Here is a 111,895-nt window from a genome sequence, read left to right on the forward strand (position 1 = left end):
CAGCTGCGCCCACATTTCCAGGTCGCGCTTGTCGGTCCAGATGCGCGGGTGGGTGTAGCCGGTGGCCTCGTCATAGGCGCGCGACACGTCGAACGGCATGCAGTGGTCGAAGATCACCCAGTCGCTGTAGCGCGGCTTCATGAAGTCGTAGACCTCGCGGTAGATGGTCTTCAGGTCCTTGCCTTCGGCCACGCCGCGGTTCACCGCGCCGTACAGGTCGGTCAGGAAGGCGCGCGTGCCGGCCAGGCCCTGACGCACTTCAGTGGCGTTCTTCAAGGCGGGGCCGCGTCCCGGCACCATCTTCTCGGCTTCGAAGCTCGACAGCGCGTCCAGCGTGCTGGGCCAGTCGCGGAAGTAGGCGTCGCCGCAGTAGGGGGTGGACTGGTATTCGACCAGGTCGCCGGCGAACAGGATCTTCTGCTCGGGCAGCCAGGCGATGGTGTCGCCCTTGGTGTGGCCGCGACCCACTTGCAGCAGCTTGACTTCCAGGTTGCCCAGGTTGACGGTCATTTCGCCCTTGAACGTCATCGTCGGCCAGACCAGGCCAGGCGGAATCGATTCGGCGTTACGGAACAGGCGGGGGAAACGGCCGATCTCGCTGGCCTTGTCCTGTTCGCCGCGTTCGGCGATCAGGTCGTAGGTGTCGCGGCTGGCCAGGATTTCCTGGGCGTTGTAGGCCGACGCGCCGAACACGCGCACGGCGTGATAGTGCGACAGCAGGATGTACTTGATGGGCTTGTCCGTGACTTCGCGGATGCGGCGGATCACGTCTTGCGCCATGACCGGGGTGGCCTGGGTGTCGACCACCATGACGGCCTCGTCGCCGATGATCACGCCCGTGTTGGGGTCGCCTTCGGCCGTGTAGGCATAGGCGTTGTCGGACAGTTTTTCGAACGAGACGACCTTGTCGTCCAGGTCGGCGTGCGAGGCGAATTGCTTGCTCATGGAGGCTCCTTCCACTTTTATAGGAATAGGGTGTGTGGAAGGAATATAGCCCGGCGTTAGTTTTCGTGCAATACGTTTGCTATAAACAAATGGTCTTGTTTTTACAGGGATTTCCCGCGGATTTCAGCGGTGTCGGCGGTCAATTCCTTTGGCATTTCGGGCAATAGTAGGTGGCACGCTGCCCTTGGACGATGCGCCGTATCGGGGTGGCGCAGACCCGGCAGGGCTGACCCTCGCGTTCGTAGACGGCGGCGTGGATCTCGAAGTAGGCGCCCGGCTCGCCGGTGGCCCCGACATAGTCGCGCAGCGTGCTGCCGCCCGAGGTCAGGGCATCGGCCAGGGTGGCGCGCACCATCTCGGCCAGGCGTTCGCAGCGGGCCGGCGACAGCTTGTTGGCCGGCGTCTTGGGATTGATGCGGGCGCGGAACAGGCTTTCCGACGCATAGATATTGCCCACGCCCACCACCGCCATGCCGGCAAGCAGCACCTGCTTGATGGCGGCGCCGTGGTTCTTGAAGTGGCGGTGCAGCCAGGCGCCGTCGAAGCGCGGGTCGAAGGGTTCGATGCCCAGCTTGGCCAGCAGGGGATGGGCCTCTATGGGGCCGTCGGATTCGGGGTGCCACAGCACCGCGCCGAAGCGCCGCGGGTCGTGCAGGCGCAGTACCGCTTGCTCGAAGACCCATTCGACATGGTCGTGCTTGCGCAGGAATTCGCCGGGCGCGACGCTGCGCAGCGACCCCGACATGCCCAGATGCACGATCTGGGTGCCGTGTTCGAACCGCAGCAGCAGGTACTTGCCGCGGCGCGCGCATTCCAGCACGGCGCGGCCAGCGACCTGCGCAGGCAGATCCTGCGGGATCGGCCAGCGCATGCGGGATTCATGGATGACCAGCCGCGTCAGCGTCCGGCCGGTGATGACGGCGTCGATTCCCCGACGCGTGGTTTCGACTTCAGGCAGTTCCGGCATGAGCCAGTGTAAGATCATTAATTGCGTGTACGAAGATTGTGCCATCAACCGGACGGGCCGCGTGAAGTCGTCTTTCAAACCTATAAATATCGGGATCGCCGCGCTAGCGCTTGCGCTGGCAGCAATATTGACCCCGCCGGCCCAGGCCGCCGACAGCCGGACGCGCGATGCGACCGGGCCCAGGATGGCGCCCCAGAGCCGCCACCCTGAAACCGAAGTCATCCGGCTGCGCCCCGGGCAGTTGCCCTATGTCTCGCTGACCGCGGACATCTTTTATCGCGTGCTCGCGTCCGAGATCGCCGCGCAGCGCGGTATGTACGGTTCCGCGGCGACCACCATGCTGGGCCTGGCGCGGGATACCGGTGATCCACGCCTGGCCCGCCGCGCCCTGGAATTCCAGTTGGCCGGCGGCAACCTGCCGGGCGCGTTGGACGCGGCCCGGGTCTGGGCGCGCCTGTCTCCCAATGACGTCGAGGCCAGTTCCACCGAGCTGGCGCTGGCCGCGGCCAACGGCCAGACCAAGGGTCTGTCGCAGGCCTTGCGCAACCGCATCGATTCCTCGCGCGACAAGCCGGCCGCCATCGGCCAGGCGCTGGCCGTGCTGAGCCGGTTGAACGACCGCCGCCTGGCCTTGCGCATCCTGGATGAATCGTTGAGTGACAACGTGCGCAAGCTGCCGGCCGCGCACTTGGCGTTGGCGGATGTGGCTTCCGCCTCTGGCGACTACACCCGCGCCGCGCAGGAGTCCCGAGCGGCCCTGGCGGCGGATCCCAAGTCGGAGCCCGCGGCTCTGCGCGTGCTGGAATACGGCTACAAGGTGGACCCGCAGCGCGCGCAGACCGAGGCGCGCGCCTACATCGCCCGCAACCCCAACTCCCGCAAGGTGCGCCTGATGCTGGCCGGCCAGTTGGCCGACAGCGGCGACTACAACGGCGCGTTGTCTGAATTGCAGGCCATGTCGCGCCGTTCCCCGGAAGATTTCGACCTCCTGTTCATGCAGGCGCAGCTGGCCTACAAGGCCGGGCAACTGCCGCAGGCCAAGAACCTGCTGCAGCAGTACCTGGACGTGCAGCAGCAGCGCCAGCGCGCTACCGTGCCGGGGGCGACCGACGCCGGCGCCGCCGCGGCCGATGCCCATGTGCTGCTGGCCCGCATCGCCGAAGACCAGGGGCAATACGACGACGCCATTGCCGAATTGGGCCGCATCGACGATCCGACGTTGCGCTACTCGGTGCGCATGCGCCAGGCTGCCTTGCGCGCCAAGAGCGGCCGCGTGGACGACGCGCTCGCCATGATCGACGCCGCCGGGCCCCAGGACGAGGAAGAGCGCACGCTGGGCGTGCTGACCAAGGCCCAGATCCTGCGCGATGCCGACCGCGTGCAGCAGGCGGTGTCGGTGTTGGAAGCAGCCGATCAGGCGCTCCCCGACACGGTCGAGATCAAATACGAACTGGCCATGCTGTACGAGCGCCAGAATCGCCTGGCCGATCTGGAACGCATGCTGCGGCAGGTCATCGCGCTGGACCCGGATCATGCGCATGCCTATAACGCGCTGGGCTACACCCTGGCCGACCACAACCAGCGCCTGCCCGAGGCCCTGGATCTGATCACGCAAGCGCTGGAGCTTGCGCCCAACGATCCGTTCATCCTCGACAGCATGGGCTGGGTCAAGTACCGCATGGGCGATTCGGCGGCCGCCGCCGACTACCTGCGGCGCGCCTACAGCGTGCGTCCGGAAGCCGACATTGCCGCCCACTTGGCTGAAGTCCTCTGGACCCAGGGCAAGCGCGACCAGGCCGTCGAATTGCTGCGCGCCGCGGTGTCCAAGGATCCCAAGAACAAGACCGTTCAGGACGTTGCCAAGCGCCTGGGGATCAGCCTGTGACCGCAGTGTTTCAACGTGCGCTCGGCGCCGCCGCGCCGCTGCGCTGGTTCCTGATGGCGATGCTGGCGGCGACGCTGGCCGCCTGCACCACGCCCAAGCCGATTGAAGGCGCCAGCGCCGATGCGTTCTCGCGCATCGGCCGCTTCGCCATCACCGTCAACGAGGAAAGCGGCAAGCAGAACGCCGTGCAGGGCGGCTTCTCGTGGTCGGACGATGGCCGCCACTATGTGCTGGACTTGACCAATCCCCTGGGCTCGACCGAGGCGCGGGTGGAAGGACGGCCCGGCGCGGCCAGTCTGACCAAGGCCGACGGCACCCGTCTGGTCGCCGACAACCCCGATGCCCTGGCTGCGGAAGCGCTGGGCAGCAGCATGCCCGTGTCCGGGCTGCGCGACTGGCTGCGCGGCAAGCTGGCTGCGACGCCCGAGGCGACCGAAGTGTCGCGCGACGAACTGGGTCGCCCGGCGGCTTTCGAGCAGGGCGGCTGGCGCGCGCGGCTCTCGCGCTACGACACGCTAGGCCCCCAATTGCTGGTGCTGGAACGCCTGGAGCCGGGCCGGCGCATCATGCTGCGCCTGGTCGTCAATCAGCCTTGAATAGCGGGCCGTCGTGGCCCGGAATCAGCGGTCGCCCGGTAAAATCGGGCGACCGCTTTTTTTTGTTCGTTCAGCCGTGACTCTCTACGACGTACCCGCTCCCGCCAAGCTCAATCTGTTCCTGCACGTCGTAGGCCGGCGCGCCGACGGTTATCACCTGCTGCAGACCGCCTTCCGCTTTATCGACCTGTGCGACACCTTGCATTTCGATGTGCGCGCCGATGGCGTCATCAGCCGCGCCCAGGAACTGCCGGGCGTGCCGGAAGAACTGGACCTGACCCTGCGCGCCGCGCATGCGCTCAAGCGGGCCACGGGCACGAAGCAGGGCGTGCAGATCGGCCTGGAAAAGCGCATACCGCAAGGCGGAGGGCTGGGCGGAGGCTCGAGCGATGCCGCCTCGGTGCTGATAGCGCTGAACAGGTTGTGGGGCACCGGGCTGTCGCGGCGCGAACTCATGGCGCTTGCGCTGCCGCTGGGCGCCGATGTACCCGTATTCGTCTTCGGCCAGTCCGCATTTGCCCAGGGCGTCGGCGAAGACCTGACGGCGGTGACGCTGCCGGATTGCGCGTATCTGGTGGCGCAGCCGGACGCCAGCGTGCCCACGCCACAAATATTTTCCGCACCCGATTTGACAAGGGATTCTTCTTCCATCACAATAGCGGTCTTTCTTGCTTCGCCTAATTCCCGCTTCGGCAGGAATGATTTGGAGCCGGTGGTCTACCGTCTTTACCCAGAAGTGCTTGGGGCATCGCGGTGGCTTGCTGAGCAGGGAGTCCTTCATGGAAACCCAGTTCGCATGTCGGGATCTGGTGCGTGTTTATTCGCCGAATTTTCCGAACTCTCCGAAGCCGTTTTGGCAGAAGCAGAAATATCCGCTATAATGCGCGGCGCTGATAAAACATTCAGCCAAACGCATCCACGGTTTCGGTTAGTGCAGGCATGTACTGGGTTAACTGAACATCCGTTGCGGAATTGGATTGCAAGATAGTTGGGGAGTCGCCAAGCTGGTTAAGGCACCGGATTTTGATTCCGGCATGCGAAGGTTCGAATCCTTCCTCCCCAGCCAACCGAATACATAAAAAAGCTGTTGAACACGCCTGTAAGACACTGGCCCGGGTTCAGCAGCTTTTTTATTTTCCGGGTCCGCTGGTGCATCACCTCGCATCACCTCGTTAGTGTCTTAAAACGACCATCGCATCATCCATCATGGCAAACGATAGCTTCATGATTTTCACGGGCACCGCCAACACTCGGCTGGCCGTGGACGTAGTCAACCACCTCGATATGTCCCTGGGCAAGATGACCGTCGGTCGCTTCTCGGACGGCGAAGTGATGGTCGAGATCAACGAGAATGTGCGCGGCAAGGACGTGTTCGTCCTGCAGCCCACCTGTGCTCCCACCAACGACAACCTGATGGAAATCATGGTGATGGTCGATGCCCTGCGCCGCGCTTCCGCTGGCCGCATCACCGCCGCCATTCCCTATTTCGGCTATGCCCGCCAGGACCGCCGCCCGCGCTCGGCGCGCGTGGCCATCTCGGCGAAGGTCGTGGCCAACATGCTGCAAGTGGCTGGCGTCGACCGCGTCCTGACGATGGACCTGCACGCTGACCAGATCCAGGGTTTCTTCGATATCCCCGTGGACAACATCTACGCGGGTCCGATCCTGCTGGGCGACATCTGGCGCCGCAATTTCTCGAACCTGGTCGTCGTGTCCCCGGACATCGGCGGCGTGGTGCGGGCCCGCGCGCTGGCCAAGCAGCTGGAAGCCGATCTGGCCATCATCGACAAGCGCCGTCCGCGCGCCAACGTGTCGGAAGTGATGAACATCATCGGTGAAGTCGACGGCCGCACCTGCATCATCATGGACGACATGGTCGACACCGCCGGCACGCTGTGCAAGGCGGCGCAGGCCTTGAAGGACCGCGGCGCCGGCGCCGTTTACGCCTATTGCACGCACCCCGTGCTGTCGGGCGGCGCCATCGACCGCATCGAAGCGTCGGAACTGGACGAACTGGTCGTCACCGACACCATTCCGCTCTCCGAGCAAGGCCAGGCCAGCGGCAAAATCCGCCAGTTGTCGTGCGCCGCGCTGCTGGGCGAGACCATCCTGCGTATCTCGAACGCGGAATCGGTCAGCTCGCTGTTCGTCGATTAAGACGCGGCGTCCCCTCGGACGGGTAGTCCGGATACAGAGTTTTGCGCCTTGCTGGTCGCGGCAAGGTGCAACCAACACGGCGCGCATTTCGCGTGCCGTGCATTAATCGGCGAAGCCTCTTCGCCATTTATTGTTTTTGGAGTTTTCCATGAAATTCAATGCCACTGCGCGTAGCGTCCAGGGTTCGAGTGCGAGCCGCCGCCTGCGCCGCGCGGGCCGCGTTCCCGCCATCGTTTATGGCGGTACGGCTGCCCCCCTGAACATCGAACTCGACCACAACGAGATCTACCACGCCCTGCGCAAGGAAGAATTCCACGCGTCGATCCTGCAAATGGCGCTGGAAGGCGCAGCCAAGGAAGAGCAAGTCCTGCTGCGTTCGGTTCAATGGCACGCCTACAAGCCGCAAGTCCTGCACGTGGACTTCCAGCGCGTGGACGCCAACCAGGCCCTGCACACCAAGGTCCCGTTCCACTTCATCAACGCTGAAGTCTCGCCGGCCGTGAAGCTGGGCGGCGCCATCATCAGCCACGTCCTGACCGAACTGGAAATCACCTGCCTGCCGGCAGCGCTGCCCCAGTTCATCGAAGTGGACCTGAAGGATCTGCTGCCTGGCGCTTCGGTCCACCTGGCCGACATCAAGCTGCCCAAGGGCGTGACGTACGTGCCCCACGGCGGTGACGCCAACCCGCTGTTGGCCGCCACGGCCGTGGTCAAGGGCGGCGCTGCCGCCGACGAAGGCGCTGCCGAAGCTCCGGCCGCCTAAGTTCCGCCGGAAAGCCTGCGGGCTTTCCCCGGCTGGTACCCGAAACCCTGCGTGTGCATTTGCATGCGCAGGGTTTTTTGGTTTAAACACCCCCATCATGTCTACTCCTATACGCCTCATCGTCGGACTGGGTAATCCCGGCCCCGACTACGAAACGACCCGGCATAACGCCGGCTTCTGGCTGGCCGACCATCTGGCGGACGACTTGCGCGCTTCTTTTGCGCTGGAGAAGTCCTTTTTCGGCATGGTGGCCAAGTCCCGCCTGGGCGCCGACAACGTGCTGCTGTTAAAGCCCAATACCTACATGAATCGTTCCGGCCAGGCGGTCGGCGCGTTGGCCCGCTTCTATAAGCTGACGCCGGAGCAGGTGCTGGTGCTGCACGACGAACTGGACTTGATGCCGGGGCAGGTGAAATTGAAACAGGGCGGCGGCCACGCTGGCCACAATGGCTTGAAGGACATCCAGGCGGCCTTGGGCAGCCCCAACTTCTGGCGCCTGCGCATCGGCATCGGCCATCCCCGCACGCTGGGCCTGGCCCAGCAGGTGGCGGACTTCGTGCTGCATCCCCCGCGCCGCGAGGAACAGAAAGAGATCGAAGCGGTCATCGACCGGTGCCGCGCCGTGGTGCCAGCCATGCTGGCTGGCGATTTCCCGCTGGCGACACGCCAACTCCATAGCGGCAACGAGGCCTGATGACGGACCAGCGGCAATCGGCTTCAGTGTCTGGCGGAAAGCTGCGCTTTCGCAGCGAAGTCGCGGATTTCTGGCGCTTCATCCGCCATCCGCATCCGGCTTCGCGCCTGCCGGGGCGTGCTGCCGCGAGCGGCCTCGTGGCCGACTGGTGGCCGGGCATGGGGCCGGGTCGACTGCTGGCCTGGGCCGCGCTGCTGTGGGCCGTGAACCTGTTTGCATTGGGGCCTGTAGCCGTGGCTGCGGCCGGGCTGGGCGGCGTCACGCACCGGCTCGATCCCGCCAACATCCCCTGGCTGACCGCGGTGATCTGGGCGCCGTTGGTCGAAGAAATGTTGTTCCGTTATGGTCTGCGCCGCCCCAAGCAGACACTGTGGCTGATTCCGGCGATGGTGCCCGTGGTGCTATGGGGCCCCAAGGTCTGGACCGCTCTGCTGCTGGCCGCATTTGTCATCCTGGCATGCTGGGGCGCGCGTCAGCGCGCCGAACCGCTGCAAGGCTGGGATACGACCTGGCGGCGCTACTACTTGAAGCACTACGGCCTGGTGTTCCACCTGGTCGCGCTGACCTTCGCGGCGGTGCACCTGACCAACTTCGTCTACAGCAAGACGCCTTACTGGCTGTTGCCCCTGCTGGTGCTGCCGCAATGGCTCACGGGCCTAGTGCTGGGCTGGATGCGCGTGCGCCGCGGCATCGGCGCCGCCATATTGCTGCATTCCGCTTTCAATGCCGGCCCCATTTTGATGATCTGGATCATCATGCGCTGGGTTCCCGCCGCCGCAGCCTAACCGGGGCCGCAACGGCGGTCCGGCCGGCGGGGCTTGAGCGCCCAGCCGGGGTAAACTAGAACGTTAACGATCAATACCGTACTTACACAGGATTCCCATGGCTCTGCAATGCGGCATCGTCGGCCTGCCCAACGTAGGCAAATCGACCCTCTTCAACGCTCTGACCCGCGCCGGCATCGCCGCCGAAAACTATCCGTTCTGCACCATCGAACCCAACGTCGGTGTGGTCGAAGTGCCGGATCAGCGTCTGCAGAAGCTGGCTGAAATCGTCAAACCCGAACGCATCCTGTCCGCCACCGTCGAATTCGTCGACATCGCTGGCCTGGTGGCCGGCGCGAGCAAGGGCGAAGGCCTGGGCAACCAGTTCCTCTCGCACATCCGCGAAACCGACGCCATCGTCAACGTGGTGCGCTGCTTCGAAGATCCCAACGTGATCCACGTGGCCGGCAAGGTCGATCCCATCGCCGACATCGAAGTCATCGAAACCGAACTGGCCCTGGCCGACCTGCAGACCGCTGAAAAGGCGCTGCAACGCCACCAGAAGACGGCGCGCTCGGGCGACAAGGAATCGCAGCGCATCGTGGCCGTGCTGGAAAAGTGCGTGGCCCAGCTGAACGAAGCCAAGCCGATCCGCGCGCTGGACCTGTCCACCGAGGAAAAGGCCGACATCGCCCAGCTCTGCTTCATCACCGCCAAGCGCGCGATGTACGTGGGCAACGTGGCCGACGACGGCTTCACCAACAATCCGCTGCTCGACCGCCTGACCGAATTCGCCGCCGCGCGCAATGCGCCGGTGGTCGCCATCTGCGCCGCCATCGAATCCGAAATCGTCGACCTCGATGACGCCGACCGCCAGGCCTTCCTGTCGGATATGGGCATGGAAGAGCCCGGCCTGAACCGCCTGATCCGCGCCGCCTTCAAGCTGCTGGGCCTGCAGACCTACTTCACCGCCGGCGTGAAGGAAGTGCGCGCCTGGACCGTGCCGATCGGCGCCACCGCGCCCCAGGCCGCCGGCGTCATCCACACCGACTTCGAACGCGGCTTCATCCGCGCCCAGACCATTTCCTACGACGACTACATCACTTACAAGGGTGAGCAGGGCGCCAAGGAAGCGGGCAAGATGCGCGCGGAAGGCAAGGAATACATTGTGCAGGATGGGGACGTGATGAACTTCTTGTTCAACGTCTAAGCGAAACCGCACATTCCGAGAAGCGCCCCAAAGATTGGACCCTGGTCCGATCTTTGGGGTGTTTTTCATGGTGAGGCGTCAAGAGCAATGCGCGCCGCTTCAGGAAGGGCTTTGCGAGAACGGCATGAGGGACGAGAAATGATCGGTCGCGGCGAATAGGCTGGCTATTCGCCGCAAATCATGCGGTGAATAGCGGGATGACTGGCAGCGACCGGGTTGGACCGCATCAGCAGATGGTGTGATCGCACAGACGCAGGTTTTCAAGCGGCACCCAGCCCGCCTCTTCACCAATAAGCCTGACCACCCACACCCATCCATTCAATTCGCGTTCTCCGCGCAGTATTTCGCCTTGCGCGACATCCAGTTCCTTGTTGGTGAAATCCTCCAGCATTGTCGCGCTGCCGTCGGCGTGGCGGTCCAGGAATTGCGCCGGCACGAAGCCGGCTTGTTGGTCTGTTGGCGTGCACAGATACCAGTCGGGCCAGCCCTCGGGGCCATCGTACCGTTCGCCGACGGCGACGCGATCGCCCTTGCGCACCAGCATGGGTTCGGGGAACTCGCTGGTGTGGGCCTGGACGACGAGGTAGCGGCGGTCGGGATTCATGGGCATTGTCGGGTCCGTATTGCTGCGGGTACGGACGGAACTATGCCATGCGCTCCAGCAGCCGCGGCACCGCCGAGGCCAGCAACGCGACTCCGGAAGCCGTCAGCAGGCCCAGCACGATCTGCCGGAAGCGCGCCTCGCTGATGCCTATGTAAAGCTTGGCGCCCAGCAGCACCGGCACCAGCATGGCGGCGGCGACGATGGCGAACATGGGCAACATGGCGCGCGTGACGATGCCGCTGGCCAAGTACGTGCCCATGGTCACCAGCAGCATGGACAGGTTGAAGTTCTGGATGATGGCGCGTTGCGCGTCTTTGTCGAATCCGCGCAGGGTGCACCACAAGGTGGGCAGCGTGCCCGTGAAGCCGCCGATGCCGCCCAGCACGCCGCCAGCCATGCCGACGGCCGCGTCGGCGGCGCGCCCGCCTGCGGAGATCTTCGGGAGATTCTTGGCCAGCAACATGGCGGGGCACCAGATCACGAGCAGGAGGCCGAGTATGGTCTTGAACCAATCCATGTCCAGGCGCGGCAGCAACGCCACGCCCAGCGGAATGCCGAACAGGCCGCCGATCACGAAGGGCAGCAAGCGTCGCAGATCGAAGCCGCGGCGCACGGTGATGGCGGCGAGGATCTGTCCGACCAGGGCGCCGAATACCGCGAGCGTCGCAGCCAGGCGCGGGTCCAACACCCAGGCCCAGAACGACATCGCCACCAGGCCGAAGGCAAAGCCTGACAGACCTTGCACGAAGCCCGCGATGACCGCGCCCAGGGTCACCACCAAATACACGGAATCCATTGCCGCCTCTTTGTTTTTATGTCGGGAAACGGCTTGTATTCTGGATGATCCTGATGGCTCGCGAATCGCGTTTTGCTATGGGCCGATACCGCGCTTCTTATGGAGGCGCAGTGGGTTCTAGTTCGGCGTCTTATCTGCCGCCCGCAGGAAGTTCGCCTCCAGCACGCTCAGCACGCGATTCAACGTATCGATATCCGCGGCCGACAACCCCTTGAGCGATTCTTCGAAGAAGGCCGCCCGCTTGGGCAAGGCTTCGTCCACCACGGCCTGGCCGGCCGGCGTGAGGCTGGCGTTGGTCAGACGGTTGTCCTGCGGATCCACGGCGCGCGCGATCCAGCCCAGCTTCTGCATGGCCTGCAGCTGCCGTGTGAGCGATGCGGGATCGAGCCGGCAGCGTTCGGCCAGATGCTTCTGCGAACATTGGCCGCACTCATGCAGCGCCAGCAGGATGCGCCAGCGGGGCAGGGCGTGGCCAACCGTGCTGCTGAACGCGCTCTGCATGCCGCGGTAGGCCTGTCCCATGTGCTGGATGACCTGCAAGCCTTGTTGTTGTTTGGGCAAAAGCTATTCTCCGACGCCGGCCGGCTCTGGTTTGGAGGGGCGGATCAACTGGACCGGCGGCACGCGCCGCACGCACCAGAGCGCGAACACCGCAACCGCCAGGGCAATGAGCTGCCCTTCGTGGATGGCGCCGACGAGCGCGACGCGCGCGATCTCGATCAGCGAGGTTCCGTCCTGGCCTTGATGCGCCAATTGTGCCAGGAACTGCGTCTGGGCCGCGGGATTGACCAGCATCTGGGGATCGTTCAGCTCGGGCAGCCAGCGCGCGGAAGCGCCGCGCAGCGTGGATTCGACGCCGCTGAAATAGCTGTGGCTGACCATGGTGCCGACGATCGCCGTGCCCAGCATGCCGCCTATCATGCGCAGGGACTGCAGCAGCGCGGTGGCGATGCCCAGGTGGCTGCGGCCGGCGGTCTGCTGCGCGAAGACCGTCAGGTTGGGCATGATGAAGCCCATGCCCAGCCCGGCCATCAGCATGTATGCGGCGATGAGCGCATGTGACGTATAGCTATGGGTGGTAACAATGCCCAGACACGAGAGCGCCATCAGGATGAAACCCGCGTACAGCATGCGGTTGGGATTGCGGATGCGGGTGATGATGCGGCCGTTGACGATGCTGCCCACGGTGATGAAAACCACCATCGGCGTGATCAGCAGTCCGGCGTCCTGGGGCGACAGCCCGAAGCCGCCCTGTAGCAGCAGCGGCGCGTAGAACAGCAGCGAGTACATGGTCACGCCCACCAGCAGGGCCAGCGTGAAGAGCATGGCCAAGCCGCGATTGCGGAACATATCCAGGGGCAGTAGCGGGTGCGGGCAGCGCCGTTCCCACCAGAACAGCAGGGCGAAGGCCGCCGCGCTGCCCACACCCAGCAGCATGATGGATGCGCTCAGTCCTTCCTTGGGCAGCAGCTCGACCAGTAGCTGCAGGCTGCCCAGCGCCAGCGCGATGAGCAGCGCGCCCTGCCAGTCCAGCCGCACGCGGCCGGTCGTGTGGTTGCGCAGGTGCGGCAGATGGCGTCCGACGAACCAGAGGCCGAGTATGCCGATGGGCAGGTTGACGTAGAACACCGAGCGCCAGCCGTAGTGCTCGGTCAGCGCGCCGCCCAGGGTCGGGCCGATGGCATTGGCGATGCCGAAGGCGGAACTGAGCATGACCTGCCAGCGCAACCGCACGTGGGGATCGGGAAACAGGTCGGGGATGGATGCGAACGCCGTGCCTACCAGCATGCCGCCGCCTATGCCTTGCAGCGCCCGCGCCAGGACCAGCGTGAACATGCTGTCGGCCGCGCCGCATAGCGCCGAGGCCAGGGTGAACAGCACGATGGCCGCCACCACGAATGGTTTGCGCCCGTAGTAGTCGCCCAGGCGGCCGAAGATGGGCACGGTGATGACGGAGGTAAGCAGGTAAGACGTCGCTACCCATGCATACAGTTCGAAGCCCTTGAGTTCGGCCACAATGGTCGGAAGCGCGGTGCCGACCACGGTCTGATCGATGGCGACCATCATCATGACGAAGCACATGCCCAGCATGGCAAGCAAGGTTTGGCGGAAAGGAAGCACCTGGCCGGGCGAGTGGGGGGTGCCTGTAGCGGGGGCGGACATTGTTGGATCTATCAATGATTGATGTATCAATCATTCTAGCCCTACAATCCGCGAGACAGAAAGTTGTCAGGTCCGAGGCCGGATTTCGACGCGCGGCATTGATGCCGATAGTGTTGATTTTGTGTTGCCTCGCCCTGCCATCTGCGCGAAGCCGGCCCGATTTGTTACGATAGCGCTATCTGTACGCTGGCTCGGCTGGCGTCTTCATCAAGCCTTCCTTGGCAGATCCCATTTTTGGCGCCGCAGCCCCAGGCTCGGCAAGAGAGCGGGCACGCCCTGAAAGGCCGTGGCTAAATGGGCCTGGCGGTTTTTCCGCAGCTAAAGCACCTTCCGCGCGCCTGGCGCCGCGGACGGCATTCAAGGATTTCCAGTCGAGGTACCGACGGGGCAGCAATGAAAACGTGGTTCAAGCGCATTTTGATAGGCCTGGTAGTGTTGGTTGTCGTGGCCGTCGTTGGCCTGGCCATCTTCTTGCTGACATTCGACCCCAACGCGTACAAGTACAAGCTGGAAGAGCTTGTCCAGCAACGCTACCAACGCACGCTGACGATCGACGGCGAGATCGAGCTGTCACTCTTCCCGCGCATCGGGCTGTCGGTGCAGGGCGTGTCGCTGTCCGAGCCGAACAGCTCCGAGACATTCGCCTCCATCGATAGCACCAGGCTGGCGGTCGCCGTGTGGCCGCTGCTGTCCAACAGCTTTGTCGTCGACCATGTGGCCATCACCGGTTTCAAGGCCCGTGTGGTGCGGGACAAGCAGGGTCATTTCAATTTCAGCAATCTCGTGGGCGGCACCGCTCCGATCACGGCGGCGCCGGCCAATCCGGCTGAAGCCTTGGCGGGCGCGGCGCAGAGCGCGGTGCAGGCCATCGCCAACGGCAACCTGCCGCAGCCGCGCAACAACATGCAGATCGACATCGCCGGGCTTGACCTGAAGGACGGCCAGGTGCAGTTGCAGGACGAGATCTCGGGCATGGCGGTGGCGGTCACCAAGATCAACGCCAACACCGGCCGCGTCACCTTCAATCAGCCGTTCGATGTGCGCATGACCGCGCGCGTCGAAGGGGGCGATCCACGCGTGGACGCCAATCTGACCGGTCAGGCCCTGCTGACGCTGGACCCGTCCGCCAAGCGCTACGCCGCGCAGAAGCTGGACCTGCGCATGGACGGCAAGCTGCCGGGCGCCGAGGCCAAGAGCCTGGCCATGCGCGGCAACCTGGCCTTCAACGGCCAGAAGTCGGCACTGGATATTGCCGGTCTGGAAATCGTCTTCCAGGGCGACGTCACGGATCCCGCCGCGCGCGCGACCAATGTGGATGCCAGCGTGGCCATCCCCAAGTTGGCGATCGACCCGCACAAGAGCCAGCTGCAGATCGAAAAGCTTGCCATCCGCGCCAAGGGCGGCATGGCCGACGGTCCCTTCGAATTCGCCGTGGACGCGCCCGCGCTCAACATCTCTCCGGCTTCGGCCACGGGAGAGGCGCTGACCGGCCGTGTGCGCATCAGCGGCCTGGACGCGAGCTTCGGCCTGAACGGCATCAGCGGCAATGCCGGCGAACTGGAAATCAAGGAAGCCAAGCTGGACAGCACGTCCAAGAACGGCGAACGGATCGTCAAGCTGAACTTCGCTTCGCCGCTGTCCTTGAACCTGCTGCAGCGCAGCGGCGGCTTGTCCGGCCTGCGCGGCGACGTCAACATTACCGATCCGGGACTGCCCAAGGGCAGCCTGCAGATTCCCGTGATCGGCAGCGCGACCGTGGATCTGCTGAAGGATCAGGCCACCAGCAAAATCAACGCCGTGCTGGAAGGCGGCAAGTTCGATCTGAGCGCGGACATCACCAAGCTGAGCGATGCGCCGAAGGTGAATTTTGCGCTGGTGGTGGACACGCTCGATCTGGACAAGCTGGTGCCTCCCGCGGCGGCAACGCCTGCGCAGCCGGCGCCCAAGCAGCCTGCGGAAGCCAAGAAGGAAGATGGCAAGCCGGCTCAGCCGGCTCCTGCGCCCGCCAAGCCTGCCGACGATACGATCGACCTGTCGGCGCTGATCGGCCCCAGCGTCAACGGCACGATCAAGGTCGGCAAGCTGGTCGTGCGCGGCCTGAAGGCCGATGACGTCGGCGCCGCGGTCAAGCTGGACAAGGGCAAGCTGGATATCTCCAGCCTGACGGCGGGCCTGTACGGCGGCAAGCTGGCGGGCACGCTGTCGGTGGATGCCGCGCAGGGTAACCAGCTGGCCACCAAGATGTCGCTGGCCGGCATTGCCATCGAACCGTTCCTGATGGACCTGGCGCGCCAGAACGTGCTGAGCGGCACGGGCAGCCTGGCGCTGGATTTGAAGACGGCGGGCGCCAACGCCTATGCCATGAAGAGCGGTCTGGGCGGCACGATGCAATTGCGCCTGCGCGATGGCGCGGTCAAGGGCATCAACCTGACGCAGACGCTGCGCGAACTGAAGGCCGCCTTCAAGCCTGAGTCGCAGAACGAAACCGTCGCCTCCGACACCAGCAAGCAGACGGAATTCTCCGAGATGGACGCCGATTTGGCCTTCGCCAAGGGCGTGGCCGCGGTCAAGCGCCTGAACGTGGTGTCACCGCTGTTGCGCGTGACGCAGGGCGACCCGGCCACCATAGACTTCGTCAAGAGCGAACTGGACCTGGTGGCGCGCGCCCGCGTCGTCAATCCGGCTGCCGATCCGGAAGGCAAGGAGCTGATAGACCTGAAGGACGTCACCATCCCCGTGCACGTCAAGGGGCCGTTCGACAAGCCGACCTACACTGTGCTCTGGAAGGACGCCATAGGCGGCATACTCCAGCGCAGCCTGGAAAACAAGCTGCGCGAAGCGGTGACGGGCAAGGGCAAGGGCGGCGCGGCCGTCGACAAGGCTTTGAAGGGATTGCTGGGCAAATGAACGCCGAGAACTTCCAACCCGTGGCCGAGTGCGGCTTGACCGCGCAGGCCGAGGCCGCGGGCTATCACCGGCAATGGCTGGTCGCCAACGATTCCGGGCAGTGGCTGAACCGCGCCCTGTGTCCGCGGCTGGCCGAGGTCTCGGTCGAGTTGCGGTTGGGCTACCTGGTGCTGAAGGCGCCAGGCATGCTGCGCATGGACATTCCGCTGGACGTCATCGAAGACGACGACAGCGTGCGCTACAGCATGAAGGTGGGCGAGCAGGTAGTCGATGTGATCGACGAAGGGGAGCTGGCCGCGGCCTGGATTTCCAACTTCGTGCAGGTGCCTTGCCGCATCATGAAGGTACACCCCGACACGCCCGTGGCCGCTTGGCCGGCCTGAAGGGGCCGGGCGCAAGGGCCGCTCAGGCCTTTGCGCCAGAGCGTCTGAATTCGAACGCCACGTGGGCCAGCAGGCCTGCCAGCAGGCCCCAGAAGGCCGATCCGATACCCCAGAAACTGAAGCCCGATGCCGTGGCCAGCAGCGTGATGAGCGCGGCTTCGCGGCGTTGCGGGTTGGCCATGGCTGCAGCCATGCCGCCCATGATGGTGCCCAGCAGCGCCAGCCCGGCCAGCGCGGCCAGCAAGGCGGCGGGCAAGGCCTGGAAGAACACGGCCACGGCGCCGGCCACGACGCTCAGCACGACATAGCCCAGGCCGTAGGTGGCGGCGGCGATGTAGCGCTTGGACGGGTCCGCATGCGCTTCGGGACCGGTGCAGATGGCCGCGCTGATGGCGCCCATCGTGACGCTGTGCGCGCCGAAGGGCGCAGCCAGCAGGCCCAGCAGGCCGGTGGCCGCCACCAGGCGCGAAGCGGGCGGCTGGTAGCCGGCCGCTTGCAGGATGGCCAGGCCGGGAAGGTTTTGCGAGGCCATCGCGACCACGAAAAGCGGAATGCCCAGGCTGACCGCGGCCTGCGCGCTGAAGGCGGGCGTGGTCCAGACAAATTCGGTGAGGCGCCAGTCCAGCAGGTCCAGCTGGATCAGGTTCAGGCCGAAGGCGATGGCGATGGCCACCAGCATGACCACCAGCACCGCATAGCGCGGCGCCCAGCGCCGGCACAGCAGATAGGCGGCGCACATCGCCAGCACCAGCGCCGGCTGCTGCTTGATGTTGCTGAAGACGCCCATGCCGAAATTGAGCAGCACGCCCGCCAGCATGGCCGCGGCGATTTCGCCGGGGATGCGGCGCAGGATGGGATCGATCCAGCCGAACAGGCCGCAGGCCAGCGTCAGCGCGGCGGCCAGGATGAAGGCGCCGATGGCTTCATTGAACGGAACCCCGGCCAGCGCGGTGACCAGCAGGGCCGCGCCGGGGGTGGACCAGGCCATGACGATGGGCAGGCCCGTGCGCAGGCTGTACAAGGCGCCGCCCAGGCCGAACGCCAGGCTGAGCGAGCCGATCCAGGAGCCGATGTGTGCGGAATCCAGGCCCGCGGTGTGGCCAGCCTGCACCATCAGCACGGCGGTGCCGCCGAAGCTGACCAGCACGGCGACCAGGCCGGCGGCGATGGCCGATGCGGACAGGTCGCGGCGGGCGTGGTGGGGGGAAGGAGGGAGGTTGATGCTGGACTGCGCGGCGTCGCTCATGCGGCACCGGTCAGCCGACGGTACTTGGCCATGAGCTGTTCCTGGCCTTCATTCCATTGCGGGTGCAGCTCGATGCACTCCACGGGGCACACGACCTTGCATTGAGGCTCGTCGTGATGGCCCACGCATTCGGTGCACCGGTCGGGGTCGATGACGTAATAGTCCTCGCCCATGGAGATTGCTTCGTTCGGGCACTGGGGCTCGCAAACGTCGCAATTGATGCATTCTTCGGTGATGGTCAGGGCCATGGCGGGCTGCGGTATGGGGCGGGTAGGGCTGAGCGCATTGTACCGCCGCCGTCCGCCCCGGGCTGCGCAGCGCAAGAAGGGCGCTTTGCGCGCCCTTCGAGGGTGGAGCAATACCTGCCCGGCGGGGCTCAGCCCGGCCAGGACTGTTCGCGGCGTTCCTTGGCTTTTTCCTGGAGCCAGCGCTCGACCGACGGAAACACGAACTTGCTCACGTCGCCGCCCAGCTGTGCGATTTCGCGCACGATGGTGCCGGAGATGAACTGGTACTGGTCCGAGGGCGTCATGAACAGCGTTTCGACGTCGGGCAGCAGGTGGCGGTTCATGCCGGCCATCTGGAATTCGTACTCGAAGTCGGACACGGCGCGCAGGCCGCGCACGATCACGCGTCCGTCCTGGTCGCGCACGAAGTCCTTGAGCAGGCCGCCGAAGCTTTGCACTTCCACGTTGGGATAGTGGCCCAGCACTTCGCGCGCGATTTCCACGCGCTCGTCGATGCTGAAGAAGGGCTTCTTGTTGCGGCTAATCGCGATCCCCACCACGACTTTGTCGAAAAGCGTGGCGGCACGGCGGACCAGGTCCTCGTGGCCTCTGGTCAGCGGGTCGAAAGTGCCGGGATATACAGCGGTGATCATAGGAGCTCCGTACCGTTATAAGTGGTGTACACCATCCTCCGAAGCTCGGATTATTGACCTATTTGCGCAATGCAGCAAATTCCAGCAGGTGGTAGTGGACCGCGCCTGCCTTGTCCTGCCGCAAGATCGTGAATCCTTCGGGGGCTTCGATGGGATTTTCCGCCTCTACGTAGACTAGCCCATGCTCGGTCAGAATGCCCGGCAGAATCGGCCACAGGCGCGGCAGCCAGCCTTGGCCGAAGGGCGGATCCAGCAGGATCAGGTCAAATCGGGACGCATCCATGCGTTCAGCGACCTGCATGGCGTCGCCTACATGGATGCGTATCATGTCGGCTTTGAGCTTGTCGCGCAGTGTCCGCAGCGCGGACGCAGCGGTCTTATCCCGCTCGACCATCTGCACATGCGCCACGCCGCGCGAGGCCGCCTCGAAGCCCAGGGCGCCGCTGCCGGCGAACAGATCCAGCACCTGCTTGTCGGCGAACTCGCCGCCCCACAGGTGATTGAGCCAGTTGAACAGCGTCTCGCGCACCCGGTCGGGCGTGGGGCGCAGCGTCTCCACGTCGGGCACGGCAATGGGGGTGCGTCTGTATTGGCCCCCGACGATACGAATATACTTGTTACCCATGTTTAGCCGCTTCTTCAAGAAAAAATCCCCTCCGCCCGCCGCGCCGGTCCAACCCGCGCCGCCGCCGGAGGCCGCAGACGCCGTAGCCGCGCCTGCCGAGCCCGCCGCCGTCCCGGTCACTCCCGCGCCGCCGGCGCCCGTGGCCGCCGAACCGCGCCGCGAACCCAGCATCGAACAGGCCGCCGTCGCACCGGCTGCAACGCCGGTTGTTGCGCCAGTTGCTGCGCCGCACGAGGCTCCAGCAGTAACGCCCGCGCCGGTTGCACCCGCAGCGTTTACGCCGCCACCCGCTCAGGCAGCGTCACCGGCACCTGTTCCGGCGCCAGCGCCAGCGCCAGCGCCTGCGCCGGTAGCGGCTCCCGCGCCTGTCGCGGTTTCTGCGCCAGTGGCGGCAACGCCTGCCCCGGCCGCCGCGCCTGCGCCGGTTGCGGCTCCGGCCATGCCCGCCGCTGAAGCCCCCAAGAAGGCTTCCTGGCTGTCCCGCCTGAAGCAAGGCCTGTCGCGTACGGGCCAGAGCATCGGCGGCATCTTCATCGGCGTGAAGGTCGACGAGAACCTGTTCGAGGAACTCGAATCGGCGCTCATTATGGCCGATGCGGGCCTGGAGGCTACCGAAAAGCTCCTGACCGCGCTGCGCGCGCGAGTCAAGAAAGAACGCATCGAAGACCCTGCCAAGGTCAAGGCGGCGCTGCGCCAGTTGCTGGCCGACCACCTGCGTCCGCTGGAGCGCGCCTTCGATCTGAAGCGCACGCAACCCCTGGTCGTCATGATCGCCGGCGTCAACGGCGCCGGCAAGACCACTTCCATCGGCAAGCTGGCCCACACCTTCCAGCGCCAGGGGGCCAGTGTGCTGCTGGCCGCGGGCGACACCTTCCGCGCCGCCGCGCGCGAGCAGCTCATCGAATGGGGTAGCCGCAACAACGTGACGGTGATCTCGCAGGACGGCGGCGATCCGGCAGCTGTCGCTTTCGATGCCGTCAATGCCGGTCGCGCGCGCGGCATGGGCGTGGTGATGGTGGATACCGCAGGTCGCCTGCCCACGCAGCTGCACCTGATGGAAGAGCTGAAGAAGATCCGCCGCGTCATCGGCAAGGCGGATGCCGCCGCGCCGCACGAGGTGCTGCTGGTGGTGGACGGCAATACCGGCCAGAACGCCTTGGCGCAGATCCGCGCCTTCGATGCCGCCATCAATCTGACCGGCCTGGTCGTGACCAAGCTGGACGGCACCGCCAAGGGCGGCACGTTGGCCGCCGTGGCCGCGGGTAGCCAGGGCGTGCGCCCGATCCCGGTGTACTGGATCGGCGTGGGCGAAAGCCTGGAAGACCTGCAGCCCTTCGTGGCCGACGAATTTGCCGGGGCTTTGCTGGCGGATTGAGGCCCGGGGACCCGGCGCGCATGCGCCGGAAACAACAAAGGGACGGCGCATGCCGTCCCTTTTGCATTCAAGCCCGCATCACTTCCAGAACGGCTTGCTGGCGGCCAGGTCGTCGAACGCTTTCTGCGCGTCGTCCGCCAGTTCTTCTAGGCGCGCGCTGATCCAGCCCAGGGCGAACCAGGCTTGCGGGTGGGTGGCGGTACACGACTCGTAGTAGTCCTTGGCCACCGCCAGGTCGTTGATTTCGCCCAGCACGTCCTGCACGCGCGACAGAAGCTTGCGATAGCCGCGCAGCTTGCCGGCGGGCAGCAGCGATTCGGCGAACGCCAGGCTATAGCGCAGGCGCTTGCCGCGCTTGCGCAGTTCGTGGCGCGAGGGGATGTCCAGCGTCGCGAACTGTGTACCCTGGTCGGCCACCTTGCTATGCCAGCGGTGCAGGCGCCGCGCGAGCTGCTTGTGCAGGCGTTGCGGATCGGGCTCGGGCGCCAGCATCGGAATGATGGTGGGTCTGACGCTGGGGCCGGCCACGCCGCCCTCCAGCTTGATGGCGGGTTCGGGCGCGGCGTCGCTGGGCGTGCCGTTGGCGATGGCCTGGCTGTCCACGGCGGGCAGGGCTGGCGGCACGTCCAGGCTCCATTCCAGCAGGTCCAGCATCCAGGCCTGGAAGGCCTTGCCGCCGGCGATGCTGCGCGCGTCCTGTTCCGGGGGCGCGGCTTCCATGGGGATCACAGGCATGCCCGCGCGCGTCAGCGCGGGCGCCACGGTTTCGTTCAGCACGTCCTGGTCGCGGTTGGCGCCGAAGGCGGCGAAGTGCGTGCGCACGCCTTGCAGCAGAGCGTCGGGAATCGGCGCGATCCAGCCGTCGAACAGCTTCCAGGCTGAACGCAGGCGGCGCACCCCCACGCGCAACTGATGCACGTGTTCGGAGTTGCCGGCGCGGTAGACGCCCTCGGTGTCGACCTCGGCCAGCACGGCGGCGTTGCGCGCGATCTGGTCCAGGCATTCCGCGGCGATGCGCGCCATGGCCTGGGGCGCGGTCATGTCTTCGCGCAGCTTGACCGAAGCGGCGCCGCGCGGCGCCCAGAATTGCGCAATGGCTTGCGCGCGGCGGGCTTCGAGATCATCGTCGGGAATCGCGTCGGCATCGGCCAGGCGCTGCGCCAGCTGGGCCAGCGCGTCGCCGCGTTCGGATTTGCTGCGCGGATCCAGCACCAGGCTGTGGCGCCGCTGCCAGCCGCGAGCCGCCGCGAAGATGGCGGCGGGACGGCCCGACACCAATTCGAATTCCAGCTCGGAGATGGGCAGCTCCAACGCGCCGGCGCGCAGGATGCCGGTGTCGTAGGCCAGCTCCACCGTGCCGTAGCGCGTGCGGACCTTGCGCAGCAGCCGCTGCACGTCGGTTTCATAGCGCAGGCCCAGTTCGCCCTTGACGGCGGCCAGCGCGGCCTCGACCTCGGTGCCGGCATACACCGACAGGTCCAGCACCGGACCCGGCCGTGGGTGGTTGAGTTCGATGCGCGTGATGGCGTTGATGCCAGGCATCTTCAGCGTCTGCACCCAGTCGCGGCCTTCCTGGCGTAGCCGGATGGCGATGCGCGCACGCGCAAGCTCGCGTTCCGGCGTATCGAAATACATGGCGTGCAGGCGGATGCGGGTCGCCTCAAGCTGCTTGATCTCTCGCTGCACCGCCTGGCGCGAAGCCGCGGGCACGTGCAGTTTCAATTCCTGTTCCGACATGGCGGCGGGCGTCCAACGGCAAAAGCTGAGATCTTAATCAAACGGGGAGGGCGATTTGATGACCGGTCATATTTATTTCACATGGAGCATAGACGCGTTTGCGGCGCATCAACAACTGGGGCGAAGGGCGCGCGGATCCTGGGCCGGAGCAGCGGACTGGCGCATTGGCGGCCGCGTGTGCTTGAGCGGATGTGCACTCTGAAATTACCCAGTTTCAGTGATATGCATGGTTACGGATCGCTTTTCTAATTGTAATCGGCGGGTTACGCGGCCCGCGCCATCCGATTCCACACGCGTCCGCATGGCGTCAGCCCGAGCGGGCCACGATTACAGAAGAGCGCCATGAACCGTACGTATCGCATTGTCTTCAACCGTAGCGCGGGCTTGTGGCAAGTTGTAAGCGAGCACGTCCGTGGGCAAGGCAAGGGCGGCCGCCATGCAAGCAGATCCGCGCGCAGACGCCTGCCCTTCATGGCGATGCTGCTGGCGGCCCTGGGCGCGGCCGGCCAAGCGCAGGCGGGGCCGATGGTCACCTTTACCGGCGATACTACTTTCGCACCCTACTCAGGTCCAAATTTGGTGGCCTTCGCCCCGCTATATGTGGGCATATCCGGTGTAGGAACATTGACCGCCGCCGACGGCGGCCAGGTGACGATATCGCCGGGCTACACGGTGATTCTGGCCGACTCGGCCTCGGCTCAAGGCACGATCAACATCGGCGCGGCTCCTGGCGCTGCACCCGTGGGCGCGGGTTTCCTGGCGACGTCGCTACTCGAGTTCGGCGCGGGCACGGGTACGCTGAACTTCAACACCAACAGTTTTCACGACTTCGGCGCGGCGCTGGTCAGCAGGGATGCAGGCACGCATCAGCTCAATCACTACGCTGGCTCCACGCGGCTGTCAGGTAATAGTTCAGGCTTCGTCGGCAAGACCACCGTCACGGGTGGGAGCCTGCAGATTCTTAACATTCTGGGCACCACCGAAGGACGTATCGATGCCGGGCAAGCTCCCGGCGCCACGGCCCGGGTCAGCGTGTTCAGCCCCGGTTCGACCTGGGCGCTGACGGACAACCTTTTTGTCGGCGGCGCCGGACTCGGAGAGCTGAGCATCTCCAGTACCGGTACGGTCTCGAACCAGTTTGCAACGGTGGCTGCTCAGCAGAACGGAGCGGCGAAAGTGACGGTTTCCGATGTCGGGTCGCTCTGGAGCAATCGCGCAACGCTGCTGGTTGGCACCGAAGGCGGGATGGGCAGCGTTTCGATTCTGGCGGGTGGGTATGTGACCAGCGTCGATGGCGTCGTCGGGCGCGAGGAGGACGGCAGCGGCGTCTTCCTGGTGTCGGGACGCGGCTCGGCCTGGACCAATAGCGGCGAGCTCAGGGTGGGCGATGTGTACGGTCGGGGCATTCTGAGTATCGAGGCGGGGGGCTTCGTCTCGAACAAAGACAGCTATGTGGGCAGCGTGAATGGCAACGGCAGCGTCGTTGTCCGTGGCGCCGGCTCCATCTGGGACAACAGCGGCGCGATGATCCTGGGGTTCGGTACGGGATTGGGGGCAGGCACCCTGACGATCGCGCAAGGCGGCGCTGTCAACGTCGGCGCGAACGGTGGGGGGACCGTTTCGCTGGCGCAGGACCGGTTTTTTATCTTTCCCACCACCGGCACGATCAATATCGGCGCGGCGGCTGGGCAGCCGGCCGTAGGCGCCGGCACGCTCAACGCCAGCGCGATCCAGTTCGGCGCCGGTATTGCCACCGTGAACTTCAACCATACCGAGCCCGCGTACACGTTTTCGACGCGGCTGTTGAGCACAGGCGCCGGCACACATAGTCTGAACCAGATCGCCGGTACCACGTTGCTGACGGGCGCGAATGGCTCATTCCGGGGCAGGACCACGGTGTCGGGCGGCAAGCTGGTGGTGCTGGGCCAGTTGGGAGGTTCGGCCGCCGTCACGGGCGGGGTCTTGCAGTATGGAGACGGCGCCACGGGCGCGGCCAACACCCTGAGCGGCAGCCTGAATGTCTCAGGCGCCGGCAGCACGCTGGCGGTGCATCGGGGCGCCACGCTGGCGGTCACGGGCGACGTGGAAATGGCCGATGGCACCGTGCTGGACTTGATGGCCGGCACGGGCAGCCCGTTGTTGCAGGCAAACAAGGTCACGCTGGGCGATGGCGTGGTGTTCAGGCTGAGCGGCATCGCCGACAAGAGCGGGCTCAGTACCGTGTTGATCGAGGCGCCCACGGGCGGTATCGACGGTGATTTCGGCGCCGTCAGCGTGGGCGGCTTTACCGGAGAGGTCGACTATCTCACCGTCAACACGCGCAAGTCCGCGGACAACAAGCAGTACCTCGCCACCTACGGTCTGAGCTGGACCGCCAACAACAACCTGGCCCATGGCACTTTCACGCTGGCCGATGCGTCGAACCGGTTCACGCTGGGGGTGCCGCTTTCCGACCAGGCCGCCAATGCCGCCGCCGGTTGGGACGGCAAGAGCTTGACCAAGGCCGGCGCTGGCACGCTGGTGCTGCAAGGCGCCAACACTTACAGCGGCGGCACGGCCATCGTAGGCGGCACGTTGCAGGTCGATCGCGATGCCAACCTGGGCGCTGCCGCCGGGGGGCTGCGTTTCGGCGAGGGTACGCTGGCGACCACCGCCAGCTTCGACACCGCGCGCGCCGTCACGCTGGCGCAGAGCGGACGTTTCGACGTGGCGGCGGACACCACGCTGGGCTTGACCGGCGCGGTGTCGGGCGCGGGGGCCCTGGTCAAGAGCGGCGCGGGCACGATGGTCTTGAGCGGCAGCAATAGCCACGGCGGGGGGACGACGATTGCCAGCGGCACGCTGCAGATCGACCGCGATGCCAACCTGGGGGCAACGGCCGGCGGCCTGGCCTTCGGCGACGGCACGCTCGCGGCCACGGCCACTTTCGACATCGCGCGCACGGTCGCCTTGGCGCAGTCGGGGCGATTCGACGTGACCACGGGCGCCACGCTGGGCCTGACCGGCGCGGTCTCGGGCGCAGGCGCGCTGGCCAAGAGCGGCGGCGGTACGCTGGTTCTCAGCGGCAACAACAGCTATAGCGGCGGCACTACGATCGCCGCAGGCACCTTGCAGGTCGCAAGCGATGCGAACCTGGGAGCAGCGTCTGGCGGTGTGGCCTTCAGCGGCGGCACGCTGGCGGCATCGGCGTCCTTCGATACCGCGCGCGCCATGACGCTGACCCAGGCCGGACGCTTCGAGGTGGCTGGCGGCGCGACGCTGGGGCTGGTCGGCGCAGTCTCGGGCAATGCCGACCTGATCAAGACCGGCGCCGGCACGCTGCGGCTGGACAACGCGGGCAACGCCTATGGCAACACCCAGATCCAGGAGGGCGCGCTGATCGGCAATGCCGGGTCGATCCGGGGCAATGTCGATAACAACGGCACCCTGGTGTTCGACCAAGGCGCGAATGCAACGTTCGGCGGCGCCATCTCCGGCGGCGGCGCGCTGGTCAAGAACGGCGCCGGCACGCTGGGGCTGACCGGCGACAGCTCGGGCTTTACCGGCAGCACCACGGTGCTGGGCGGCCGGCTGGCCTTGAACGGCAAGCTGGGCGGCGCGCTCACCATCGGCCAGGGCGGCGTGCTCGGAGGCCGGGGGACCATAGGCTCGGGCGCCGGCTCGGTGGTGACGGTGGCGGCCGGCGGCACGCTGGCGCCGGGCAATTCCATCGGCACGCTGACTGTCGATGGCAATCTTGTCATCGAGAATGGCGCGCGCTACGCCGTGGAAACCAATCCGCAGGGCGCCGATGCCGATCTCATCCATGTCACCGGCAATGCCACGATCAATGGCGGCTCCGTCGCGCATATCGGCATCGGCGGCGGCTACGGGCTGCGTTCCGTCTACACGATATTGGCGGCTGATGGCACCTTGTCCGGCCGCTTCGACACGGTGACCTCCGACTATGCCTTCCTGACGCCGAAACTTGGCTATGACTACGGCGCCGGCCGCGTCTCGCTGGAATTGACGCGCAACGGCACCGCAATGGCTTCGGCCGCCAACACGCGCAACCAGAACGCCGCAGCGGGCGCCATCGACAGCATCGGCATGGCGGCGGGCAATGGGCTATACGATGCGATCGCCGTGCTGCCGGACGACAAGGGCCTGTTGCGCTCGAGCTTCGACCAGCTATCCGGCGAAATCCATGCATCGGCCAAGACCGTGCTGCTGGAGGACAGCCGCTACGTGCGCGACGCCGCCAACGAGCGCCTGCGTTCGGCCGCAGGCGCGGTCGGCGCTTCGGCGGCGCCGGTGCTGGCGTCCGCCGGGGGCGGCGCCCGCCTGGCTCCGGCAACGGCGATGGGGCCAGCCAGCTGGATACAGGGGCTGGGTTCCTGGCGCCAGACCGATGGCGACGGCAATGCCGTCCAGGTCAAGAGTTCGACCGGTGGCTTTCTGCTGGGCGCGGATGCGCCAGTGTCCGACGCTTGGCGGCTGGGCCTGATGGCGGGCTACACCCGCACGGATTTCGACGTGCGCGACCGCGCGTCTTCGGGCGACAGCGACAACTACCATCTCGGCGCCTACGGTGGCGGCCAGTGGGGCGCACTGGGCCTGCGCGGCGGGCTGGCCTATAGCTGGCACGACATCGCCACTCGGCGCTCGGTTTCCATGCCGGGTTACTCAGACCGCCTCAAGGCCAATTACGATGGCCGCACGGTCCAGGCTTTTGCCGACCTCAGCTATCGCATCGACACTAGCGTCGCCGCGTTCGAGCCGTTCGCCAACCTGGCTTACGTCAATCTCAAGACCGACGGCTACAACGAGAGCGGCGGCGCAGCGGCGCTGCGCGCAAGCAGCCAGACCACCGAGACCACCTACACGACGCTCGGCTCGCGGGTCATGTCCGGGTTCGAGCTGGGCGGCGCGCAAGCCACGGCCCGGGGATCGCTGGGCTGGCGCTACGCCTTCGGTGACTTGAAGCCCACAGCGACCCAGGCATTCTCCGCTGGCGATGCCTTTACCGTGGCCGGCGTGCCCATCGCCAAGAACAGCGCCGTGCTGGAGGCGGGGCTGGATGTGCAGGTGTCGCGCAAGGTGTCGTTCGATCTGTCATACCAAGGGCAGCTCGCAAGCGGGGCGCAGGACCACGGCGTCAGGGCCGGGGTGAGCGTGCGGTTCTGATCCGTCGGCGCAAAAAAAAAACCGCCCGTTGTCCGGGCGGAGCAAAGGAACGCTGTAGGGATCCGCGGACGCGTCAGAGAATGCGTTTGCGGACCTGGGTGATGATGATTTCGGCCACCACGACCACGGCGAAGATGGCGGCCAGCACCAGGGCCACGCGGTCCCACTGGAACAGGTTCAGCGCGGTGTCCAGCGCCATGCCGATGCCGCCGGCGCCCACCAGCCCGAGCACGGCCGATTCGCGCACATTGATGTCCCAGCGCAGCAGCACGATGGACCAGAAGGCGGGGCGGATCTGCGGCCAGTAGGCATACCAGATCACCGATGCCTTGCTGGCGCCGGTGGCGGTGACGGCCTCGATCGGGCCGCGCTGCGCTTCCTCGATGGCTTCGCCGACCAGCTTGCCGACGAAGCCGATGGAACGGAACGCAATGGCCAGCGTGCCGGCCAGCGCGCCCGGCCCGAAGATGGCGATGAACAGCAGCGCCCACACCAGCGAGTTGACCGAACGGCTGGACACCAGGATCAACCTGGCCAGCATGTTGACGGTTTTGCTGGGCGTGAGATTGTTGGCTGCGAGCAAGCCCACCGGCACCGCCATCACCACGGACAGGATGGTGCCCAGCGTGGCGATGTGCAGCGTTTCGATCAGCGCGCCGTGCACGCCTTCCGGGTAGTAGGCCCAGTCTATCGGCCACATGCGCCGGAACAGGTCGGCCATCTGCTCGGGCGCGTCGTACAGGAACTCCGGGATGATCTCGACGCCGCGGATCGCCTGCACGATGGCCGCGACCACCAGCAGGTAGAGCGCAAAGCGCAACAGGCGCTGGCCCATGCTGTAGCGCTGCCAGACACGCGGCGAACCCGCCGGATTGAAGGTGGCGGCGTGGGCGTTCATTCGTCCACCTCCGCGCGGCGCTTGACCGGCGTTGCGCTGCCCCCGAGGCCGCGCGCACCCGCGAAGCGGCCTTGCAGGATGCGGTCGAAACCCAGGTTGTCCAGGAACACGGCGCGCACGAAGCCCGCCAGGATTTCGCCCAGCATGATGATGGCGATCAGGGTCAGCAGGATGGCGCTGACGAAGTCATAGTCAAAGCGCTGGAACGCCGAGAACAGCGTGCCGCCCACGCCGCCCGCGCCGACGATCCCCACCATGGTGGAGTTGCGCAGGTTGGAGTCGAACTGGTAGGTGGCAAAGCCGATGAAGCGGGCGAACACCTGCGGCAGCACGCCGAAGATGATCACGTTGGCGAACGAGGCGCCGGTGGCGCGCACGGCTTCCACCTGCTTCAACGAAATCTCTTCGATGGCTTCGGTGAACAGCTTGCCGATGAAGCCGACCGAGGCCACCGTCAGCGCCAGAATGCCGGCCAGCGCGCCGAAGCCCACCGCCTTGACGAACAGGATGGCGACGATGACCGGGTGCAGCGCGCGGCACAGGGCCACGATGGCGCGGGCGGGCCAGGATACCCAGGTGGGCATCATGTTGCGCGCGCCCAGCAAGCCGATGGGCAGGGCGATGATGATGCCCAGGACCGAGGCCAGTACCGCGATCTCCAGGCTTTCCGCGATGCCCTTCCACAAGGTGGCGGGCTTTTCGAAGTTGGGCGGAAACATGCGCGCAAGAAAGGTGGACGCGTGGCCCATGCCGGTTTCAAAGCGCGCCCAGCTGAAGTCCAGCTGCGCGCCCGCGTACAGCGTGTAGGCCAGCAGCAACAGCACGCCGGCCTTGGCGCGCCCGGACATGGCGAAGGGGCGGGCGCCCTTGGGTTGGATCATTCCAGCCAAGACTCGCCTCCGTAGATGGTCTTGAGCATGGCGGCGTCCAGCCCCTGGCCGTCGCCGTCATAGACCACGTGGCCGCCGGACATGCCGACGATGCGGGTGGCATAGCGGCGGGCGAGTTCGACGTCGTGGATGTTGACGATGACGGGAATTCCGGTGGCGCTGCCCTGCTCGGACAGCAGCTCCATGATCTCGACGGAGGTCTTGGGATCCAGCGAGGAGGTGGGCTCGTCGGCCAGCAGCAGCTGCGGGCGCTGCATCAGCGCGCGGGCAATGCCCACGCGCTGGCGCTGGCCGCCCGACAACGCATCGGCGCGCTGGTCGGCGAAACCCGCCAGGCCCACGGTGTCCAGCAGCTTGTAGGCATGCTGGATGTCCTCGGGCTCGAAGCGGCGCATCCATGCCTTGACGGCGGAGGTGTAGCCCAGCCGTCCGGTCAGTAGGTTTTCCATGACCGTCAGGCGTTCGACCAGGTTGTATTCCTGGAACACCATGCCGATGCGGCGGCGCGCGCGGCGCAGCGACGCGCCGCGCACGCGGGCCAGGTCCACGGACCCGTCCTTCGACTGCAGCACGATCTCGCCCTTGGTGGGTTCGATCAGCCGGTTGATGCAACGCAGTAGCGTGCTTTTACCGGTGCCCGAGGGGCCGATGATGGCGGTCAGCCCCTGTCCCGCGATCTGCAGGTCGATGCCGTTGAGTACCGGCCGGCCGGCCCGGTATTCCTTCACCAGGCCGGAAATGCGTAGCGACGTCGTCATACGGAATTACTTCTTGCTCTTGGCGGATTCGCGGTCGTAGGCAGCGCGGTTGAAACTTTCGCCGCCCGATTCGGCGACCTGGCGCACGATGGCCCAGTCCTTCTCGTAGGTCACCGGATAGAAGCGGTCGGCGCCGTCGAAGGCCTTGGACATTTCCGCCGGGAAGCGGTAGTCGTAGAAGCACTTGAGCATCTGGTCGCGGAACTTGGGCTCCAGGTCATGCGCGTAGGCGAACGACGAGGTCGGGAACTTCTCGCTCTTGTAGATCACGCGGAAGTCGGCTTCCTTGACCTGGCCGCGCTCGACCATGCGCTTGAACACGTCCGAGGCCACGGCCGCGGCGTCGTAGTCGCCGGAGTTCACGCCCATGACAGACTGGTCGTGCTTGCCGGAGAAGATGACCTTGTAGTCCTTGTCGGGGGTCAGGCCTTCCTTGGGGAACAGCGCCACCGGCGCCATGTGGCCAGAGTTCGAGGACGGCGCGGTGTGCGCGAGCTTCTTGCCCTTGAGGTCGGTCAGCTTCTGGTAGGGGCTGTCCTTCTTGACGATGACGATCAGGTTGTAGCCCTGGAAGCCGTCGGCATAGCCCTTGACCGCGAACGGCACTGCGCCCGCGATGTTCACGGCGAAGGCGGTGGGGCCGGTCGAGAAGCCGCCCACGTGCAGGCGGCCCGAGCGCATGGCCTCGATTTCCGCGGCGTTGCTTTGCACCTGATAGAACACCACGCGCTTGCCCGTGCATTCGGACAGGTGCTTGGTGAAGGGCTTGAAGATGTCTTCGTAGACCGCCGGGTCTTCCACCGGGGTGTAGGTGAACACCAGGGTGGACGGGGTCTTCAGCTTGGCCGGATCGGTGGGCGTGTCGGCCACCAGGTCCTTGTTGGCGTCGCAGTACATCTGGTCCAGGTCGCCGCGGTTGGGGCAGGCGTCGGCGGCTTGCGCGGCGGACGCGCCCAGGGCGAAGGCGGCCAGCGTAGCCGCTTGAAGCAGGCGCAGAGCTTGCATCTTGTGTCTCCTCTTTCTTTGTTTGTGTGACATGTCACTTAATTCAACCTGAATTCAAACATGGAAGAGGAGGGGACGCACTCGGGAAAGTCCCTGTGTTTCTTTTCGGCTTTTGTTCGCTTTGTTCGATTTATGTTCGTTTTTGCGCGAATTTCATCCGGTCAACTCCGGTGCCCGAGCTTGCGCGAGATTTCCTGCGCGCAGGCCAGCAGCGGCCGGGCGATGGCGCCGTCCCATGCCACGTCGAACAGCCCGGTGGGACCCAGGCTGGTCAGGGCCAGGACGATGTTGCCGGTGTTGTCGAAAACCGGGACCGACAGCGCGTCCACGCCCGGCAGCGGGTTGCCCAGCGCGCGCGCCATGCCGTGCACGCGGATGTCCGCCAGCTGTGCCTCGATATTGGCGCGGGAGGCCTTGCGCGGGGGCGGCGTGCTGGCGATGACGGCGGTGTCGCCTTCCTCGCGCGCGATGTAGTGTTCGCTGACCTTGGGCGGCAGCCAGGCCGCGAACACCAGGCCGGTGGCCGTGTGCAGCATGGACATCACCGTGCCTTTGCGCATGTTCACGTGGACCGGGTAGCTGGCCTCGGTCATGTGGATCATGGTGGGGCCGTGCGAGCCGAGCACGGCAATGCCCAGGGTGTGGCCGATCTCCGATTGCAGCTTGGCGATCTCGGGCATGGCGACGCGCACCGGGTCCAGGCGTTGCAGGCTGACCAGCCCCATCTGCAGGGCGAAGGGGCCGAGCTCGTACTGGCCGGTGATGGCGTCCTGCTGCACCAGGCCGACCCGGATGAAGCTGACCAGGTAGGGGTGCGCCTTGGCCGAGGTCATGCCGGCGCCCGCGGCCAGGTCGCGCAGGGTCAGGGGCTTGCCGGCGTCGACCAGGGCGGCCAGCAGCGGCACGCCCACCTCGATCGACTGGATGCTGCGGCGGCCGTCGTTGGCGGCCGGGGAGGAAGCGGAAGGGGATGTCGCCACGGTGTGCGGACCTCAGGCCGGCTGTGCTTGGGTGGACCGCGCGGCGAGCAGCCGGTCGGCCATTTCGACGAAGCCCGCGCCGCCATGGTGGGCGGCGACGAAGGCGGGGCGGTGGGTCAGGCGGTGCAGCTGGGCCTGGATGTTGGCCACGCCGACCGAAATCGGAAAGTAGGCGAACATGGGCTCGTCGTTGGGCGAGTCGCCGATGAACAGGGTGCTGTCCAGGGCGCCGGCCACGTCCGCGCCGAACTCGCGCTGGAACATGGTGCGCGTCATGGTGAGCTTGTCGTAGTCGCCGAACCAGCCGTTGACGTGGATGGAGCTGACCTTGGCCTGGGCGCCGGCTTCCTCGAAGATCTGGACGATCCGGCTGATGGCGGAATCGGGCAGGGCAGGCACGTCCTCGCAGAAATCGATGGCCAGGTCGGCCACGCGGTAGTCCTGGTCGCTGGCCACGGCGGCGCCGGGCACTTCGGCCAGGACGCGGTCGCGGATGGCGTCCAGCTTCCTGCGGCTGGCCTGGCGCGAGGCGGCGTCGGTCCAGTAGTGGGTGGTCATGCGGCGGGCCTGGCGGTCGTAGGCGTAATAGAAGGCGCCGTTTTCGCCGACCACGGCGCGCACCGGCCACATGCGGGCGATGTGATCGCACCAGCCGGCCGGGCGGCCGGTGATGGGCACGACCTGGATGCCGGCCTGTTCCAGGCGTTCCAGCGCCGCATAGGCGTCCGCCGGCAGGCGGCCTTCGGTGGTCAGCGTGTCGTCGATGTCGGTCAGCACGACGCGGACGGCCGCCGCGACGGTCAAAGGCATGGCCGCAAGGGCTTGCATGTGGGGTTTCCTTGGCTCGGTTTTTAAGGGGTGGTCTCCGGGCGAAAGTTTACCGGACACCCCCGGCTGGCGGGGCTGGCAGGGCCGGATAGGGGTTCCGCCTCCAGGAGCGGTAAAATCCGGGCTTTCCCGCCTGGTTTACGTGCCCGCCATGTCCGTCCAGTTGTCCCCTTTGCCCGGCTCCGAGCCGGAATCCTTCGGCATCGCTACGGTTGCCGAGATCATCGCCGAGCTGCGCGCCGGCCGCATCGTCATCCTGGTTGACGAGGAAGACCGTGAAAACGAGGGCGACCTGGTCATGGCCGCCGAATTCGTCACGCCCGAAGCGATCAACTTCATGGTGACGCACGGCCGCGGCCTGGTCTGCCTGACCTTGACCGAAGAGCGCTGCCGCCAGCTCGATCTGCCCCTGATGGCGGCCCGCAACGGGACGCGCTACGGCACCAACTTCACCCAGTCGATCGAGGCCGCCGAAGGCGTCGAGACCGGCATTTCGGCCGCCGACCGCGCCCGCACCATCCAGGTGGCGGTGGCGCGCGATGCCAAGCCAGCTGACCTGGTCCAGCCCGGCCACATCTTCCCGGTGCGCGCCGTGCCCGGCGGCGTGCTGGTGCGCGCCGGCCACACCGAGGCGGGCTGCGACCTGACCGCCATGGCCGGCCTGACGCCCGCCGCCGTGATCTGCGAAATCCTCAAGCCCGACGGCACCATGGCGCGCCTGCCGGACCTGGTGCAGTTCGCCCGCGAACACGGCCTGAAGATCGGCACCATCGCCGACCTGATCCAGTACCGCAGCGAACACGAATCCATCGTCAAGCGGGTGGGCAAGCGCACGATGCAGACCGCCTGGGGCGAATTCGAGGCCGTGGCCTATGAAGACGCCGCCACCGGCTCCGCCCATTTGGCGCTGGTGCATGGTAACGTGACTCCCGACGCCGAGACGCTGGTGCGCGTGCACGAGCCGGCCTCCGTGCTGGACGTGTTGGACACCGGCGCCAGCCCGCACAGTTGGGGCGTGGCGCAGGCCTTGCAGGCCATCGCGGCCGCACCCGCCGGGGTGTTGGTGCTGATGAACTGCCAGTCGTCCACGGAACACCTGTTTGGTCAGATCGCTGGCTGGAACGATCCTAAGGCCCAGGCCAACCCCGCCAACGCCGACCGCTACGGCCTGCGTACCTACGGGATTGGCGCCCAGATTCTGCGTGACCTGCACGTGGGCCAGATGAAGCTGCTGGCCCGCCCGCGCAAGATGCCCAGCATGGCGGGCTTCTCGCTCACCATTACGGGTTACGATTGCGACCCTCCGAATACTCCCGCAACACACTGAAGGCCGACCTATGAACCCTTACATCCTTACCCCCGACCTGAACGGCGAAGGGCTGCACATCGGCATCGTACGCGCCCGCTTCAACGAGGAAATCGGCCAGGCCGAACTCGAAGCGTGCCTGAAGGAACTGGCCGAACTGGGCGTGGACGAGCGCGACGTCATGGTCGCCACCGTTCCGGGCGCCCTGGAACTGGGCGTGGCCCTGTCCCACATGGCCGAAACGTTTGAATTCGACGCCCTGATCGCGCTGGGCGCGGTCATCCGCGGCGAGACCTATCACTTTGAAGTGGTCAGCAATGAAATGGCCACGGCAATCACCCGTATTTCCCTGGAAACCGGTATCCCCGTCGCCAACGGCGTGCTGACCGTCGATACCGACGAGCAGGCGCAGGCGCGCGCGGCCGGCAAGGGCCGCGATTGCGCCCAGGTGGCCGTTGAAATGGCCAACCTGGTGGCGGCCCTGGAGCCCGAGGAAGAAGACGAAGACGACGAAGACGAGGACGAAGATTTTGACGACGAAGAAGACGACGACCAGCGCTGATAGCGCGGCGCAGGCCCGCGCCAACGCGCGCAGCGCGCGCCGCCGTGCACGCGAATTCGCCCTGCAGGGCGTGTACGCGTGGCTGCTGCGCGGCGGCGAGGGTACGCAGGACGCCGGCGAGATCGACGCCCATCTGCGCGACACCGAGGATTTTTCCGAGGCCGACGCGCAGTGGTTCAAGACCTTGCTGCATGGCGTGCTGCGCGAAGCGCCCGCGCTGCGCCAGCGTTTCACGCCCTACGTCGACCGTCCGTTGGCCGAACTGTCGCCTGTCGAGCATGGCATCCTGCTGATCGGCAGCTTCGAACTGATCCATCATGTCGAAGTGCCGTACAAGGTCGCCATCAATGAAGCTGTCGAACTGGCCAAATCGTTCGGCGGCACCGACGGTTTCAAGTTCGTCAACGGCGTGCTCGACAAGCTGGCGGCCGACGTGCGCGCCCACGAAGTCAATAAGAGGTAATTCCCCCCCCGAAGCGCTGCGCGCTTCCCCCCCAGGGGGGCGCCGCTGCGGACCGGCGGAGCCGGATCCGCGCGGCCCGGATTTGGGGAGCACCTGTTTCTTGCGAGGGGTGTCGCGGGTGGCTCCTCTGGTTGTGCGGGGCGCGCCGCATGATTTGTGGGGGCGGCAAGCCCCCGTGGGTTTCAATGCCGGCCTGCCGTGCCGGACTGCGGAGTTGCCTTGGCGTCCGAATTTGATTTGATCGCGCGCTATTTCACCCGCGCGGCTCCTGCCGGCCTGCTGGGCGTGGGCGATGATTGCGCCCTGTTCCCGGTCCCTCCCGGCGAACAGGTGGCCACCAGCACGGACCTGCTGCTGGAAGGCCGCCATTTCTTTCCCGATGTGGATCCGAAGTCGCTGGGGCACAAGGCCCTGGCGGTAAACCTGTCCGACCTGGCCGCCATGGGCGCGCGCCCCATCGGTTGCGTGCTGGGCCTGGCCTTGCCGCGGCTGGACGAGCCCTGGCTGGCGGCGTTTGCCGAAGGCTTCCACGCACTGGCCGCCGCCCATGGCTGCCCGCTGATCGGCGGCGACACGACGCGCAGCGCGCATGACCTTGCCATCAGCGTCACCGTGTTCGGCGGCGTGCCTGCCGGGCGGGCATTGCGCCGGGATGGCGCCCAGGCTGGCGACGACATCTGGGTATCCGGAGAGCTGGGGGCGGCCGACGTGGCCTACCGCCTGCTGGACGGGCAGTACCCTGCCGATGCGGCGCTGCTCGCGGCGACGCGCGGCGCGCTGGAATGGCCTGAGCCTCAGGTAGCGCTGGGTCTGGCCTTGCGTGGCATCGCCCATGCCGCCATCGACATTTCCGACGGACTGCTGCAGGACCTGGGCCATATCCTGGCTGCCAGCCGCGTGGGCGCCACGCTGCATTACGCCGCGATGCCCGTGTCACCCGCCCTGACTGGCCTGCAAGAAGCGCCGCTGCGCCGCGCGGTGCTGGGGGGCGGCGACGTCTACCAGCTATGCTTTACCGCGCCCGCCTCCCGGCGCGAGGCCGTGCTTGCGGCGGCGGCTGCGGCCGGCGCGCGCGTGACGCGCGTGGGGCAGATCCAGGCGCAGCCGGGCTTGTCCGTGCTGGACGGCCAGGGCCAGCCCCTGAAGGACCTGCCGGCCGGTTTCGATCATTTTCCCGCGGCCTGATCCGCCGCGTCCCAACCCGCATACCCATGCCGTCCACCGACAACCGTCCTACCTCCATGCGCGACCGCGCCCGGACTGCCTACCCGCCCTTGTCCTGGGTCTGCCGCGATCCGGGCCGGCTCATCGCGTTCGGCTTCGGCAGCGGCCTGATCCGGCCGGCCTCGGGTACCTGGGGCACGCTGCTGGCTTGGGCAATCTGGGTCGCCGCGGCACCCGCCGCGTCGGACTGGGCGATCGGCGCATTCCTGGCGCTGGCATTTTTGTACGGCTGCTGGGCCTGCCATCGCGTCGGCCGTGAACTCCAGCAGTCGGATCATGTCGGAATGGTCTGGGACGAGATGGTGGCGTTCTGGCTGGTGCTCTGGCTGACGCCCGCGGGCTGGTTGCCGCAGGCGCTGGCGTTCGTGCTGTTCCGCACGTTCGACATCGTCAAGCCGCCTCCCATCAAGTTCTTCGACGCTCACATCAAGGGCGGTTTCGGCGTGATGTGGGACGATATCGTGGCGGCCGGATATGCCCTGCTGATCATGGCGCTGGTCGTGCGCACAGGAGTCTTGGGATGAACGGACAACAAGAAAGCACCCGGCCCAATCTGTCGGCCGAACAGTTGGCGCAAGCCACCTCGCTGGCGCTGGCCGAACGGCTGGGCGAAACGCTGCGGCGCAAGGGCTGGATGCTGGGCACGGCGGAATCCTGCACCGGCGGCCTGTTGGCCGGGGCGATGACGGCGGTGGCCGGTTCCAGCGACTGGTTCGAGCGCGGCTTCGTGACCTACAGCAACGAAGCCAAGGTTGCTGAACTGGACGTGTCGCCCGATGCCTTGCATCACTTTGGCGCCGTCAGCGAACCGGTGGCGCTGGAGATGGCCAACGGCGTGCTGCTGGCGTCCCCCGCCGCGCATGTGGCGGTGTCCACGACCGGCATCGCCGGGCCGGGCGGCGCGACGCCGGGCAAGCCGGTGGGCATGGTGTGCTTTGGCTTTGCGCAGCGTTCGGGCGAAGGCATCAGCAGCCGCGCCGTCACACACGTGTTCCCGGGCGACCGCGCGCAAGTGCGCCAGGCGGCGGTGGACTACGCGCTGCGCGGGCTGCTGGAATTGTTGGGAGCGCCGGTCAACCGGCGCTGAAGGACTGGGCTTGCGCGGTCGGGGGCGCGAGGCCCCCGTGCCGGATCAGCGCACCGCGTTGATCGCGTCGCGCAGGCCCTTGGCCGCCGTGCCGGCGGCCTCGCGCCAGTCGTCGCCGCCGCTGGCGTAGATGATGGCGCGGGACGAGTTGATCATCATGCCGCTGCGGGCCGCGTTGGCGCCCGCGTTCACGGTGGCGGTGATGTCGCCGCCCTGGGCGCCGATGCCCGGCACCAGCAGGGGCACCGCGTCGCCGATGCGTGCGCGCACCGCGGCCAGCTCATTCGGGAAGGTCGCGCCCACCACCAGGCCGCACTGGCCGTTGGCATTCCATTTGTCGGCGACCAGGCCCGCGACGTGCAGGTACAGCGGCTCGCCATTGTCCATCTTCAGGAATTGCAGGTCCGAACCGCCGGGGTTGGAGGTGCGGCACAGCACGATCACGCCGCGGTCGCGCCACGCCAGATAGGGCTCGACCGAGTCCAGGCCCATGTAGGGGCTGACCGTCAGCGCGTGCGCCTGGTAGCGCTCGTAGGCTTCGCGGGCGTAGTTTTCGGCGGTGGAGCCGATGTCGCCGCGCTTGGCGTCCAGCACGATGGGCAGGTCGGGATGCTTTTCGCGGATGTGCTGGCACAGCGCTTCCAGCTGGTCTTCGGCGCGGTGCGCGGCGAAGTAGGCGATCTGCGGCTTGAAGCTGCAGGCATAGGGCGCGGTGGCGTCCACGATGTCGCGGCAGAACTGGAAGATGGCGTCCGGCTTGTCCTGCAGTTCGCGGGGGAAGCGCTGCGGATCGGGATCCAGCCCGACTTGCAGGAGCGAGTTGCTGGTGGTCCAGGCGTGTTCGAGTTTTTGCAGGAAATTCATGGGAGTTCAGTGCAGTTTGACCCGCGGGCGCGTGCGCCGCATGAGCAGGCGGGCCAGGGCAAGGGAGGCGGTACGCGAGATGCCGAGCACCGCTTTGTGGTGCATCAGGTGCAGGCTCATGTACATCAGGCGTGCCAGTGTACCGCTTACGAACAGTCCTCGTCCGGCGAGCTTGCCCATCAGGCTGCCGACGCCGGCGTCCTGGCCCAGCGACACCAGCGAACCGTGGTCCTCGTAGACGTAGGGCGCGGTGGGCTCGGGCGTATGGCGCAGGCGCGCGGTGAGCTTCTTGGCCAGGTAGTCGGCCTGCTGATGCGCGGCCTGGGCGCGGGCCGGCACGCTGCGGCCGTCGCGCCACGGCGCGGCGCAGCAGTCGCCCAGCGCCAGGATGTGCGGATCGGCGGTTTCCAGCCGTTCATTGACTTCCAGTTGGCCCACCTTGTTCAGCGGCAGGTCCAGGTCGGCCAACAGGGCCGGGCCCTGGATGCCCGCCGCCCACATGCATAGCTGGGCCGGGAATTCGCGGCCGTCGGCCGTCTTGACGCTGTCGGCGGTGACTTCCGAGACCCGGCAGGACGCTTCCACCCGGATGCCCAGTTCCGTCAGGCGGTTGGTGGCCGCGACCGAGATTTTCTCGGGCAGGGCCGACAGGATGCGCGGGGCGCCTTCCACCAGGGTGATGGCCAGATCGCGTTCGGCGCGGAAATTCGGCAGGCCGTAGGCGCTGACCACGTGGCTGGCCTCGACCAGCTCCACCGCCAGCTCGACGCCCGTGGCGCCGCCGCCCACGATCACCAGATCCAGCCGGGCCGAAGGATTGCGCACCTTGGCCTGGTCCACCAGGGCCATGGCCTTGAGCATGGTCAGGCGGAACTGCTCCGCGTTCTCGGTGGAGTCCAGCGTGACCGCGTGTTCCGCCGCGCCAGGGGTATTGAAGAAATTGGACGTGCTGCCCAGGGCCAGCACCAGCGTGTCGTAGGCCAGTTCGCGGCGCGGCAGGACTTCCTGGCCTTGCGCGTCGTTCACGGCGTCCACCGTGATCCGGCGCTGCTCGCGGTCTATGTGTTCGAGGCGGCCCTGCGCGAACGAAAACCCGTTCATGTGGGCCAGCATCAGATAGGACAGGCCTTCCTGGTGGATGTCCAGCGTGCCGGCGGCCGCTTCGTGCAGCGAAGGCTTCCAGATATGGAAGGGGCGGCTGTCGACCAGCGTGATGTGCTGCCGGCCATGCACGCGGCCCAGCTTGGCTGCCAATTCCAGGCCGCCGGCGCCGCCGCCGACGATGACAATGCGCTCAGAGGAGTCGGGCGTCGATCTAGGCATCATGGCTTCCAGTATAAATAGCGGCGCATCTCCCAGGAGATGACTAGCCGTGTCAATGCATGACGAATCGGCTGATGGCCACGCCGACCCAGACCGTGCCGGCGAAGATCAGCAGCAGCATCACGGCGGCGCTGCCCAGGTCCTTGGCCCGCCCCAGGAGCGGGTGCGATTCGACGGAAAGCGCGTCGGCCAGCGCCTCGATGGCGGAGTTCAGCAGCTCCGCCGCCAGCACCATGATCACCGTGCCCACCAGGAAAAACACTTCAACCGTGGTGCGGCCGAGGAAGAACGCGGCCGGGATCATCAGGACGGCCAGCGCCAGCTCCTGGCGGAAAGCCGCCTCGTACTTGATGGCCGCCTGCAGGCCCTGCAGGGAGTAGCGCAGCGCATTCAGGATGCGGCGCAGGCCGCCGGTGCTCTTGTAGGGCGAATGATGCGGATTCTGTGACATGGGTACGGAAAATGGGCTGGGTGTGGCGGCTTTTTAACAGATATGCATTGCCCGCGAAGCCATCGCGCGCATCTTTGGGCAAACCCTAATTGTGACGCATCCGGGACCGGCGCAAGATTTGGTCAATTGGTAAGGCCACTTTACCTTTTGGCCTGACTTGTCCACCGGTACACCCGCAGTCCATGCCCATCCAGACCATCGAACCCCGCCGCCTGTATCGCCAGATCGCCGACCAGCTTCGCCTGCTGATCGAGTCGGGTGAGTTTCCGGCCGGCGCGCGCTTGCCGCCCGAGCGCGATCTCGCGCTCAAGCTCGGCGTATCGCGCCCTTCGGTGCGCGAGGCGCTGATCGCGCTGGAGGTCGAAGGCTGGGTGGAAGTCCGCATGGGTTCGGGCGTCTATGTGCAAAGCCTGGCGGGCGGGCCGCGCGCCAGCCTGACCGCCGAAAGCCCGCTGGAAACCATACGCGCCCGCCAGGTGATCGAAGGCGAACTGGCCGCACAGGCCGCGTTGCGTAATACGCCCGCGCTGGTGGATGGGTTGGCCGAAGCCGTTGGCACCATGGAAGACGAGGCGCTGGCCGGCAATGTGCCGATCCGCGGAGACCGGCTGTTTCATCTGCGTGTCGCCGAAATGGCGAACAACGCCGTGCTGGTGCGCGTGGTGAGCGAACTGTTCGACGAGCGCCACAATCCGCTGTCCGTGAAACTGGGCGACTACTTCGAGAATCCTTCCAGCTGGGAGGCCGCCATCGCCGAACATCGCAAGGTGATCGACGCCATCCGCGCCGGCGACGACCGCGGCGCGCGCGCCGCCATGCACCACCATCTGGCCTGCTCGCATGACCGCCTTACCGCAAGCTGGCCCGGCGCGGACGCGTCCGGCCTGCCGTTGGACAGCCGGGAGCAGGCGGAACCATGAGCGCCTTTCGGCCGTCCGCAATGCCAAGGAGCAAGTCGTCATGACGCTGGCCTGTCGCATCCACGGGGCGCGCGATTTGCGCCTGGAACCGGACGAAGTCGCGCCGCTGGCGCCGCACGAAGTGGAGCTGAGGCTGGGCGCCGCGGGCATCTGCGGATCCGATCTGCACTATTTCCTGCATGGCCGCGTGGGCGCCTTCGTCATCCGCGAACCCTTGATTCCCGGCCATGAGGCTTCCGGGGTGGTGCTGCGCACGGGCGATGCCGTGAAGTCGGTAGCGCCGGGCATGAAGGTCGCCATCAATCCTTCCCACCCTTGCGGGGGCTGCGATTACTGCCGTGCCGGCCGCGACAATCTGTGCCACAACATGCGCTTTCTCGGCAGCGCCAGCATCTATCCGCACGTGCAAGGCATGTTCCGCGAGCGCTTCGTGATGGGCGAACGCCAACTCACGCCGGTGCCGGAAGCGGACGTCACGCTGGGCGAGATCGCCTGTGCCGAGCCGCTGTCCATCGGACTGCATGGCGTCAACCGGGCCGGTCCGATGATGGGCAAGCGCGTGCTGGTCACGGGTGGCGGCACCATAGGCTGCATGACCGTGCTGGCCGCCAGGCTGGCGGGCGCGGCCCACGTGACGGTGGCGGACGTGGCCGACCGGCCGCTGGACATGGCCCGTCAGGTCGGCGCCGACGAGGCCGTACGCAGCGACCAGCTCGCGCCCGCCGACCTGGCCGATATCGCCGACATCAGCATCGAGGCCGCCGGCAGCCCTGCGGCGCTGGCGACCTGCCTGACGGCGACGCGGCGCGGCGGCCGCATTGTGCAAGTGGGAACGCTGCCCGCCGAGGGCATCGCGTTTCCGGCCAACAACATCATGGCGCGGGAGCTCGACTACGTCGGCGCGTTCCGCGCGGGCGTGGAGTTCGATTGGGCCGTCTCCTATCTGCGTACGCGCAAGGTGGACGTGCGGCCCCTGATGAGCGCGCAGTTGCCGTTGTCGCAGGCAGTCGAGGCCTTCGAGCTGGCGGCGGATCGCAGTCGCAGTACCAAGGTGCAACTTGTAGTTGAAGCGTGACCCGCTGGCGGCTCACCATGGGCCGCCACGCCGGGCATTCAAAAAACAACGAGGAGACGACATGAACCTAGGCAACGCCGTCAAGGCGCTGGTCGCCGCCCTGGCGCTCGCCGCCAGCGGCAGCGCAATGGCGCAGACCAAGCTCAAGTGGGCCCACGTGTACGAAACATCCGAACCCTTCCATACCGCCTCCGTCTGGGCGGCGCAGGAAATCGGCAAGCGCACCAACGGCCGCTACCAGATCGACGTATACCCGGCCTCGCAGCTGGGCAAGGAAAACGACATCAACCAGGGCCTGACCCTGGGCACGGTGGACATGATCATCTCGGGCTCCAGCTTCGCGGCCAAGAGCTTTCCCCGCATCGGCGTCACCTACTATCCCTACATCTTCCGCAATCCCGAGCACCTGATCGCCTACACCAAGAGCGATATCTACAAGGAACTCACGCGCGGCTACGACGAGAAAAGCGGCAACCACATCGTCGCCACCACCTACTACGGCACGCGCCAGACCACGTCCAACCGGCCCTTCACCAAGTGTTCCGAAATGAAAGGCCTGAAGATCCGCGTGCCTGACGTGGCCGCCTATCTGGCCATGCCGCGCGCCTGCGGCGCCAATACCGCGCCGATCGCCTTCGCCGAGGTCTACCTGGCTTTGCAGAACGGGACCGTGGAGGCGCAGGAGAACCCGCTCACCACCATCGAGGCCAAGAAGTTCTACGAAGTGCAGAAGAACATCATCCTCACGGGCCATATCGTCGATCACCTGAACACCGTGATCTCGGGCAAGCTGTGGAAGAGCCTGTCCGACGAGGACAAGAAGATCTTCGCCGAAGTGGCGCAGCAGGCGGCCGAGAAGGCTTCCGCCGAGGTCGCCGAAAGCGAGAAGAAGATGGTCGAAGTGTTCCGCAAGCGCGGCCTGAACGTGGCGGAGGTGAACGTCCAGGACTTCCGCGACACCGTGCTGGAGAAAGTGCCGTTCAAGCAGTACGGCTACGAAAAATCGGATTGGGAACGGATCCAGGCCGTGAAGTAAACGCGCCCGGGGCCGCCCGGGCGGCCCCGCATCGACCCGTCCGATTCCGCACAAGGGGAACGCCATGCATTCCGATGCCAAGGCCGCCGTGATGGCGGCCGCCAGCAGCAACCCTGTCCATCCCGCGGGGCACCAGCCGCCCGCCACGGCGCAGGAGATCGTCCAGAGTTTCGAGGAAGCCGACCGCCACGAGGTCAGCCTGGCGGGCTACCAGCCCGAGGACTGGATCTGCCTGGGCATATTCTGGGTCATGGCGCTGCTGGTCTTCCTGCAGTTCTTTTCGCGCTATGTGCTTAACGACTCCTACGCCTGGACCGAGGAACTGGCCGTCTATTGCCTGATCGGCGTAGTGTTCATCGGCTCGTCCATGTGCGTGCGCGCCTGCCGCCACATCCAGGTGGACTTCCTGTACCGCTACCTGCCGCGCCCCGTCGGCCGCGCGCTGGCCACCATCATCGACCTGCTGCGCACGGCGTTCTTCGGCTATGCCGTGTGGCTCACCTACCGCTACATCGTACTGGTGGGCGACGAGCCCATGACCACGCTGTTCTGGAACAAGGCCTATGTCTACTGGATGGCGCTGGCGGGATTCGTCCTGATGTTCCTGCGCTCGGTGCAGGTGTCGGTCTGTAACTGGCGCCAGGGCTACTCCATCCTGGAAAACCCCGCGGCCTACGAGTCGCAGGACTAGCCGGGGCAGCCCCGGAATCCGACAACGACAACCGGAAGCGAGACATGGGCATACTGATCGGAACCTTTCTGCTGTTGATGATCTTCGGCCTGCCGGTGGCGGTGGCCATGGCGGGCGCATCGCTGCTGTTCGTGCTGATTTCGGGCAGCGTGCCCGACGTGGTGGTGGCGCAGCGCATGATCGCGGGGGTGGAGTCCTTTCCTCTGCTGGCCGTGCCGTTCTTCATCCTGGCCGGCAACCTGATGAACATCGCCGGTATTACCGGCCGCATCTACAACTTCGCCGTGGCGCTGGTGGGCTGGATGCGCGGCGGCCTGGGGCAGGTGAACATCATCGGTTCGGTGGTGTTCGCCGGCATGTCGGGCACCGCCATCGCCGACGCCGCGGGCCTGGGCACCATCGAAATCAAGGCCATGAAGGACCATGGCTACGAGACCGAGTTCGCGGTGGGCGTGACGGCTGCCTCGGCCACGCTGGGCCCCATCATCCCGCCGTCGCTGCCCTTCGTCATCTACGGCATGATGGCCAACGTGTCGATCGGCTCGCTGTTCCTGGCCGGCCTGATTCCCGGCGCGGTCCTGACCGTGCTGATGATGCTGACCGTGGCCTATTACGCGCGCCGCAACAACTGGGGCGGCGACGTGTCCTTCGACTGGAAGCGGCTGGGCGCCGCCGGGCTGGAAGTCGGCATCGTGCTGGCCTTCCCGCTGGCGATCTGGCTGATGACCGAGGCCGGCGTGTCGGCCAACCTGGCCGCAGGCATCGCCTTTGCCGTGTTGCTGGCGCTGGACTGGCGCTACAACTTCTCGGCGGTGATGGCGCTGATGGCCCCCGTCATCCTGATCGGCGGCATGACGTTGGGCTGGTTCACGCCCACCGAGGCCGCCGTGGCTGCGGTGATCTGGGCGCTGTTCCTGGGCTTGGTGCGCTATCGCTCCATGACCTTGCGGACCCTGGCCAAAGCGACTTTCGACACCATCGAGACCACGGCCTCGGTGCTGTTCATCGTCACCGCCGCCTCGGTGTTCGCGTGGCTGCTGACCACCACCCAGGCGGCCCAGGCGCTGACCGACGGCATTCTCAGCGTGACGCAGAACAAGTGGGTGTTCCTGCTGATGGCCAACGTCCTGATCCTGATCGTGGGCTGCTTCATCGACACCATTGCCGCCATCACCATCCTGGTGCCGATCCTGCTGCCCATCGTGCTCAAGCTGGGCATCGATCCGATCCATTTCGGCCTGATCATGACGCTGAACCTGATGATCGGCCTGCTGCATCCGCCCATGGGCATGGTGCTGTTCGTGCTGGCGCGCGTGTCCAAGCTGTCGGTGGAACGGACCACGGTTGCGATCCTGCCGTGGCTGGTGCCGCTGTTCGTGGCGCTGATCGCCATTACCTATATCCCTCAGATCACGCTCTGGCTGCCCGGCGTCATGGGCATGGCCAAGTAAAAAGGAAGACGTCATGACTGGAAGGCTGCAAGGCAAGACCGCCATCGTCACCGCCGCAGGGCAAGGCATCGGCCGCGCCGTGGCCGAGGCCTACGTCCGCGAAGGCGCCGACGTGCTGGCGCTGGACATCAACGGCGGCGCGCTGGAGACGCTGGCGGGATGCCGGCGCGGCACGCTGGACGTGACCGACGCCGCCGCCATCGGCGCGCTGGCCGCCGAGGCCGGACCGGTGGACGTGCTGTTCAACGGCGCCGGTTTCGTGCATGCCGGGACCATCCTGGACTGCGACGAAAAAGCCTGGGACTTCTCGTTCGAACTGAACGTGAAATCCATGTACCGCATGATCCGCGCCTGCCTGCCCGGCATGCTGGCGCGCGGCGGCGGCTCCATCGTCAACATGGCCTCGGTGGCGTCCAGCATCAAGGGTGCGCCCAACCGCTGCGTCTATGGCGCCACCAAGGCGGCGGTGATCGGGCTGACCAAGTCCGTGGCGGCGGATTACGTCGGGCAGGGCATACGCTGCAACGCCATCTGCCCGGGCACGGTGGAATCGCCTTCGCTGCGCCAGCGCATCGAGGCGCAGGCCAGCGCCGGCGGGCAGACGCTGGCCGCGGTGGAGGCCGCTTTCGTCGCCCGCCAACCCATGGGCCGCATCGGCAGCGCGGAGGAAATCGCCCTGCTGGCGGTGTACCTTGCCAGCGACGAGTCCGCCTTCACCACCGGCACGGCCCAGGTCATCGACGGCGGCTGGTCCAACTGAACATTCACTACACATGAGGAACATGCGATGAAACTGTTGCGCTATGGTGCGAAGGGCGCGGAGAAGCCCGGAATGCTGGACGCCCGCGGGCAGGTGCGGGACCTGTCGGCGGTCCTGCCGGACATAGGCGCCGCCACGCTCACGCGCGCGGGCCTTGCGCCGCTGCGCGCGCTGGACCCGGCCAGCCTGCCGCTGGTGGATCGCCCGGGCCGCCTGGCGCCGCCCTGGAGCGGCATGGGCAAGTTCATCTGCATCGGCCTGAACTACGCCGACCACGCAGCGGAGTCGGGCCTGCCAGTGCCGGCCGAGCCCGTGGTGTTCATGAAACCGACCTCGGCCGTGGTCGGCTGCAACGATCCGGTGGTGCTGCCGCAAGAGTCCGTCAAGACCGACTGGGAAGTGGAACTGGGCGTGGTGATCGGCGAGCGGGCCCGCTACGTCAGCGAGGCCGACGCCATGAACCACGTGGCCGGCTATTGCGTGGTGAACGACGTGTCTGAACGTGAATACCAGATCGAGCGCGGCGGCACCTGGGACAAGGGCAAGGGCTGCGACACCTTCGGCCCGGTCGGCCCGTGGCTGGTCACCGCCGACGAGATCGCCGACCCGCAGGCGCTGGACATGTGGCTGGACGTCAATGGCAAACGCTATCAGAACGGCAGCACGCGCACCATGGTGTTCGGCGTGGCGCAGCTGGTGTCCTACGTCAGCCGCTTCATGACCCTGTACCCGGGCGACTTGATCAGCACCGGCACGCCGCCGGGCGTGGGCATGGGCCAGAAACCGACGCCCGCGTACTTGAAGGCCGGCGACGAGATGCGACTGGGCATTGCCGGCCTGGGCGAGCAGCGGCAGCGCGTCCACGCCTGGGACCCTGCGCTGATCGACGGTTAGCGGCGCGAGAACGCCAGGAGGCATTCATGTCTGAAACCGATACCGCGGTCATACGCATCCACCCGGCGGACAATGTGGTGATCGCCAGGCGCCAGCTGGCCGGCGGCACGCGCCTGGCCGGCGAAGACGTCGTCGTGCGCGGCCTGGTGCCGCCAGGGCACAAGGTGGCGACCTGCGCCATCGCCGCAGGCGAGCCGGTGCGGCGCTACAACCAGATCATCGGCGTGGCGCGCTGCGACATCGCGCCTGGCGCGCATGTCCATACGCATAACCTGGAGTTCTCCGACTTCGAGCGCGATTACGCCGTGGGCGCCGACGCGCGCGCCACCGACTACGTCGACGCGCCCGCGCAGTTCGACGGCATCGTGCGCGCCGACGGTCGCGTTGCCACGCGCAACTACATCGGCATCCTCACCAGCGTGAACTGTTCGGCTACCGCCGCGCGCGCCATTGCCGACCATTTCCGCCGCGACATCCATCCGGAAGCGCTGGCCGCCTATCCCAACGTGGACGGGGTGGTGGCGCTGACGCATGGCGCCGGCTGCGCCACGGGCAGCGAGGGCGAGCCCCTGCGCCTTTTGCGCCGCACGCTGGGCGGCTACGCCAGGCATCCCAATTTCGCGGGCCTGCTGGTGCTGGGCCTGGGTTGCGAAACCAACCAGATCGGCGGCCTGATGGAGCAGGAAGGACTGCGCGAGAGCGGCTTGCTGCATACCTTCAACATCCAGGAGACCGGCGGCACGCGCAAGACCGTGGAGCATGGCATCGAACTGGTGCGCGCCATGCTGGCGCAGGCCGACCGCGTCCAGCGCCAGCCCGTGCCTGCAAGCCTGCTGACCGTGGGCCTGCAATGCGGCGGGTCCGACGGCTATTCGGGCATCAGCGCCAACCCGGCGCTGGGCGCCGCGGTGGACCTGCTGGTACGCCATGGCGGCAGCGCCATCCTGTCGGAGACGCCGGAGATCTACGGCGGCGAGCACCTGCTGACCCGGCGCGCCGCCACGCCCGAAGTCGCGGCCAAGCTGCTCGCCAGGCTGCGCTGGTGGGAGGAGTACTGCGCCCGCAACGACGCGGAAATGGACAACAACCCCTCGGCCGGCAACAAGGCCGGCGGGCTGACCACCATCCTGGAAAAGTCCCTGGGCGCCATCGCCAAGAGCGGCACGACCCGCCTGGCCGACGTGTATGAATACGCCGAAACCGTGCGCGCGCGCGGGCTGGTGTTCATGGATACGCCGGGCTACGACCCGGTGTCCGCCACCGGCCAGGTTGCGGGCGGGGCCAACCTGATCTGTTTCACCACCGGCCGCGGCTCGGCCTATGGCTGTGCGCCCGCGCCGTCCTTGAAGCTGTCGACCAACACGGCGCTGTGGCAGCGGCAGTCCGACGATATCGACATCAATTGCGGCGAAGTGGTTGACGGCGCGCAAAGCGTGGCCGGGATGGGTGAGCGCATATTCCGTCTGATGCTGGAAACGGCCTCGGGCCGGCGCACGCGCAGCGAGGAACATGGCTACGGCCAGAACGAGTTCGTGCCCTGGCAACTGGGCGCGGTGATGTAGGCGCCCGGCGCCGTCCGGGAGTTTCCAGCATTCCACGGTACCATCCATGAAGATTACCCAAGCGCGTGTCATCGTTTGCAGCCCCGGCCGCAACTTCGTCACCTTGAAGATCGAAACCGATGAAGGCCTGTACGGCATCGGCGATGCCACGCTCAACGGCCGCGAACTGGCCGTGGCGGCCTACCTGACCGAGCACGTGATTCCCTGCCTGATCGGCCGCGATCCGCAGCAGATCGAGGATATCTGGCAGTACCTGTACCGCGGCGCATATTGGCGGCGCGGTCCGGTCACCATGTCCGCCATCGCTGCCGTGGACACGGCCTTGTGGGACATCAAGGCCAAGGCCGCCAACATGCCGCTGTACCAGCTGCTGGGCGGCAAGAGCCGCTCGGGTGTCATGGTCTACGGCCACGCCAATGGCCGCGACATCGACGAAACCGTGGACGAGGTGCTGCGCTACCGCGAAATGGGCTACCTGGCCATCCGCGCGCAAAGCGGGGTGCCGGGCCTGAACTCGGTCTACGGGGTGGGGCGCGGCCGCATGTTCTACGAACCCGCCGACGGCTCGCTGCCGTCAGAACATGACTGGTCCACGGAAAAATACCTGGACCACGCGCCGCGCCTGTTCCAGCGGGTGCGCGATGCGGTGGGCTGGGATACCCACCTGCTGCATGATGTGCATCACCGGCTCACGCCCATCGAGGCCGGCCGCCTGGGCAAGTCGCTGGAGCCTTACCGCCTGTTCTGGATGGAGGACGCAACGCCCGCGGAAAACCAGGAAGCCTTCCGCCTGATCCGCCAGCACACGGTCACGCCGATCGCGGTGGGCGAAGTCTTCAACACCATCTGGGATTGCAAGGACCTGATCGAGAACCAGCTGATCGACTACATCCGCGCCACGGTGGTGCATGCGGGCGGCATCACGCATCTGCGCCGCATCGCCGATCTGGCCGCGCTCTATCAGGTGCGGACCGGCTGCCATGGCGCCACCGACCTGTCGCCGGCCTGCATGGGCGCGGCGCTGCACTTCGACCTGTGGGTGCCGAATTTCGGCATCCAGGAGTACATGCGGCACACGGACGAAACGGACGCGGTGTTTCCCCATGCTTACAGCTTCAACCAAGGCATGCTATACCCTGGCGACGCGCCGGGCCATGGTGTCGACATCGACGAAAAGCTCGCCGCCAGATATCCCTACCAACGCGCCTACCTGCCGGTCAACCGGCAGGCGCATGACGGCGCACTATGGCACTGGTAATCCATGCTCGAACGCTTGAACTCGGAGTCCCTGGCGCATCTGCCCGAGGATGTGGAATCTCCCGCCTATGACCGCAGCCGGGTCACGCCCGGCATCGTGCATCTGGGCATAGGCGCTTTCCACCGCGCCCATCAGGCGGCGGTGACGGACCTGGCCATGGCCGCCAGCGGGGACCTGAGTTGGGGCATCGTGGGCGTTTCGCTGCGCAGCCCGGCCACGCGCGACGCGCTGACGCCGCAGGACGGCCTGTACACCCTGGCGCTGCGCGACGCCGACGCGGACGGGCAGTTGCGGGAACAGCTGCGGGTGATCGGGTCGGTGCTGCGGGTGGTGGTGGCCGAGGAAGATCCCCAGGCGGTGCTGGAGCGCATTGCCTCCGCCCAGACCCGCATCGTCAGCCTGACCGTCACCGAGAAGGGCTACAGCCACGAACCGTCCACCGGCCACTTGTGTTGGGACGACCCGGACATCGTGCACGACCTCGCGCATCCGGTCAGGCCGCGCAGCACCATCGGCATGCTGGTGTACGGCCTGGCGCTGCGGCGCGAACGTAGCCTGCCTCCCGTCACGCTGCTGTCTTGCGACAACCTGCACGCCAACGGCGACACGCTGCGCAGCCTGGTGCTGGCGTTCGCATTGCGGGTCGACGTGGGCCTGACCGCATGGATCGACAACCACTGCACCTTTCCGAACTCCATGGTGGACCGCATCGTGCCGGGCACGCAGGACGAAGACCGCGCGCGCGTGGCGCAGCGCCTGGGATTCGAGGACGCCTGGCCGGTGGTGGGAGAACCCTTCCTGAACTGGGTCATCGAGGACAAGTTCGCCGCCGGCCGGCCCGCCTGGGACGCGGCCGGCGCGAGCTTCGTACGCAACGCCGCGCCCTACGAGCGCCTCAAGCTGCGCATGGTCAACGCGCCGCATTCCGCATTCGCGTACCTGGGTTCGATGCTGGGCCTGCGCACCAATAGCGAGGCCGCCGCCACGCCGGTGTTGCGCCGCTACGTCGACGACATGATGCGGCTGGAACTCGCGCCCACGCTGCGCGGCGTTCCGGAGTCGGGGTTGGATGAATATCGCCAGCGCTTCCTGGCGCGCGTGTCCAATCCCGCGCTGCCGCACCTCACCCGGCAGGTCGCGATGGATGGTTCGCAGAAGGTGCCGCAGCGCCTGCTCGCCGCCATCCGCGACCGCAAACAGCGGGGCGACGATTTCAACCGGCTGGCGATGTCCGTGGCCGCCTGGCTGCATTACTTGCGCGGATACGACGAGCAGGGCAACGCCTATGCCATCCAGGATCCGCTGGCAGGCGCGCTTGCCAAATTGCTGGCGCGCGCCGAGGTCGCCGCAACGGCTTCGGCTCCCTCCCAGGCAGCGCATCGGCGCGCCACGGTGATGGCGGGATTCCGGCCTGTTTTCGGCGACCTGGGCAGCAAGCCCGTCTTTGTCGAGGCGTTGGCCCTGCAGCTGGAACGTCTGCGGACGCTCGGCGTGCTGGGCGCGCTGGAGGCGCTGGAGCGGGACGCGGCCCAGCAAGACTCCGCGCAGCCCGTGCCGGCCGCTTGACCGCTGGCGGCGCGCCGCCGGCATCCACAAGGAGCACAGCATGGCAAGGCGGGAATGCGTGGACGCGGCGCAGTGGCAGCAATGGGGCGAGGCGTGCTTGAGGCGTCTGGATTTCAACGAAGACGATGCCCGCTGCCTGGCATCCAGCCTGGCGCAGACCAGTTTGTGGGGCATTGATTCCCATGGCATTGCGCGGCTGCCGCACTATCTGAACCGCGTCGTCCATGGCTCGATCCTGGCGCGGCCGCAAATCCGTATCGAACAGAGCGGGCCGGCCACCGCGCAGGTGCATGGCGGCAGGGGCCACGGCATCGTGGTGGCGCACCGCGCCAGCCAGACGGCCATGGCGCTGGCGCGCGAGGCGGGCGTGGGCGCGGTCGGCGTCAGCGATTCGTCGCATTGCGGGGCCATCGGCCTGTACACGCGCGCAGCCGCCCGGCAAGGGCTGATCGGCATGGCCTACACGCATTCCGACGCCATTGCCGCGCCGTTCGGCGGCCGGCAACCGTATTTCGGCACCAATCCCATTTCCTTCGCTTTCCCCAGGCAGGATGGCGAGCCCCTGTGCCTGGACATGGCGACGACTTCAATCCCGTGGAACCGGGTCATGAACGCGCGTCGCGACGGCGCCGAACTGCCCGCTGGCGTGGCGCTGGATGCCGAGGGGCGGAACGTGACCGACGCGGAGCGTGTCCGCGCCTTGTCGCCGCTGGGCGGTGACTACGGCCACAAGGGCTACGGTCTGGCGATGATGGTCGAACTCTTGTGCGGGCCGCTCAACGGCAATCCCCATGGACCGCACCTCGGTCCCATGTACGAGCAGCTGGATCGTCCGCGCGAACTCGGGGCGTTCTTCATCGTCATCGATCCCGGCCGGTTTGCGGGCGGCGCGGCGTTGGCCGCCGTGGCGGCGGGCATGGCGGCCGAACTGGCGGGACAGCCCGGATCGCCACGCATGCCGGGCGATCCGGAACTGGCCTCGCAGGCGCAGCGCCAGGCCGCGGGGATTCCGGTGCCGCCGGCCTTGAAGGCTGAAATGGCCGAATGGAGCGCCAGGTTGGGGCTTGCTCCGCCGCCGTTCACGCCGGCGGAGGCCCAGGCCTGATCGCAGCCGTCCCGCTACGCAAGAAGCGTCAGGGGACCAGACCGAAGAATTCCATCGTGTTGCGGCTCAGAATCTTCTGCTGCACTTCCGGCGGCAGGCCGGCGTGCGTCACCAGCTTGCCCACTTCCTGCTCGCCCAGCGGATAGGGATAGTCGGAACCCAGCAGCACCCGGTCTTCGCCCATCACGTCGATCAGCAGGCGCAGCGCACGCGGGTCGAACACCGCGCTGTCGGTGTAGAAGCGGTCGGTGTAGGAAGAGGGCAGCTGCGGACAGTCCTGGCGGATGATGTCGCGATGGCGCCAGGCATTGTCCACGCGGCCCAGCAGGAAGGCGAAGCTGCCGCCGCCGTGCGCGAAACAGAGCTTCAGGCTGCGCGGGATGCGTTCGAACGCGCCGGACAGGATCAGCGACAGGATGCCCAGCTGGGTTTCGGCGGGCATGGCGACCAGCCACGGCAGCATCCATTTCTTCATGCGGCCGTCGGTCATCATGTCCCAGGGATGCACCAGCACCGGGATGTGGTTGTTGGCGCAGTGGATCAGGAACTGCACCAGGGTCTCGTCGTCCAGGTCGCGCGGGCCGACGTGGTTGCCGATCTGCACGCCCAGGTGGCCGGCGGCGCGGGCGCGCGACGCTTCCTTGCAGGCCAGCTCCAGATCCTGCAGCGGCACTTGCGCCAGCGCCTTCAGGCGCGCCGGCGCATGGGCGCAATGCTCCAGCGCCAGGTCGTTCATGCGGGCGGCCCAGTCGGCCGCTGCCTGGGCGGGATAGGAATAGCCGAACATGATGGGCGTCGCGCACAGGATCTGCAGGTCCACGCCGTTGCGGTCCATCTGCTGCAGGCGCAGGGCCGGGTCCCACAAGGTGGCGTCCACCGGGCGGAACGGGCGCTCGCCCGCCATGATCTGGCCGGTCGAGCCGCCGCCGTCCAGACGCAGCCAGGGCGCGTTGACGGGGTCCAGCGCCGCCGCTTCCTGCCGGGTGATCGGCGGGAAGAAGTGCGCGTGCATATCGATTTTCTGGGTCATGTGCGATAGAAAAAAGTCGGTCGGGCGTGCGGCGGCGTGCCACGAGATCGGGCTGGCTGAAATGGCCTCTAGGCCGGAGCCGCCTGCGTGGACGGCGCATGCCCCTTGCCCGGATGGATCTCGCCGCAACCGGGACAGGTGCGTTTCTCGGTGCTGGAATAAAAGGCCTGGAACAGCGGTGGCAGGTCGGTCACGATGCTCTTGAGCTGCACCTCCACGCGGTGCACCAGGCTGCGGCATTGCGGGCAATACCACTCGAAGCCGTCCAGCAGGCCTTCCGGGCGCTGGCGTTCGATGACCAGGCAGGCGCTGTCGGTCTCCGGACGTTGCGGCGAATGCCGCACGTGCGGCGGCAGCAGGAAGATGTCGCCTTCCTTCAGGTCCACGCGTTCGGGCTTGCCGTCCACCCACAGCGACAGCCAGGCGTTGCCGCGCAGCTGGTAGAAGAACTCTTCCAGCGGGTCGTCGTGGTAGTCGGTGCGGTGGTTCGGGCCGCCGACCACGGTGACGATGAAGTCGGCGTCCTGCCAGATCTGCTGGTTGCCGACCGGCGGCTTGAGCAGATGCGCGTGGTCGTCTATCCAGCGCTGGAAATTCAACGGCGGGCCATAGGCAGGCATGCGGATCTCCGGAAGTCTGGGGGCGGACCGGGGCTGCCCCATAGCCCGCAGTCTAGGCGGGACCTTGCGGGCCTGCACAATAGAAATTACGCCGCTGGGTATGCGGCTTGTCTATGGCGGGATAACCCTTATCCACCTGTCAGCCGACGGTTTCAGCGCGCTGCGCCGCGATCTGCTTCAGATGGTCCACCAGGCGCTGGCAGGCCGGCGTCAGCGGGCGGTCCGCACGCACCGAGTAACCCACGTCGCCGAATGCGCCGAAGGCGTTGGTGGGCAGGCGGGCCAGCATGCCCGTCGCAAGGAACGGCGCCGCCGCGTCATAAGGCAGCAGCGCCAGCGCGTCGCTGTGCATGAGCACGCCGATGTTGGTCAGGAGCGATAGCGATTCGACATGCCTGGCCGGCAGGCGCAGGCCGGCGTCCAGGAAGCTGCGCTCGATCGAGGCGCGCAGCGGCGAGCTGGAGGCGGGCAGGATCCAGATGTGATCGGTCAGCGCGGCCAGCGGCGCGGGCGGCGCGCCGGCCAGGGGATGGGCGGCGCGCGCCACCAGGCACAGCTCTTCCCGGTACAGCTTGTGGTGGTCCACCGCCACGCCGGAGATCGATGCCATGTCGGCGCCGGGCAAGCGGCCAACCACGATGTCCAGATCGCCCGTGGCCAGCGCTGGCAGCAGCTGGGAGGTCGGCCCTTCGCGCACGCTGACCTGGATGCCGGGGTGCGCAGTCATCAGGCGCGCAATCGCCTCGGGCAACAGCTTGGCCGACGCGGCGATGAGCGTGCCCACCACCACATGGCCGCTGGCCCCGCCCAGCACCGCATCGATGTCGTCGGCCATGTAGCGGATCTCGGCCATCATGGCCTGGACCCGGCGGCCCAGCACCACGGCCAGCTCCGTCGGCGTCACGCCGCGGTTGGAGCGGTCGAACAAGGACGCGCCGAAGAAGGTCTCCAGTTCGTGGATGGCCTTGGTGACGGTGGGCTGGGTCAGATGCAATTCGCTGGCGGCGCGCGACAGTGAACGGCACGCCAGCACGCGCTCGAACACCTGCAACTGGTGCAGCTTCAGCTTGCGGCTGAGCGCGTTGGGCGTAATGCGGAAGTCCGACATGCGCCGCTAGCGCGCCTGCGGCTTGTAGGCCACCGCCTTGATCTCGATCAGCAGCTGCGGATGCGGCAGCTGATGCACGGCGACGGTGGTGCGGGCCGGGCCGTCGGAGTCGAAGTACTCGCCATACACCTGGTTGTAGCCGCCGAAATCGTTCATGTTGACGAGGAAGGTGCTGATCTCGACCACGTCGGCCAGCGTCGCATCGGCCGTTGCCAGGATGTCGCGGATGTTTTCGATGACGGCGCGCGTCTGCGCCCGGATGTCCAGCGTGGCGGTGCCCATCGCATCGACCTCGGCGCCCGCGATGCGGTTGTCGGGCAGGCGCGAGCTGGTGCCGGAGACATACAGGAAATCGCCGGCGCGCTTGATGTGCGGATACTTGCCGCGCGGCGTGGCCTTACCTGCGACGACGGTGGCGCTGACGCCGGGCTGGGGTGGGTTCATCGCATCTTCCTTTGCGTGGGGTGGGTCAGAGCTTAATGCAGACATTGGTCGGTTCGGTATAGAAATGCAGCGAATGGCGGCCGCCTTCGCGGCCGATGCCCGAGAGGCCGCTGCCGCCGAACGGCGTGCGCAGGTCGCGCAGGAACCAGCAGTTGACCCAGGCCAGGCCAACCTTCATGGCCTGCGCCACGCGGTGGCCGCGCGTGAGATTCTGCGTCCAGACGGCCGCGGCCAGGCCGTAGCGCGTGTCGTTGGCCAGGCGGATGGCTTCTTCTTCTGTGTCGAAGGGCGCCACGTGGCAGACCGGGCCGAAGACTTCCTCCTTGATGCAGCGGGCGGTCTCGGGCAGGCCGGTCCAGATCGTGGGCTGCACGTAGGCGCCTTCATCGCGCGCGTCGCCGAATACCGGCACGCCGCCGCCGGCCACCACCGTCGCGCCTTCCTCGCGCGCCAGGGCGAAGTACGACAGCACCTTGTCGCGATGCTCGCGCGACACCAGCGGTCCCATCTCGGTGGCCGGATCCATCGGCCAGCCGATGCGCAAGGCGTCGGCGCGCGCCGCCAGCGCGGCGACGAAGCGCTCGTAGATCGGGCGTTCTACGTAGACGCGCTCGGTGCACAGGCAGACCTGGCCGCAATTGGCGAACACCGATTGCGTCACGCCGTCCACCGCGGCGTCGAAATCCGCATCGGCGAACACCAGCGCCGCGTTCTTGCCGCCCAGCTCGAAGGACACCGGCTTTACGCCCGGCGCCACGGCCCGCATGATGGCTGCGCCCGTGGCGGATTCGCCGGTGAAGGTAATGCCGTCGATATCCGGATGCGTGGTCATGAATTCGCCCGCCGAGTCCGGGCCGAAACCATGCGCCAGATTCAGCACGCCGGCCGGCAGCCCGGCTTCATGCGCGACCTCGGCCAGCAGCGTGGCCGTGGAAGGCGTGACTTCGGACGGCTTCATGATCACCGTATTGCCGAACGCCAGCGCCGGAGCCACCTTCCAGGTCAGCAACAGCAGCGGCAGGTTCCAGGGTGAAATCACGCCCACCACGCCCAGCGGCTTGCGGTAGGCGTAGTTCAGCGCCTGGCGGCCATCCGGCGTGTCCGTCATGTAGCTTTCCATGTCCAGCGTGCGAGCCAGTTCCGCGAAGGCGCGGAAATTGGCCGCGCCGCGCGGAATGTCGATCTTGCCGGCCCAGCCCACCGGCTTGCCGGTGTCGCCGATCTCGGCCTGCAGGAAATCGTCGAAGCGTCGCGCGATGCCGTCGGCCAGCGCCAGCAGATGGTCGGTGCGCTCGGCTACCGGCAGTCCCGCCCAGGCGGGCAGGGCGCGGTGCGCCGCCGCCACCGCGCGGTCGACCTGATCGCGGCTGGCTTCGTGGACCTGGGCGATCAGGCGCCCGTCCACCGGGCTGTGCTTGTCGAAGGTGGACGCGCCGTCTTCAAAGCGGCCGTCGATGTAGTTGCGCAATTGTCGGATCGTCATGTCCAGGGCCAGGTCGGGATGCAAAATAAATACGTATACGTACTATATTTTGGATCATAGACAGCGCCCCGTCTCAAGTCAATGCGATTCCGAAGCCGTCAGGGTCTGCCATTCTTCCTTGCCGATGCGGCTGACATGCTCCGTCCGGTAGTCGTTCATGAACTGATTGAACTTGTTCTCCTCGGTGTGATGGTGCTTGAAGCCGCACTTTTCCTGGGCTTTGCGCGATTTTTCGTTGTCGGCGAAATAGCCGCACCATAGCGCGTTGAAGTTCAACGTTTCAAACGCGTGGCGCATCAGTGCCCTGACGGCTTCAGGAATCAACCCCTGGCCCCAGAACGGTACGCCGATCCAATACGCGATTTCGGCTTCGTCGTCGGCAATGTCGAAATTGCTGTCCTTCCCCATGAGCAACGCCACCAGGCCTATGGCGGTGTTGTCTTCCTTCTTTGTCAAGGCATAGGCCAGTGGCCGCGAAAAAACCGTCTGGATGATCTCCCGGCTATGTTCGACGCTTGTATGAGCAGGCCAGCCCGCGGCGGGGCCGATCCGTTCGTCGCATGCATACTCAAACAGGCTCGGCGCGTCATCGGTGTGCCAGGGCCGCAAGATGAGGCGTTCGGTGCGCAGCATGATTTCCCTTCCTTTCAGCAATGAAAACAGCAGCTGCAATTCTAGGATCCGCGGGTGCAACTGATAATAGACAGAGTTGAGTAGATTAGGTAATTTTGAAAACAAAATTGCGGAAATTCATGGGTGAAGATTTAATATTTCAGCGTAAATGAAAACACTCTCTCAACTCTCGGATACAGGCATCGAAGACCTGGCCATCGGCCTCAATAGCTTTGACGCACAGGTGGGTCACCCCTTGGCGTTGGCGTATGTGGTGGTGTTGATCTGCCGCGAGGGCAGCGCCGAGTGGGAAGTGAACTTCAAGCCGCACCGGATGAAGAAAAACGATCTGCTGGTCTTGGCGGAAGATTCCATCGCGCTCATCAAACGCAAGTCGGATGACTATTCATGCGCCTGCTATTTGATGAACCGGTCCATCGCTGCGGAGATTGCGCACGCCCTACCCAACAGCCTGTTTTCCTTCTTGAGCCGTTCGCCGTTCTTCGCTGCCGAAAAGCTGTCGCCGCAGTATTCAAAGGCCTGGGAAGGCCAGGCGGCGCTGATTCATGAGCAGTGCGTCACCTATCAGCGGACCATGATCGTCAACCATGTCCAGAACCTGTTCTTGTGGATCTGTGAAAAGACAGACGGCCTTGGGGCCGGCATGAGGAATGACTTCAGCAGATCGGAAGCGGTCTGCTGGAAATTCTGGGAACTGATCTCGCAGCACTGCGTGCAACAGCGCGGCGTGGCATTCTATGCAGGGCTGCTGCACATCACTCCGTACTACCTGTCGCAGTTGAGCAAGAGATTCTTCAACGACGCGCCCAAAACGCTGATCGACAGGCAGGTCGTGCTGGAGATAAAAAAGCGCCTTACCCAGCCCAGGAAATCCGTGCAGCAGATTGCGGAGGAGCTGCATTTCGCTGACGCCTCCTATTTGGGCAAGTTCTTCAAGCGCCATACCGGCGTGGGCTTGACCGACTACCGGAAAGGCAGGACATGATGAAGTCTGAAAGGGGCGTGAGCTATCTTATGGCATTGCGGCGCCATGTCATGACCGCTGACACCCATTCCTTGGAAGCCCGATGACTGCTGCATCCCGACGTATCCCCGCCAAGCAGGCCGCAGCCCAGGCCCTGCAGGCATTCGACCTGACCCAGGTTGCATCGCATCTGCTGCGCCGGGCCCACTTCCGCGCCGAAGCCCTGTTTGCCCAGGCCTTTCCCGACGAAGACCTGACCCCGCGCCAGAAGGCGTTGTTGATCACCGTCTACCAGAATCCGGGCGCGACCCAGAACCGCATCGCCGAACTTATCGCGCTGGACCGCAATTCCTTCGCTGAAATGATCGCGCGTATGACCAAAAAGGGCTACGTGCGCCGCAAGCGTTCGGCCCAGGACGGGCGTGCCTATGCGCTGGAGATCACGGAAGAGGGCATTGCCCTGTTGGCGCGCATCCTGCCGCAGGATGCCGCCGTGGAGGCGGAGGTGCTGGCGCCCATCCCAGAGGATCTGCGGCCGGTCTTCTTGAAATGCCTGCGCCTGATGGCGGGCTTGGAGCCGCAGGACGACGCCGCCTGAGAGCGTCGGGTTCAGGCGTCCGCTGCGGGTGTCGATTCCGCCGCGGGCGCGCTTTTCCGGCCGAAGCGCAGCGCGAACTGGCGCGTGAATACCGCGCCGAAGAAAAAGATCTGCGCCGAATAGTAGATCCACAGCAACAGCGCGATCAGCGATCCCGCCGCTCCATAGGCGGACACCGCCGCGCCCCGGCTGAGATAGACGCCGATGCCCCACTTGCCCACCAGGAACAGCGCCGCCGTCACGATGGCGCCCGGAATCACGTCTGGCCACGAGATCTTCGCGCTGGGCAGCAGCTTGTAGATGACCGCGAACAGCGCCACCACGATGGAGAAGGAAAACAGGCTGGAGATCCACTCCGCCACCAGGGCGAAGGACGAAGCCGTCCATAGATCGCCGTAATAGCCGCGCGCGGCCCCGAGAGCGGCGTTCACCGTCAGCGATATCAAGAGGAACAGCGCCAGCACCAGCACCAGGCCGAACGACAGCATGCGGCTGCGGACCATGCTGTGCAGCCCGCTTTTCTGGTTCGCGGAGACTTCCCACAATTCGTCCAGGCTGGCCTTCAGTTCCGCGAAGGCCGTGGTGGCGCTGAAGATCAGCACGAAAATCGAGATCAGCGCGGCGATCCAGCCCTTGCCCGATTCATGGGCGCTGGCCAGCACCGTCTGGATGACTTCCGCGCCGCGCTCGCCGGTCAGGTCGCGCAGCTGCGAGAACAGCTCCGAGCGCACCGCATCTTCGCCGAAAAACGCGCCCGCCACCGCGATCACCAGGATCAGCATGGGCGCCAGCGAAAACACCATGTACAGCGCCAGCGCCGCGCCCTTGCTGGACGCGCGATGGGTGGACCACTGTTTGGCCGAGTCCATCAACAGCCCGCCGATTTCGGACGGACGCAGGGCGCGCAACAGGGTCGGGGGCAAACGCATGGGACTCGGCTCGTTCTGGGAGAGCCTTCATTGTAGGGACGCATGCGCTGCGGCGAAACCCGCAGATTGTGCGCAAACGTGTTCTTTGGCGAGGCCGCGTTGCGGAAAAAGAAAAACCCCCGGGGCGAAGGACCGGGGGTTTTTCGGGATACTGCATTCCCCGGCCGGAGCCGGGGAGGCCTTGCAAGGATGGCGGGACTTAGAAGTCCATGCCGCCCATGCCGCCCATGCCGCCGGGCATGGCCGGAGCAGCGGGCTTGTCTTCGGCCAGTTCGACCACGGCAGCTTCGGCGGTCAGCAGCAGGCTGGCGACGGAAGCGGCGTTCTGCAGGGCGGTGCGGGTCACCTTGGTGGGATCCAGCACGCCTTGCTCGACCAGGTCGGTGTACTCGCCGGTCGCGGCGTTGTAGCCGTAGTTGCCCTTGCCGTTCAGCACGGTGTTGACGACCACGCTGGCTTCTTCGCCGGCGTTGGTGACGATGGTGCGCAGCGGCTCTTCCACAGCACGCAGGATCAGCTTGATGCCGGCGTTCTGGTCAGGCGTGTCGCCCTTCAGGTCAGCGATGGCTTGCTTGGCGCGCAGCAGAGCAACGCCGCCGCCAGCCACAACGCCTTCTTCCACTGCAGCGCGGGTGGCGTGCAGGGCGTCTTCGACGCGAGCCTTCTTTTCCTTCATTTCGACTTCGGTGGCAGCGCCAACGCGAATCACGGCAACGCCGCCGGCCAGCTTGGCCACGCGTTCTTGCAGCTTTTCACGGTCGTAGTCGGACGTGGCTTCTTCGATCTGGACGCGGATTTGCTTGACGCGAGCTTCGATCGACTTGCTGTCGCCAGCGCCGTCGATGATGGTCGTGTTTTCCTTGCCCACTTCGATGCGCTTGGCTTGGCCCAGTTCAGCCAGGCCGGCCTTTTCCAGCGACATGCCGGTTTCTTCGGAGATCACCGTGCCGCCCGTCAGGATGGCGATGTCTTCCAGCATGGCCTTGCGGCGGTCGCCGAAGCCAGGAGCCTTGACGGCGGTCGTCTTCAGGATGCCGCGGATGTTGTTCACAACCAGGGTGGCCAGGGCTTCGCCTTCGACGTCTTCAGCGATGATCAGCAGCGGACGGCTCGACTTGGCAACTTGTTCCAGCACGGGCAGCAGGTCGCGGATGTTGCTGATCTTCTTGTCGAAAATCAGGACAAACGGATCTTCCAGAGCGGCAACTTGCTTGTCCGGGTTGTTGATGAAGTAGGGCGACAGGTAGCCGCGGTCGAATTGCATGCCTTCGACGACGTCCAGCTCGTTTTCCAGCGACTTGCCGTCTTCGACGGTGATGACGCCTTCCTTGCCGACCTTGTCCATCGCGTCAGCGATGATCTGGCCGATGGAGGTGTCGCTGTTGGCGGAGATCGAGCCGACCTGGGCGATTTCCTTGCTGGTCGTGACCGGCTTGGATTGCTTCTTCAGTTCGGCGACGGCGGCGGCGACAGCCTTGTCGATGCCGCGCTTCAGGTCGATCGGGTTGAAACCGGCGGCAACGTACTTCAGGCCTTCCATGACGATGGCCTGGGCCAGCACGGTGGCGGTGGTGGTGCCGTCACCGGCGTTGTCGGAGGTCTTGGAGGCAACGTCCTTGACCAGCTGGGCGCCGATGTTCTCGAACTTGTCCTTCAGTTCGATTTCCTTGGCGACGGACACGCCGTCCTTGGTCACGGTCGGGGCGCCGAACGAGCGCTCCAGCACGACGTTGCGACCCTTGGGGCCCAGGGTGGTCTTGACAGCATTGGCGAGAACATTCACGCCGCGGACGATGCGCACGCGGGCGTCGTCACCGAACAGTACTTGCTTGGCAGCCATTTCTTAGCTTCCTTCGAAAATTCGTTTGAGGCGGGGTTTACTGGACCACGGCGAGGATTTCGTCCTCGCGGATGACGAGCAGCTCTTCGCCGTCAACCTTCACGGACTGGCCGGCGTACTTGCCGAACAGCACCTTGTCGCCAGCCTTCAGGTCGACCGGCAGGATCTTGCCGTCTTCGGTCTTCTTGCCGGGGCCGACGGCCACGACTTCACCCTGATCGGGCTTTTCAGCGGCGCTGTCGGGGATAACGATGCCCGATGCAGTCTTGCGCTCGTTTTCGAGGCGTTTGACGATCACGCGATCGCCCAGGGGACGCAAGGCCATGAGGAACTCCTGTTGCAAAAAAGAGAAGGAAATGATCGGTTAGGCCCGGGAACGCTTGTTAGCACTCACCGGTGTCGAGTGCTAATTATAGGGATGATGTTCTAGGGTTCAAGGGGGGAGGGCGGGGCTGTTACATATTTGCGGGTAGCGAAGGCGTAAGGCGTCAGGTTCATTGAGCTTGCCAACTTCGGCCATCCCAGTGCGCTGCGATATCAGCCATAATCAATTCAACCTGGCCCCGCGTGACGGCAGGACGTCAGTTTCCCTCCCACATGAACCGGTAGCGGGCGGGCCGTAGCGTACTCAGTGCGGAGTATCTCAATGACGACACCGGAAGCGCCGGACGACGACTTGGTACGGACCCGCAGCCACAGGCCACGCGACCTGCCTCAGGGCTTTCGGGCTGGATTGATTACGGCCATCACAGTATTGCTGGGCTTTTCGCTGGGTTTCCTGCGCTACTGGGGCTTCGATGCGCCGGGCGATTGGAGCGCGCTGTCCGTGCTGCCGGGCGTGTGCTTGTTGCTCGCCAGCCTGCTGCAGGTAATAGCTCTTTACCGCGCCTTGCGTTTGGAGGATGAAGCCGAGAATGAATACCGCAAAACCGTGCGATGGTTCATCGCGTCGGCGATCCTGCTGTTGCTGGGGCTGACAGCGGCGTTGTGGGAGGTGGCGTAATCAAGAGAGGGATTGGAGCGGGTAAAGGAGGGAATCGAACCTTCAGGAATCGAACCTTCGCCTGAAGCTTGGGAAGCCGCTGTTTCTTGGGCGCGGCCCGCGCTGCCAATCCGCTTGACGACAGACCTTGCAATATGAACGGGAGGCTCGAATTGGAGTCATCCCGTTTTTTTTGTTCGGACTAAAGCCGGGCCCACGAGCCGCGCTTGTCGCCGGCAAATTAGGGTTATCCGGAATTCTTTATGCTTAAACTTTTGTGAAGAATGAGCGGCAGATATAGGGCCGCCGCGATGAGGCATCGAGGCGCTTAACAGTGGTGCGGCATGACGCACCGGGCGCGGGATCGCGGGGTGAGCCCCCAAAAGGAGAATCGCATGCTGTTGCGTAGACGTTGTCTGGCCATGATGATGCTGGCGTTGACTGGCTGGGCGACGGGCAGCCATGCGCAAACGCCGTCTCAGGCCTGGCCCGTCAAGCCCGTGCGCCTGGTCGTGGGGCTGGCGCCCGGAGGGCTGGTCGACGTGCTGGCGCGCACAGTGCAGCCGCACCTGGCCGACGCCTTGAAGCAGACCGTTATCGTGGAGAATCGCGGCGGTGCGGGCGGCAACGTGGCGGGAGCCGAGGTGGTGCGCAATGGTGGAGACAACCATACCTTCCTGCTCAATCCATCGACGACCGAATCGGTCAATCCAGTGATGTTCGCCAGCATGCCGTTCGATCCGCAGCAGGACCTGCGGCCGGTTGCCTTGCTGGCCAATAGCCAATTGTTCCTGTTTGTCCGGTCCTCGCTTGGCGTCGATACGCTCGAAGAGTTCGTGGCATACGCGCGCAAGCGGCCCGATCCTCTCAATTACGGTTCGGCCGGAAACGGCACGACGCCGCATCTGGCTGGCGAGCTGCTCAAGCAGGCCACTGGCATGCAGGCCACCCATGCGCCGTATCGCGGCGTGGCGCCAGCGATACAAGACCTGGCAGCGGGTCAGATCGACTTCGCGTTTGGACCCGCCACGGTCTTTCCCATGGTGCAAGCGGGCAAGCTGAAGGTACTGGCGGTGGCGAGCCGGCAACGCGCCGCCGTGGCGCCCGACATACGAACCTTTTCCGAGGTCGGCATCGACGGCGTTTTCGCGGACAGCCTGTTCGGCATGTATGCCGCCGCAGGCACCCGCGATGATGTGGTCGATCGCATGAACGCCGAAATCAACAAGGTGCTTGCGCGGCCGGAGATCCAGGCGCGCTTTCTCGATGCGGGCGCCGAGGCGCTACCGCTGAGCGTGGCCGACTATACCGCGCGCGTGCAGGACGAAAAGAAATTGTTCGCCCCGCTGATGAAGTCGTTGGGGCTGAAGGAACAGTAGCTGGAACAGCGATAAAAGCTCGGGCGTCATCCTTCCTCGCGCGCCGCAATCTCCGCGGCGAGCTCGGCAAGCGATACCGCGCCCAGGCGTTGCAGCAAGGCATGCTCGCCTGCGCGCAGGGAATCCGCCACCAACTGGTTCGCTGCCCGTTCGACGGGGCAAGCAGGATTGTCGTCGGCTGGCCCGATGGCAAAGACCGTGCCGTGGGCGATGGCTTCATGGACGTCGCGCGCGGTGATGGTTTCCAGTCCCCTGGCCAGTACCCAGCCGCCATTGCGCCCGCCCGTGGAGGTCACCATGCCGGCGGTGCGCAGCGCCGCCATGGATCGGCGCACCACCACCTCATTCGTATGCAGCATCTGGGCCAGCGTTCCAGAAGTGGTCGTGCCGCCGCGCAAATGCATGTGGATCAAGACGTGCAGCAGGCGGGCAAGACGGGTGTCATTGGCCATGGGATCGATTTACCGTAACTATAGGTGTTACGGTATTATAGCTGCACCGGATACTTCCTGAGAGCTTCCCCGATGATCGACCTTGAAACACGCGCTGTGACCGTCAACGGCATCACGCTCAATGTCACGGCCCAGGGCGTAGGCCCCCTCGTCTTGCTGTGCCACGGTTTCCCGGAGACCGCCTATGCCTGGCGCCACCAGCTTCCTGTCCTGGCCCGGGCGGGATTCCGCGCCGTGGCCCCGGATTTGCGCGGTTATGGCGCCAGCGACAGCCCGGCGGATGTGGCGGCGTTCACGACCTTGGATGTCATTGGCGATCTTGTCGCGCTTATCGAAAGCGAGGGGGCCGATGACGCGGTGATCGTGGGGAGCGATTGGGGGGCCAGCATTGCATGGCAGGCAGCCCAACTGCGTCCGGACCGCTTCCGGGCCGTCGTCGCCCTGGGCGTTCCCATGATGCGCAGAGCGCCGGCTGCGCCCAGCCGCCTCTTCCCGAAAACCGAGTCCGCCGCGTTTTACACGCATTACTTCAACGAGCCGGGAATTGCTGAAGAGGAGTTCGAGCGCGACATCAGCGCAACCCTTCGCGCCATCTACTTCGCGGCATCGGGCGACGCCGGGCCGCGCGACGACCCCGCTACGCCCAATCCGTTTGGCATGGTAGCCGCTGGCCGTGGCCTGCTCGATTCGCTGCCGGTCCCCCAGACCTTGCCGGCCTGGCTTACTCCGTCGGATCTGGCTGCCTTTGTACAAAGCTACACAGCCAGCGGGTTTCGTGGCGGCCTTAACTATTACCGGAATCTGGACCGCAATTGGGCGCTGCAGGGGGCCTTGGAGGGAAAGACGGTGGGTGTGCCTGCGCTTTATCTCGTAGGGGAAAGGGATACTGGCCTGGCGATTCCCGGCATGGACCAGATCATCGCGGCCATGCCGGCCCTCGTTCCCCAACTGCGCGCTGCCGAAGTCATTTCCGGTGCGGGGCATTGGTTGCAACAGGAAGCCCCCGAGGCAGTCAACAAGGCGCTCGTCGATTTCCTGAGGAGTCTTTGACGGGCGCGAAGGACCCGGCATTAGGACCATCGCTTCGCGCTTCGCCAAGCTTGTACATGGACGTTCATCCATCGACATACCGAGGTTTTTCAACCAGCCGGCCGCGTAACCCCCACAAGCCAGCCAGCGCCAGCAAGGCGAAACCCGCGCCGGCCAGGAACGTGGCTTGAGGACCGCCCATGTCCCACAGCGCTCCGGCAAGGACGCTCGCCACGAGCACGGTAACGCCTGTGATCAGGTTGAAGACGCCGAACGCGGTGCCGCGCAGCTCTGGCGGCGCGACATCGGCGACCAGTGTCGTCAGCAGGCCCTGGGTGAAGCCCATGTGCAAGCCCCAGAGCGCGACGCCGGCAGCGACCCCGGCGATGCCGCTCGACCAGGCCAGGACCAGATCTGCCAGCACCAGCACAGCCAGGCCGATGGCGAGTACCGTGGGCCGGTTCATGTGATCGGACAGGATTCCCACCGGATAGGCTGAGACTGAGTACACAAGGCTCATGATCACCAGTACCAGCGGGACCAGTGTCAGCGATACCCCGGCCGATTGCGCCCGCAGGATGAGAAAGGCTTCGCTGAAGCGCGCGAGCGTGAACACCCCCGCCACGGCGACCACATACCAGAAGCCCGCGCCCAGGCGGCGCAGCTCGTCGGGGTGTAGCGGCATTCGCACCTGCCGGAGCGCCGGGGAGCGTTCAGGCTCGCTCACCCCGACTACGATCAGCGCCACCGACAGGAAGGCCGGCACAACGGCAACCCAGAACACGGCTCGGAAGTGGTCCGCTGTCAGCCACATGAGACCGATGGCCAGCAGCGGTCCCAGGAAGGCGCCGACGGTATCCAGCGACTGCCGCAGGCCGAAGCTGGCGCCGCGCAAGCGGGGGGGAGACAGGTCGGCGACGAGCGCGTCGCGCGGCGCGCCTCGGATACCCTTGCCGACCCGGTCGATGAAGCGCGCCGCGAACAGCCATTCAACGGACGAAGCCAGAGGGAAGACCGGCTTGGTCAAGGCCGCCAGCCCGTAGCCGATCGCTGCCAGGAGCTTGCGCTTGCCGAGCCAGTCGCTAAGCGCCCCGGAAAAGATCTTGGTAACGGACGCCGTCGCCTCGGCGATCCCCTCGAGCACGCCGACCGTCAGCACGGAGGTGCCCAGCACGGTGACGAGATAGGCCGGCAGCAGCGCGTGAATCATCTCCGAGGAGATATCCATCAGCAGACTGACGCACCCCAGCGCCCACACCCCGGGCGGGATCTCCCGCCAAGGCGTCCGTTTCCTGCCGCCCGTACCGTCCGACGCGTCTTGTGTATTCGTCTTCGATCTCATGGCGTTTCACCCTGGCGCCGGACGCACGCTGCGCGTTGCCCTTCGGGTACTGCTCCGCGGCTCCCGGCCGGCGCGTCATCTGGCGGGGAGGCCCAGCCATCCGTTCATTCCCACATAGATGCCTACGGCGATGATCAGCAGGCTGGAGAGATAAGGAGCACGCCGGGCCACAGCGCTGAACCATGGCGCGCGCTTGTTGACCTGGCGCACGCTCAGCGCCGCGACGGCTCCAACCGTCACCAGCGTGACGGCCAGTCCGATCGAGAAGCACAGCACCAGCACGGCACCCAGTGTGAACTCCTTTAGCTGCAGGCACAACAAGAGCACGGTGATCGCCGCCGGGCAGGGGATCAGTCCGCCGGTCAGACCAAACAGGGCGATCTGCCAGTTGGTCACGTTCCGGTTCGTGAAGCGCCGGCGGATGTCATTGGCATGCGCGAGCTGGTGTGCATCCTGGTATCCCTCGCCTACGACCTCCAGGCCTCGCAGCTCTTCGTGGAGGTGGTCATGCCGGTGCTCATCCGGCTCCATGAACGCGATGTCATAGCTGTGGACATGCCCGCCGTGACCCAGGGTGAGGCGGGCCATGAACTCGTGCGGTTCGGGAATGTCTTCAACCGACTCCAGATAGCCGTCCTTCTGCGCGAAACGGAACGCCTGGCGCGCACCGTCGACCCTCTCTGTCGTCACGGAAACGTCCTGCGCTTGCCAATTCCCGCCCCGCAGGCTGGTGAGTCTCCAGCGCGGCGCAACGCCGTCCTCGAACACCTCCAGCGCGACCAGACCGTGTCCGGTATCGATCTCGCGCCGCTCCGCGCCATGGGAATGAGCCTCATGTCCGTGGCTGTGATCATGGTCATGGTGATGATGGGCGTGGCCCGCGCCATGCTGGTCGCGCCAGGTCCGCCAGAACATCCAGGCCGCGATCAGCACGATGATGACCCCGGACGCCAGTTGAAAATAAGGCTCCAGCTCTTCCGCGTCGACCCCGCGCCAGAGATACATTCCTCCCAGGCCGATCCCCCACACGATAAAGGTGTGCGAAATGGTCGCGGTGATGCCCAGCAGCACCGCCTGCCACACCGATCCCCGGATCGCGACGATGAATGCCGCCATCATCGTCTTGGAATGGCCGGGCTCCAGCCCGTGCAGAGCGCCCAGCAGAATGGCGCTGGGAATAAACAGCCAGGCGTGCGACGCGCCCTGGGCGATCAGATCGGAAAAAGACAACATGGATAGCGCGCTTAGAGATACTTGGTGATTTCTTTGAATTCGTCGATCGTGCGCTGCCTGTCCTCGTTCAGCTCTCCCACCGCATCCTGCAGGCAGTGGTCGATATGGTCCTGAATGAGGATCTTCTTGGCTTGGGAAATGGCACGCTCGACCGCGTACAGCTGTTGAGCCAACTCAAGGCAGGGACGGTGTTCTTCCATCATCGACAGAATGCTGCGCAAATGCCCTTCGGCCCGCTTGAGGCGTTTGGCCACGGCGTCGTGATGATGATGAGGATCGGGTCTGTTCATGCATGGATCATATCCCCCCTGGGGGGATGTTGTGGAAGAAACCACGAAGCTAATCGGGGAAATCAAAAAACTGCCGTAGCGATCTCTACATGATTGCAGCGATCACGACGTTTTCTTACTCTGCTCTCCATGGACTCCTCGCTCACACCCTCCTGGCTTCTGCTGATCGTCAGCCTGCCCACCGGCGGAGCCACGGCGCGCATGCGCATCTGGCGCAAGCTCAAGATCCTGGGCTGCGCCGCCTTACGCGATGGAGCCTATCTACTGCCGGCGCACGCTGGGCAGGCGGCCAGGCTTGGCTGCTGGGGGTCCAGCCCCAGGACAAGGACGAATCCGCCGCGTTCCAGGCCCTTTTCGATCGCTCGGCCGACTACGATGCCTGGCTGGCGGAGCTGGCCCAGGCGCGTCAGACGCTGGACGCTTTGAACGTGGCGGAACTGAACCGCCTGCTGCGCCGTTTCGAGCGCAGCTACCAGGCGTTGCGCCAGATCGATTTCTTCCCGTCTGAAACATCGCTGCGCGCTCAGACACAGCAGCGCGATTTCGCCAATGCCATCGAATCCCTGCAATCGCCTGGCGAACCCCGCGCCGCCGAAGGCGGCATCGCGCGCCGCGATCCCATGCGCCATCAAGGTCGACTCTGGGCGACCCGGCGCCATATCTGGGTCGACCGGGTCGCCTGTGCGTGGCTGATCCAGCGCTTCATTGATCCGTCCGCGCGCTTTCTATGGCTGGAGAACCCGGCGGAGTGCCCCGCCGATGCCCTGGGCTTTGATTTTGACGGCGCCACCTTCACGCACGTGGGCGACAGGGTGTCGTTCGAGGTTCTGCTCGCCAGCTTTGGCCTGGAAGAAAACCGTGGCCTCGCCCGCCTCGCAGCACTGGTGCACGCGCTTGACGTGGGCGGCGCCGCGCCTCCAGAGGCCGCCGGCTTCGATGCCATGCTGGCTGGCGCGCGCAAACGCTGGTCCGATGACGATACGTTGCTGGCCGAAGCCGGCGCAATGCTGGATTCGCTGTACGCCCATTTTTCCGGCGGCCGCAAAGCCTGAGCTTTCTGAACTATCTGTCTTCAAGGCGCCTGCCATGACGACTTCGATCCAAGACCCTACCGCGCAAAACGCCGTTGCCCCGCCGCGTTACGCCCTCTGGCAACTGCTCTGGTATTTCGTCCGCCTGGGCTCGCTGGGCTTTGGCGGCCCGGTCGCGTTGGCAGGCTACATGCACCGCGACCTGGTGGAAAGACGGGGCTGGATCGGGGAGGCTGACTACAAGGAGGGCCTGGCCCTGGCTCAACTTGCGCCCGGTCCGCTGGCCGCGCAACTCGCCATCTACCTTGGCTACGTGCATTACCGCGTCCTCGGCGCCACGCTGGTGGGCATCGCGTTCGTACTTCCGTCCTTCCTGATGGTCGTCGCCCTGGGCTGGGCCTATGTGCGCTTCGGCGGGCTGGTCTGGATGCAGGCCGTGTTCTACGGCGTGGGCGCGGCCGTGATTGGCATCATTGCCATCAGCGGCTATAAGCTCACCACCAAGAATGTCGGCAAGGACAAGCTGCTGTGGGCGATCTACCTGACGCTCGCCGCCGTTACCGTCATCACGGAGTCGGAAGTCGCTTGGCTGTTCCTGGTGGCTGGCGTCATCAACTGGCTCCGGCGCGCGCCGCCCCTATGGCTGAAATCCGGCAATCTGCCGGCGCTTGCCGCCGTATCGCTACCCGCGGCCGGCAGTCCGCTAGCCGCCATCGACTGGCCGCTATTGACGCAGATCGCTATCTTCTTCGCCAAGGCCGGCGCGTTTGTCTTTGGCTCGGGCCTGGCTATCGTGCCTTTCCTGTACGGCAGCGTCGTCACCCAGTTCCATTGGCTGAACGATGGTCAGTTCGTCGACGCCGTGGCGGTGGCGATGATCACGCCCGGGCCCGTGGTCATCACGGTTGGTTTCATCGGCTATCTGGTGGCCGGTTTGCCCGGCGCCAGCGTGGCGGCGGCGGCAACCTTTCTGCCCTGCTATCTCTTTACTATTCTGCCGGCGCCGTACTTCAAGAAGTACGGCAAGCTGCCCGCCATCATTGCCTTCGTCAATGGCGTCACGGCCGCGGCGGTAGGCGCCATCGCCGGCGCCGTCATCGTGATTGCGCGGCGCTCGATCGTCGATGCGCCCACCCTGGCGTTGGCCGTCATCACCATCGGGCTGTTGCTGCGGTTCAAGAAGTTGCCCGAACCGGCCATCGTCGCAGGCGCCGCGCTCATTGGCCTGGTCGTCTATCCGCTGATGCACTAGGCCTTCCTTCAAGGAGCCCATCATGCAATGGATCACCCGAGAACGCCCCAAGATCGACCGCATCGCGTGTCCGTGGCTGATCGCCCGCTTCATCGATGCGGCGCCCGAGTTTCTCTACGTACCGCCAGGGGACGTGTTGCGCTTGGCCCGGGAAACGGGAGCGATTCCCTACGACATTCCCGGCGTCGAGCTGACGCATGTGGGCGACCTATGCAGCTTCGACGCATTTCTTGAGAAGTTCCAGTTGGCGGGAAACCCGGCACTGCATCGGTTGGCCAGGATTGTTCGGGGCGCCGACACCTCGAGGCTGGACTTGACCTCGGAATCAGGCGGGTTGTACGCCCTGTCGCTGGGGCTGTCGCACCTGTTTACCGACGACCACGCCATGCTCGGCCATGGAATGGTCATGTACGACGCCCTTTATGCATGGTGCCAGGCGTGTCAGGCAGAGACGCACGGATGGCCACCCGTGATGCAGGCGTATCCATCGAATGGCTTGCAGACCACAAAGTAGGGCCGGACACCTCCGGCACTGCGCCAACCAGTCCAGGTCTGTAACAAATGGGTGGATCGAGGCCGCGTGCGGGGCGTGGCGGAATTCCGCCCATTGCGGGCCAAAAGCGGCTCGACGGATGCATCTCGCCCTGCGCGGCCGCCGCTGCCAGCTAAAATCCCGCAGCGCATAGACGGCCGTCAGGGATGGCCAACCTCGATGCGTTGCGGTTGCTCCGTCGCTTCGTGCGGCCGCCGCGGCTCACATTCAAAGCACAAATGAAAAATACATTGATGGCCACGCACCTGCGCCTGCTCGGCATGGCAGCGCTCTGGGGCGCGTCGTGGTCCTGGGGCAAGGTCGTCGCCCAGTCCATGGCGCCACTGGCCGCGGCCAGCCTGCGGTTCCTGTTTGCCAGCGTGGTCTTGGTCCTGTGGATGCATCGCGCCTCGGCGCTGCGCGGCCTGAAGTCCCTGACGCGCAACCAATGGCTCGGCCTGGCCGCCGCCGCGTTGGCGGGCGTCTTTGGCTACTCCAGCTTCTTCATGTTGAGCCTGCAGTTGGTGCCGGCCGGCAAGGCCGCGATCGTGGTGACGCTGAACCCCGGCGCGACGCTGTTGCTGGCGGCGATCCTGTTCCGCGAACATCTCAACCCCGCCATCCTGGCCGGCATGGTCCTGTCGGCCATTGGTGCGTACATCGCCATCGGCGGCGGGGTTTCACAAGCCGCTGCCGGCTCCGGCGTAGGCATCGGCGAACTGCTGCTGCTCGGTTGCGTGGCCTGCTGGGTGGCCTACACCCTGATCGGCCGGCTGGTGCTCAAAGGCGTGGACGCCCTGACCACCACCACGGTGACCACCGTGATCGGCGCGCTGATGCTGCTGCTCACCAGCCTGATCGTGGAAGGCGTGCCGGCTTGGCAGAAGCTGGGGCAGGCGCCGGCCAGCGCCTGGGGCAGCCTGCTGGCTTTGGCGTTCGGGGCGACCGCGATCGCCTACGCCTGGTACTTCGAAGGCGTGAAGGCGCTGGGCGCGGGCGCGGCCTCGGGCTACATCACGCTGGTGCCCGTGTTCGGCGTGCTGTTCTCCAGCCTTTGGCTGGGTGAAGCCACGCCCGCGAATCTGTTCATCGGCGCCGCTCTTGCGATCTCGGGCATGGCGATCATGCACGTCGGCCGGCGTCGCGCCGAGGCGCGACAGCGCCGATAGGCGGACCTTCCATGCAGCCCTATACCCACGACAACCTGCCTGCCCAGGAGACTTGGCTGGATTGCGCGACCGCCGACGGAGGCCGGCTGCGCGTGGTGCTGCTGGCAGCCGATCCGCAGGCGGCGGCGCCGCTGCTGGCGCGGGCCCGCTCGATCGCTCAAGCGCTGGCGACGCACCGCGACGCCGCGTTGCAATTCCTCTGGCAGGCGGGACGCGACAGCGGCGACCCCGAAGATCCCCCTGCGACGTTCCTGGAACACTTCACGCCATCCGACCTGATCGTCGCGGCCGACGGGGGCTACGTGCTGCACCTGGCGCCGCGCGACGCGACCTGGTTCATGGATGGCTATTGGCCGGCCGTACGCTTCGCGGCGGATGACCGGCCTGCGGACTGGATCTGCGAATCCTGATCTGAGCCACCGTATCCAAAGCGGCCTCTTGGCGCTTGGAGGCAATGCCGCGTCAGGTTCCGCACAGGCGCATGATTACACTCTGATCGTGACACGTGCGTCATTCACGGAGAAGTCGACATGCAATTGGCTCAAACATGACTAGCAACGACGGGATTCAGGTCTCGGTCTATACCCGATGGCACCAGTTGTCGGTGCCGTTGGCCTTCGCCCTGGCGGCGGGCAGCTTCATGCTGGTGGTGTTCAACCGTGGGCCGATTGTTCTGGCGGTTGTGCTGGCGGTGCTGGGGTTGCTGGTGCCGCCGCTGGTGGCGTTCAAAGGCTTTCCCACACGCAATACCGTCAAGGTGACGTCCGAAGGGCTGGAGTTTTCGCGCCGCTCTGCCGTCGCCTTCGCCCATTTGTCCCGCTGGGGCACCGACGATTATCTCAAGCTGGTCCGCCCCGGCCTGCCGACGTTGCTGGTCACTGCAGTGGACCGGCCCACACGTGAACGTCTGTTGCGCGAGTTTGAGCAGGCCTTGGCGGCGTGGCATACGCGCCAGCCCGCCGGTACGCAGGCGGCGCGCCGCACACATTTCTATGGTTCCAACGCAGGACGCCTGGTGGGCTTGTTGATCGTCGTGCTGGGGGCGGGAGTGGCGGTCATGGCGCTGAGCTTGCGCGAACCGTCGATGTCGCTGGCTATCGTTGGCGGGCTGGGAGCGCTGTTCGGATTGACGATGCTGTTTGGCCGGCGGGACTGAAGGCGCTGGGCACGCCGTGGCTCGTACGTTCGCATCGGCAGGTCCGCCGCAAACAGGGATATAGTGGTGCGCCCTCCAGGCTCCCGTCTTCGCGGCGAACCAGGACTTTTCTTAGCTTCAGGATGCTTGCATGACCATGATCGCCGAACAGTTTCATCAACGCATGTGGGAAATCCTGGATCCCGTGGACACTGAACATTTCGAGGTCGTGGCCGCGCCCGCGCCCGATGCGGAGGCGATCGCCGCTCTGGAGGCCGCTGTCGGCTTCCCGCTGCCTTCGGCGTTTGCGGCCTTCTGCGGGCGTACCAACGGCCTGTGCGTGATGGCACGCGAGGAAGTCTGGCCGCACGCGAAGGAGTTCGAGGTCGGCCCCGCCTGGACGTTCTGGCGCGGCCTGGTGCTGTTGGGCGTCGATGCGCCGGAGTTGCCCGAATGGGCCAGCATCTCGGCGCAGCAGCGCCAGCTCGCCGAGGCGGGTTTGCCCGGCATCCTGCCCGTGCTGAAGATCGTGGGCGACGGCAGCCGGATCTGGGGCGTGGATCAGACGGGGACCGTCGTGGTGATCGATGACTTGACCGAAGTGGAGCCGCAGGCCGGCGACCTCACCGACCTCTACGCCGAGCAGATAGCCGATCTGCTGCAGCGCCAGCAGGATATGGCGCAGCGGCTGGCCGAACGCGCGGCGCGCAAGCAGCGCAAGCTGCCGGGGTAGCATGAGCGCAATGCTGCAAGTCACGGAAGAACCCCTGGCCGATGAGGACATCGTGCTGCTGCGCCGTGGCCGTCGCGGCAGATTCCTGACGGCCGTGTTCGCGGGGCTGATGTTCCTGCTGCTGGCGAGCAGCGCGATCATGTTCGTCGTGCTTGGCGCGTCCGATCGCAGCCTGCGCCGCGGCGCTGACGGCGTGGTGATCCTGTTGTGCACAGTGGCGATGACTTGCTTCGCGGTCTTTCTTGGACGCAGGTTGCTGCGCCTGCCGCAAGCCTGGCGCCGCTTCAATCGGGTGTTGAAGGGGCGTGTACCCAAGCAGATCGTTTCCGGGCACCTGACCGGTTTTGGTCCGGCCGGGAGTCCCGGCATCTGCTACGTCTTCGGCGAACAGCGCGTGGACGTAGCTCTGCCGTTTTGGAACGAGATCGCCAGGGACACTCGAGAAGGTTTCCGGCCTGTGACGGCCGTGGCGCTGACGGACCTACCCGTGCGCCTGCACTTGCTGACGCTGGACCCCGACGCGCCACCCGTGCTGTTGCTGGCCGAGTACCCGATGAGCGCGCAGGCCTGGAATTCGGTCGAGGAAGTCAGCAATGCCGACCGCGAGGCCGTGCGCAAGGAAGAATTGAGCCTGCGCAAGTTCTTCTACGTGCTCGCCCTGGCGCCGCTGGTCGGCAGCCTGTTCCTGGGGCCCTTGATCCTGCTGGCCGCATTCTTCGTTCTCACGGGATTCGCGCTGGGCGTGCGCAGCCCCAGGCTGAAGCGGGCCCGCTACAAGCTCGGGGTACGCGGCTTGGTCGAGGAAGTCGTGAGCTATCGCGTGCGCGCGACCAACTCGAACATTTCCACGCTGGTTCACAACTATCGCATCGGGGGCGTGATGTACCGGGTCGAGCATTTAGGGCAAGCTGCCGCGCCGGGCCAGCGCGTTGCCTTCGAGTATCTCGACGGAACGGGCATCATGGGGCCGAGCGCCTTGTTCTTTCGAATCGAAGACGAGCCGGTCATGACGCTATGAGCGCGGCGCGCTGCCCGCCGCCTTGAACTCTTTCGGGGTCTCTGCGTGCGGCGCGGGCCGAGCCAGCGACTTCATGCCTGTGCGCAACACGCTTGAGTACTTGCGTTGTCGCCAGGCGCGTGGCGGCCATGCCCGGCCTCGGCCGGCGCCATACCCGCAACCGTGCAGTTCCGTCCTTGTCGCTTCGCCTCGTAAAGCAGGTCGTCTGCCCGCTTCAACGCGCTGGCGAAAGGTTCTCCTGCCTGCACGAGGGTCACTCCCATGCTTGCAGTGAAGCGGGAATCTGGAACCTGTGGCGCCCAGCGCTGCGCCACGAAACTGGCACGGATCTCTTCGGCGATTGCGGTGGCGCTTTCCAGGCTTGCCGTGGGCAGCAGCAGCAGGAATTCTTCTCCTCCCAGCCGGGCCGCATGGATGCGGGTGTCTGCTTGCGGCCTCAGCAGGGCGCCGAATCGGGCAAGCACCATGTCGCCAAACGCGTGGCCGAAGACATCGTTGATGCGCTTGAAGTTGTCGATGTCGGCCATGATCAGCGCGGTCGGTGTCGCCGCATCCGAGAATGCGCGTCCGGAGGCAAGCAGACTATCGAGTCCTTGGCGGTTCAGCAGGCCCGTCAAGGCGTCGGTATGGGCATGGCGACGGTACTTCTCTATGGCGTCGTAGCTCGTCGCGATGAAGACCGCGAAGGTCAGGACTATGCTTCCGAGCAGTCCGGTGTATTGGATCAGGATGCCCCAGACCGACGTTCTCCATTCGCCCGTCGAGAGCGGCGGAATCGGGGCGGCAATGTACAGGATGCACTGGCCCGTCAACACGAGGGAGATGAAAAGGAACGCGGCGGTGAGCACCCTGTCCGACGTAGTCACGGCATGCCTGGCGAAGGACAGCGTGGCCCGCCAGGTCACGAGCGCGCAACAGGCTTGCACGAAGAACGTTTCCAGCTTCGCGCTGGCAAACAGCACCACCGAGACAACTACCATCGCCGTCGAGGCAAGCAGGACCGCAGCATCGAAGTAGGGGGAAACTTGGCTGCGCCTGCGGCTCTGAAGGGCGCGACAGGCGAGGATGACGCCGCCCAGAATGAAAGCATCCTCGACGACCTGTTTATATGGGGAAAGTGCGCTGGCCTGCACCAGCATGATGGCGTAGCCTGCGCCCAGGCAGGCCAGGGCGCAGCCCCACCGGAGCGTATTGAAGCCGATGAAGCGTGCAGCGCAGAGTCCGATGGCGCACATCAGGATCGCTGCAGGCACGGACCATTCAAGAAGGGTTGCGGGCATGGACAGGCGAATACGTGGAACGGTACACAGTCGAGCGCATGCTCGGCCGACACAATTTGTATGGAAAAAGATTACAGTGTGTTGCAATGTATCGCCAGGACTCAACAGTCAAGGATTGTCAAGCGTTGCGGCCTGCTTCGCCGGGAAGGGAAAGCCGGTGTCTGCCGGACTTTGAACGGCTGGCGAGAGACGCGGCGGCTGTCAGCTGGCCGACAGGCGGGCGCGAGGGGCGCCAGCTACACTTCCGGCATCCCGCGCCAATGTCCGCCGGACCGGTCCCGTGCCCCGCGGCAAGGCGGCGGACAGGCGGCCGGTCTCCCATTCTCCCGCCATGTCGCAACCCGATTCGTTCAATCTGAAGCAGATCGCCGTGCCGGCGTTCGGCCCATCGCTGCTCTATGGCATCAGCAACGGCGCCATTCTTCCCGTGATCGCGCTCACCGCGCGCGATCAAGGAGCGTCGATAGCCACCGCCGGCCTGATCGCCGCCCTCATCGGGGTCGGCTCGCTGTTTTCCAATATTCCGTCCGCGCTGATTACGCATCGCTTCGGCGAGAAGCGCGCCATGGCTGGCGCGGCGGTGTTGAGCGTGGTCGGCCTGCTGCTCGTGATTGGCGTGCCCAACCTCTGGGTGCTGGCGCTGGCGATGCTGATGCAAGGATGCGCGCAGTCGGTGTTTCAGCTGGCGCGCCAGAGCTACATGATTGAGGTCGTGCCGCTGGTGTACAGGGCGCGCGCCCTGTCCACGCTCGGCGGAACGACGCGGATCGGTACTTTCTTCGGCCCTTTCGCGGGGGCGGCCCTGATTCATTTCGTGGGGCTGGATGGCGCCTATTGGGTTGCCATCTGCGCCATGCTCGGCGCAGGACTCATCGCCATCAAGGCGCCCGACATCGAGCCTTCGGCGGGCGTGAGCGCGGGCGCGCCGCGCGCGCGCATGGGCGAGGTTGCGCGCGACCATCGCGGCGTGTACGCCACGCTCGGCGTGGGCGTGATGCTGATCAGCGCGCTGCGCGCGTCGCGCCAGGTGGTGATTCCCCTGTGGGCAGATCATCTGGGCCTCGACGCCGCCACCACTTCGCTCATCTACGGGCTGGTCGCCGCAGTCGACATGTCGGTGTTCTATCCGGCGGGCAAGGTGATGGACCAGCGCGGCCGCTTGTGGGTGGCATTGCCTTGCACGCTGCTGATGGGGCTGAGCCTGATGGCGATCCCGCTTACCGACGGGGTGGCGAGCTTCATCCTGGTGTCGGCGCTGTTGGGCTTCGGCAACGGCATCGGATCGGGCATCGTCATGACACTGGGCGCCGACGCCGCCCCAGCGGGCGCGCGCACGCAGTTCCTTGGCATCTGGCGTTTCATGGCCGACCTTGGCTCGAGCGGCGGACCCGTGGCGCTGTCGGTGCTGACCGCCCTGGTGTCGCTCGGCGGCGCATCGTTCGGTGTTGGCACGCTGGGGCTGGTGGCGGCCGGCGTGTTCTGGCGCTGGCTACCGCGCCGCGCGCAGGCTTGAAGAGCCTTGCTCCAGGGCTCGCACGGGTCATGGGAGCCGCCCGCGTCTCCGTAGGGAAACGGAAGATACGGTGTCGGATTGAGCTTTCGCGCCGCAATTTGTAGTCTGGCATCATATTTCTTGCGGAATGGCCGCCCCGGAGGCGCTGATGCCGACTCTCTCCTATGCAATCCTCGAAGCCCCTTCCACGCTAGGCTTGGCGACCGACGGTGTGGAATGTCTGCCTGATCAGCTCCTGGCCCACGGCCTTGCTGAGCGCATCCATGCACGCCGCGCCGGGCGACTTGCCGTGCCTCCCAAGAATCCGACGCCCGATCCCGAGACCGGCACCCTGAACGCCAAGGCCATTGCGGCGTGGTCGCCCAAGCTTGCCGACGCGGTGGGCGCGTTGCTTGATGCGGGCGAGTTTCCGGTGCTGCTAGGCGGCGATTGCACAATCCTGCTGGGTTCCATGCTCGCGTTGCGCAGGCGCGGCCGTTACGGTCTGCTCTTCATCGACGGCAACGCCGACTTTTTCCAACCTGAGGCGGAACCCAACGGCGAAGGCGCTTCTATGGATCTTGCCTTCGTCACCGGCCATGGTCCGCCGCTATTGGCCGACATCGAAGGGCGCGGGCCTTTGGTCCGCCCAGAAGACGCTGTTGCGTTCGCGTATCGCGATCATGAGGACCAGGAAGAGTACGGCAGCCAGCCGCTCCCTGAAGCGCTCAAGACGCTTGATCTCCCCGCAGTACGTTCGATGGGCATCGAGGCTGCTGCGCGCCAGGCAGTCGATCATCTGACGCGAGCAGAGTTGGACGGTTTCTTTATCCACGTCGACGCAGACTGTCTTGACGACGCCATCATGCCGGCCGTCGATTTCCGCGTGCCTGGCGGCTTGTCGTGGGAAGAGCTGACGGCCGCGCTGCGGATTGTCCTGTCGAGCGGCAAGGCTGTCGGCCTTGAGATCACTATCTACAATCCGCATCTTGATGAAGATGGCAGCGCCGGGCGTGGCCTGGCCGATTTGCTGGCTGCAGCCCTCGGAACGGCTGCGTCATCGGTGTAATCGTGGTGTCCGGCGGCACGCAGTCGCATCGAGTTTGCGTGCAGCTGCGGGATGCCTTTGATCAGCGCACCGCGAACCAGTCTCCCGCCAGGCTGCCGTTCATGCCGCAGAACGGCGGACCGAAGCCGTCTTTCTCCACTCCGGCGGGCGGCGTTTCTCGCACCACCAGCACCGCGCCCCGGCGCGTCAGGTCCAGCGTCCACGGCGGCCCGTCCTGATAGGTGACGATGATGCTGTCGCCTACGGCGACCGCCTTGCCGCTCAGATCGCAGACCCAGCGGCCGCTGTAGGGCTCGGCCGAATTGGCGGCCACGAGCAGTTGACCGTCGGCGCCGCGGGTGATTTCAATTTCACCTTCGACGTTCTTCCACTTGCCGACAAAACCGGCAGGCGGCTGCGGATTGATGGACTTCAGAAAATCCAGGCGGTAGCGCATGCTGGTGCCGATCTCCCTGACCGGCGTGCTGCCCGAAAAGGGTTCGTCGTAGATCCTGTCCCGCACGCCCAGGAAATAACGTTGGTCGGCGGTCAGCGATTTGACTGCCTCGGCGTCGAGTTTGGCGCGCACCGCCTTGTACTGCTGCGCGATGGCCGCATCCTGGTCGGCCAGGGCCGGGTGGGCGCAAATGGCTTTTTCGACCGGAGTCGCGGCTTTGGCGCAGTTGAAAGAGGGGGCAGCCACGGCGCTGCCTGCCACGGCCAACGATGCTGCAAGGACCAGATGACGGATCATCTTGTGTAGCTCTCCAGGTTGTATAAGCGTTCGGCGGGCCTGTCGGCGCCGAGATGACGGCGCAGTTTACCGGCGCGGATTGTTCTTGGGGACGGCGGGATGGCGTTGTCGCTTCTGCCAACCGCGCCCGGGCTGGCGACTTCCAAACCGAGGCCGCGGAATTTTGCGTTGGTATGTCAATAAAAAAAATATAAGCCTTTGATTCTTATTGAATTGCGTGCCAATTCGCGCGGATTCTGGCTGCGGACTCCTGATTTCTTGGTCAATAGCACTCTCTTAAATATATAATTCATCTGATAAGCATTCGCATTTAGATATCGGAAAGATGAATTGTGGCCAAGAAAACTCAGTTGACTATCTCGCTGTGCGTCCAGTGCTTTAGCCCGGCAGTCGCGCTGTCCTTGATTCTTCCCGCCAGCGCCGCCGCTCAGACCGCGGCGCAAGCCACGACGCTGCAGCCCGTCACCGTGACCGCGGGTTCGGTCTCGGAGGAAGACTTGCCCGCGCCCTATGCCGGCGGGCAGGTGGCGCAGGGCGCGCGCCTGGGCCTGATGGGCAATCAGGACGTGATGGACACGCCATTCAACGTCACCAGCTATACCTCCGAGCTGATCCAGAACCAGCAGGCGCGTACGTTGGCGGACGTGATGGCCAACGATCCTTCCGTGCGGTTCACGACGTCGAGCGGGCATGCCTACGAGAACTTCCGCATCCGCGGTTTCGACGTCAACCAGAACGACGTGGCGATCAATGGCATGTATGGCCTGGCGCCCATGGGGCGCACGCCGCTGGAGTTCGTCGAGCGGGTGGAGGTGCTGAAAGGCCCAAACGCCTTGTTCAGCGGCATGGCGCCCAGCGGCGCGGTGGGCGGCACGATCAACCTGGTGCCCAAGCGGGCGGAAGACACGCCCAATGCCACCTTCGGCGTGAACTGGCAGGCCGACGGCCAGCTGGGCACGACCATCGATGCCGGCCGCCGTTTCGGCTCCGCCAATGAATGGGGCGCGCGCGTCAACGGTTCCTTCAGCGACGGCGCCACCACGCTGGACGGCCAATCCAGAAAGCGCGAGTTCCTGTCCGCCGGCCTGGACTATCGCGGCAGCGCCCTGAGCGCGTCGATAGACGCTTACCACAGCCAGGAGTCGTTTTCGGGCGGCACGCCGGCCATGTTCTGGTTCGGCGGCTCCGTCGTGCCCGACGCGCCCGATCCCCGCATCAACCAGTTCAGCACCGGCTATGGCAGCATCCAGAGCAACGCCGTCATGGCGCGGGCTGAATACCGCTTCAATGACAGCGTATCGGCCTTTGCCGGTGTGGGCAGGCGCGACAGCCATCAATCGGGCCTGATCAACGGCACTCACGCGCGGCAGATAGACGCCAATGGCAATTTCACCGGCTCCATCATCGGCCAGCGCGCCTACACCGATGCCACCTCGGCCGAAGGCGGGCTGCGTACGCGGTTCAACACGGGCAGCGTGCGGCACGAGCTGGTGCTCCAGGCCTCCTTGCTGAAGCTCGAGGACGGGTCGGCCACCGGCACGGCATCGACCTTCAAGTCGAACATCTACGACCCGATCACGCCGGTCATGCCGGCGGTGCCGGGCAGCGCGCCCAAGACGGCGGAGAATACGCTGTCCAGCCTGGCGCTGGTGGATACCATGTCCTTCTTCGACGACAAGCTGCTCCTGACCGGCGGCCTGCGCAACCAGCGCGTGAAGACGACGAACTTCGACAAGAGCGGCAAGACGACGGCTCGCTATGACGAGGACGCCGTGACGCCGGCCGTCGCCATCGTCGTCAAGCCCTGGGGACCGGACGTTTCGCTGTATGCCAACTACGTGCAGGGCCTGAGCAAGGGCGATAGCGTCACGGACACCAGCGCCAGCAACTATGGCCAGGTGTTCGCGCCGTACAAGACCAAGCAGCAGGAGCTGGGCGTCAAGTGGAATGCCGGCACCTTCACCAATACCCTGGCAGTCTTCCAGATCGACAAGCCCATGCTGGTGACGGAGGGCTCCACGGCCAAGCCTACGTACGCGGACGGCGGCGAGAAGCGTGTCCGCGGCGTGGAGTGGAATACCTTCGGCGAGTTGGCGGCGGGCGTGCGCGTGCTGGGCGGCGTCACTTACACGCAAGGCACGCAGGTCAAGACCTCGTATGGCCGCTATGACGGCAATACCGCGGTGGGCGCGCCGCGCTGGCAGGCCAATGCCGGGCTGGAATGGGATACGCCGTGGGTGCCCGGCGTGACGCTGAGCGCGCGCGTGCAGGCGACTTCGAGCCAGTACGCCGATGCGGCCAACAAGCTGCAGATCCCGGGCTGGGGCCAACTGGACCTGGGCGCCCGCTACGCCACGCAGATCAACGGCCGGGACGTCGTGTACCGGCTGAATGTCAACAACGTGTTCGACAAGCACTATTACGCCGGCAGTTTCAGCGACACGACGCCTATCGTGACGCTGGGGCCGGCGCGCACCGTAACCGCCTCCGCCAGCATCAGTTTCTGAATGCGGGATGTTTTGTCGGTCCCTGTTCCGGACAGTCGATGCGGGGCAGGGATAGGCAGGCAGGTCTCGGGCAATTCATTCAGAGGTGACCATGGAAGTCCTGATTCTTTTCAGCCTGGCAAGCCTGTTCCTGGGCAGTTTCTGTATCTATCGCGCCTCGCCCAATCAGCGATGGGGCGCCACGTCCTGGCCGGTCCTGTCCGCCCGCGTCGCGGGCATTCTGCTGCTCGCGCTGGGCGGCTGGGGTTGCCTGCGCGCATTCTCTGCCGTCGCGGCCGTGTTCGTTTTCTGCACGGCCTTGATGCTGTTCTTCAGCCTCATGCCGTATCTGGGCGTGCTGGCGGGCTTGCGCGGAAGCGATAGGCATGAAGCCCGTTAAGCCCGCGCCGATCCGGCGCGACTGGATATCGAAGAGCCTGGCAGGCGCATTGCTCGGTTTCGCGCTGGCCATGGGCGCCAGCGCGGCGCTTGCCGCCTGGATGGCCGGCATTCCATTGGCGACGCGTTCGCAGCTTGCCATGTGGCTGGTGCCGCCGGTCTGGCTCGGCGTCGCGAGCACCGTCTACTTTTTCACCAGCGGCCTGCGCGCGTGGATCTGGCTGGGCGGAGCCTGCGTGCTGCTCTACGGCGGACTGCTAGTCGTCAAGGCGATCTGAAGGGAGTCCGCGATCATGAGAGCCGACTACATACGCATCTACAAATCCGTCCATACCTGGACGGGCATCCTGACCGGAATGGCGCTGTTCATCGCCTTCTACGCCGGCGCGCTGACAGTATTCAAGGAGCCGCTTACCCGTTGGGCAACGCCGCCCGCGGTCGTCGCGCCCGTGCCGCTGGAAGAAGCGCCCGCCCTTATCGCCAGAACCCTGCAAGCGCGGCCGGATGTGGCCAAGGGGTTCAGCATCCATCTGCAGGACGCCGAACACGTGCCGGCCCGCATGACCTGGGAAGTCCGTGACGGGCAGGCCGACGATCACGATGAATCGTCGATCCGCCACCATGTCGCCTATCTGGGCGCGGGCGGCGAGCTGCGGTTGGAGGAGTCCGCGCCGAGCGGGCTGATGTCGTTCATCGACGTGCTCCACCGCGTGGTGGGCCTGCCTGTCGACAGCGATCCCAACCGCTGGTTCATGGGCATCGTCGCATCGCTCTATGCAATCGCCCTGGTGTCGGGAGTGATCGTGCTGCTGCCGTCGCTGGTCAAGGACTTTTTCGCCTTGCGGGTCGGTAAGAACCTGAAGCGCATGTGGCTGGATGCGCATAACGTGGTGGGCATTGTTTCGCTGCCATTTCACATCGTCATGGCGCTTAGCTCGGTCGTGTTCGCGTTCCACGACGGAATCTACGATCTGCAGGACAAGCTCATGTACGAAGGCAAGCTTGAATCCGTTTTCCAGCGGTCGGGCGGCGGCGCGCCCGCTGGAGAGGCCCGGAATCCCGCAGACATGCTGACGCCCGCGGAACTGCTGGCCCAGGCGCGCGATCTCGCGCCGGGTTTCGAGCCTTACACGCTGCAGTATCAACAGGTCACCAGCCCGCGCGCCATCGTACGCGTCTGGGGCAAGGACGACAGTGCGGTGTCGCCGCGGGCGCGAGGCGGCTTCGTGGCGCTCGATCCCTACAGCGGGAAGGTGCTCAACCGCGACTATCTGCCGGGCGGGCAGGACGCGCCCAACCTCTGGATCAGCAGTTTCTTCGCGCTGCATATGGCTTCCTTCGGCGGCGCGGCAGTGCAGTGGCTTTATTTCCTGCTTGGACTTGCGGGCGCATGGCTGTTCTATAGCGGCAACCTGCTGTGGATAGAAACCCGTCGCAAGCGCGCCAACCGGCAGACGGGCGAGATTCCAGTGCAACGCTTGGACACGCGGCTGATGGCGTCGGCGACCGTGGGCGTCTGCCTGGGGTGCGTGTGTGGCATCTCGTTGATGATGGTCGCGTCCAAATGGTTGAGCGGGTACGTAGGCGATCTGAATGCCTGGCTCCGGGCGCTGTACTACGTGGCGTTCTTTGCCAGCCTGGCCTGGGCATTCCTGCGCGGGGGCGCCGCGGCAGGGGTGCATCTGCTATGGGTCGCGGCAGCATTGACGCTGGCGATACCCGCGACCTCGCTCGTAGGTGGGCTGTTTCCCGCCTCCGGGCTTTGGGCGCACACGTCGGCCGCGGCGCTGGCAGTGGATGCGACGGCCCTGGCGGCGGGGCTGGGATTTGCCTGGATGGCGAAGGCCAGCGCGCGCAGGATAGGACGAGGCGACGCTGATAGCGCATGGGCGCCCAGAAGGCTCGCCGCGCGCGAAGGATAGCGGACCGCTGCGAACGGGCCGTGAACAACCGAACGGATGAACATGCGTAACAAGAACAGATTGGAATGGCGGGATTGGATGTCGTCGGCCGCGCTGGCGGTTTCGATGATAGGCATGGCGCCGGGTATGGCCGCGGCGCAGTCCAGGCAGGGCGTCGTCACACCCGAGGCCCATATGGACGAACGAATTTCGCTACGGAAGGGAGAGTTCCTCGCGGGCACTTGGGCCGCGGAATCCGGCGTGACCCTGGATCTGCTGGACAGCGCCGGGCAGCACGTGCGCCGGCTGAGCGACGGCGAGAAACCGGCCGGAGCCCTGATGCTGGTGGCGCCGGAGGACGGCCTCTACACCGTTCGCGCGCAGGGTCAGGGCCTGTTCCGCTGGGCCGTAACGGAACGCCTGCCCCTTGCGGAACAACGTGCGTCCGCGCCGGCGTTCGACAGCCCGCGCCTGGCCGCGCTGGCGGCGACGCTGGCCGCTGGCGGCACGACGGATGCCTTTTGGGATGAGGTGGCTCAGCGAGGCACGCCGCTGGTCGAGGCCGTGGACGCCAGGCATGACCGCGTCACGTTCCTGTGGCGCGGCGCCGAACGCAATGTGCGCCTGTTCGGCGGGCCATCGTCGGACCATGCTCAGTTGGCGCGCCTGGGCAATTCCGATGTCTGGCATGCCAGCTTCGTCGTTCCCCGGTCCACGCGCCTATCCTATCGCCTGGCGCCGGATGTGCCGGAGCTTCCGGGCTCCGGCATGGCGCGGCGCCGCGCGATCCTGGCCACGGCGCAGGCCGATCCGCACAATCCCAAGGCATACCCCGTGCGCGGCGTCGACGCGTACCAGACCTATTCCATGCTGGAACTGGCGGACGCGCCGCCGCAGCCCTGGGTCGAGCCCCGCGCGGACGTGCGGCAGGGAACGGTCGAGACCAAGGAGCTGCGCAGCGATCTCATGCGCAACACGCGCAAGATCCACCTGTACCGTCCTGCTGGCTGGCAGCCTGGCGCGGCGGACAATCACGTGCTGGTGCTGTTCGATGCCGGCGCCTATCTGGGCCGCGTACCCACGCCCACCATCCTGGATAACATGATCGCCGCCGGTGTCATTCCCCCGACAGCGGCGCTGCTTGTCGACAACCCTACGGCAGAGTCCCGCAGCCAGGAGTTGCCGCCCAATCCCGACTTTGCGGACTTTCTCGCGAAAGAGCTGATGCCGTGGGCGCGCAAGCAAGGCATCAGCGCGCCTGCCGCGCGTACGGTCATCGGCGGTTCCAGCTACGGTGGGCTCGCGTCGGCCTATGCGGCGTTGCGCCACCCCGAAGTGTTCGGCAACGTGCTCAGTCAGTCAGGTTCCTATTGGTGGTCGCCGGCCGGCGAGGAGGATCAGTGGCTGACGCGGCAGTTCGTCGCGGTGCGCAAGCTGCCGGTGCGCTTCTTCCTCGGCGCGGGGCTGTTCGAGTCCGGACGCGGCGGCCAGCCGGGCATCCTGGAGACCAACCGCCATCTGCGGGACGTGCTGCGTGCCAAGGGCTATCTGGTGACGCACCGCGAGGTGGCGGGCGGGCACGATTACCTGGTCTGGCGCGGGACCTTGTCGGATGGCTTGCTGGATTTGATCGGCACCGGCAAGCAGGGGGGCGGATAAGCCCGGCTTGAAAGCTGGCAGGCCTGCTCAGGAGGCGTCTTCGGACGCCTCGCCATGCTCGTCCCACCAGTCGCCCAGCGCATCAAGCAGCGGCACGAGAGTTCTGCCGGAAGGCGTGAGCTCGTACTCCACGCGCCGCGGATAGCCAGCGAAATCAGTGCGCAGGACGATCCCGGCCAACTCCAGCTTGCGCAGCTCCAGCGTCAGCATCCGATGCGAGATGGTCGGATTGTCGCGGCGCAGGTCGCTGAAGCGTCTGGTGCCTTCCTTGAGGTAGTAGATGAGGAGCGCCGGCCATCTGCCGCTCAGTATCTGCATGACTTCCTCGATGGGGCAGCGCGAAACCAGGTCTTTCATGGGAGAGTCATGGTGACAAAAATGTGCGTAATTTACTTAGCCTAGCAGATCCGTAGAATTCAATCCGCTGCGCAGCGTGACCCTCATCTACGGAGAAAGAAATCTTGGAACCCATTCTTGTCTATGGCTTTCCGCTGGGAAGTTCCATGGGGCTCGTCGCTGCGCTGGAGTGGCTGGGCAAACCCTATCGCCTGTGCCGTGTGGACATGCTGAACGAAATGCGTCTGCCTTCTTATGCGCGGATCAACGCGCGCCACGAAACGCCGGCATTCGTCAGCGAACAAGGCGCGGTTTTCACGGAAACCATGGCGATTGCGCGCTGGATCGAAAACCGGGATGACGAGCGCAGGATCAGCTTCGATCCGCTGTCGCCGGAATCCGACCGCATGCACCAGTTCATGGCTTTTCTGAACACCGGTTTTACCGCCGCCTTCACCCCGCATTGGGTCGCCCTGGAAATGGATCCGCCTGATCCGGCCTTGCAGAAAACGCTGCGGGATTGGGGCGCGCAACGCGTCATCGAGCGGCACGACAAGCTCGAAGCGATGCTGGGCGACACGCCGTTCCTCGTAGGCGATCGTCCGACGCTGGCGGACGCCGTGCTGGTCGGCGTGGCGCGCTGGCTGGATTTCCATGAGGTCGCTGCAAAGTCCCGCTGGCCCAAACTGGCGGCGCTGCGCCAGCGCCTGGAGCACGATCCGGCGGTGAAGTATGCGATTGCGCTGGAAGATGGCGCACGCCCCGCCTGTTCGGGGCTGTGCCAGGGTCACGTGCCGCTGGAAACCTTGATCGCCACGTACGGGAAGTAGGCGGCACGCGCAAGCGCGCCGCTACTCGCCTTTGCCACGCGCGTCTGCTACGCGCGCGGCGCTTCGCCTTCCTCGCGCGCCTCCAGCTCGTTGCCCAGCACTTCGGCCGAGTCCTCGCCTCGCGGCGCGGGCTCCAGCGGACGCCGGGTGTGGCCGGCGGCGCGGGCGTCCTCGCCTTCGTCGGGACGCTCGGCCTGCACGAAGACATTCGCCGGCGGCGCGTAGCCCCGCTTGTCCTGGCCGAAGTACACCACGGTATGCGGATAAGGCAGTTCGATGCCGGCGGCGTCGAAGTGTTTCTTCAGCAGCCGGTTGTAGCCGCGCTGCACGGCCCACTGCATGCCCGGCGTGGTCTTGATCAGGATCCGGATCGTCACGCCCTTCTCGTTGACCGCGGTAACGCCGGCAACCGTGATGTCTTCCAGGATCTCGGGGCCAAGCACGGTGTCGGTCATCAGCTCGGCGAAGGCCGCGCGCAGATGCACGATCGCGTCGTCCACGCTTTCGCGATGCGCGATGGTGTACTCGCCCAGGTGGTACGAGAAGTCGCGCATGTGGTTGGCGACCACGTCCACCGACGAGAACGGCACCAGATGGTAGCCGCCGTCCAGCGTGCGGATGCCCACCGAGCGTATCGTCATCTTCTCCACCGTGCCGAACACGCCCGCGACCTGCACCACGTCGTTCTCGTTCATGCCGTTCTCAAGCTGGATGAAGATGCCCGTGATGATGTCCTGGACCAGCTTCTGCGCGCCGAAGCCGATGGCCAGGCCGACCACGCCGGCGCCGGCGATCAACGGGCCGACGTCGATGCCGATCTGCGACAGCAGCACCATCAGCGTCATCGTCACGATGACGATCAGCGCCGCGTTGCGGAACAGCGCCAGCAGGGTGCGTTCGCGCGCGCTGGGCATGCCGCGTCCTTCGCTCTGGCTGAGGCGGTGCTCGATGATGCTGGCGATCACGGTCCAGGCCAGCGCCGCGATCAGCAGCACGATGACGATGTTCACCGTCATCCGGATGGCGGCGCCGCCGGCATCCGAGGCCAGCCAGCTCGACAGGTCGAAGGCGCGCCACGCGTCCAGGACCAGCAGCACCAGCACGATGCGGATGATCAGGCCGACCAGTTTCAAGGTGGCGGGCACGTAGGCGTTGACGCGAGCCTCCAGCAGCGGCAGGCGCTTGCGCAGGTCGTCAGGCAGCCTGATGGGCTTGGCCAGCGCGGCGTTCAGCAGCAGGATCAGCAGGCTGCCCACGCCGATGACCAGCAGGGTCTGCGCGGTGGCGCGGGCCATGAAGGGCAGGGCGTTGGTCGGGTCCACCTGGCTGACCACCAGCAGGATGGTGAAGTAGCCTATGCCCAGCACATGCCACACGCGCGCCAGGATGTGCAAGCGCGAACCCATGAACGTCGTCGCGCTGGCGGCGCGCCGGTCGAGGTGCCCGCGTACCGTCTGGCGGTTGCGCCAGATGACGCGCACCGCATACACGTACACGGCCAGCATGATCAGCAGGTTGGCCAGCCGGCCCAGCGCGGGCGACAGCGAGGCCGAGACCACGGGGTCGATCAGCAGCGTGCCGTAGCCGGCCGCGGTGGCGATGCGCAGCAGCCACGCATTCCAGTACCTGGCGTTTTCGTCCGTCATGGGCAAGAGGCGCAGGTGCGGATGCTTGACGGCGAATACCGTGCGGATCAGCACCTTGACGATTTCCACCGAGACGAAGGCGCGCAGAAACACCGCCGCCAGCGCGTCCAGCGCGCCGCGGCCGGGCGTGCCCCACAGCGCCGCCGCGCCGCCTGCCATGGCGGCAAGCAGCACCACTCCCGCATCGATGGCCAGCGCGCCCACGATCGCGCCCGCGCGCCGGGACAGCACTCGCATGGAGGCCGGCGCGCCGCGCCTGGGCGGCGCTTCGGGAGCGTGGCGCTGTTCGGCGACCCAGCGGTCGATGCGTCCGTAGACGTACATGGCGATCATCCGCAGCAGGATGAAGGCGAGGATGGTGGCGGCCGCGGCCAGCGCGAGCGGCTTCAAGGCATGGCCCGCGGCGTCGCTGTCCATGCGCAGGCTGCCGCCCGAAGCCAGCGCGCGCATGTCTTCCACGCCCTGGCCCATGTCGGTCGCCAGGCCGGTCAGGAAGCGCTGGACGTTGTCGGCCATGCGTTCCTGCAAACCGGGTTCGGCGGGCTGTGCGGGCGCGGAGGCCGCGCCCGCGGAACGGGAAGCGGCGGGTTTTGCGCCGGAGGCCTGGGCGCGCAGTTCGTCCACCAGCGCCTTGCGCGCTTCGGGGTTTTCCAGCAAGTCCGCCAGGGCATTCGGCGTGAGCGCCGGCGCGGATGCGGGGGGAGTCTGTGCCAGCAGTGGCGTTGCCGCCTTGGCTTGCCAGGTGAACAACAGGCAACTCAGCATTGCCGCCAGCAGCAGGATTGCCAGCCGGGGCCTTTCCCTGCGGCGCCGCCAAAGGCATACGGCGTGAAGGCGGAAGAATGCTGTCGATGCTGTCGTTGCGGATCTCGCCACTAGAGAATCTCCTGTGTGACCTCGGTAAAAAAGGGCGGCGCGCGATCGCGGTCGCAACGCCGCTGCAGGTTTGATGATAAATGCACCGCGGCGCGGGCCGGGCTGGTCGCACTGGAGTCCCTCGTTTGGAAAATGTCCGATATGCCTGGAAAATCTGGGAATTCGTCTCTATTCGTTACCTTTATGGACACCTTCAACTACATGCGCGCCTTCCGGCGCATCGTGGAACTCGGCAGCCTGGCCAAGGCGGCGGAGGACCTGGATATGTCCTCCGCCGGCCTCAGCAAGCAGCTGCGCGCGTTAGAAGCTCACCTGGGCGCCGTGCTGATCCAGCGGACCACCCGCAAGATGAGCCTGACCGACACGGGCGCGGCCTATTACGCCGAATGCTGCCGGCTGCTGGATGAACTGGACGCGCTGGAAAAATCCGTCAAGCGGGAGTCCCGCCTGGTGTCGGGGCGGCTGCGCGTGAACGCGCCGGTCTCGTTTGCCTTGAGCGTGCTGTCGCCGCTGCTGGCGCGCTTTCTGCGCCAGTATCCGGAACTGCGCCTGGACCTGGCGATGGAAGACCGGTTGGTCGATGCGGTTGGGCAGGGTTTTGACGTGTCGATACGGCTGCGCGCGCAGCTGGACGATTCTTCCTTGATCGCGCGCCGGCTGGCGTCGCTGACGCAGGTGCTGTGCGCGGCGCCGTCCTACCTCGACAGCCGCGGCCGTCCGGAGAGCGTGGACGCGCTGCGCGGGCATGACATCCTCAGCTATACCTTGGCCGAAAGCCCTGGCGCGGTTGCGGACGAGGATGCGGGCCAGCAGGCGGATCCGTTGGCCGGACCCGCGCTGGTGCAGGTCAACAACAGCCTGATGCTGCGGGACCTGCTGGAAGAGGGGCTGGGCATAGGCGCCTTGCCGTCGTTCCTGGCCGCGCCCGCCATCGCCAGCGGCAGGCTGGTGCGCGTTTTGCCCCAACAACCCGCCGCGCCTCGCCATGTCTACGCGGTCTATCCGACCAGCCGCCACCTGCAGCCCAAGGTCAAGGCCTTTGTGGATTTCATGGCGGAGCATCTGCCGGCGGCCATGCGCGGCGATTGTTGACGCGCAGCTAATAAAGTCCTGCCGGCGGACACCTTACTCCCGCGCCGGCCCGTCCTTAAGCTGGCGTCCATTGAAACGAGATGGACGCCATCATGACTTCGACCTCCAATTACGCACCCGCCGCGCCGCTGACCGTGGACTTCTTCCATGACGTGGTTTGCGGCTGGTGCTATGTCATGTCTCCCCGCCTGCGCCAGGTCGCGGCCGAACTGGGCATTGCCGTGCGCCAGCGCAGCTTCGTGCTGCAAGAATCGCCTGAACAGATGTGCCAGGTGTTCGGCTCGATGCCGCGCGCCAAGCAGGTGATCCTGGGCCATTGGGAAGCCTGCGCCCGCCATGAAGACCAGCCGCGCATCGACGTCGAGGGCATGCGCGCCGAATCATTCGATTATCCCAGCGGGATGGCCGGGGCGCTGGCTTGCCAGGCCGCGCATCTGCTGGCCGGCGACGCGGGCCATTGGGACATGTTCGACGCGATCCAGCATGCCCACTTGAGCGAGCACCGCAACGTCGGCGATAGCGCGGTGCTGTTGGATATCGCCGCCGGGCTGGGCCATGACCGGGGCGAATTTGCCGCCTTCATGCGGGGCGGCGAGGTTTTGCAGCGCGTGCAGGCCGATCGCGCCGCCGCCGCGCGGCTGGCCATCGACTCCATTCCCACGTTGATCGCCGGGCCGCACCGGGCCCGCCTGCACACCATGTCCACGGCCGATCTGCGGGACAGGCTGCGGGTGCTGATGCCCGCAGTCGAGGCTTGATCGCCGCGCATCGGGGCGCCGCCCACGTTTTCCTTCTTTCCATTTTTCCGTCCGCAGGACGGAAACCACACGCACAAGGTGCATCATGACTATCCGCTACACCCGCAAACTTCTTGGCCTGGCGCTGGGCGCCGCCTTGAGCTTCAACGTACTCGCGCACGGCGCACCCGCCCGCGCGCCTGCCTCCGGACAGCAAGTGGGCATCAGCCCCTGGGGGCCGGACGATGAGATCGGCCGCCTTAACCTGATCACGCCCGAATCGCGCGCCGCGGTCATGTCGCGCGTGGCCGGCGGCAAGGTCTATGACCTGGCCACGGAATACTACGTGGGCATGCCCAGTTGGCAGGACGCGGGCGATCCGCACTACCAGTTCTGGATGACGCACACGCCGCGCGGCACCGAAGTCGACGACCCCATGGGCGTGGGCAAGGACATGAACGCGATGCGCAGCTACACCGGCACGGCGTTCTCGATGTATAGCCACACCGGTACGCACATCGATGCGCTCAACCATTTCGGCATCCACGGCAAGATCTGGAACGGCTTTCGCGCCGACGAGCATCTGGGGGACCGCGGCTGGAAGCGCACGGGCATCGAGAAGTTCCCGCCGCTGGTGGCGCGCGGCGTATTGATCGACGTGGCCGCGCTCAAGGGCGTGGAGATGCTGCCCGACCAGTACCGCATTACCCGACAGGACCTGAAAGCCGCGCTGGCGCGCCAGAAGACCGAGCTGCGCGAGGGCGACATTGTCCTGATCCGCACCGGCCGCATGAAGCTGTACAACGATCCGGCGGCCTACATGGCCAAGCCGCCGGGCATGGGCCTGGACGCTGCGCGTTATCTGGTCGAGGAGGGCGGCGCCATGATTCTGGGGGCGGACAACCTCAGTTTCGAGACCTTCCCGTCGGAGGTGTCCGACGACTATGTGCCGCTGCATACCTATCTGCTGGCGCAGAAGGGCGTGCCCATCATCGAGCTGGCGGCACTGGACGAGCTGTCGCGCGACCAGGTCTATGAATTCGCCTTCATCGGCGGGCCGCTGAAGATCCGCGGCGGCGATGCGGCGCCGCTGCGTCCGGTGGCGATGCCGCTGCGCTGAATTATTTGCTGCGCTTGACCATCGCCACGATGGTATCCGTCAACTCGTCGCGCGCCTGATCCACGCTGATGTCCTGGGCCACAGCCGCGTGCGCCAGGCCGTCAGCCGCGCCCAGCATCGCCCACATGCCGGCCAGCGAAACTCCCGCGGGTCCGGCATAAGGCGCAAGTATGGCTTGGCATTTCTTGATGAAGGCCTGTTGGTATTGATGCTTTACCGCAGTCAGTTCCGGGGAGCCGCCCAGCGCGGCCAGCACGCCGGGTATTTCGCGTCCCTGCGTCATGACGCATTCGATGTAGCCTGCGGCGATGACCCGGGCCTTTTCCTTCAAGGCCGGCTTGCTGGCGGCGATCGCCGCGTCGATGAGCGCGGTCTGGCGGACGTCGAAGTCCTGATACAGCGCCACCAGCAAACCGTTGCGCGTGCCGAAGTGGTCGTAGGCCACGGGCTTGGTGATGCCCGCTTCCGCGGCCAGCCGCCCCAGGGTCAGGGCGTCCGTGCCTTCGTCGCTGATCAGTTTCCAGGCGACGTCCAGCAGTTGGCGCTGGCGCTCGTCGCGCGACAGGCGGCGCTGGGGGGCGGCTTTGGCGGGGCTTGGTGTTTTTGCGGTCATGATTCGACTTCCTCCTCGCGGATTACAGCACGCGAGGAGAAGATCTTCTGGCCTAGGGTCCGGGCGGCGTCGAGATGCGCGGCGGGAAAGCCCGCGTCCGACGGCAGCAGCAATTCAGACGTGACCACGTTGGCGCCGCAGTAGCCGAAGATGCCGTGGTCGATCTGCGTCTTCATGGCGCCGAAGTAGCCGTGCCGCGCGTAGGTGCGCTGGTTGGCGCCGCCCAGCGCGACCAGGTGCACGTCGAGGCGTTGCAGCTTCTTGACCAGCTTGCCGTCCGTGTCTTCGTAGGCCCAGCCTTGGGTGAACACCCGGTCGATCCAGCCCTTGAGCAGGCCCGGGAAGGACCACCAGTACACGGGGTAGACCAGCACCAGCGCATCCGCGCGTTCGAGCCGTGCATGTTCCGCGGCGACTTCCGGCAGGGCGTCCCCCTTGCCCATGGCCAACGCCACGTCCGGCTGGGTGAACCGCGGGTCAAAGCCTTCCGCGGCCAGGTCGGCGACTTCGAATGTGAGTCCGGCATCGGCAGCGGAAATGCCTGCCGCGACCTGTCGCGCCACCGCGTGGGTCAGCGACGCGGGATCGGGATGTGCAACAACGATTAGCGCATGCATGGCATCTACGCTCCATCAAAATAATTAACCTACCGATAGTAACTTACTTTTGGTAGGTTGAGATTTTGACGTGAGTAGCGGCGCTGCTCCCTGGGAGGCCGACGGCCCGGCGCAGGGCGGGGCGTTTGCTAGTGGCTGGGAATTTGCGCCAGCACCAGCTGGGTGGTCTGGCGCAGGTGTTGGGCCAGCAGCTCGGCGGCGGTGTCGGCGTCGCGGGCCAGCGCGGCGTCCAGCAGTTTGCGGTGTTCGTCGGCGACGTTGCGTTCCTTGCCCTTCTTTGGGGAGGCGGCGTTCTTGGCGCCGGCATTCAGCTGTACCGACAGGTAGCGGTAGCGCGCCGTCTGGTCGCGCAGCAGTTCGGCGATGGCGATGAGCGACTTCGAATCGCTGCCGCTGATCAGCGCCGAATGGAAAGCGGAATGCGCTTGTTCCCATTCAGCCGACAAGCCGGAGCCGTCCGCCGCGTGCAGGGGCAGGCGGCTCAGGCGGTAGTGCGCGCCGGCCAGCCGCTCTTCCCAGTCCAGGCTGCCGCGCGCGATGGCGCGGCGCAGCGCTTCGCATTCGATGTGGATGCGGGTTTCGGTGATGTCCAGCAATTCTTCCGCCGAGACGTCCGCCACGCGGAAACCGCGCTGGTCTTCCGCGATCACGAATCCGCTGGTCGCCAGGCGCGACAGCGCCTCTCGCAGCGGAATCGCCCCGCTGTCGTAGCGTTCGCAGAGATCCTTGATGCGCAGACGTGCTCCCGGGGGCAGGCTGCCCGTGATGATGTCTGCGCGGATGTCATTGGCCAGGGCCGATGCCGCGGTCCGGAATGGGGTGGAAACGGAAGTCATGCGAAACGATAAAGTTTTTATCTATGAAGCTCAAGTTATCCAGGGAAAACCAGAATATATATATTTTGGTAGATTAAATATTCTTCGTCCAACCCTCACCCATCAGGAGATCTCGTGAAACTGGCCACCCTACAAATCGACGGCGCTCCTCGCGCCGCCGCACTCGTGCAGGGCCGCCTGGCGCTGCTGTCCGCTCCGGGCGTCGATCTGGGCACGCTGCTGCGCCAGGGCAAGACGCTGGCCGATTTGGAGCGCCTGGCCGCCGCGGCCACGCAGTTCATCGATCCGGCCACCGCGACCTTTCTGTCGCCGTCGATCGAACCTCCCAAGATCCTGTGCGTCGGCTTGAACTACGCCGACCACACCAAGGAAAGCCCGTACGACCAGCCCGATTACCCGACGCTGTTCTTGCGCGTGTCGACCAGCCTGGGCGCGCATGACGCCGTGGTGGAGCGTCCGGCCATCAGCGATACGCTGGACTACGAGGGCGAAATGGTCGTGGTGCTGGGCAAGGGCGGACGCAGGATCGCCAAGGAACAGGCGCTGGACCACGTGTTCGGCTACGCCGTGGGCAATGAGATCTCGGTGCGCGAATACCAGTTCAAGTCGCCGCAGTGGACGGTGGGCAAGAACTTCGACGGCACGGGAACCTGGGGGCCGTACGTGGTCACGGCCGACGAGCTGCCGGCCGGCGGCAGCGGTTTGCGGATCGAAACCCGCCTCAATGGCGAGACCATGCAATCGTCCAACACCAGCGACATGCTGTTCGATGTGGCCACCGTGATCTCGACCGTCAGCGAGGCCATTACCTTGCAGGCTGGGGACATCATTTTCTCCGGCACCCCCGCGGGCGTGGGCTTCGGGCGCACGCCCAAGCTCTACATGAAGGACGGCGACACGGTAGAGGTGGATATCGAGCGCATCGGCACGCTGCGCAACCGCATCCGCGACGAGGCGAAGTCCGCCTAGGTTTGTCGCCACGCCTGCAGCGGTCCCGGCGCCATCGGCGCGCCGGGGCGTACGGCCACGATCTACTCTTGGAACTCCAGACATGCGAATCGCAACTGCTTTTGTGAAGTCATCCGTGAGCAATCCCGCCCGGCGCCGTTGGGCCAGGCTGTTGTTGGCCGCGGGCCTGGCATCCAGCCTGGGTGTGGCCGGCGCCGCGGAATGGCCGACGCGGCCAGTGAAGATCGTGGTGCCGTTTGCCGCAGGCGGAACCACCGACCTGATCGCGCGGCTGATCGCAACGCCCATGTCGCAGGAGCTGGGGCAGCCCGTGGTGGTCGAGAACCGCCCGGGCGTGGGCGGGCTGCTGGGCGCGGATGCCGTCGCCAAGGCGGCGCCCGACGGCTACACGGTGTTGATGGCCAACATCTCCTATCCGCTGGCCGCCCTGGTGGCGCAGGGCGCAAAACGGCTCAACTTCGATCCCCTGGCCGACCTGCGCAGCGTGAGCGTGGTGGCCAACGTGCCATTGGTCATCACGTCCACGCCTTCGGTGCCGGCCCGCAACCTGAAGGAGTTCGCCGACCTGCTCAAGAAGAATCCTTCCACCCACTACGCCTACGGCTCCACGGGACCCGGTTCGTACATCCACGTGTTCGGCATGTGGTTCCAGGAGCAGACGGGCGCGTCCATGACGCACGTGCCCTTCAAGGGCGCGGCGCCCTTGAAGGGCGAAATGCTGGCGGGCCGCATCCAGATGGGCGGCGACCAATTGTCTTCGTCTTTGAGCGACATCCGGGCCGGCTCCCTGACCGCGCTGGCAGTCACGTCGCCGCAACGCTCGCCGTCCCTGCCGGACACGCCCACCGCCAGCGAACTGGGTTTTACCGGCATCGATACCGAGGGATGGAACGGTTTGCTCGCGCCGGCGCAGACGCCCGACGCCGTCGTGGCGCGCATCGGCCAGGCCGTATCCAAGGCTGTTCAGCAGCCCGCCATCCGCCAGCGCCTCGCCGAGCTGGGCGCCGAGGCCAGCGGTTCCAGTCCCGAGCAGATGAGCGCTTTGCTGAAAAGTCAGTTCGCCCAGTTCGGCCCCATGGTGTCGCGCCTGCAGCTTGAGTGATGCCGTAGCGAGGATCTTTGATCCCCGGCAGCTTCGGCTTTCCAACGAGTCCAACCAGAAAGGCCAGCAATGAAAGCACTGCGTAGCGGCGTGACCGCGAGCCTGCAGTTCCTGATCGGCATCCTGGCGTGCGTGAACGCCCACGCCCAGGCCGACGCGCCGCCCGTCTCCATTGTCGTTCCGCAGCCGGTGGGCAATCCCACGGACGGCGTCGCGCGCAAGCTGCAGCCGCTGCTGCAGGCCGCGCTGGGCAGGACCATCATCGTCGAGAACCAACCGGGGGCGGGCGGTTCCATCGGCACGCAACGGGTGTTGAATGCGCCGGCGGACGGACGCATGCTGTTGATCGCGTCCCAGACCGAACCCATCCTGACCCCGGCCACGATGCAGCATGTGAAGTATCGGGCGGAGAACCTGCGCGCGGTGGCGGTGGTGGCGCGGCTGCCCTACATCCTGACGGGCGGCAACGCGCTGGCGGCCAAGAACCTGGGCGAACTGACCCAGCTGGCGCAGGCCCAGGGGGACAAGGGACTGAACTTCGGGCACATCGGTCCGGGCTCGATGATCCACCTATTGGGCGAGCAATGGGCGCGGCAAAGCCAGTTCAAGCTCAACCACGTCGTCTACCGGGGCGTTCCGCCCGTCACGCAGGACCTGATGGGCGGGCAGATAGAACTGAGCTTCCTGCCGCTGGGCGGGTCGACGCTGGACCTGATCGAGTCCGGCCGTATCCGGGCCTACGCCACGACCGGCGCCGCGCCCAGCCCCAAGCTGCCCCAAGTGCCGCCCTTGTCCGCATCCAGCGAAAAGCTGCGGGATTTCGTGTACGGCACGTGGATCGCCTTCCTGGTGCCGGCCAAGACACCGGACGCGACCGTTGCCAGCCTGAACCGCGCGATCGTCCAGGCCATGGAAGACGCCGCGTTTCGCGAGTATGTTGTTTCCACCGGCATGGAGCTGGTGGCGCAGAACTCGGTGGCGGACATGCGGGACTTCTACCAGACGGAGACGGCGCTGTACCAGGGCCTGGCGCAGAAGGTCGCCGTCGAGCAGTGAAGGCAGGGCAGCCTGCCAGAACCAGAACAAGATTCTTGGAGACAGACATGCAATCGAATGCGCAGACAGCGCCGCTCGCCGTGCACTCGGTGGACGAGTTCGTGTTCAGCGTTCCCGATCTCGAAGAGGCCAGGCGCTTCTATTCGAGCTTCGGCCTGGACGTGCGGGATGAAGGCGGCTGCCTGGCGTTGTACACCCATGGCCATCCGCACCGCTGGGCGCGCATCTTGCGGGGCGCGCGCAAGCGCCTGCTGTGGGTAAGCATGGGGATCCACGCGGACGACCTGGAACGGTTCGCCGTGCATCTGGACCGCCAGGGTATCGCCCGCCGCGACGCGCCGCAGGGCGCCGACCCCGCAGGGCTCTGGATTGAGGCGCCCGACGGGCTGGCCCTGCAATTGCGGATTGCAGCCAAGTCTTCACCGTCGGCCCCCGCGCCGCAAGAGCCGCCCCAGGCCAGCAGCGGCGCCGGCCGCGCGCCCGCGCGCAGCCAGGTGCGGCAGGTGCGGCCGTTGTACCTGTCGCACATCCTGTTGTTCAGCGCCGACGTGGTCAGGGCCACGCGGTTCTACGTGGATGCGCTCGGCCTGCGCGTGTCGGATACCTCGGGCGATGTCATCGCCTTCATCCACAGTCCGCACGGCAGCGATCACCACCTGATTGCGCTGGCCAAGTCGCATGGCCTGGGCCTGCATCACAGCAGCTGGTGCGTGCCGTCCATCGATGCGGTGGGGCAGGGCATGGAGCAGATGGGCGCGGCGGGGTATGCGGACGGTTGGGGCGTGGGCCGGCATGTGTTGGGTTCGAACTACTTCCGCTATGTGCGCGATCCCTGGGGCAGCTACGCCGAGTATTCGTACGACATCGACTTCATCGCCGAAGGACAGCAGTGGCCGTCGGCGGATTATCCGCCGGAGGATTCGCTGTATGTGTGGGGTCCGGCGTTGCCGCCGGACTTCATCACCAATCATGAGCGGGATGCCTGAGGGCGGGCGCGCTCCCCATCAGGCTATCGCGTTCATCCCCAGAATCTCCCGCCCCGCGATCAGCGTCTGGATCTCCGTCGTGCCTTCGGGAATCATGCCGCCGCGCGTATCGCGGAAGATGCGCTCGATCGGATACTCCTCCGAGTAGCCCAGCCCGCCATGCACTTGCAGCGCCATGTTGGCCACTTCGTGGGCGGCCTCGGTGGCGTAGAGCTTGGCGATGGAGCAGGCCTGGCGCACGTCCTTGCCCGCTTCCAGCGCATGGGCCGCGCGCATGCCCAGCGCGCGCGCCGCTTCGACGCGGACCGTCATGTCGACGATGTGCTTCTGCACCAGCTGGAAGCTGCCGATGGGGCGGCCGAACTGCTCGCGCTGCTTGGCATAGTCGATGGACATGTCCAGGGCCGCCTGCGCGGCGCCGACGGCGCCCATGGCGATGTTCAGGCGCGCGGCGTCCAGGCCCTTGAGCGTGCCGGCGAGCGCCGCGCCTTCCACGCCGACCAGGTTTTCCCTGGGGATGCGTACATCGGCGAAGCCTAGTTCGGCCGTGCCGGTGCAGCGCAGCACCATGGTGTCGAGCTTGCGCACGTCATAGTTGGCCAGGGCGCGTTCGACGATGAAGGTCGACAGCTTGCCTTCGCAGGTGGGGCTGTAGGTGCGCGCCACCACCATGGCGAAGTCCGCGTCGCAGCCGTTGGTGATCCACAGCTTGCGGCCGTTCAGCACCCACTCGTCGCCGACCAGGTCGGCGCGCGTCTGGATGCCGGCGATGTTGGAGCCGGTGTTCGGCTCCGTCAGGCCGGTGCAGGCCTTGAGGCGGCCGGCCATGAGCGGCTTGAGGTACTTCTCTTTCTGCGCCGGCGAACCGTGGGCGGCCAGGCGCTTGATGGAACCGTTGGTGATATTGACGATGGTGCGCAGCGACAGCCAGTGGTAGCCCAGTTCTTCCATCATCATGGCCCAGGTGGGCATGTCGATGCCGTGTCCGCCCTGGTCTTCCGGCAGGTTGCCGCCGAGGTAGCCCAGCTCCGCCAGCTTGGGCATCAGTTCGAACGGAAAGGTCCGCGCCTTTTCGTGCTGCGCGACGACGGGCGCCACTTCCGCCAGCATGAAGCGGCGGATGCTGTGCTGCAGCTCCTGTTGTTCGGGCGTCAGGTCGATGTTGCTCATGCGTTTACTCCAGCTTCAGGTTGGCGCGTTCCACCAGGTCGCGGGTGGCCTCGCGGTGCTCCGCCCAGAATTTGGCGAACGCCTCGGGCGAGCTGCTGACCAGCGGAGTGGCGATGCGTTCGAAGCGTTCCTGCACGATGGGCATGGCGGCGGTTTCTTCCAGCGCGCGGGCCAGCTTGTCGATGATGGGCTTGGGGGTGCCGGCGGGGACGACCACGGCCTGCCAGGTGGTGACCTTGAAGCCCGGAACGCCGGATTCGGCGATGGTCGGCAGGTCCGGCAGATCCTTGACGCGGGCGGCGCCGCTGACCGCCAGGGGGCGCAGCATGCCGTCCTTGATGTAGGGCAGGGAGCTGGAACGGCTGTCGATCATGAAGGTCAGCCGTCCGGCGATCAGGTCTTGCAGCGCGGGCGCGCTGCCTTTGTACGGCACGTGCGTGAGCTTGGTGTTCAAGGCCAGCGCGAGCGAGGAGGCCGCGGTGTGCGCCGAACTGCCGTAGCCCGGCGATCCGTAGGTGATGGTCGCCTGCTTGTCCGCCTTGATCGCCTTGATCAGGTCAGCCATGGTCTGGTAGGGCGAATCCTTGGGCACCACCACCACCAGCGGCGAATCGGTCAATTGCGCGACGGGGGCGAAGGCCTGGGCCGGGTCGATCTTCAGATCCTTGTACAGGTACTGGTTGACGGCGATGGTGGCCGCGTTGGTCCAGAGGATGGTGTAGCCGTCGGCGGGCGCGCTGGCCGCGGCCAGCAGCGAGAGGTTGCCGTTGGCGCCAGGCTTGTATTCCGGGATGACGGGCTGGCCGAGCTTCTTGCTCAGCTCGTCCTGCATCATCTTGAACGCGATGTCGGAAGGCCCCCCCGGCGCAAATCCGATCACCGCGCGTATCGGCTTGTCCGGCCATTCCGCGGCCGAGGTCGCCGTCGCGAAGCCCGCGGCCAGCAGGGCTGCCGCCACCATCTTGCTGAACTTCATTCCTGTCTCCTGTTTTTCTGGGTTGAGCGCGCTTGCGTTGCGCGGACGGATTCTTGGGTGATCCGTTTTGTTATTCGCATTGCGAATTAATAATTCGTTTAATGAATTGATGATACTGCGGCCGTCGGGGCGCTGCAATAACGGGTTTTCGATCTGCAGCCGAATGCGGCCGCGCACGCGCATGAAAAATCCCTGCCGCGCGCGGGGCGTGGCAGGGATGCGGGGGTATGTAACGGCCCGCTGGCGCGGGACCGGATTCAGGCGGAATCGACCATGTGCTTGAAGCGCGCGCTGGCCTGCATGCATTCCCGCTGCAACCGCAGGACGATGCTTTCCACCGGTTCGATGTTGCGGGCAAAGCCCACCGCCGGGCCCATGGACAGCATGCCTTCTTCGTGCTGGCCCGCCTGGTAGGCGAGGGCCTGGGTGCGCTCGCCGCTGATCAGTTCGCCGAAGTCGGCGTAGCTGTTGGCGCCCGCCAGTTCCAGGGCGGCGACCTTGCGGGCGTTTTCATTGTCCAGGATGCGCCAGGTGTCGCCCAGGCTGCCGAGCACGGCGCGGGTGCCGTGCTCGCTGGTGTCGACCACGCGCTGCTTGTACGCCGCGTGCGCCGGGGTTTCCTGCGCCGGCGTGAAGACGCTGCCCATCACCACGGCGTCGGCGCCCAGCGCCAGCGCCGCGGCGATCTGCCGGCCGTGGCCGATGCCGCCGCCCAGCGCCAGCGGAATGCGCAGCTGCTCCAGGGCATAGGCGCCGTTGAGGAACGTGGGCAGCTGATTGCTGCCGGGGTGGCCGCCTTCTTCCATGCCGACCAGGGTGACTGCGTCCACGCCCAAGTTCTGCGCCGCGACGGCATGGCGCACGTGCGCGCACTTGTGGATGACGATGGCGCCGGCATCGCGCAGGGCGGGCAGCAGCGGCGTGGGCGGCAGGCCCGCCGTTTCGAACAGGCGCACGCCTTCGTCGAGCGCGATGCGCAGCCGCGTCAGCATGGGCTCGTTATTGGCCGCGCGGCGGGACAGCGTGAGGTTGACGCCGAATGGCAGGCCGCCCGTCAGTTCGCCGCAATCGCGCAGCGCCTGGCGGAAGTCCTGGTCCGTGCGCGAGCTGCGCGCGGTGATGAATCCCATGCCGCCTGCGCGCACCATGGCCGCCACCAGGCGAGCATCCGACAGCCACATCATTCCGCCCAGCAGCAGCGGCCAGCGTATGCCCATCAGTTCGGTGATGCGGGTGGGCCAGCGTTGCGGAACGGCCGGAGCAAAAGGCTGGTTCACACGTGCCTCCCCATCAGCAGGATGGGCTGCAGTTCGTGCGCCAGCTGCCGCAGCGTGGGGCCGGCTTCATCGAGCATCAGTTGCCGCGGCAACAGCGCCGCGGGGCCGCCGCAGCTGACCACGTAGCGCTCGCCCGCGGGCAGTTCGATGGCGGCGGCGACGGTGTTGATCTGATAGGCGGGACGCTCGTGATAGACGAAGCCGCGTTCCGGATACCGGGCGATGGCGTCGGCAATGGCCTGCTGCTCCGCGGCGTCGCCGGCCTTGCCGGATGCGCGGGCTTCTTGCAGCAGGGCCTCGCGTTCCTCGGCCGAGCAGCAGGCCAGATAGGCCCAGCCGATTGCGCTGTGGAACAGCGGTATGCGCGAACCCACGCGCAGGTTCATCAGCAGCGGTGAATTCCCCTGGCAGCGCAGCAGGTAGACGATGCTGTCGCCGTCGCGCCGTCCCAGCGCCACCGCGACCTGATAGCGGTCGGCCAGCGCCTGCAACATCGGCCGGATGACGTCCAGCGCTTCCTGCCCCGCCAGCGCCGCGCCGCCCAGCGCGATGGCGGCGATGCCCAGTTGCAGCTTGTCCTTGCCCGGCACGGCGGCCAGGAATCCCGTCTTTTGCAGGGTGTGGCACAGGCGCCATACGGTGGGCTGGGCCAGACCGGTCAGATGGGCCAGCTCCGTCGTGCCCAGCATGCGCCGTTCGGCGCTGAAGCAGCGCAGGATGTCGAGCCCGCGGGCCAGCGCGGTGACGAATTGGCGGTCGGGTTCCGCGGAATCTTCGGTGGCGTCGTTCTTGGGCGCACGAGGCGAGGCTCTTGACATGGGCAAGCTCCTTTTTTATGATCAATTCACTAAATGAATTATAAATTCGCATAGCAAATTATGCAAGATCAGGAGGACGAATGAGCGGTCAGCAGGATTGTGCGCTACAGGCCCAGGGCGTGATGGCCTGGCCCGGCGTTTGCCATTGGGGCGGGGACGCCCTGGCCAGAACCTTGGCGGCCGCGGGCGCGCGCCTGCGCCTGCCGCTGGTGGTGACCGACGCCGGCACCTGGGGCGCGGTGGGCTCCGCCGTCGAAGCGGCGCTTGCCGCCGCGCCGGGATTGCAATGGCGTGTCTATGACGGCGTGGTGCCCAATCCCGCCATGGATCAGGTGCGCGCCGCGTTGCGCGTGGCGCGCGAACAGGGCTGCGCCAGTGTGCTGGCGGTGGGCGGGGGCAGCGCCATCGACGTGGCCAAGGCGGTCTACGCCTGCCTGGCGGGCGGGTTCGATGCCGACGAATTGCAGGCGCCGCGAGGGCAAGCCTGGCTGAACGCCGCCGCCGAGGCCGCCGATCCGCTTTTCATCGCCGTGCCCACGACTTCGGGCACCGGCAGCGAAAGCAGCTCGGCCGCGCTGATCCAGGGCGACGACGGGCGCAAGCGCCTGTACCGCTCCCTGCGCGCACGTCCGGCGCTGGTGGCGCTGCAGCCCGAACTCACGCTCAGCCTGCCGCCGCGCCCCACCGCGCAGGGCGGCTTCGATGCCGTGCTGCATGCGCTGGGCGCCTGGATCAACACCGATCCTTCGCCCGTCGGCAAGGCCATGGCCTTGCAGGCCTTGCGCCTGTGCATGCGGGCGCTGCCCGACGTGCTGCGCGCGCCGGACAGCCTGCGCGCGCGCGCCGACATGCAGATGGGCGCCTATATGGCGGGCCTGGCCATCGGCATGAGCAAGGTGGACGCCGTGCACGCCATGTGCACGCCGCTGGAGTCGCGCGTCCACATGGCGCATGCGGAAGTGCTGGGCCCGATCTTCAGCGTGGTGGCGCGCCACACGGCGCAGACGGCCGCCGCGCCCTATGCCGAGGCCGCACGCGCGCTGGGCATGGCCGCAACGGGCGACGAGCAGCAGGACGCCCTGGCCCTGATCGTGGCGGTCGAGTCGCTGGCGCGGCTGGCGGGCATTCCTCTGCGCTTTACCGGCTTGGCGCTGTCTGAGCAGGACGCCGCGCAGCTGGCCAGCCAGGCCATGCTGAGCGCGTCCATGCCCGTCAATCCGCGCGTCCTCGCGCCGGAAGAAATTCAATCCCTATACCTGCAAATGGCCGCGTAAGGAGCGCCCGCATGGATGTCATCGATTCCCGCCCCTATGAACTGCTGATCGGGAAAAACTGGCGCGCAGGCGCCGAAGGCAGCACGTTCGATACCTACAATCCGGCCACGGCGCAGGTGCTTGCCAGCGTGCACGCGGCATCGGCGGCCGACGTCGACGCTGCCGTGCAGGCCGCGCACACCGCCTTTGAAACGCATTGGCGCAAGACCACGCCGGCCCAGCGCGGCAAGCTGCTGCGGCGCCTGGCCGAATTGTTCGAGCGCGACCGCGAAAAGCTCGCCTGGATCGAAACGCTGAACGTGGGCAAGCCCATCACGCATTCGCTGGATTCGCTCAAGGGCATGCCGGCGTCGCTGGAGTACTTCGCGGGCATCATTCCGGCCCTGCGCGGCGAGACCATACCGGTGGGCAATGCCGACGTGCTCAATTTCACGATACGCGAGCCGCTGGGCGTGTGCGCGCTCATCATGCCGTGGAATTACCCGATGACGCTCACCGTCAACAAGCTTGGTCCGGCGCTGGCCGCGGGCAACACGGTGATCCTCAAACCCTCTGAAGTGACGCCGCTGTCCACCATGGCGCTGGCGCGATTGTTCGAGGAAGCCGGCTTTCCGCCCGGCGTGATCAACGTGGTCAACGGCCCGGGCGCCACGGTGGGCGAACGGCTGGTCACCCATCCGTTGGTATCACGGGTGTCGTTCACTGGCGGCACCGTGACGGGCGCGCGCATCCAGGCGGCCGCGGCTGCAGACGTCAAGCGCGTCACGCTGGAGCTGGGCGGAAAGTCGCCGCTGATCGTGTTCGAGGACGCGCCGCTGGACAAGGCCGCGGCCGTGGCCGCGGGCGACATCATCAAGAATTCCGGCCAGGTCTGCATCGCCTGCACGCGCCTGCTGGTGCAGGAATCCGTGCGCGAGGAGTTCCTTGGCCTGCTGCAGCAGCGCCTGGACGCCGTGCGCATCGGCTCGCCGGCAGATCCGGCGACCGAGATGGGCCCCCTGGTCAGCGCGGCCCAGAAGCAGCGTGTCGAGAAGTACGTGGCGCTGGCGCAGGCAGAGGGCGCGCAGCCCGCCCATTTCGGCAACATGAAGCTGGAAGGCGATACGGCCAAGGGCTACTTCGTGCCGCCCACGCTGCTGCTGAACTCCCATGCCCGCATGCAGAGCGCGCAGGACGAGATCTTCGGTCCGGTGCAATCCGTGATCGGCTTTCGCGACGAGGCCGATGCCCTGCGCATCGCCAACGACACGCGCTACGGCCTGGCCGCGGTGCTGTACACGCGCGACGGCGGGCGCGCCCTGCGCATGGCGCGCGGGCTGCAGTCGGGCAGCGTGGCCATCAACACCGGCCTGCGGACGTCGTTCGATGCGCCGTTCGGCGGCTACAAGCAGTCCGGCATCGGCAAGGAACGCGGGCTGGAAGCCATCTACGAAAACACGCAGCTCAAGAACATCAAGTACGACACCACGATCTAGCGTGGCGCCCACAGGAGACAACATGAAGTTCATCGTCAAGCTGGCCTCGGGCCTGGCCGCCTGCATGCTGGCGGCCGGCGCGCACGCGGAATGGCCCGACCGGCCCATCCGCATGGTCATCGGCTTTGCGCCCGGGGGCGCTTCGGACATCGCTTTCAAGATGGTGCAGGACGAGCTGTCCAAAAAGCTCGGGCAGCCCGTGGTGCCGATCTACAAGCCCGGCGCCAACGGCAACATCGCCAACCAGGCAGTCGCCACGGCCGAACCCGACGGCTACACGGCGCTGTGGGCCAACGTCGGGCCGTTGGCCATCAACACCTACCTCTACAAGGGCGTGCAGGTCGATCCGGGCAAGGCCTTTGTGCCGGTCACGCAATTGACCGATTCGCCGCTGGTGGTGGTGGTGCCGAAGTCTTCGCCGTTCCAGACCATGCAGGACCTGGTGCAGGCGGCGAAGAAGCCCGACGCGGGGCTGTCGTACGGGTCCGCCGGGCATGGCAGTTCCATGCACGTGGCGGGCGCCGCGTTGTCGCTGGCTCTGAACGCGCCCATGACGCACGTGCCTTACAAGGGCAGCGCGCCGGCGCTGCAGGACCTGATCGCCGGGCGCTTGTCCTTCATGGTGGACAGCCGCTCCACCACCGCGCCCTTCATCAAGGAAGGCACGCTGCGCGCGCTCGCCGTCAGCGGCGACCAGCGCGTGGCGGACATGCCCGACGTGCCCACGGTGGCCGAGTCCGGCGTGCCCGGCTTCAAGGTGACGACCTGGCAGGCGGTGGTCATGCCCGCCGGCACGCCGCAGCCCATCGTCGACAAGTTCTCCGGCGCCCTGCGCGAAACCTTGCAGATGCCGGAAGTGCAGGAACGCTTCGCGCGCATCTACACGCCGCTGGTGGGCAGCACGCCCGAAGCCTTTGCGGCGTTCTGGGCCAAGGAAAGAGCCGGTGCCAAGACGCTGGTGGAACAGGCGCGCCTGCAGGTCGATTGAACGCCGGGCCCGGGCGGGCCCGGCGCGGCGGGAACATTGAAACTCGAATGGAATGGCATCATGGATCTGGAACTGAATGGTTGCACCGCTTTCATCACGGGCGGCGCGGGCACGCTGGGCATGGCAATGGCCAGGCGCTTCGTGCAGGAAGGCTGCAACGTGGTGGTGTGCGACGCCAATGAAGCGGCGATCGAATCCGCCTGCGCGGAACTGTCGGAATTGGGCGGCAACGTCCTGGGTGCGCGCGCCGACGTGACCAACAAGGACGAGGTGGGCCGCGCCGTGCAGCTGGCGGTCGAGCGCTGGAAGAAGGTGGACATACTGGTCAACAACGCGGGCTTTGCGCGCGACCGTTACCTGACCAAGATGTCCGAGGAGGATTGGCACGCGGTGCTGGACGTGACGCTGCAGGGGGCATTCCATTGCTCGCGCGCCGTGCTGCCGCTGATGATGGAACAGCGCTTCGGCCGCGTCATCAACATCGCCTCGCGCGCCCATTTGGGAAATCCGGGGCAGACCAACTACTCGGCCGCCAAGGCCGGACTGATCGGCTTCACGCGCTCGCTGGCGCTGGAGTCCGGCAAGTTCGGCATCACCGCCAACGCGGTCGCCCCGGGCGTCATTTCGACGCCGCGCATGCAGCAGCGCCCCGACTACCAAGAGCTGACCGAACGCGCCAAGACCAACACGCCGGTCGGCCGCCTGGGCGACCCGGCCGACGTGGCCGCGACAGTAGCCTTCCTGGCGTCGCGCCTGGCCGGCTTCACCACGGGCGAGACCGTGCACGTGACGGGAGGGCGCTACGCATGAGCACGCCATTCGATCTGGACGAACACCTGGGCCGGCGCCTGTACTTCGAGGACCTGGCGTCCGGGCAGTCCTGGGAAAGCCCGCGCCGCACGGTCACCGAAGCGGATGTGGTGCAGTTCGCCGGGCTGTCCGGCGACTACAACGCGCTGCACACGGATGCCGTATTCGCCGCCAGCCATCCTTTTGGCCAGCGCGCCGCGCACGGCATGCTGACCCTGGCCATCGCGTCGGGCCTGACCACCCGCATGCCCGTGTACCGGCTGATGGACGGCACCCGGCTGGCGCTGACCGAACTGCGCTGCGTGTGGCGCAAGCCGGTGCTCATCGGCGACACCATCCACGTTGAACTCGGCATAGGTGAAAAGACGCTGTCGCAGAAACGCCCCGGCACGGGCCGCGTGACCATGCTGCGCACGGTGAAGAACCAGAACGGCGAGGTCGTGGTGGAGTCGGAATGGACCACCCTGATGAAATGCCGACCGGAGGCCGCATGAGCGCCAGTCCTTCCCAGTTCGATCCCAATGTCCGCTTCGATGATCTGGTGGAACTGACGCGGCCGCGTTCGGTCATGATCGTGGGGGCTTCCAGCAAGCCGGGAACGCTGGGCCACACCACCGTGGTCAATGTGCTGGAGCACTCGGATTTCGACGGCGAGGTGTACCTGGTCAACCCCAAGGGCGGCGAAGTCTTCGGCAAGCCCTTGCACGCCAGCGTGGACGCGGTGCCGGCGCAAGGCATCGACGTGGCGCTGCTGCTGGTGCCGGCCGAATCCGCCGTCGCCACGTTGCAGGCCTGCGCCGGCAAGGGCGTGCGCTACGTCATCGTGTTCACCGGCGGCTTCGCTGAACTGGGCGAGGCCGGGCGCACGGTCGAAGCCGAGATGCTGGCGCTGGCGCAGCGCAGCGGCATGAGGCTGTACGGCCCCAACTGCGCCGGCATGACCATGCTGGCGCCGCGCCTGGGCCTGACCTTTTCCACCGAATTCCGCAACGACGGCAGGACCGGCAAGCTCTCGCGCATCGGCCTGGTGACGCAGGGCGGCGGCCTGGGCCGTTCGCTCATGCAGGGCAACGAGCGCGGCGTGTGCTTTTCGCGCTGGTTCTCCACCGGCAACGAACTGGACCTGGACAGCGCGGACTTCATCAATTGGCTGGCGCATGACCCGGGCACCGACCTGATCTGCACCGTGATGGAGGGCATACGCAGCGGCCCGCGTTTCATCGCGGCGGCGGCTGCCGCGCGCCGCGCGGGCAAGCCGCTGATCGCGCTGAAGATCGGCCGCTCGGATTTTGGCAAGAAGGCGGCGCAATCGCACACCGCGTCGCTGGCCGGCGAGGACGCCGTCAACGACGCGGTGTTCTCGCAGTACGGGGTCATCCGGGTGGAAGACCTGGATGAACTGCTGGACGTCGCCAGCCTGATATCGCGCGTGGGCGTGCGCAGCCTGCGCAACATCTGCGTGTATTCGTCGTCGGGCGGCGCGGGCGTGCTGTCGGCCGACAAGGTGGGCGAAGCCGGGTTGGCAATGGCTGTGTTGGCCGACGAGACCGTGGCCGAGATGGCGCGGCACGCGCCCGCCTACGCGGCCCTGACCAACCCCGTGGACCTGACCACCAAGGCGCTGACCGATCCGGACCTGGCGCGGCGCTGCCTGGCGCCGCTGTTCGCGGACCCGGGCGTGGACGCGGTGCTCTACCCCATCACCTCCAATTATTCGGCCAGCACCGAAGGGCTGGTGCGCAACATGCTGGCGGTGGCGCAGGGCGGCGCCAAGGCGTTCGTGCCGGTCTGGATGAGCAGCCGCCGCGGTCCGGCGCACGACCTGCTGATCCAGGAAGGATTCGCGCCTGTCTACAGCCTGCGCAACGCCATGCAGGCGCTCAAGCGCGTCAGCGCGTACGCGGACCAGGCCACTGATGAGGCGCCAGAAGCCCCGCTCATCGGCCTGCCTTCGGCCGCGCCTGCCATGCAGCTGCCCTGCAATGAATCGCAGGCCAAGGCGCTGCTGGCGCAGTACGGCGTGCGCGCGCCCCGCGAATCCCAGGCGGCCACGGCGCAAGAGGCGGCGGCAGTGGCCTGCGCCATCGGCTTTCCGGTGGCGCTCAAGCTGGTGGCCGACGGCGTGCTGCACAAGAGCGAGATCGGTGGCGTGCAGCTACGGCTGCTCGATGAAGCCGAAGTGCGGCAGGCCTTCGAGAACATCGTCGCCAACGCGGCGCGGCATCAGGTGCCCGCGGCATCCATCCGCGGCGTGCTGGTGTCGGAAATGGTGGTCGACGGCGTGGAGATGCTGGTGGGCCTGCATCGCGACGAGGTTTTCGGCCCGGTGCTGAGCGTGGGAGCGGGCGGCGTGTGGGTGGAGGTCGAGGCCGACGTGGCGCGTTGCCATCTGCCGGCCAGCCGCAAGCGGATCGAGCGCGCGCTGGATCAGACGCGCATCGCGCGCCGCCTGGCCAGCCATCGCGGCCTGCCGGCGCGCGACAGGGTGGCCCTGGTGGACGCCGTGCAGCGCATCGCGGCCTTGTTCACGGCCCTGGGCGACGGCGTGCAATCGCTGGAGGTCAATCCGCTGGTGGTGTTGGACGAAGGACGCGGCGTGGTGGCGCTGGACGCCGTCATCGAATAGCAAGCCGGCGCAGCGGCCGTCCGCTGCCCGGGAAAAAACACGGAGATTTCAGATGTTCGACAGCAAGATCGGAGGCGGCGACGCCCATACCATCCTGGTGCGAGGCCATGACCTGGTGCAGGACCTGTTCCAGCGCGATTTCATCGACGTGCTGGCCCTGGAGCTGCTGGGCGAGTTTCCTACGCCCCAGCTCAAGACCATGCTCAACCTGTTCCTGGTGAGCGCGACCGACCACGGCCTAACGCCCAGCGCCTTGTCGGCGCGGCTGACCCTGCACGGCGCGCCCGAGGCCATGCAGGGCGCCCTGGCGGCGGGGTTGCTGGGCGCCGGCAGCCGCTTCCTGGGCGTGATCGAATACGCCGCGCGCTTTCTGCGCGACGCCCTGCCCAAGCAGGACAGCTACACGGACGAGGAACTGCGCCGCTATGCCGAGGAATGCGTCGCGGCCAACAAGGCGGCCAAGCGCAAGATTCCCGGCGTGGGGCATCCGATACACGTGGATGGCGATCCCCGTTGTGAAAAGATGTTCGAGATCGCCAGGGACTGCGGCTATTACGGCAACTATTCGCGCTTTGCCGTGGAGTTGGCCGCCGCCGCGGC

The 111,895-nt window shown here is 66.1% G+C and carries 107 protein-coding genes, 1 tRNA gene and 1 pseudogene (1 of these 109 cut by a window edge); 65 read left to right on the forward strand and 44 right to left on the reverse strand.

Going from position 1 to position 111,895, the window contains the following annotated elements:
• Positions 1-945 (reverse strand): MBL fold metallo-hydrolase (locus tag N5C88_RS01685; protein WP_280014535.1); only part of this gene is annotated, 945 nt, incomplete at its 3' end.
• A gap of 139 nt (positions 946-1,084) precedes the next feature.
• Positions 1,085-1,912, reverse strand: a complete 828-nt coding sequence (gene mutM, locus N5C88_RS01690; RefSeq protein ID WP_059371349.1) for a bifunctional DNA-formamidopyrimidine glycosylase/DNA-(apurinic or apyrimidinic site) lyase — start codon at positions 1,910-1,912, stop codon at positions 1,085-1,087.
• Here mutM and N5C88_RS01695 point away from each other — a divergent pair.
• The 9 genes from N5C88_RS01695 (at position 1,911) to ychF (ending at position 9,981) form a co-directional block, all read left to right on the forward strand.
• Positions 1,911-3,797: a tetratricopeptide repeat protein gene (locus N5C88_RS01695; RefSeq protein ID WP_059371350.1), complete on the forward strand. Its 1,887-nt coding sequence runs from the start codon at positions 1,911-1,913 to the stop codon at positions 3,795-3,797. The genes mutM and N5C88_RS01695 overlap by 2 nt on opposite strands.
• Positions 3,798-3,850: 53 nt before the next feature.
• Positions 3,851-4,393, forward strand: a complete 543-nt coding sequence (lolB, locus tag N5C88_RS01700) for a lipoprotein insertase outer membrane protein LolB (RefSeq protein WP_059371488.1) — start codon at positions 3,851-3,853, stop codon at positions 4,391-4,393.
• 76 nt (positions 4,394-4,469) lie between these two features.
• Positions 4,470-5,381, forward strand: coding sequence for a 4-(cytidine 5'-diphospho)-2-C-methyl-D-erythritol kinase (gene ispE / locus N5C88_RS01705; RefSeq protein ID WP_280014536.1), 912 nt, complete (start codon positions 4,470-4,472; stop codon positions 5,379-5,381).
• A gap of 1 nt (position 5,382) precedes the next feature.
• Positions 5,383-5,459 (forward strand) — tRNA-Gln (locus N5C88_RS01710).
• A 140-nt stretch (positions 5,460-5,599) separates the two neighbouring features.
• On the forward strand, positions 5,600-6,550 hold the full coding sequence (locus tag N5C88_RS01715) for a ribose-phosphate pyrophosphokinase (RefSeq protein ID WP_006227587.1): 951 nt from the start codon (positions 5,600-5,602) through the stop codon (positions 6,548-6,550).
• A 148-nt stretch (positions 6,551-6,698) separates the two neighbouring features.
• Positions 6,699-7,313, forward strand: a complete 615-nt coding sequence (locus N5C88_RS01720) for a 50S ribosomal protein L25/general stress protein Ctc (protein ID WP_042797362.1) — start codon at positions 6,699-6,701, stop codon at positions 7,311-7,313.
• A 97-nt stretch (positions 7,314-7,410) separates the two neighbouring features.
• Positions 7,411-8,007 (forward strand): aminoacyl-tRNA hydrolase, encoded by a 597-nt coding sequence (gene pth / locus N5C88_RS01725; RefSeq protein ID WP_013396185.1) that lies wholly within the window; start codon positions 7,411-7,413, stop codon positions 8,005-8,007.
• Entirely contained in the window at positions 8,007-8,792 is a 786-nt protein-coding gene (locus tag N5C88_RS01730; protein WP_118931362.1) for a CPBP family glutamic-type intramembrane protease, read from the forward strand. The genes pth and N5C88_RS01730 overlap by 1 nt, the downstream gene beginning before the upstream one ends.
• Positions 8,793-8,889: 97 nt before the next feature.
• Positions 8,890-9,981: a redox-regulated ATPase YchF gene (ychF, locus tag N5C88_RS01735; protein ID WP_054451948.1), complete on the forward strand. Its 1,092-nt coding sequence runs from the start codon at positions 8,890-8,892 to the stop codon at positions 9,979-9,981.
• 226 nt (positions 9,982-10,207) lie between these two features.
• On the opposite strand, the gene N5C88_RS01740 is transcribed toward ychF, so the two are convergent.
• The 4 genes from N5C88_RS01740 to N5C88_RS01755 all read right to left on the reverse strand — a co-directional run bounded on the left by N5C88_RS01740 (position 10,208) and on the right by N5C88_RS01755 (position 13,544).
• Positions 10,208-10,585: a ligand-binding protein SH3 gene (locus N5C88_RS01740; RefSeq protein ID WP_280014537.1), complete on the reverse strand. Its 378-nt coding sequence runs from the start codon at positions 10,583-10,585 to the stop codon at positions 10,208-10,210.
• Positions 10,586-10,625: 40 nt separating this feature from the next.
• Positions 10,626-11,381, reverse strand: a complete 756-nt coding sequence (locus N5C88_RS01745) for a sulfite exporter TauE/SafE family protein (RefSeq protein WP_251879224.1) — start codon at positions 11,379-11,381, stop codon at positions 10,626-10,628.
• A 117-nt stretch (positions 11,382-11,498) separates the two neighbouring features.
• Entirely contained in the window at positions 11,499-11,942 is a 444-nt protein-coding gene (locus N5C88_RS01750; RefSeq protein ID WP_059371354.1) for a MarR family transcriptional regulator, read from the reverse strand.
• Between the two features lie 3 nt (positions 11,943-11,945).
• Positions 11,946-13,544, reverse strand: a complete 1,599-nt coding sequence (locus N5C88_RS01755; protein WP_251879226.1) for an MDR family MFS transporter — start codon at positions 13,542-13,544, stop codon at positions 11,946-11,948.
• A gap of 393 nt (positions 13,545-13,937) precedes the next feature.
• Here N5C88_RS01755 and N5C88_RS01760 point away from each other — a divergent pair, with 393 nt between their 5' ends.
• Together N5C88_RS01760 and N5C88_RS01765 are read left to right on the forward strand one after the other, a co-directional pair.
• On the forward strand, positions 13,938-16,451 hold the full coding sequence (locus N5C88_RS01760; RefSeq protein WP_118931358.1) for an AsmA family protein: 2,514 nt from the start codon (positions 13,938-13,940) through the stop codon (positions 16,449-16,451).
• Positions 16,448-16,834: an MOSC N-terminal beta barrel domain-containing protein gene (locus N5C88_RS01765; RefSeq protein WP_118931357.1), complete on the forward strand. Its 387-nt coding sequence runs from the start codon at positions 16,448-16,450 to the stop codon at positions 16,832-16,834. The genes N5C88_RS01760 and N5C88_RS01765 overlap by 4 nt, the downstream gene beginning before the upstream one ends.
• A gap of 22 nt (positions 16,835-16,856) precedes the next feature.
• On the opposite strand, the gene N5C88_RS01770 is transcribed toward N5C88_RS01765, so the two are convergent.
• The 4 genes from N5C88_RS01770 to rsmD all read right to left on the reverse strand — a co-directional run bounded on the left by N5C88_RS01770 (position 16,857) and on the right by rsmD (position 19,585).
• Complete coding sequence (locus tag N5C88_RS01770; protein WP_280014538.1) at positions 16,857-18,080, reverse strand: benzoate/H(+) symporter BenE family transporter; 1,224 nt, start codon at positions 18,078-18,080, stop codon at positions 16,857-16,859.
• On the reverse strand, positions 18,077-18,328 hold the full coding sequence (locus N5C88_RS01775) for a YfhL family 4Fe-4S dicluster ferredoxin (RefSeq protein ID WP_042795127.1): 252 nt from the start codon (positions 18,326-18,328) through the stop codon (positions 18,077-18,079). The genes N5C88_RS01770 and N5C88_RS01775 overlap by 4 nt, the downstream gene beginning before the upstream one ends.
• 128 nt (positions 18,329-18,456) lie before the next feature.
• Positions 18,457-18,960, reverse strand: a complete 504-nt coding sequence (gene coaD, locus N5C88_RS01780) for a pantetheine-phosphate adenylyltransferase (protein ID WP_280014539.1) — start codon at positions 18,958-18,960, stop codon at positions 18,457-18,459.
• Positions 18,961-19,018: 58 nt separating this feature from the next.
• A complete protein-coding gene (rsmD, locus tag N5C88_RS01785; protein ID WP_059371359.1) occupies positions 19,019-19,585 on the reverse strand; it encodes a 16S rRNA (guanine(966)-N(2))-methyltransferase RsmD in 567 nt (188 codons plus the stop codon).
• Here rsmD and ftsY point away from each other — a divergent pair.
• On the forward strand, positions 19,584-20,960 hold the full coding sequence (gene ftsY / locus N5C88_RS01790; protein WP_280014540.1) for a signal recognition particle-docking protein FtsY: 1,377 nt from the start codon (positions 19,584-19,586) through the stop codon (positions 20,958-20,960). The genes rsmD and ftsY overlap by 2 nt on opposite strands.
• Before the next feature lie 78 nt (positions 20,961-21,038).
• On the opposite strand, the gene N5C88_RS01795 is transcribed toward ftsY, so the two are convergent.
• The gene (locus N5C88_RS01795) at positions 21,039-22,697 is read right to left on the reverse strand and encodes a CYTH and CHAD domain-containing protein (RefSeq protein ID WP_280014542.1); all 1,659 of its coding nucleotides are present in this window, start codon (positions 22,695-22,697) and stop codon (positions 21,039-21,041) included.
• Positions 22,698-23,039: 342 nt separating this feature from the next.
• Here N5C88_RS01795 and N5C88_RS01800 point away from each other — a divergent pair, with 342 nt between their 5' ends.
• Entirely contained in the window at positions 23,040-27,863 is a 4,824-nt protein-coding gene (locus N5C88_RS01800; RefSeq protein ID WP_280014543.1) for an autotransporter domain-containing protein, read from the forward strand.
• Between the two features lie 73 nt (positions 27,864-27,936).
• On the opposite strand, the gene phnE (N5C88_RS01805) is transcribed toward N5C88_RS01800, so the two are convergent.
• From phnE (N5C88_RS01805) to N5C88_RS01830, 6 genes are all read right to left on the reverse strand, one after another.
• Positions 27,937-28,761 carry a phosphonate ABC transporter, permease protein PhnE gene (gene phnE, locus N5C88_RS01805; protein ID WP_280014544.1) on the reverse strand — a complete coding sequence of 275 codons (825 nt, stop codon included), beginning with the start codon at positions 28,759-28,761 and terminating at the stop codon, positions 27,937-27,939.
• Entirely contained in the window at positions 28,758-29,642 is an 885-nt protein-coding gene (gene phnE, locus N5C88_RS01810; protein ID WP_118931355.1) for a phosphonate ABC transporter, permease protein PhnE, read from the reverse strand. The genes phnE (N5C88_RS01805) and phnE (N5C88_RS01810) overlap by 4 nt, the downstream gene beginning before the upstream one ends.
• Entirely contained in the window at positions 29,639-30,409 is a 771-nt protein-coding gene (gene phnC, locus N5C88_RS01815) for a phosphonate ABC transporter ATP-binding protein (protein WP_054451933.1), read from the reverse strand. The genes phnE (N5C88_RS01810) and phnC overlap by 4 nt, the downstream gene beginning before the upstream one ends.
• Before the next feature lie 6 nt (positions 30,410-30,415).
• Positions 30,416-31,414: a phosphate/phosphite/phosphonate ABC transporter substrate-binding protein gene (gene phnD / locus N5C88_RS01820; RefSeq protein ID WP_059371363.1), complete on the reverse strand. Its 999-nt coding sequence runs from the start codon at positions 31,412-31,414 to the stop codon at positions 30,416-30,418.
• 161 nt (positions 31,415-31,575) lie between these two features.
• Complete coding sequence (locus tag N5C88_RS01825) at positions 31,576-32,394, reverse strand: IclR family transcriptional regulator (protein WP_059371364.1); 819 nt, start codon at positions 32,392-32,394, stop codon at positions 31,576-31,578.
• A 12-nt stretch (positions 32,395-32,406) separates the two neighbouring features.
• Complete coding sequence (locus N5C88_RS01830; RefSeq protein ID WP_059371365.1) at positions 32,407-33,222, reverse strand: HAD-IIB family hydrolase; 816 nt, start codon at positions 33,220-33,222, stop codon at positions 32,407-32,409.
• 151 nt (positions 33,223-33,373) lie between these two features.
• Between N5C88_RS01830 and ribBA the strand changes: the two genes are divergently transcribed.
• The 6 genes from ribBA to N5C88_RS01860 all read left to right on the forward strand — a co-directional run bounded on the left by ribBA (position 33,374) and on the right by N5C88_RS01860 (position 37,864).
• A complete protein-coding gene (ribBA, locus tag N5C88_RS01835; protein ID WP_059371492.1) occupies positions 33,374-34,549 on the forward strand; it encodes a bifunctional 3,4-dihydroxy-2-butanone-4-phosphate synthase/GTP cyclohydrolase II in 1,176 nt (391 codons plus the stop codon).
• A 10-nt stretch (positions 34,550-34,559) separates the two neighbouring features.
• Positions 34,560-35,090 (forward strand): 6,7-dimethyl-8-ribityllumazine synthase, encoded by a 531-nt coding sequence (gene ribH, locus N5C88_RS01840; protein WP_006391339.1) that lies wholly within the window; start codon positions 34,560-34,562, stop codon positions 35,088-35,090.
• The gene (gene nusB / locus N5C88_RS01845; protein WP_059371366.1) at positions 35,059-35,553 is read left to right on the forward strand and encodes a transcription antitermination factor NusB; all 495 of its coding nucleotides are present in this window, start codon (positions 35,059-35,061) and stop codon (positions 35,551-35,553) included. The genes ribH and nusB overlap by 32 nt, the downstream gene beginning before the upstream one ends.
• Positions 35,554-35,772: 219 nt before the next feature.
• Complete coding sequence (gene thiL / locus N5C88_RS01850; protein ID WP_280014545.1) at positions 35,773-36,738, forward strand: thiamine-phosphate kinase; 966 nt, start codon at positions 35,773-35,775, stop codon at positions 36,736-36,738.
• A gap of 56 nt (positions 36,739-36,794) precedes the next feature.
• The gene (locus tag N5C88_RS01855) at positions 36,795-37,301 is read left to right on the forward strand and encodes a phosphatidylglycerophosphatase A (protein ID WP_059371493.1); all 507 of its coding nucleotides are present in this window, start codon (positions 36,795-36,797) and stop codon (positions 37,299-37,301) included.
• Complete coding sequence (locus N5C88_RS01860; RefSeq protein WP_059371368.1) at positions 37,298-37,864, forward strand: CinA family protein; 567 nt, start codon at positions 37,298-37,300, stop codon at positions 37,862-37,864. Before N5C88_RS01855 ends, N5C88_RS01860 begins: the two co-directional genes overlap by 4 nt.
• A 45-nt stretch (positions 37,865-37,909) precedes the next feature.
• Here N5C88_RS01860 and pyrF read toward each other — a convergent pair whose 3' ends face one another.
• The 3 genes from pyrF to N5C88_RS01875 are packed head-to-tail and all read right to left on the reverse strand — an operon-like array spanning position 37,910 to position 40,502.
• Positions 37,910-38,728 (reverse strand): orotidine-5'-phosphate decarboxylase, encoded by an 819-nt coding sequence (gene pyrF, locus N5C88_RS01865; protein ID WP_054451925.1) that lies wholly within the window; start codon positions 38,726-38,728, stop codon positions 37,910-37,912.
• Positions 38,729-38,734: 6 nt separating this feature from the next.
• Positions 38,735-40,054: an FAD-dependent oxidoreductase gene (locus N5C88_RS01870; protein ID WP_118931353.1), complete on the reverse strand. Its 1,320-nt coding sequence runs from the start codon at positions 40,052-40,054 to the stop codon at positions 38,735-38,737.
• Between the two features lie 49 nt (positions 40,055-40,103).
• Positions 40,104-40,502 (reverse strand): diacylglycerol kinase, encoded by a 399-nt coding sequence (locus tag N5C88_RS01875; RefSeq protein WP_054451923.1) that lies wholly within the window; start codon positions 40,500-40,502, stop codon positions 40,104-40,106.
• 182 nt (positions 40,503-40,684) lie between these two features.
• Here N5C88_RS01875 and N5C88_RS01880 point away from each other — a divergent pair, with 182 nt between their 5' ends.
• The 11 genes from N5C88_RS01880 to N5C88_RS01930 all read left to right on the forward strand — a co-directional run bounded on the left by N5C88_RS01880 (position 40,685) and on the right by N5C88_RS01930 (position 52,820).
• A complete protein-coding gene (locus N5C88_RS01880) occupies positions 40,685-41,422 on the forward strand; it encodes a FadR/GntR family transcriptional regulator (protein ID WP_059371370.1) in 738 nt (245 codons plus the stop codon).
• Between the two features lie 40 nt (positions 41,423-41,462).
• Positions 41,463-42,497, forward strand: coding sequence for an L-idonate 5-dehydrogenase (locus N5C88_RS01885; RefSeq protein ID WP_280014546.1), 1,035 nt, complete (start codon positions 41,463-41,465; stop codon positions 42,495-42,497).
• A gap of 61 nt (positions 42,498-42,558) precedes the next feature.
• Positions 42,559-43,533, forward strand: coding sequence for a sialic acid TRAP transporter substrate-binding protein SiaP (locus N5C88_RS01890; RefSeq protein WP_059371372.1), 975 nt, complete (start codon positions 42,559-42,561; stop codon positions 43,531-43,533).
• 64 nt (positions 43,534-43,597) lie between these two features.
• Positions 43,598-44,224 (forward strand): TRAP transporter small permease, encoded by a 627-nt coding sequence (locus N5C88_RS01895; protein ID WP_205736580.1) that lies wholly within the window; start codon positions 43,598-43,600, stop codon positions 44,222-44,224.
• Positions 44,225-44,268: 44 nt separating this feature from the next.
• Entirely contained in the window at positions 44,269-45,675 is a 1,407-nt protein-coding gene (locus N5C88_RS01900) for a TRAP transporter large permease (protein WP_059371373.1), read from the forward strand.
• Positions 45,676-45,688: 13 nt separating this feature from the next.
• A complete protein-coding gene (locus N5C88_RS01905) occupies positions 45,689-46,435 on the forward strand; it encodes an SDR family oxidoreductase (protein WP_280014547.1) in 747 nt (248 codons plus the stop codon).
• A 27-nt stretch (positions 46,436-46,462) separates the two neighbouring features.
• Complete coding sequence (locus tag N5C88_RS01910; protein WP_280014548.1) at positions 46,463-47,329, forward strand: fumarylacetoacetate hydrolase family protein; 867 nt, start codon at positions 46,463-46,465, stop codon at positions 47,327-47,329.
• A 26-nt stretch (positions 47,330-47,355) separates the two neighbouring features.
• A complete protein-coding gene (locus N5C88_RS01915; protein WP_118931348.1) occupies positions 47,356-48,891 on the forward strand; it encodes an altronate dehydratase family protein in 1,536 nt (511 codons plus the stop codon).
• A 46-nt stretch (positions 48,892-48,937) separates the two neighbouring features.
• Complete coding sequence (manD, locus tag N5C88_RS01920; RefSeq protein WP_059371377.1) at positions 48,938-50,149, forward strand: D-mannonate dehydratase ManD; 1,212 nt, start codon at positions 48,938-48,940, stop codon at positions 50,147-50,149.
• A gap of 3 nt (positions 50,150-50,152) precedes the next feature.
• Positions 50,153-51,715, forward strand: a complete 1,563-nt coding sequence (locus N5C88_RS01925) for a mannitol dehydrogenase family protein (protein ID WP_280014549.1) — start codon at positions 50,153-50,155, stop codon at positions 51,713-51,715.
• Positions 51,716-51,755: 40 nt separating this feature from the next.
• Positions 51,756-52,820: an Ldh family oxidoreductase gene (locus tag N5C88_RS01930; protein ID WP_280014550.1), complete on the forward strand. Its 1,065-nt coding sequence runs from the start codon at positions 51,756-51,758 to the stop codon at positions 52,818-52,820.
• Positions 52,821-52,848: 28 nt separating this feature from the next.
• On the opposite strand, the gene N5C88_RS01935 is transcribed toward N5C88_RS01930, so the two are convergent.
• The 6 genes from N5C88_RS01935 to N5C88_RS01960 form a co-directional block, all read right to left on the reverse strand.
• Positions 52,849-53,850 (reverse strand): amidohydrolase family protein, encoded by a 1,002-nt coding sequence (locus N5C88_RS01935; RefSeq protein ID WP_059371380.1) that lies wholly within the window; start codon positions 53,848-53,850, stop codon positions 52,849-52,851.
• A 68-nt stretch (positions 53,851-53,918) separates the two neighbouring features.
• Entirely contained in the window at positions 53,919-54,470 is a 552-nt protein-coding gene (locus N5C88_RS01940) for a 3-hydroxyanthranilate 3,4-dioxygenase (RefSeq protein WP_280014552.1), read from the reverse strand.
• Between the two features lie 139 nt (positions 54,471-54,609).
• The gene (locus N5C88_RS01945; RefSeq protein WP_059371382.1) at positions 54,610-55,578 is read right to left on the reverse strand and encodes a LysR substrate-binding domain-containing protein; all 969 of its coding nucleotides are present in this window, start codon (positions 55,576-55,578) and stop codon (positions 54,610-54,612) included.
• A 6-nt stretch (positions 55,579-55,584) separates the two neighbouring features.
• Positions 55,585-56,022: a RidA family protein gene (locus N5C88_RS01950; RefSeq protein WP_059371383.1), complete on the reverse strand. Its 438-nt coding sequence runs from the start codon at positions 56,020-56,022 to the stop codon at positions 55,585-55,587.
• Between the two features lie 25 nt (positions 56,023-56,047).
• Complete coding sequence (locus N5C88_RS01955) at positions 56,048-57,505, reverse strand: 2-hydroxymuconic semialdehyde dehydrogenase (protein WP_280014553.1); 1,458 nt, start codon at positions 57,503-57,505, stop codon at positions 56,048-56,050.
• Positions 57,506-57,583: 78 nt separating this feature from the next.
• Positions 57,584-58,138 (reverse strand): GNAT family N-acetyltransferase, encoded by a 555-nt coding sequence (locus N5C88_RS01960; RefSeq protein WP_280014554.1) that lies wholly within the window; start codon positions 58,136-58,138, stop codon positions 57,584-57,586.
• 148 nt (positions 58,139-58,286) lie between these two features.
• Between N5C88_RS01960 and N5C88_RS01965 the strand changes: the two genes are divergently transcribed.
• Both N5C88_RS01965 and N5C88_RS01970 read left to right on the forward strand, forming a co-directional pair.
• Positions 58,287-59,123, forward strand: a complete 837-nt coding sequence (locus N5C88_RS01965) for a helix-turn-helix domain-containing protein (protein ID WP_280014555.1) — start codon at positions 58,287-58,289, stop codon at positions 59,121-59,123.
• An 82-nt stretch (positions 59,124-59,205) separates the two neighbouring features.
• Positions 59,206-59,700, forward strand: coding sequence for a MarR family transcriptional regulator (locus N5C88_RS01970; RefSeq protein WP_059371385.1), 495 nt, complete (start codon positions 59,206-59,208; stop codon positions 59,698-59,700).
• An 11-nt stretch (positions 59,701-59,711) separates the two neighbouring features.
• Here N5C88_RS01970 and N5C88_RS01975 read toward each other — a convergent pair whose 3' ends face one another.
• The 3 genes from N5C88_RS01975 to groES form a co-directional block, all read right to left on the reverse strand.
• Entirely contained in the window at positions 59,712-60,629 is a 918-nt protein-coding gene (locus tag N5C88_RS01975; protein ID WP_059371386.1) for a YihY/virulence factor BrkB family protein, read from the reverse strand.
• Between the two features lie 199 nt (positions 60,630-60,828).
• Positions 60,829-62,469: a chaperonin GroEL gene (gene groL, locus N5C88_RS01980; RefSeq protein ID WP_054451905.1), complete on the reverse strand. Its 1,641-nt coding sequence runs from the start codon at positions 62,467-62,469 to the stop codon at positions 60,829-60,831.
• Positions 62,470-62,506: 37 nt separating this feature from the next.
• Entirely contained in the window at positions 62,507-62,794 is a 288-nt protein-coding gene (groES, locus tag N5C88_RS01985) for a co-chaperone GroES (RefSeq protein ID WP_006221616.1), read from the reverse strand.
• 321 nt (positions 62,795-63,115) lie between these two features.
• On the opposite strand from groES, the gene N5C88_RS01990 reads away from it, so the two are divergent.
• Positions 63,116-63,472, forward strand: coding sequence for a hypothetical protein (locus tag N5C88_RS01990; RefSeq protein WP_118931344.1), 357 nt, complete (start codon positions 63,116-63,118; stop codon positions 63,470-63,472).
• A gap of 374 nt (positions 63,473-63,846) precedes the next feature.
• A complete protein-coding gene (locus N5C88_RS01995; protein ID WP_280014556.1) occupies positions 63,847-64,830 on the forward strand; it encodes a tripartite tricarboxylate transporter substrate-binding protein in 984 nt (327 codons plus the stop codon).
• Between the two features lie 26 nt (positions 64,831-64,856).
• Here the strand turns inward: N5C88_RS01995 and N5C88_RS02000 are convergent, their stop codons facing one another.
• Positions 64,857-65,282, reverse strand: a complete 426-nt coding sequence (locus N5C88_RS02000) for an Rrf2 family transcriptional regulator (RefSeq protein ID WP_280014557.1) — start codon at positions 65,280-65,282, stop codon at positions 64,857-64,859.
• Between the two features lie 72 nt (positions 65,283-65,354).
• On the opposite strand from N5C88_RS02000, the gene N5C88_RS02005 reads away from it, so the two are divergent.
• On the forward strand, positions 65,355-66,332 hold the full coding sequence (locus tag N5C88_RS02005; RefSeq protein WP_280014558.1) for an alpha/beta hydrolase: 978 nt from the start codon (positions 65,355-65,357) through the stop codon (positions 66,330-66,332).
• A 64-nt stretch (positions 66,333-66,396) separates the two neighbouring features.
• Here the strand turns inward: N5C88_RS02005 and N5C88_RS02010 are convergent, their stop codons facing one another.
• From N5C88_RS02010 to N5C88_RS02020, 3 genes are all read right to left on the reverse strand, one after another.
• On the reverse strand, positions 66,397-67,581 hold the full coding sequence (locus tag N5C88_RS02010) for an MFS transporter (protein WP_280014675.1): 1,185 nt from the start codon (positions 67,579-67,581) through the stop codon (positions 66,397-66,399).
• Positions 67,582-67,728: 147 nt separating this feature from the next.
• A complete protein-coding gene (locus N5C88_RS02015) occupies positions 67,729-68,886 on the reverse strand; it encodes a nickel/cobalt efflux transporter (protein ID WP_280014559.1) in 1,158 nt (385 codons plus the stop codon).
• Between the two features lie 11 nt (positions 68,887-68,897).
• Positions 68,898-69,176: a metal-sensing transcriptional repressor gene (locus tag N5C88_RS02020; RefSeq protein ID WP_059371413.1), complete on the reverse strand. Its 279-nt coding sequence runs from the start codon at positions 69,174-69,176 to the stop codon at positions 68,898-68,900.
• Between the two features lie 129 nt (positions 69,177-69,305).
• Here N5C88_RS02020 and N5C88_RS02025 point away from each other — a divergent pair.
• The 8 genes and pseudogenes from N5C88_RS02025 (at position 69,306) to N5C88_RS02060 (ending at position 76,046) form a co-directional block, all read left to right on the forward strand.
• Positions 69,306-70,228: pseudogene (locus N5C88_RS02025) on the forward strand (chromate resistance protein ChrB domain-containing protein).
• Between the two features lie 34 nt (positions 70,229-70,262).
• A complete protein-coding gene (locus tag N5C88_RS02030) occupies positions 70,263-71,459 on the forward strand; it encodes a chromate transporter (RefSeq protein WP_280014560.1) in 1,197 nt (398 codons plus the stop codon).
• A 22-nt stretch (positions 71,460-71,481) separates the two neighbouring features.
• Positions 71,482-71,973 (forward strand): chromate resistance protein ChrB domain-containing protein, encoded by a 492-nt coding sequence (locus N5C88_RS02035; protein ID WP_280014561.1) that lies wholly within the window; start codon positions 71,482-71,484, stop codon positions 71,971-71,973.
• A gap of 257 nt (positions 71,974-72,230) precedes the next feature.
• Entirely contained in the window at positions 72,231-73,160 is a 930-nt protein-coding gene (locus N5C88_RS02040) for a DMT family transporter (protein ID WP_059371414.1), read from the forward strand.
• A gap of 11 nt (positions 73,161-73,171) precedes the next feature.
• A complete protein-coding gene (locus N5C88_RS02045) occupies positions 73,172-73,570 on the forward strand; it encodes a hypothetical protein (RefSeq protein ID WP_118931335.1) in 399 nt (132 codons plus the stop codon).
• Between the two features lie 137 nt (positions 73,571-73,707).
• Complete coding sequence (locus N5C88_RS02050; protein ID WP_280014562.1) at positions 73,708-74,316, forward strand: hypothetical protein; 609 nt, start codon at positions 73,708-73,710, stop codon at positions 74,314-74,316.
• 130 nt (positions 74,317-74,446) lie between these two features.
• Positions 74,447-75,028, forward strand: coding sequence for an SMI1/KNR4 family protein (locus N5C88_RS02055; protein WP_280014563.1), 582 nt, complete (start codon positions 74,447-74,449; stop codon positions 75,026-75,028).
• 1 nt (position 75,029) lies between these two features.
• Complete coding sequence (locus N5C88_RS02060; RefSeq protein ID WP_251879280.1) at positions 75,030-76,046, forward strand: hypothetical protein; 1,017 nt, start codon at positions 75,030-75,032, stop codon at positions 76,044-76,046.
• Between the two features lie 71 nt (positions 76,047-76,117).
• Here the strand turns inward: N5C88_RS02060 and N5C88_RS02065 are convergent, their stop codons facing one another.
• Entirely contained in the window at positions 76,118-77,299 is a 1,182-nt protein-coding gene (locus N5C88_RS02065) for a GGDEF domain-containing protein (RefSeq protein ID WP_280014564.1), read from the reverse strand.
• A 358-nt stretch (positions 77,300-77,657) separates the two neighbouring features.
• Between N5C88_RS02065 and N5C88_RS02070 the strand changes: the two genes are divergently transcribed.
• Positions 77,658-78,839, forward strand: a complete 1,182-nt coding sequence (locus tag N5C88_RS02070) for an MFS transporter (RefSeq protein ID WP_059371420.1) — start codon at positions 77,658-77,660, stop codon at positions 78,837-78,839.
• 148 nt (positions 78,840-78,987) lie between these two features.
• Positions 78,988-79,887, forward strand: coding sequence for an arginase family protein (locus N5C88_RS02075; protein ID WP_118931426.1), 900 nt, complete (start codon positions 78,988-78,990; stop codon positions 79,885-79,887).
• 61 nt (positions 79,888-79,948) lie between these two features.
• On the opposite strand, the gene N5C88_RS02080 is transcribed toward N5C88_RS02075, so the two are convergent.
• Positions 79,949-80,620, reverse strand: a complete 672-nt coding sequence (locus N5C88_RS02080; RefSeq protein ID WP_280014565.1) for a lysozyme inhibitor LprI family protein — start codon at positions 80,618-80,620, stop codon at positions 79,949-79,951.
• Between the two features lie 332 nt (positions 80,621-80,952).
• Here N5C88_RS02080 and N5C88_RS02085 point away from each other — a divergent pair, with 332 nt between their 5' ends.
• The 5 genes from N5C88_RS02085 (at position 80,953) to fes (ending at position 87,065) form a co-directional block, all read left to right on the forward strand.
• Complete coding sequence (locus N5C88_RS02085; RefSeq protein ID WP_280014566.1) at positions 80,953-83,127, forward strand: TonB-dependent receptor; 2,175 nt, start codon at positions 80,953-80,955, stop codon at positions 83,125-83,127.
• A gap of 91 nt (positions 83,128-83,218) precedes the next feature.
• Positions 83,219-83,506 carry a hypothetical protein gene (locus N5C88_RS02090; RefSeq protein WP_280014567.1) on the forward strand — a complete coding sequence of 96 codons (288 nt, stop codon included), beginning with the start codon at positions 83,219-83,221 and terminating at the stop codon, positions 83,504-83,506.
• Complete coding sequence (locus N5C88_RS02095; protein WP_280014568.1) at positions 83,493-83,783, forward strand: hypothetical protein; 291 nt, start codon at positions 83,493-83,495, stop codon at positions 83,781-83,783. Before N5C88_RS02090 ends, N5C88_RS02095 begins: the two co-directional genes overlap by 14 nt.
• A 15-nt stretch (positions 83,784-83,798) precedes the next feature.
• The gene (locus tag N5C88_RS02100) at positions 83,799-85,427 is read left to right on the forward strand and encodes a PepSY-associated TM helix domain-containing protein (protein ID WP_280014569.1); all 1,629 of its coding nucleotides are present in this window, start codon (positions 83,799-83,801) and stop codon (positions 85,425-85,427) included.
• A gap of 42 nt (positions 85,428-85,469) precedes the next feature.
• Positions 85,470-87,065 carry an enterochelin esterase gene (fes, locus tag N5C88_RS02105; RefSeq protein WP_280014570.1) on the forward strand — a complete coding sequence of 532 codons (1,596 nt, stop codon included), beginning with the start codon at positions 85,470-85,472 and terminating at the stop codon, positions 87,063-87,065.
• Positions 87,066-87,092: 27 nt separating this feature from the next.
• Here the strand turns inward: fes and N5C88_RS02110 are convergent, their stop codons facing one another.
• Positions 87,093-87,422, reverse strand: coding sequence for a helix-turn-helix domain-containing protein (locus tag N5C88_RS02110; RefSeq protein ID WP_059371427.1), 330 nt, complete (start codon positions 87,420-87,422; stop codon positions 87,093-87,095).
• Positions 87,423-87,526: 104 nt separating this feature from the next.
• Here N5C88_RS02110 and N5C88_RS02115 point away from each other — a divergent pair, with 104 nt between their 5' ends.
• Positions 87,527-88,231, forward strand: a complete 705-nt coding sequence (locus N5C88_RS02115) for a glutathione S-transferase family protein (RefSeq protein WP_059371428.1) — start codon at positions 87,527-87,529, stop codon at positions 88,229-88,231.
• 47 nt (positions 88,232-88,278) lie between these two features.
• Here the strand turns inward: N5C88_RS02115 and N5C88_RS02120 are convergent, their stop codons facing one another.
• Positions 88,279-90,642, reverse strand: coding sequence for a mechanosensitive ion channel domain-containing protein (locus tag N5C88_RS02120; RefSeq protein WP_280014571.1), 2,364 nt, complete (start codon positions 90,640-90,642; stop codon positions 88,279-88,281).
• 294 nt (positions 90,643-90,936) lie between these two features.
• Here N5C88_RS02120 and N5C88_RS02125 point away from each other — a divergent pair, with 294 nt between their 5' ends.
• From N5C88_RS02125 to N5C88_RS02135, 3 genes are all read left to right on the forward strand, one after another.
• A complete protein-coding gene (locus N5C88_RS02125) occupies positions 90,937-91,845 on the forward strand; it encodes a LysR family transcriptional regulator (protein WP_118931325.1) in 909 nt (302 codons plus the stop codon).
• An 80-nt stretch (positions 91,846-91,925) separates the two neighbouring features.
• Positions 91,926-92,603: a DsbA family protein gene (locus N5C88_RS02130; protein ID WP_251879300.1), complete on the forward strand. Its 678-nt coding sequence runs from the start codon at positions 91,926-91,928 to the stop codon at positions 92,601-92,603.
• 85 nt (positions 92,604-92,688) lie between these two features.
• Positions 92,689-93,702, forward strand: a complete 1,014-nt coding sequence (locus N5C88_RS02135) for a cyclase family protein (protein WP_059371442.1) — start codon at positions 92,689-92,691, stop codon at positions 93,700-93,702.
• A 1-nt stretch (position 93,703) separates the two neighbouring features.
• Here N5C88_RS02135 and N5C88_RS02140 read toward each other — a convergent pair whose 3' ends face one another.
• From N5C88_RS02140 to N5C88_RS02150, 3 genes are all read right to left on the reverse strand, one after another.
• Positions 93,704-94,315 carry a TetR/AcrR family transcriptional regulator gene (locus tag N5C88_RS02140; protein WP_280014572.1) on the reverse strand — a complete coding sequence of 204 codons (612 nt, stop codon included), beginning with the start codon at positions 94,313-94,315 and terminating at the stop codon, positions 93,704-93,706.
• Positions 94,312-94,932: an NAD(P)H-dependent oxidoreductase gene (locus N5C88_RS02145; RefSeq protein ID WP_118931323.1), complete on the reverse strand. Its 621-nt coding sequence runs from the start codon at positions 94,930-94,932 to the stop codon at positions 94,312-94,314. The genes N5C88_RS02140 and N5C88_RS02145 overlap by 4 nt, the downstream gene beginning before the upstream one ends.
• Positions 94,933-95,060: 128 nt before the next feature.
• Positions 95,061-95,768 carry an FCD domain-containing protein gene (locus N5C88_RS02150; protein ID WP_280014573.1) on the reverse strand — a complete coding sequence of 236 codons (708 nt, stop codon included), beginning with the start codon at positions 95,766-95,768 and terminating at the stop codon, positions 95,061-95,063.
• Between the two features lie 114 nt (positions 95,769-95,882).
• On the opposite strand from N5C88_RS02150, the gene N5C88_RS02155 reads away from it, so the two are divergent.
• From N5C88_RS02155 to N5C88_RS02170, 4 genes are all read left to right on the forward strand, one after another.
• Complete coding sequence (locus N5C88_RS02155) at positions 95,883-96,737, forward strand: fumarylacetoacetate hydrolase family protein (RefSeq protein WP_118931321.1); 855 nt, start codon at positions 95,883-95,885, stop codon at positions 96,735-96,737.
• Positions 96,738-96,852: 115 nt separating this feature from the next.
• Positions 96,853-97,839, forward strand: coding sequence for a tripartite tricarboxylate transporter substrate binding protein (locus tag N5C88_RS02160; protein ID WP_280014574.1), 987 nt, complete (start codon positions 96,853-96,855; stop codon positions 97,837-97,839).
• 69 nt (positions 97,840-97,908) lie between these two features.
• Positions 97,909-98,895: a tripartite tricarboxylate transporter substrate binding protein gene (locus tag N5C88_RS02165; protein WP_118931319.1), complete on the forward strand. Its 987-nt coding sequence runs from the start codon at positions 97,909-97,911 to the stop codon at positions 98,893-98,895.
• A gap of 47 nt (positions 98,896-98,942) precedes the next feature.
• Positions 98,943-99,881, forward strand: coding sequence for a VOC family protein (locus N5C88_RS02170; RefSeq protein ID WP_280014575.1), 939 nt, complete (start codon positions 98,943-98,945; stop codon positions 99,879-99,881).
• A gap of 18 nt (positions 99,882-99,899) precedes the next feature.
• On the opposite strand, the gene N5C88_RS02175 is transcribed toward N5C88_RS02170, so the two are convergent.
• The 4 genes from N5C88_RS02175 to N5C88_RS02190 form a co-directional block, all read right to left on the reverse strand.
• On the reverse strand, positions 99,900-101,051 hold the full coding sequence (locus N5C88_RS02175) for an acyl-CoA dehydrogenase family protein (protein ID WP_118931317.1): 1,152 nt from the start codon (positions 101,049-101,051) through the stop codon (positions 99,900-99,902).
• Positions 101,052-101,055: 4 nt separating this feature from the next.
• Positions 101,056-102,027 (reverse strand): tripartite tricarboxylate transporter substrate binding protein, encoded by a 972-nt coding sequence (locus N5C88_RS02180; RefSeq protein ID WP_280014576.1) that lies wholly within the window; start codon positions 102,025-102,027, stop codon positions 101,056-101,058.
• Between the two features lie 257 nt (positions 102,028-102,284).
• Entirely contained in the window at positions 102,285-103,304 is a 1,020-nt protein-coding gene (locus N5C88_RS02185; RefSeq protein WP_280014577.1) for a nitronate monooxygenase, read from the reverse strand.
• Positions 103,301-104,122, reverse strand: coding sequence for an IclR family transcriptional regulator (locus N5C88_RS02190; RefSeq protein ID WP_251879314.1), 822 nt, complete (start codon positions 104,120-104,122; stop codon positions 103,301-103,303). The genes N5C88_RS02185 and N5C88_RS02190 overlap by 4 nt, the downstream gene beginning before the upstream one ends.
• 80 nt (positions 104,123-104,202) lie before the next feature.
• Here N5C88_RS02190 and N5C88_RS02195 point away from each other — a divergent pair, with 80 nt between their 5' ends.
• The 7 genes in view from N5C88_RS02195 to N5C88_RS02225 are tightly spaced (at most 60 nt apart) and all read left to right on the forward strand, a layout consistent with a single transcriptional unit that may run on beyond the window.
• Positions 104,203-105,396, forward strand: a complete 1,194-nt coding sequence (locus N5C88_RS02195) for an iron-containing alcohol dehydrogenase (protein WP_059371454.1) — start codon at positions 104,203-104,205, stop codon at positions 105,394-105,396.
• 11 nt (positions 105,397-105,407) lie between these two features.
• Positions 105,408-106,871: an aldehyde dehydrogenase family protein gene (locus N5C88_RS02200; protein ID WP_280014580.1), complete on the forward strand. Its 1,464-nt coding sequence runs from the start codon at positions 105,408-105,410 to the stop codon at positions 106,869-106,871.
• 22 nt (positions 106,872-106,893) lie between these two features.
• Complete coding sequence (locus tag N5C88_RS02205; RefSeq protein WP_118931312.1) at positions 106,894-107,859, forward strand: tripartite tricarboxylate transporter substrate binding protein; 966 nt, start codon at positions 106,894-106,896, stop codon at positions 107,857-107,859.
• A gap of 60 nt (positions 107,860-107,919) precedes the next feature.
• A complete protein-coding gene (locus N5C88_RS02210) occupies positions 107,920-108,669 on the forward strand; it encodes an SDR family NAD(P)-dependent oxidoreductase (RefSeq protein ID WP_059371457.1) in 750 nt (249 codons plus the stop codon).
• The gene (locus tag N5C88_RS02215) at positions 108,666-109,163 is read left to right on the forward strand and encodes a MaoC/PaaZ C-terminal domain-containing protein (RefSeq protein ID WP_118931311.1); all 498 of its coding nucleotides are present in this window, start codon (positions 108,666-108,668) and stop codon (positions 109,161-109,163) included. The genes N5C88_RS02210 and N5C88_RS02215 overlap by 4 nt, the downstream gene beginning before the upstream one ends.
• Positions 109,160-111,295 carry an acetate--CoA ligase family protein gene (locus N5C88_RS02220; RefSeq protein ID WP_280014582.1) on the forward strand — a complete coding sequence of 712 codons (2,136 nt, stop codon included), beginning with the start codon at positions 109,160-109,162 and terminating at the stop codon, positions 111,293-111,295. The genes N5C88_RS02215 and N5C88_RS02220 overlap by 4 nt, the downstream gene beginning before the upstream one ends.
• Positions 111,296-111,347: 52 nt before the next feature.
• On the forward strand, positions 111,348-111,895 hold the 5' portion of the coding sequence (locus N5C88_RS02225) for a citryl-CoA lyase (RefSeq protein WP_280014583.1). 199 nt of this gene lie beyond the right edge of the window; only the first 548 of its 747 coding nucleotides appear in the window; its start codon is at positions 111,348-111,350; its stop codon lies beyond the right edge, outside the window.

Source organism: Achromobacter sp. GD03932, from assembly GCF_029839485.1.
Taxonomy (GTDB): domain Bacteria; phylum Pseudomonadota; class Gammaproteobacteria; order Burkholderiales; family Burkholderiaceae_B; genus Achromobacter; species Achromobacter bronchisepticus_A.

Bases quoted from the DNA above. Each gene is read 5' to 3' on its own strand.
- N5C88_RS02015 (WP_280014559.1), bottom strand. From the start codon at position 68,886: ATGTTGTCTTTTTCCGATCTGATCGCCCAGGGCGCGTCGCACGCCTGG.
- N5C88_RS01720 (WP_042797362.1), top strand. From the start codon at position 6,699: ATGAAATTCAATGCCACTGCGCGTAGCGTCCAGGGTTCGAGTGCGAGC.
- N5C88_RS01875 (WP_054451923.1), bottom strand. From the start codon at position 40,502: ATGTCACAGAATCCGCATCATTCGCCCTACAAGAGCACCGGCGGCCTG.
- N5C88_RS01880 (WP_059371370.1), top strand. From the start codon at position 40,685: ATGCCCATCCAGACCATCGAACCCCGCCGCCTGTATCGCCAGATCGCC.
- N5C88_RS01765 (WP_118931357.1), top strand. From the start codon at position 16,448: ATGAACGCCGAGAACTTCCAACCCGTGGCCGAGTGCGGCTTGACCGCG.
- N5C88_RS01955 (WP_280014553.1), bottom strand. From the start codon at position 57,505: ATGACGATCCGACAATTGCGCAACTACATCGACGGCCGCTTTGAAGAC.
- N5C88_RS01760 (WP_118931358.1), top strand. From the start codon at position 13,938: ATGAAAACGTGGTTCAAGCGCATTTTGATAGGCCTGGTAGTGTTGGTT.
- N5C88_RS01925 (WP_280014549.1), top strand. From the start codon at position 50,153: ATGCTCGAACGCTTGAACTCGGAGTCCCTGGCGCATCTGCCCGAGGAT.
- fes (WP_280014570.1), top strand. From the start codon at position 85,470: ATGCGTAACAAGAACAGATTGGAATGGCGGGATTGGATGTCGTCGGCC.
- N5C88_RS02175 (WP_118931317.1), bottom strand. From the start codon at position 101,051: ATGAGCAACATCGACCTGACGCCCGAACAACAGGAGCTGCAGCACAGC.
- phnD (WP_059371363.1), bottom strand. From the start codon at position 31,414: ATGCAAGCTCTGCGCCTGCTTCAAGCGGCTACGCTGGCCGCCTTCGCC.
- N5C88_RS02195 (WP_059371454.1), top strand. From the start codon at position 104,203: ATGAGCGGTCAGCAGGATTGTGCGCTACAGGCCCAGGGCGTGATGGCC.
- N5C88_RS01990 (WP_118931344.1), top strand. From the start codon at position 63,116: ATGACGACACCGGAAGCGCCGGACGACGACTTGGTACGGACCCGCAGC.
- N5C88_RS01915 (WP_118931348.1), top strand. From the start codon at position 47,356: ATGTCTGAAACCGATACCGCGGTCATACGCATCCACCCGGCGGACAAT.
- N5C88_RS02035 (WP_280014561.1), top strand. From the start codon at position 71,482: ATGCAATGGATCACCCGAGAACGCCCCAAGATCGACCGCATCGCGTGT.
- N5C88_RS01945 (WP_059371382.1), bottom strand. From the start codon at position 55,578: ATGTCGGACTTCCGCATTACGCCCAACGCGCTCAGCCGCAAGCTGAAG.
- N5C88_RS01950 (WP_059371383.1), bottom strand. From the start codon at position 56,022: ATGAACCCACCCCAGCCCGGCGTCAGCGCCACCGTCGTCGCAGGTAAG.
- N5C88_RS01695 (WP_059371350.1), top strand. From the start codon at position 1,911: ATGAGCCAGTGTAAGATCATTAATTGCGTGTACGAAGATTGTGCCATC.
- N5C88_RS02040 (WP_059371414.1), top strand. From the start codon at position 72,231: ATGAAAAATACATTGATGGCCACGCACCTGCGCCTGCTCGGCATGGCA.
- N5C88_RS02045 (WP_118931335.1), top strand. From the start codon at position 73,172: ATGCAGCCCTATACCCACGACAACCTGCCTGCCCAGGAGACTTGGCTG.
- N5C88_RS02170 (WP_280014575.1), top strand. From the start codon at position 98,943: ATGCAATCGAATGCGCAGACAGCGCCGCTCGCCGTGCACTCGGTGGAC.
- N5C88_RS01870 (WP_118931353.1), bottom strand. From the start codon at position 40,054: ATGATGCCTAGATCGACGCCCGACTCCTCTGAGCGCATTGTCATCGTC.
- N5C88_RS01830 (WP_059371365.1), bottom strand. From the start codon at position 33,222: ATGCAAGCCCTTGCGGCCATGCCTTTGACCGTCGCGGCGGCCGTCCGC.
- phnE (WP_118931355.1), bottom strand. From the start codon at position 29,642: ATGATCCAACCCAAGGGCGCCCGCCCCTTCGCCATGTCCGGGCGCGCC.
- groL (WP_054451905.1), bottom strand. From the start codon at position 62,469: ATGGCTGCCAAGCAAGTACTGTTCGGTGACGACGCCCGCGTGCGCATC.
- N5C88_RS02070 (WP_059371420.1), top strand. From the start codon at position 77,658: ATGTCGCAACCCGATTCGTTCAATCTGAAGCAGATCGCCGTGCCGGCG.
- N5C88_RS02210 (WP_059371457.1), top strand. From the start codon at position 107,920: ATGGATCTGGAACTGAATGGTTGCACCGCTTTCATCACGGGCGGCGCG.
- N5C88_RS01800 (WP_280014543.1), top strand. From the start codon at position 23,040: ATGAACCGTACGTATCGCATTGTCTTCAACCGTAGCGCGGGCTTGTGG.
- ribH (WP_006391339.1), top strand. From the start codon at position 34,560: ATGAACCCTTACATCCTTACCCCCGACCTGAACGGCGAAGGGCTGCAC.
- N5C88_RS01795 (WP_280014542.1), bottom strand. From the start codon at position 22,697: ATGTCGGAACAGGAATTGAAACTGCACGTGCCCGCGGCTTCGCGCCAG.
- N5C88_RS02180 (WP_280014576.1), bottom strand. From the start codon at position 102,027: ATGAAGTTCAGCAAGATGGTGGCGGCAGCCCTGCTGGCCGCGGGCTTC.
- N5C88_RS02005 (WP_280014558.1), top strand. From the start codon at position 65,355: ATGATCGACCTTGAAACACGCGCTGTGACCGTCAACGGCATCACGCTC.
- N5C88_RS01775 (WP_042795127.1), bottom strand. From the start codon at position 18,328: ATGGCCCTGACCATCACCGAAGAATGCATCAATTGCGACGTTTGCGAG.
- N5C88_RS01900 (WP_059371373.1), top strand. From the start codon at position 44,269: ATGGGCATACTGATCGGAACCTTTCTGCTGTTGATGATCTTCGGCCTG.
- N5C88_RS01745 (WP_251879224.1), bottom strand. From the start codon at position 11,381: ATGGATTCCGTGTATTTGGTGGTGACCCTGGGCGCGGTCATCGCGGGC.
- N5C88_RS01975 (WP_059371386.1), bottom strand. From the start codon at position 60,629: ATGCGTTTGCCCCCGACCCTGTTGCGCGCCCTGCGTCCGTCCGAAATC.
- N5C88_RS01905 (WP_280014547.1), top strand. From the start codon at position 45,689: ATGACTGGAAGGCTGCAAGGCAAGACCGCCATCGTCACCGCCGCAGGG.
- N5C88_RS02165 (WP_118931319.1), top strand. From the start codon at position 97,909: ATGAAAGCACTGCGTAGCGGCGTGACCGCGAGCCTGCAGTTCCTGATC.
- N5C88_RS02130 (WP_251879300.1), top strand. From the start codon at position 91,926: ATGGACGCCATCATGACTTCGACCTCCAATTACGCACCCGCCGCGCCG.
- N5C88_RS01740 (WP_280014537.1), bottom strand. From the start codon at position 10,585: ATGAATCCCGACCGCCGCTACCTCGTCGTCCAGGCCCACACCAGCGAG.
- N5C88_RS01755 (WP_251879226.1), bottom strand. From the start codon at position 13,544: ATGTCCGCCCCCGCTACAGGCACCCCCCACTCGCCCGGCCAGGTGCTT.
- mutM (WP_059371349.1), bottom strand. From the start codon at position 1,912: ATGCCGGAACTGCCTGAAGTCGAAACCACGCGTCGGGGAATCGACGCC.
- phnE (WP_280014544.1), bottom strand. From the start codon at position 28,761: ATGAACGCCCACGCCGCCACCTTCAATCCGGCGGGTTCGCCGCGTGTC.
- manD (WP_059371377.1), top strand. From the start codon at position 48,938: ATGAAGATTACCCAAGCGCGTGTCATCGTTTGCAGCCCCGGCCGCAAC.
- rsmD (WP_059371359.1), bottom strand. From the start codon at position 19,585: ATGGGTAACAAGTATATTCGTATCGTCGGGGGCCAATACAGACGCACC.
- N5C88_RS02080 (WP_280014565.1), bottom strand. From the start codon at position 80,620: ATGATCCGTCATCTGGTCCTTGCAGCATCGTTGGCCGTGGCAGGCAGC.
- N5C88_RS01940 (WP_280014552.1), bottom strand. From the start codon at position 54,470: ATGCCTGCCTATGGCCCGCCGTTGAATTTCCAGCGCTGGATAGACGAC.
- N5C88_RS02090 (WP_280014567.1), top strand. From the start codon at position 83,219: ATGGAAGTCCTGATTCTTTTCAGCCTGGCAAGCCTGTTCCTGGGCAGT.
- N5C88_RS01960 (WP_280014554.1), bottom strand. From the start codon at position 58,138: ATGCTGCGCACCGAACGCCTCATCTTGCGGCCCTGGCACACCGATGAC.
- N5C88_RS02055 (WP_280014563.1), top strand. From the start codon at position 74,447: ATGACCATGATCGCCGAACAGTTTCATCAACGCATGTGGGAAATCCTG.
- groES (WP_006221616.1), bottom strand. From the start codon at position 62,794: ATGGCCTTGCGTCCCCTGGGCGATCGCGTGATCGTCAAACGCCTCGAA.
- N5C88_RS01860 (WP_059371368.1), top strand. From the start codon at position 37,298: ATGAACGGACAACAAGAAAGCACCCGGCCCAATCTGTCGGCCGAACAG.
- N5C88_RS01890 (WP_059371372.1), top strand. From the start codon at position 42,559: ATGAACCTAGGCAACGCCGTCAAGGCGCTGGTCGCCGCCCTGGCGCTC.
- N5C88_RS02000 (WP_280014557.1), bottom strand. From the start codon at position 65,282: ATGGCCAATGACACCCGTCTTGCCCGCCTGCTGCACGTCTTGATCCAC.
- N5C88_RS01935 (WP_059371380.1), bottom strand. From the start codon at position 53,850: ATGACCCAGAAAATCGATATGCACGCGCACTTCTTCCCGCCGATCACC.
- N5C88_RS01730 (WP_118931362.1), top strand. From the start codon at position 8,007: ATGACGGACCAGCGGCAATCGGCTTCAGTGTCTGGCGGAAAGCTGCGC.
- N5C88_RS01995 (WP_280014556.1), top strand. From the start codon at position 63,847: ATGCTGTTGCGTAGACGTTGTCTGGCCATGATGATGCTGGCGTTGACT.
- N5C88_RS01885 (WP_280014546.1), top strand. From the start codon at position 41,463: ATGACGCTGGCCTGTCGCATCCACGGGGCGCGCGATTTGCGCCTGGAA.
- pth (WP_013396185.1), top strand. From the start codon at position 7,411: ATGTCTACTCCTATACGCCTCATCGTCGGACTGGGTAATCCCGGCCCC.
- N5C88_RS02140 (WP_280014572.1), bottom strand. From the start codon at position 94,315: ATGACCGCAAAAACACCAAGCCCCGCCAAAGCCGCCCCCCAGCGCCGC.
- N5C88_RS02050 (WP_280014562.1), top strand. From the start codon at position 73,708: ATGACTAGCAACGACGGGATTCAGGTCTCGGTCTATACCCGATGGCAC.
- N5C88_RS01770 (WP_280014538.1), bottom strand. From the start codon at position 18,080: ATGAGCGACGCCGCGCAGTCCAGCATCAACCTCCCTCCTTCCCCCCAC.
- N5C88_RS02125 (WP_118931325.1), top strand. From the start codon at position 90,937: ATGGACACCTTCAACTACATGCGCGCCTTCCGGCGCATCGTGGAACTC.
- N5C88_RS02030 (WP_280014560.1), top strand. From the start codon at position 70,263: ATGACGACTTCGATCCAAGACCCTACCGCGCAAAACGCCGTTGCCCCG.
- N5C88_RS02220 (WP_280014582.1), top strand. From the start codon at position 109,160: ATGAGCGCCAGTCCTTCCCAGTTCGATCCCAATGTCCGCTTCGATGAT.
- N5C88_RS02145 (WP_118931323.1), bottom strand. From the start codon at position 94,932: ATGCATGCGCTAATCGTTGTTGCACATCCCGATCCCGCGTCGCTGACC.
- N5C88_RS01910 (WP_280014548.1), top strand. From the start codon at position 46,463: ATGAAACTGTTGCGCTATGGTGCGAAGGGCGCGGAGAAGCCCGGAATG.
- N5C88_RS02110 (WP_059371427.1), bottom strand. From the start codon at position 87,422: ATGAAAGACCTGGTTTCGCGCTGCCCCATCGAGGAAGTCATGCAGATA.
- pyrF (WP_054451925.1), bottom strand. From the start codon at position 38,728: ATGAATTTCCTGCAAAAACTCGAACACGCCTGGACCACCAGCAACTCG.
- N5C88_RS02215 (WP_118931311.1), top strand. From the start codon at position 108,666: ATGAGCACGCCATTCGATCTGGACGAACACCTGGGCCGGCGCCTGTAC.
- N5C88_RS01970 (WP_059371385.1), top strand. From the start codon at position 59,206: ATGACTGCTGCATCCCGACGTATCCCCGCCAAGCAGGCCGCAGCCCAG.
- N5C88_RS01930 (WP_280014550.1), top strand. From the start codon at position 51,756: ATGGCAAGGCGGGAATGCGTGGACGCGGCGCAGTGGCAGCAATGGGGC.
- N5C88_RS02120 (WP_280014571.1), bottom strand. From the start codon at position 90,642: ATGCTGAGTTGCCTGTTGTTCACCTGGCAAGCCAAGGCGGCAACGCCA.
- lolB (WP_059371488.1), top strand. From the start codon at position 3,851: ATGGCGATGCTGGCGGCGACGCTGGCCGCCTGCACCACGCCCAAGCCG.
- N5C88_RS02200 (WP_280014580.1), top strand. From the start codon at position 105,408: ATGGATGTCATCGATTCCCGCCCCTATGAACTGCTGATCGGGAAAAAC.
- N5C88_RS02135 (WP_059371442.1), top strand. From the start codon at position 92,689: ATGACTATCCGCTACACCCGCAAACTTCTTGGCCTGGCGCTGGGCGCC.
- N5C88_RS02100 (WP_280014569.1), top strand. From the start codon at position 83,799: ATGAGAGCCGACTACATACGCATCTACAAATCCGTCCATACCTGGACG.
- N5C88_RS02020 (WP_059371413.1), bottom strand. From the start codon at position 69,176: ATGAACAGACCCGATCCTCATCATCATCACGACGCCGTGGCCAAACGC.
- N5C88_RS02060 (WP_251879280.1), top strand. From the start codon at position 75,030: ATGAGCGCAATGCTGCAAGTCACGGAAGAACCCCTGGCCGATGAGGAC.
- N5C88_RS02205 (WP_118931312.1), top strand. From the start codon at position 106,894: ATGAAGTTCATCGTCAAGCTGGCCTCGGGCCTGGCCGCCTGCATGCTG.
- N5C88_RS01715 (WP_006227587.1), top strand. From the start codon at position 5,600: ATGGCAAACGATAGCTTCATGATTTTCACGGGCACCGCCAACACTCGG.
- N5C88_RS02095 (WP_280014568.1), top strand. From the start codon at position 83,493: ATGAAGCCCGTTAAGCCCGCGCCGATCCGGCGCGACTGGATATCGAAG.
- N5C88_RS02150 (WP_280014573.1), bottom strand. From the start codon at position 95,768: ATGACTTCCGTTTCCACCCCATTCCGGACCGCGGCATCGGCCCTGGCC.
- N5C88_RS01855 (WP_059371493.1), top strand. From the start codon at position 36,795: ATGCGCGACCGCGCCCGGACTGCCTACCCGCCCTTGTCCTGGGTCTGC.
- ribBA (WP_059371492.1), top strand. From the start codon at position 33,374: ATGTCCGTCCAGTTGTCCCCTTTGCCCGGCTCCGAGCCGGAATCCTTC.
- phnC (WP_054451933.1), bottom strand. From the start codon at position 30,409: ATGACGACGTCGCTACGCATTTCCGGCCTGGTGAAGGAATACCGGGCC.
- N5C88_RS02190 (WP_251879314.1), bottom strand. From the start codon at position 104,122: ATGTCAAGAGCCTCGCCTCGTGCGCCCAAGAACGACGCCACCGAAGAT.
- ftsY (WP_280014540.1), top strand. From the start codon at position 19,584: ATGTTTAGCCGCTTCTTCAAGAAAAAATCCCCTCCGCCCGCCGCGCCG.
- coaD (WP_280014539.1), bottom strand. From the start codon at position 18,960: ATGATCACCGCTGTATATCCCGGCACTTTCGACCCGCTGACCAGAGGC.
- ychF (WP_054451948.1), top strand. From the start codon at position 8,890: ATGGCTCTGCAATGCGGCATCGTCGGCCTGCCCAACGTAGGCAAATCG.
- N5C88_RS01965 (WP_280014555.1), top strand. From the start codon at position 58,287: ATGAAAACACTCTCTCAACTCTCGGATACAGGCATCGAAGACCTGGCC.
- N5C88_RS01895 (WP_205736580.1), top strand. From the start codon at position 43,598: ATGCATTCCGATGCCAAGGCCGCCGTGATGGCGGCCGCCAGCAGCAAC.
- N5C88_RS02075 (WP_118931426.1), top strand. From the start codon at position 78,988: ATGCCGACTCTCTCCTATGCAATCCTCGAAGCCCCTTCCACGCTAGGC.